The organism is Aeromicrobium sp. A1-2 (assembly GCF_003443875.1).
Classification (GTDB): Bacteria; Actinomycetota; Actinomycetes; order Propionibacteriales; family Nocardioidaceae; genus Aeromicrobium.
Window position 1 is genome coordinate 2,504,450 of sequence record NZ_CP027482.1, and the last position, 114,481, is coordinate 2,618,930.

Consider the following 114,481-nt stretch of genomic DNA (forward strand, 5'->3'; position numbering starts at 1 on the left):
CGGTCGTGGATCACCAGGGTGCGGTCGTGCCGCTTGGCCATCTGGATGTGTGCGCGGAACGAAGCGTGCTGGGCCTCCCGGCCGCCCTCGCCGGTGCGGAAGTAGTCGAGGCCCGTCTCGCCCACCGCCCGCACGTGCGGAGACTGTGCCAGGGCGTCTATCTCGGCCAGCGTCTCGCCGAGCCGACCCTGCTCGGCCAGGCCGGGGGCCTCATTGGGGTGCAGTGCGACGGCCGCGACCACCGAGTCGTACGCCGCTGCGGTCTCCACGGCCCAGCGGGAGCCCTCCAGGTCGCAGCCGACCTGGACGATGCGGGTCACCCCGACCGCGGCAGCCCGATCGAGTGCCTCGTCGACCGGGATCAGCAGGCCCCCCTCGACGCCCTTGGCGTACGCGCGGTGGTCGAGGTGGCAGTGGTTGTCCACGACCGGGGAGGGCAGCGCCTCCGGTGTGGCAGGCCAACCGTCGGTGACCATCACTCGGTCGGGACCTCGATGCGCGGGAACAGCGACGCGGGCTTGGTGATCGTGGTGCCGGCGGGGAGCTGTCCCCACGCTGCGACGCTGTCGATGCGTTGGTCGGCGAGATCTCCGAGCGCGGGGGCGGCACCCAGCGAGTCCCACAGCACCGCCGAGGCCTTGGGCATGACCGGGTTGAGCACGACCGCGAGCACGCGCAGCCCCTCGGCCGCAGTGGCGAGGATCGTGGCTAGCCGGTCACCGGCGGCCTCGTCCTTGGCGACCTGCCACGGAGCCTGCTCGGTGAGGTATCCGTTGAGCTCGTCGACGATGCGCCAGATCGCGGACAGTGCGTCGTGTGGTGCGACCACCTCGATCGCAGCATCCGCCGCGCCGACGGCCTCCTCGACGACGTCGATGACCTTCTGCTCGGCCGGCGTCGTGACACCCGCCGCGGGCAGGGCGCCGTCGAAGTACTTGCCGATCATCGCTGCGACCCGCGAGGCCAGGTTGCCGAAGCCGTTGGCCAGCTCCGCGTGATAGCGGGCGCTGATGTCCTCCCACGAGATCGAGCCGTCGCTGCCGAACGTCAGCGCCCGGGCGAAGTAGTAGCGATAGGCGTCCGATCCGAAGGTGTCGACGATCTCGTCGGGACGGATGCCGTTGGCCTTGGACTTGCTCATCTTCTGCCCGCCGACCAGCAGCCAGCCGTGCGCGAAGACCTGGTGCGGCACGGGCTGTCCCGCTGCCATCAGCATCGCCGGCCAGATGACCGCGTGGAACCGGGCGATGTCCTTGCCGACGATGTGGATGTTGGCCGGCCACAGGCCGTCGAAGCGCTCCTGATCGGTTCCGTAGCCGATCGCGGTGGCGTAGTTGAGCAGCGCCTCGACCCACACGTACATGACGTGCTGGTCGTCCCACGGAACCCCGATGCCCCAGTCGAACGTCGACCGGGAGATGGACAGGTCACGCAGGCCTCGGCTGACGAACGAAATGACCTCGTTGCGCGCCGACTCCGGCTGGATGAACGTCGGATTGGCTTCGTAGAAGTCCAGCAGTCGCTGCTGGTAGTCGCTGAGCCGGAAGAAGTAGTTCTCCTCGGTCATGTGCTCGACCCTGCTGCCGTCGAGCTTGGAGACCTTGAAGCCCGCGTCGTCGCCCTCACCGTCGGCGACGTCGTCGTCACCGACGAACTCCTCGCTGCCGACGCTGTAGTAGCCGCTGAACGAGCCCTGGTAGACCGCGTCACGCTCGTGCAGGTCCTTCCAGAACGCGATCGATCCGTCGATGTGACGCTGCTCCGTCGTCCGGATGAAGTCGTCGTTCGCGATGTCGAGGGTGTCGAGCAGGGGCTTCCACTCCTCCTCGACGAGCTTGTCAACCCACTCCTGCGGCGAGACACCGTTGGCCTCGGCCTTGCGGAGGACCTTCTGCCCGTGCTCGTCGGTTCCGGTCAGGTACCAAACGTTCTCACCACGCTGGCGGTGCCACCGGGTGATGATGTCGCCCATGACCGTCGTGTAGCCGTGCCCGATGTGGGGCGCGTCGTTGACGTAGTAGATGGGCGTGGTGACGTAGAACGTTTCGGCGGACACGCCCTCAATCGTAGTGGTGGCGCTCCGGGCCGCTACGAGTGCGCGGCGTCGTAGACGTCCTTGCGCCGGGTGCCGGTCTCGCCTGCGACCTGCTCGATCGCATCCTTGCGGCTCAGGCCATCGGACTGACGTGCCGCAACCAGCTCCCGCAGATCCTCCGGTGCGTACGTCCGAGAGTCCGACGGCGCTCCCCCGACGACGATCGTGACCTCACCGCGCACACCCTGCTCCTGGCCTGCGGCCCACTCGACCAGCTCGCCGAGGCCACCGCGGGCAACCTCCTCGTACGTCTTGGTGAGCTCGCGGCACACCGCGGCCGAGCGATCCTCGCCAAGCACCTCGGCCATGGCCCGGAGCGAGACCTCGGTGCGGTGTGGCGACTCGAAGAACACCATCGTGCGTCGCTCAGCGACGAGCTCGGTCAGCGCCCGCATGCGCTCACCGGACTTGCGGGGCAGGAACCCCTCGAAGCAGAAGCGATCGACCGGCAGGCCCGAGACGGCCAGAGCCGTGAGCACGGCCGACGGCCCGGGGATCGCGGTCACGGCGACATCGGCCTCGATCGCGGCGACAACAAGTCGGTAGCCGGGGTCCGAGACGCTCGGCATGCCAGCATCCGTCACGAGCACGACGGTCTGACCCTCGACCAGCATCGCCGCGAGCTCAGGGGTCCGCCGCTCCTCGTTGCCCTCGAAGTACGACACGATCCGTCCGCCGACCTCGACACCGAGCTCGGCGGCCAACCGCTTGAGCCGGCGGGTGTCCTCGGCCGCCACGACGTCGGCGGAGGCCAACACCTCAGCGAGCCGACGGCTCGCGTCAGCCGCCTGGCCGATCGGTGTTGCCGCAAGGATGAGCATGCGGCCATCTTGTCAGGTCACCTAGGCTGGGCCGCGTGACACTGCTGGCGAGGGTCCCCGACCGGCTCGGGCGGATCCCGGATCGGGCCTGGGGCTGGATCGGTCCAGTTGCGGTAGCGCTCCTGGCGTTCGTCCTGCGGGTCTGGAACGTCGGCAGACCCCGCATCCTGATGTTCGACGAGACCTACTACGCCAAGGACTCGTGGTCGCTGCTCCAGCACGGCTACGTCCAAGACTTCGTCGAGAACGCCAACGACAAGATCCAGGCCGGTGACACGACCGCGTTGATGACCGGTGACCCGTCGTGGATCGTGCACCCCGACGGCGGCAAGTGGATCATCGCGCTCGGCGAGTCGGTGTTCGGCCTGGATCCCTTCGGCTGGCGCATCGCTGCGGTCGTGATCGGGGCCCTGACCGTGCTGGCCCTGGCCCGGTTGGTGCGGCGGATGACGGGGTCGACCACGATCGGTTGCTTCGCGGGTCTGCTCCTGACGTTCGACGGATTGCACTTCGTGATGTCGCGACTGGCCCTGGTCGACGTGTTCCTCGCGTTCTGGCTGGTGTGCGGTGTCGCCTGCCTCGTCGCCGATCGGGACTGGATCCGTGCCCGGCTCGACCGCTACCGCTTCGTCCGACCATGGCAGCTGCTGGCCGGCCTGAGCTTCGGGATGGCCTGCGCGACCAAGTGGAACGGCGTGTACGTCCTGGCGGCGTTTGGCGTGGTCGTGGTCGTGTGGGAGGTGCTCGCTCGACGTGCCGGGCCGGCGCGGGCCGGGGTGCGACGCAGCAGCTGGGTCACGACGGCACTCGCCGTCGGCCTGCCGGCGTTCGTCTCGATCGTCGTCGTCGCGGGCCTGGTCTATCTGGCGACGTGGACCGGTTTCCTGATCCACCACGACCTCTACGAGGCGCGGTTCGGGCGAGGTTACGGCGACTACTCGGCACCCTGGGGGGCGTACGTTGACAAGCCAACGCCCGGCTTCCTGGGCGAGACCCGTGACGCGCTGAGGTCGCTCTGGCACTTCCACGTCATGACGTTCGACTTCTCCGCGCACGGGCTCAACGACGCCAAGCCGCACCCCTATCAGTCGAACCCGCTCGGTTGGCTCGTGATGGAGCGCCCGGTCGGCGTGGAGTACACCGGCGACCTCCCCGCCGACCGGTGCGGGGCCGCTGCCGACTCGAGCTGTCTGCGTGAGGTGCTGCTGCTCGGCAACCCCATCCTCTGGTGGGCCGGGGCCTTGGCCCTGATCGCCGCGATCCCCGCCTGGATCAAGACCCGCGACTGGCGTTGGGGCATTCCGGTCGTGGCCGTCCTGGTGAGCTGGCTGCCGTGGTTCCTCAGCGCCGGCCGGCCGATCTTCTCCTACTACGCCGTCGTGATGATTCCCTTCACGATCATCGCGATCGCGCTGGTCGTGCACGCGCTCGCTCGCGCGGCCGTGACCCCGCGGCACCGCTACGTCGTGTGGGTCTTCGCGGGCACCTTCCTGACCGCTGTCGTGATGTCGTTCTGGTTCTTCCACCCGATCTACACCGGCAAGATCATCCCGTACGGCACCTGGCACGACCGCATGTGGTTCGACCGCTGGATCTGAGCCGGCCTGCGAGCGGCGCTACCGAGCCACCGGTGCCGCCGCATCTGGACCCGTCCTTATGACCCGCATGACGCCGCAGACGCAAGTTCACCACGACCGTGCCGGCGATCCATCGACGGCCTGATCAGCATGTTCGAGACCGCCGTCATGCTGGCCGTCACATTCCCGCAACCGGAGTCGAGGACGCCCGACTCCGTCCGCTTTCGCCGCAACGCTGCCGAGCCCGACCCAGGACCTGCTCTAGGTGTGATGCCCAGGCACGTTGGTCGAGATCGTGCGATGTCTTGATCTGAATTTGTAGACGGGTGAAGACCTCCCGGTGTGGAGTGGAGCTGTTGAGAAACCGCTTCACGACCAGGAGGTCTTCATGTGCCACGCTACCCATTCCAACGCGGCTTTGACGCCGCGAGCCAGGCTTCGGTTGGCTCGTCTTGTTGTCGACCATGGTTGGCCGCCAGCGCGGGCCGCTGAACGTTATGACGTGTCGTGGAAGACCGCGACGAAGTGGGCTGATCGCTACCGGGCCGAGGGTGAGGCCGGAATGGTCGACCGGTCCTCCAGGCCGCACCGTCAGCCGAACCGGACGCCGCAACCGATGGTTCGAAAGATCGTGCACCTGCGCTGGAAGCAGCGACTGGGGCCGATCGAGATCGGCGACCGGCTGAACATGCCGGCCTCGACCGTGCATGCGGTGCTGGTCCGTTGCCGGCTCAACCGGTTGACCCACATCGACCGCGTGACCGGTGAACCGATCCGCCGCTACGAACACGAGCGTCCGGGCGACATGATCCATGTCGACGTCAAGAAACTCGGGAAAGTCCCTGACGGCGGAGGGTGGCGCTACGTCGGCCGCGGCCAGGGCGACAAGAACAGATCAGCGACGACCGTGCGCATCGGTGGTCCACGCAACAAGTACGGCAACCCATTGATCGGGACCTGCTACCTGCACACCGTGATCGATGACCACTCCCGCGTCGCCTACGTCGAAGCCCATGACGATGAGACCAAGGAGACCGCCACCGAAGTGCTGCGCAACGCCGTCGCGTGGTTCGCCGAACGCGGCGTGATCGTTCGGCAGGTCTTGTCCGACAACGGCAGCTGCTACCGCAGCCACCTCTGGGCCGAGACCTGCGCCAATCTGGGAGTCAAGCACCGCCGGACCAGGCCCTACCGGCCCCAGACCAACGGCAAGATCGAACGCTTCCACCGCACCCTGGCCGAGGCTGGGCCTTCAAGAAGTTCTACAACTCCGAATCAGCCCGACTCGCCGCCCTGCCATCATGGATCCACCAATACAACCACCACCGGCCCCACTCAGCAGTCGGGAAGAAAGCACCCATCACCAGATTGGACAACCTGGCTGGGCATCACATCTAGGTGCGAGCCTCGGCGCCGGCGAGGGCCAGGCCGACCATCCAGGCAATGTCCGCGGCCGCCTCGGCCGATGGCTTGGACGGCCGGGTGAGCGCCGACAGGACCAGCCGTACGACGACCTCGACCGCAACCTCGAGCTCGGCGTCGGTCAACGGGGTCGGCGGATAGAACTCGACGACGCACTGCTTGACGACCATGACGGCGGACTCGACAATCTCCCCCGACTCGGTCGTCAGGATCTTGAGGAAGTCGGTGTCGTGCTCATCGGGCAACGAACCCACGATGGTGCGGACCAGCAGGCTCCGCTCGCCGAGCTCCAGGGCCCCCTCGCAGGCTGCCCTGATGCCCTCGACGAGGCCGCTCTGCCCGCTCATGCGATCCCGCACGACACCGAGGAACCGGTCCAGCTCGCGCAGGGCCAGGTGCTCGGCGAGCCCGTGCTTCGTGCCGAACTCGTTGTAGACCGTCTGCCGGCTGACGCCGACCTTCTCGGCGATCCGGGACATCGTGACGGTCGACCAGCCGGTCGCCTCGATCGTGTCCTGAGCGGCATCCAACAGGCGGCCGCGAACCGGCCCGGTGTGCTGGACCCCGGCAGTCATGATGTCGGCCCGTCCTCGAGCACCGCGTCGAGCCGTTCACCGGCGGCGATCCACGCCCGCGCGGTGCGAATGTCCCGCGGCCGACCGATCGACACCGCACCGCGGACGACTCCGTCGTCGAGCAGGTACGCCACGAAGTCGCGGTCGGCGAGGGATCCCCGCACGACGAGATCGTGCGATCCCTCGGGCCAACCAGCGACCTGCAGGTTGAACCCATATTGATCGGACCAGCACCACGGGACCTCGACGAACGCGGAGTCGCCGCCGGCCATGACCTTGCCGACCGCGGTGCCGTGATTCTGTGCGCCCTGCCAGTGCTCGACCCGGTGCCGACCACCGAGGACGCCATTGGGCTGGTTGGCGACGTCGCCGGCGGCGAAGACCTCCGGTGCCGACGTGCGACCGTGCGCGTCGACGAGGATGCCGCCGCCCTGGTCTGGCGGAGCGATGACGATGCCGGCCGCCTCGGCCAGCTCGATGTTGGGCTTCATACCGACCGCGACCACGACGACCGGGGCGGTCCAGGTCCGCCCGTCGATCGCCCGGACGACGGTCTGGTCACCATCGGGCTCGATCGTGGAGACCATGACACCGGTGTGCAGGTCGGCGCCCTGGCTCTTGTGCAGCTCGACGTAAAGCTCGCCCAGCTCGGGGGGCAGCAGCCGCGGCAGCGGCAGTGCTGCGGTCTCGAGCAACGTCACGTCACAGTCGAGCCCGCGCGCGCTGGCAGCGATCTCGGAGCCGATCAGTCCCGCTCCCACCACGATGACGTGTCCGCCGGTCAGCTCCGCCTGCAGGCTCGGCACGTCCGACAGCTCGCGCAGCGTCCGCACGCCGGGCGCGCTCCACGGCGATCGGGCCCGCCCGCCGGTTGCGAGCAGGAGCTGGTCGTACAGCAGCGTCTCGTCGTCGCCGAGCCGCACGACCCTCGCCTCGGTGTCGATCGAGGTGACCGTGACTCCGGTGCGCAGGGTGATCGACTGCTCGGCGTACCACTCGGCCTTCTTGATCCGGATCTCGTCGGCGGTCTTGTCGCCCCGCACGATCTCCTTGGAGACCGGGGGGCGACGATACGGAAGCTCCGGCTCGGCGGCCAGCAGGTCGATGGCGCCCTCGTAGCCGCTGCTCCTCAGGGCGGCAGCCGCGCTGACGCCGGCAATGCCGGCCCCCACGATGACGGTCCGGTGGGCAGCGGAACGAGTGGTCACCTGGATCAGACCAGCTCGAGCATCGTGAAGTCGGCCTTGGCCGCACCGCAGTCCGGGCACGTCCAGTCGTCAGGGATGTCCTCCCACTTGGTGCCGGGCGCGATGTCTTCCTCTTCCCAGCCCTCGGCCTCGTCGTAGATGAAACCGCACTGCTGACATTCCCAACGCTTCACGCCTGGTCTCCTCGTCCTCGGTTTTCAGCGGCAATGATGTTGCCGTCCTGGTCGTTGCGCTCGAACTCCGCGATCGGCACGAAGTCGACCTGCTCGCGCACGCCACAGTCCGGGCACGTCCAGTCGGGGTCGACCTGCGCGAACGGTGTGCCGGCCGGCCAACCCTCACGCGGGTCACCCTTGGCCTCCTCGTACACGTACTCACAGTTGGGGCAGATGAACTGGCTCATGCCGCCACCTTTCCGTACTTGCGCTCGTACTTCTTGGCCGTGCGCGGGCTGAGGTTGGCACGACTCAGGTCACCGTCGTAGTGGTCCATGACCCGGTCGTCCATGACCGAGCGCCAGATCTGCGGCACCCAGCTCAGGACGATCATGCCTGCATAGCCCGTCGGCAGCACCGGCGCCTGCTTGAAGTCGCGGAGCGCCTGGTAGCGGCGAGTGGGGTTCGCGTGGTGATCGCTGTGGCGCTGCAGGTGATACAGCAGCACGTTGGTGCCGATGTTGTTGGAGTTCCAGCTGTGGCTCGGGTTGACCCGCTCATAGCGGCCCGACTCGAGCTTCTGGCGCTTCATGCCGTAGTGCTCGAGGTAGTTGACCGACTCGAGCAGCCAGATGCCTGCGATGGCCTGCAGCACCAGATAGGGCAGGATCTCCCAGCCGAAAGCAATCGTCAGCCCGCCCCACAGGACGACCGAGAACGCCCACGCATTGAGCACATCGTTCTTGACCGACCAGTGGGTCTTCTTCTGGCGGGCGAAGCGCTTCTTCTCCAGGTCCCAGGCGCTGCGAAGGCTGCCCACGACGGTGCGCGGCATGAACTCCCAGACGGTCTCGCCGAGCCGGCCGCTCGCGGGGTCCTCGGGGGTCGCTACGCGGACGTGGTGGCCGCGGTTGTGCTCGATGAAGAAGTGGCCATAGAACGTCTGCGAGAGGGCGGCACGGGCGAACCAACGCTCGTACTCCTCCTTCTTGTGGCCGAGCTCATGGGCCGTGTTGATGCCGATGCCGGCGACCATGCCCAGACCCAGCGCGAGGCCGATCTTCTGCACGACGGTCAGCGGGTCCTCGATGCCGGGCAACGTGCCGCCACCGAGCAGGAAGGCTCCCCAGATGAGTCCGGCGATCTGCATCGGGATGAACGCGTAGGTCACCCAGCGGTAGTAGCGATCCTCCTCGAGCGCCTCGAGGACCTCGTCCGGCGGGTTGTCGGGATCGATCCCGGCCAGCATGTCGGCGATCGGGATGATGACGAAGACAAAGAACGGCCCGAAGTACCACGCGAGACTCGAGCCGGTGAGGGCGTACAGGCCCCACATGCCGACGGGGATCAGGGGAACCAGCGCACCCACGATCCACAGGTAGCGCTTGCGGTCACGCCACTGAATGACCTCGCCGTCGACAGTTGCTTCGATCGTCATGCTGATTCCTCCTCGTGCGTCCTGGAGAACGCTTTACAAGAAGGTAGCAAATGTAAAGTTCGGTGGCAAGAGACCCCGTCTGATTCACCTCAGGGCTTCCGCGCAAGCTTGTGGCGGTCGTCGGTGCGCTGCAGCCAGGTGGCAATCGAATCCTTCATGACCTGGATGTCACGCGGATCCGCGGTCGCGATCAGGTCGTCCTGCTCGCCGGGATCCACGTCCAGGTCGAACAGCTCGTCCGGGATCAGGCCGAAGTGGTGGATGAACTTCGTCGCACCGATCCGGACCGACGCACACTGGTTCGGGCGGAAACAGCTCGCCACGACAGGCGGCCGAGGCCCTGCGTCCAGCACGGACGGCACGTCGTAGGCGCCGTTCTCGATCCGATAGCCGAGGATGTCGGCCACCGTGGGAAGCACCGCGGTGTTGGTCATCGGATCGTCGATGTCACGATGCACAGGATCGGATCCGTCGTGGATCAGGAACGGGATGTGCAGCCCTTCCTGATAGATCGTGCCGTCGTGCTGCCAACGGTTGTGCTCACCGAATCCCTCCCCGTGGTCCCCCAGGATCACGAAGACCGTGTTGGAGTACAGCCCCTGGTCCTTGAACTGGTCGATCAGCCGCCGGACGAAGCGGTCCTCGTAGCTCACCAGGTTCAGGTAGTCGTCCAGCGCCTCGTCCTTCGCCAGGGCGCGGGTGGGGAATCCGTCCGGGACCACGTAGTTGTGGTGGGTCGCGACGGTGAGGACCGTCATCGCGAACGGCGCATCACGATGTTCCTGCGTCCACCGCCGGATGGGGTCGAGCATGATGTCGTCCTCGTACCCGAAGTAGTTGGCCCTGCTGAAGCCCGCAGGGTCCATCGACTCGACCGGGTAGAACTCCCCGAAGCCCATCTGACCCACGACGTCTGCGCGTTTCTCGAAGCTGGCGGTCGCGGACTGGAAGAAGCTGGTCGCGTAGCCCTGGGTGTCCAGCAGCTGCGGAAGACAGGAGCTCGCGACCCCTCCCGTCTCGGCCTCGCTGTTGTCCACGTCCAACGGCGGAGCGACCCCACAGTGCATCGCGACCAGCGCCTTGGACGTGTGCGGCACGACGGCAGTCGCGTCGTGCACCACGGTGCTGGTGCGAGCGAGCTCGACGAGGTACGGCGTTGTCGGCAGCGAAGGATCCCCCAGGCCGGTCGCAGAGGCGCGGACGGATTCCAGCGCAACGATGACGACGTTCTTCCGGGTGGTCTGCTCGCCCGGGACCAGACGAGCGCCTGTCGGAAGATCCGCAGCGATTGGCGGGACATAGTCCACCGGCACCGGCAGCCCTGAGGGCGCTACAGTCTGCGCGATCATGCTGACGACCGCCTCGCGTCCGAACGCGCTCCCGACGGTCAGGCTCGGCAGGCACGCCAGACCGACAAGCGCCAGACCCGTCGCGGCGGTCTTCGCGCCGCGTCGACCACTGGGCTCGGCCTGCTGCCCGAGCAGCGGAAAGAAAGACCCCGTGAGCCATCTGGAGATCAGGGGCGGCGAGAGCAGCACCCAGGACCCGATCAGTACCAAACCGATCCACGTCCCCGCCTGGACCGATACCTCGACCAGCCCCGAGATCTCGCTGAACGAGGTCACACCTGCCACGACGGTCGAGAGATCGAGCATCGTCCCGGTGATGAGAAAGTAGACGTGGCTCACCACCACCAGGAGAAGAAGGGCGACCGCAAAGGTATGGAGCGCAATCGTGGCGAAGATCTTCCGCTGCCGGCCCCCTACTGTGACGACGACCGCCACCCAAAGGGCGATGAGGCCCGCGGCGAACAAGAGCTCCGACCGCACCTGATCGAGAACATCACCAGGCCCAGTCGCCGACCCCCATCGATGGATGCGCTGTATCTTCGCAACGAGATCCAGGCCGTGGACAGGAACCAACGCAGCCAAGAGATAGGTCCACTGACCCGGGCCGAGCCCGCCGACACGCAGCGGCGGCGGATCTTGATTGCCATCGAGCGCGACAACAGCTGGGGTCTTTCGCAGATCCACAAGTCCGCCTAATGTCTATCGGTTCGCCGTCGGGAGCCGCTCCTGCACCGGAGCCAACCGGCGCAGGAGCGGCCGAGCGAGCTGTGGACGAGTGGGAAACTCTCTCCACCACAGCCCGCGCTCAGACCACGAGCGGCACCCGGGATGCCGCCCGTGGGGGTCTAGAAGGTGTCCATCGCCGACATGATCCCGGGCGCCAGAACGACGATGAACAGGACCGGGAAGATGCAGAGCATCAGTGGTCCCAGCAGCTTGACCGACACCTGACCGGCCTTGGCCTCGGCCCGGAGCTTGCGCTTCATCCGCATCTCCTTGGACTGAATGCGGACCATGCCCGAGATCGAAGAGCCGTGCTCCTCGGCCTGGATGATGCCTCGGATGAACGACTGGACATCTTCTGAAGTGGTTCGGGCCTGCAGAGCCTCGTAGGCCCCTCGGCGCGACACACCCAGCCGGACATCCTGGACCGTCCGGACCAACTCATCGGCCAGTGGCCCTTTCGCCGTACCCGCTGCGTTGGCGAGAGCAGCCTCAAAGCCCAGACCCGACTCGATCGTGATGACGATCTTGTCCAGGATGTCCGGCAGCGAGCGCTGCATCTCGTCCTGGCGCTCGGTCGCCCTGCTGTGCACCAGCAGGTCCGGGACGAAGTAGCCGACCACGATCGCGCCGATCCCGATGATCGTCTTGATCGGCGTCGGATCCACGAAGGCGAGCTTCAGCATGAGGAGCGCGATCGGGACCGGGATGAGGATCTTGGCCAGGATGATGTTTCGCATCGACCAGCCGCCGGGGTGGCCGGCCAGCATCAGGTTGCGCTCGAGCCGACCGAGCATCCCCTGCGTGGCGACATACCTCGCGGCGTCCTCCGGCTTGTCGAGCTGCCGGATGCGCGCGCTGATGGGCGCCTTCTCGACCTCGGGTCGAGTGCCCTCGAGCAGTCGCTGCCTGACCGCGCGGTCGGGCAGCGCGACGATTCCCAGCGAGATCGACAGCGCGCCGAGCGCGGCCACGATAAACAGTGCTCCGATGAACAGCATGACGATCTCCCTCAGACCTTGATGTCGATGATCGCGCGCATCCAGAAGGCTGAGAGCGTGTAGAGGACGGCTGACAGCAAAAGAAGCAGCACTCCGATCGTCGTGCTGAACAGCGGATCCAGATAACCGGGATTCATGAGTGAGTAGAGGACAGCGAGCGCCACCGGCAACGCCATCAGGACGTAGCACGAGGCCTTGCCCTCAGCCGCGTACGCACGAACCTTCTCCCGAATCTCGGCTCGGCCCCGGATCGTCTCAGCGACGGTGTCGATGATGTCGTTGAGGTTGCCTCCCGCGTCCCGCTGCACCGCAACGGCCTCCGCGAACCACTGGAAGTCCTCGCTCTGCATGCGATCTGCGACGTCGAGCATTGCCACGACCATGTCGCGCCCCAGTCGGTTCTCGTTGATGATTCGAGTGATCTCCTCCGACATCGGCGCAGCCGAGTCCGCCGCGACCGAGTTGAGGGCGATCTGCAGGCTTTGACCGGCGCGCAGCGCCGATGAGATGATCCGCAGCGTGTTGTCCAGCTGTTTGGCGAACTCCTTGCGTTGCCGCCCGGCCCGGAATCGAAGCACGAGCTTGGCTTCCGCACGGCCACCACGAGACCGGCACGAGTTCCGGTCACCAGGCCACCCCCGAGCACGGTGCCGATGACCAGGGCCGCCGCAGATCCTGCGACGATCCACGTCACCACGACTCCGACCGGTTTGGAGATCGCGGCCATCTCAAGCTCTCCGGCGCGAAACGGGACCCAACCTCGACTCGACAGAATAGTGTCGACGCCCGAGACCAGTCCGCGATAGACGACCCGCCACAACGGCTCGTTCACCACTTCGGTCCCGAGCCGGCGACGTTTCGAGATCCGCGGGACGGGGTCGGCGAACAGCGCCTGTGCGAATAGGCCCACGGCCGCCGCGACCATGACAATTCCGATCAGGGCTGGGTTCATGATGCGCTTCCCTCCAGGCTGAAGTTGGAGATGTCGAAGTCGACTCCGTACTCCTCGAACTTGTCGCTGAACCGTGGCCGCACCCCGGTGGGCTTCTGGATGCCGCGGAACTTGCCGTGCTCGTCGACACCCGCGGTGAAGTCGAACAAGAACGCGTCCTGCAGCACGACGACGTCGCCCTCCATGCCCAGGACCTCGGTCACGTGGGTGATGCGTCGGGTGCCGTCGCGCAGTCGCTGGATCTGGATGATCAGGTCGACCGCGGAAGCGATCTGCTCACGAATGGCCCGGAGGGGAAGGTCCATACCAGCCATGAGCACCAAGGTCTCCAGACGCGCGATGCAGTCGCGCGGCGCATTGGCGTGGAGCGTGCTGATCGAGCCGTCGTGGCCCGTGTTCATCGCCTGCAGCATGTCGAGCGCCTCACCGCTACGGCACTCACCGATCACGATGCGGTCGGGTCGCATGCGCAGCGAGTTGCGCACCAGATCGCGGATCGTGATCTCGCCGGAGCCTTCGATGTTGGGCGGGCGCGCCTCGAGCTGGACCACGTGGTCCTGCTGCAGCTTGAGCTCGATCGCATCCTCGATCGTCACGATCCGTTCGTCGCGAGGGATGAAGCTCGAGAGGACGTTGAGCAGGCTCGTCTTGCCGGTGCCAGTGCCGCCGCTGACCAGGATGTTGAGCCTGGACTGCACTGCAGCACGCAGGAGTTCGGCGATCTGCGGCGTCATCGAGCCGAACTCGATCAGGTCGTCCACCGTAAACGGGGTGGCGGAGAACTTGCGGATCGTCAGGGAAGAGCCGCGCACCGCAAGAGGCGGCACGACGGCATTCACGCGGGAGCCGTCCTGCAGGCGGGCATCCACCATGGGTGACGACTCGTCGATTCGACGTCCCACCCGGCCAACGATTCGTTCGATCGCGCGCCGCAGGTGCTGTTCCGAGGCGAAGCGCAAGGGGCTGAGGACGATCTTGCCGTCACGCTCCACGTAGATCGTGTCGTGACCGTTGACCATGATCTCGGTGACGCTCGGGTCCTCGAGCACCCGTTGCAGCGGACCCAGTCCCAGAGCGTCGTCCTCGATGTCCTGGATGAACCGCGCGCGTTCGTCGGAGGTCAGGAGGAGCTGCTCCTCCTCGATGATCGCGACGAGCTCTTCGCGCACGAACTCGTGCAGCTGCGTCTCCGTCAGCGAGGGGTCGTTGATGCGCGTACCGAGACGCTTGAACAGCTCCGTGACCGCGCGTCCCTTGACCGCGGCCAGAGCATCTGTGACGACGAGCTGCGGAGCGGATCCGGCGCTCGAGGATGAGCGGGGTACCGAATGCGGTTCTGCCTGCTGATCGATATGGGCCTGCAGCACGCTGCGATCGCGTGCCGTCGCCAGGCGGTCGGACAAGCTCATGTCAGGCCACGTCCAATCGCTTGTGGGTCGGCTGACCCGGAGAGTCGACCTGGTCCAGACGGGTGATCAGCGCGCGGATGGACTTGACGAACGGCCCGCCCTTCTTCTTGTTCAGCATCAACGGCGTGCCGTGGTTGGCCGCCAACTGCACGTCGTTCGACCGCGCGATGACGATGTCAACCGGCAGCCCGATCGCCGCCTCGACATCCTTGACCTTCATGCCCGACTGATTGCTCGCAAGATTGAGCGTCAGGACACGGGACGTCGGCAACAACCCGACCTGGCTGAGCAGCTCGACCGCCTTGCGGACACCGCGGACGCAGGCCACGTCCATCGTCGACACCATGACGACGTCATCGGTCACCTCGAGGGCAGCCAGCGTCGGCTCGGTCAGCCCGCCTGCTGTGTCGACGATGACGTACCGGAACTGCATCGACAGCTGGCTCAGCAGCCTGACGATCTGGGCTCCCGTCACCTCGTCGTTGGCAGCGGGAGACTCGGCCCCGCACAGGACGTGGAAGCCGGACGGATGAACCGTCAGCATGGTCTTGACGATGAGGTTGTCCGCCGAGGCATACGGCGTCAGCGCCTCCTCGATCGTGTGCGCCGGCACCAGGTCCAGCGTCGAGGCGACATCACCGAACTGCAGGTCCAGATCCACCAGGACGACTTCGGACGGGTGGTCCTCGGCCAGCCCGATCGCGAGGCTGGTCGAGATGCTGGTCTTCCCGACCCCGCCCTTGGGCGAGATGACCGTGATGGTCCTGCTCTCCTCGGGCGACTGCAGGGTCGGGGCGGTCGCGGACGCGGTGGCCTCGACGGACTTGAGCCGGTGCAGCTCGGCCCGCCGAACGACCTCGCGCAGCCTGTCGTCGGGCATGTCGGACGGCAGGACGTCGCGGAATCCCGACCGCATGGCTTCGACCACGGTGTCGAGCGGGACGTCGTCGACCAGGACGAGGTCGATCGAGGGGTAGACCTCATCGATCCGCCGGGCGATCTCGAAACCGATCTCGGTCGGCAGCGCCGCGCCGACGAAGATCAGGTCGGGCAGGCTCTGCGGGTCGAGGCTGCGCATCAGGTCGAAGCGCTCCGCCTCGATGGTCTCGCGCTTCAACGACACGACCTGGGTCCCCGGCAGCACGTTGACCCGAGCGACGAACTCGGCGGTGCCGGCCAGGATCAGCGCGCGGCTCATTTGCGCAGGTCCGGATCGGCGAGGACTCGTCCGCTGGACGTGTCGGTGTCGGAGTTCTGCAGGGTCAGCCACACAGTGCCCCACTTCTGGCCGTGGGCCAGGAGCTCGGCATCGCCGGACTTGAGTGCGAGCGTGATCATCGAGCCGGTGATCTTGCCGTCCTCACCCGCACCGACCGCCGTGCTCGACTTGGTCACGAGGACCTGGTCGAGCGTCGCGTTGGTGAAACGCTCCTTGCCACCATCTGGAGCGATCGTGATGATCACGCCGACCCGGTCTCCGGCCTTGACGGCACCCGCGACGGAGTGCTCCGCGTCGAGGGCGATCGAGATCTCCTGCAGGCCCTTCGGCACGACGTTGCTGGTCTTGACCTTGTCTCCCGGCGCGGACATGCGGGACGCGAGCAGGACCTCACCCTTCTGGATGCTGGCATTGGTCGAGCTGCCGGCGACATCGTCGAGGCTCGTGACGGCGCCTTCGGGCACTGCCTCGTCGGGCAGCTTGACGACCTCGGTCTTGCTCGCGAGATCTGTCGCGCTGGTGCTGGGCCCCACGGTGTCGGTCAGGCGTACGACGGCGACCAGCTTGGCCCCCTCGAATGCGCGGTCGTTGGCGCCTTGGGCCCAAACGACCAGGACCAGCACGCCCAGCAGGGCGAGCACTCCCGCAGAGACTGCGGCGATGACTCTCTTGTTCATGTCGATGGTTTCCCTTCATCGATTACGGATGGATGGACGGGTGGAGCTGCCGGTTCACTGAGTGAGCCGGATGTAGGAGGACCCGAACTCGTCGGGTAGCGGGCCGTACTCGAAGTCCGGATCCCGGGTGAAGGTCTTGGTGAAGTAGCCCTGCAGCCCGTTGCAGCTGATCGAGGCCGTCAGGTCGCTGCCGAGAATCGTGTTCACGATCTTGGTCCCGAGATTGAGGATCAGCTCGAGCAGGCTGACGGTCGACAGGAGCGCGTTCTTGAGGTTGTAGGACATGTCGATCGGGGCGCAGGCGACGCTCGAGTCGGTGTTTGCAGGGTTGCCCGGGAAGGTCCAGCCGGTGATGTGGAACGGGGCGAAGCCGACGATCTCCATGCCGAGTTTCGGCGGCACCTCGACACAGGTCGGGTTCGAACCCAGCAGGCTCGCGCAGGCCGAACCGACCTTGAGGCCGTATTCGCTCTGCAACGTCGAGTACGGCTTGAACACCGGAATGAGGATCGTCTTGCCGTGATCGACCGGTTTGCCGTTGCCGAACTTCGACGCACAGCCCGGGGGCCTGGTCGCGGCGCCCTGAAGCCCCCCGAGGAACGTGCTGAGCTCGTTGTCTGCGTGCAGCTCGCACTTCGAGGCGTCCCAGCCGAACAGTCCGTTGGTGATGCTGCTGACGACGGTCTCGCCCGTGATCCACACGACCCCCTTGAAGGTGCCGATCTGGCTGCCGTCCTCGTCGGCGCACTTGTCGACCGCCTTGGTGTCGAGGTAGTCGAGGAACCCCTCGCTGTCGAGCAGCCCACTGACCGAGGACGTGTCGAGCGGAGAGATCATGGTGCGCAGGCTCTGGAGCGTGTCGGTCCGGAGTGCGGTCTTGTGACTCGCCTCGTCGGGGCCGCCGGCGAACTGCGCATTGTTCTTCCACGTGCAGTAGGAGACACCGAGCGGCAGCGCGGGATAGCCCTCACGCGCGTGACCCGACCCGGCCGCGACCGCGGTGGCCGCGACCGGCCGCGACGCAACACCGATCGCGCCGAGCAGAGGCGTGGCGACGTCCTTGGTCACCGTGACCTCGACCCGACCCGTCGAGGCTGTGTGGCTTGCCGTGACGGTCCCGCCCTCGATGGACTGGGCCGCGATGGCCGCCGCCGAGGTCTGCAGCGCTGCGCATTCCGCCCCCGCAGGTGCTTTGGCACACGAGATCGCGAGCGTTCGCGCCGACAAGTCGGCCGCGTGCTGCGCCTGGTTGCGCTGATAGGCAACGTTGCCGACGTCGACGCTCAGGCCGAGCCCCCCCACAAGCACCACGAGAGCGAGGCCGAAGAAGATCGCCGCCACCCCACGATCGTCTCGGTCGGCCACCTCGAACCACCGCGAGCTGCTCATTTCGTGAGCTTCACGTAGTTGGCGCCGAAGTCTGGCGCACCGGATGAATACTGGAAATTCGGGTCCTTCGAGAACGACTTGGTGAAGTAGCCCTGCAGCCCGTTGCACGCCACGGAAGCCGTCAAGGTGCCCAGCCCCAGGAGGCTGGACAGCAGCGAAGTGACCACGCCGAGGATTTTCTCCAGGAAGGTGAAAGTCGCGTTCGCGATGTCGTACGGCTTGAGTGACAACGGTGACATGGCCGGGCAGCCCACCGAGCTGTCGGTGGCCGAGGGCGTGCCGGGAAAGGTCCAGCCGGTCACCTTGAACGGCGCATAGCCCACGACGCGGGCTCCGACCTTCGGCGGGACCTCTGCGCACGAGATCGAGCCGAGCTTGCTGCCCAGACCCGCGCACGCCGAGAGCTTGAAGCCGTACTTGTTCTGCGCCGTGGACTGCGGCTTGTAGACCGGCAGCAGGATGGTCTTGCCGATGTCGACCGGTTTGCCGGTCCCGAACTTGGAGGCGCAACCGGCCGGGAAGAACACCGCGCCTTCCACACCTCCGACGAATGTGTTCAGGTCATTGCTGACGAACAGCTTGCACAGGCTTGACTCCCAGCCGAACACCGTCGAGAGCAGTCCGGTCGCGACATGCTCACCCGTGAGCCAGACAGCACCTCGGAAATTGAGCAGCTGGGTGCCGTCCACATCGGTGCAGCTGTCGCCGTCCGAGGTTCCGAGGGCACTGAAGAGACCACCGAGCTCAAGCACACCGGCCAGGCTCTTGGTTGCCGGCATCAGCACGTTGCGGACGCTCTGGAGCGTGTCGGTGCGCAGTGCGACCTTGTTCGAGGCCTCAGACGGTGTGCCCGCGGCTGCGCTGTTGTTCTTCCAGGTGCAGTAGCCCACGCCGAGCGGCAACACCGGATAGCCCTCCGAGGGGTGGCCGGAGACCGACGAGGCGACAGCCTCCGCCGCCACGGCCTTCGAGGTGATCCCGATGGCGCTCAGCAGAGGCGTGCTGATGTCCTTCTCGATGCGGACCTTGATCTGGCCCGCCGCCGGCGTGGTCGCCACGACGGTCCCTCCGTCGAACGACTTCGCCGCAATCGTGACCGCAGAGGCCTGCAGCGCCGTGCACTCGGCCCCGCTCGGGGTCTGCGCGCAGGACCGGGCCAGGTCACGGGCCGCGTTGTCGACAGCATTCTGGGCTCGGTTGCGCTGGTAGGCGACATTGCCGACGTCGACGCTGAGTCCGAGTCCGGCGATCAGGACCGTGATGGACAGTCCGAAGAAGATTGCGCTCACGCCCCGGTCGTCCCGGGGGCGATCGAGGCGCCGGCTCAGGCTTCGCATCGCGCGATCGCCTTGCCTTTGATCGTGTAGTTGCCGAACAGTCCGCTCGGCGACGTCCGCGGCGAGGTGATCGTGATGGTCACCTGGTTGTTCGCCGAACTGGTGCACAAGGTGCTCGGCGACACCGACACCGTGTAGCTGGCCGTGTCCGAACCCTTCAAACCGTTGACGACCGTGGTCGCCGACTTGGTCGGATCAATTGATAGGTCCCGCGCGGTCAAGTACGCCCAGTGCGTCACCTGGTTCTGCTGCGTGTAACGGGTTCCACCTTCGACGACGCCGAAGAGGACCGCCAGCAGAAGCGGGACGATCAGTGCGAACTCGACAGCCGCGACACCACGTTCCCGTGATGCGTACATGTGCTCCCACCCATGTCAGCGATGCTGCGAGAGGTCCACTCCCATAGACCTTGGTACCGGGTCGGGGCGGGACCGCTGTGCGATCCCACCCCGACTCGGGCGACCCCCCACCGCCGGAGCGGCCGAGGTCCGAAGGGCTCAGGTGAAGCTGACGCCTGTGACGAAGGTCGTGATCTTCGGTCCGAAGGCAGCGACGGCTGCGACGACGATCAGCGAGACCAGGCCGACGACGAGCGCGTACTCGACGGCGGTCGCGCCCTTCTCGTTGCGCTTGTCGCTGGCGATGACGGTCATGACGTACGCGATTGCGTGGTTGAACATGAGTTACTCCCTCAGTATTTTTTTCCCGCCACCGGCCGGTGGCGCTCCCTAGGAAAAAACATAGAGGTAAAACCGTAACCTTTTCGTGGAAGTCCGAACCATCTTTTCTAGTCCGAAATGACTACTCGAGACTCGGGCGCGCCCCTCGGTGCCACCGGTTCAGCCGTTCAGAAGGGTGCCGACCGCACTGACCACGGTGCCGGCCCAGGTCGTGAATCCGCCGCCCAGAGTGATTGCCGCCCCGACCATCGCGAGGCTCACCAAACCGATGATCAAGGCGTACTCGACGCCGGTGGCCCCGGTCTCGTCCGTGGCCGTCTGCCCGAATTTTTTCATGTTTGCTCCCTCGGTTCTCCCGCAACGACAGTAGGCGCCCGACAGCCACCGGGTCACCCGAATGGCGATAGCCAGGCTCGCGCGCGACCCGCGGTCGGGGCTTTGCGAAAGACCCGTCCCACTGTCGTGGCGCCCAGACCCACCCCGAAAGCCAGACCGGGAACCAGCAGGGCGCCGATCAGCATTCCCCAGTAGAAGTTGTCCGCACGACCGACAAAGCAGAAGAGTGCAACGTACGCGAGCAGGACGACGCTGACGCGATCGAACAGCTCTCCGGCCCGACTGATCCAGCCAAGCAGCGCCAGCGGGACCACCACCGCCGCGACAGCGTGGGGCAGAACAGTCAGGAGCGATCCACCCCAGAAGGCGTCGACGACCCTCGGCCATCCCCCCAGCGCGAGCCAGCCCGGTGACTCCAGGCCCCCTGGGCCGGCCAGCTGGTGGACCTCCCAGGCGTGCCAGCCGTAGAAGCACGAGAAGACCGTCAGCCCCGCGATCCACCACCACGCCTCGCGGCGTTCCCGCTCGCGAATCGCCATCACCAGCATGACTGCCATGACAGGTGCGACCAGCTCCCTGATGAGTCCTGCTGCCAACAGCAGGGCCACTGCTGGCAGGACCCTGCCGTGTCCGCGGACCATCACACCGAGGTAGACCAGCAGGGCGGCCCAGACGTCATGCTGCTCGACTGACGCGGGCCGACACAGCACGCCGATCCCGGCCGCGGCCATGACGGTCGCGCCGATCCAGGATCGGCGACTGCGCTCGGACAGCTCGAAGGTGCGTATCGACAGGATCAGCGCGAGCCCGGCCAGTCCGAGCATCGTCACGACCGCGGCCGGACGACCGACGGACGAGATGAACCAGGCCAACGTCGGCTCCCGCACAGCCATGACCGGAGCCGTGGGATACCTCCCGGCGGGATGTTCGATCGCCACGGCGCCGTAGTAGCTTTCGCCGCTGTCCATCCGCTGCACGATCGCCTGGTAGAGCGCAAGGTCGGTGTGATCATCGCCCGGGGATGCCGCGCGCTGGACGACTGCCGAGCCGGCCAGCGCTCCCCAGACGGCCAGGAGCGCAACCAGGGCGAATGCGAGCACCAGGAGGCGGGGCCGACCCGCGAACCGCGGAGTCCAGGCCAGGGAGGTCGACGGCACTCGAGGATTGTTCCCCGCCGTGGGGTCAGGCCGCGCGGCGACCCGTCAGGACTGCGCCTCGGGCTCGAACAGGTCCATGCCGACGAGCACGACCTCCCTGGGGCTCACGCAGGTCTGCAGGACGATATCGGTGCGCGGCAGGTCACGGACCCTGGAGTGCCCGCGGATCCCGTGGTCAATCTCCCTGACAACATAGGTCCCCGACTCGACGCCGTCACCGAAGAGTGCAATGGCATCGCCCGGCTCGAGCTCGGGCATCCAGTCCAGGCCGCCGCAGTAGTCATGCTCCGCGACCAGAATCGGCCAAGCACCGCCCAGGTCGACCGAGACCGGACCGCGGCAGAAGTCCAGCATGAACTCGGACCGGTTGAGCGTCGTGGTCGCCCAGATCGTGCGAGTGAACTTCGGGGGCGGAGGCTCCGACGCGCGTGTCACGATCTCCAGAGTCGTGGTCTGCAGCGTGGTCGCCTGCCCTGTCGTCGGCGTCGGTGAGACGCTGACATCGAGGACCAGAACTGCGCCGAGCAGCATCACACCAGCGGCCAGAAGCACCACCGCCCCTCTGTTCACAGCTGCCTCCTCACGCCCGGGCCATCAGTCTACGAGCCTCCGTGGACGTCGAGAACTCCGAAAATCCCTCGTCGGAACGTGAGACGGTATGGCTGGTTCGGACATCTGTAGGCAGGACGTCCTAGCCACAGCCACAGATCGGAGCGCCGGGTGACGACCATCGACGACTTCCCGCAGGCCGGAGACCGTGAGCTCCTGGCGCTGGCTGCGGCAGGTGACCGGGCCGCCTTCGGCCAGCTCTACGACCGGCACGTCCGCCCCGTCTACTGGCAGGCCTACGCCGTGATAGGCGACGCCGATCAAGCGCAGGACGTCACGCAGGACGTGTTCGTCACGACGTGGAACAAGATCCGTCGCATCTCGGTCGTCGATGAGTCGGTGCTCCCGTGGCTCCTGGTCACGGCCCGATTCACCGCGCTCAACGCCCGCCGCCGTAAGCAGAAGTCACGGGCCAGCCGCCTGGACCTCGACCTGCCGGACGAGGCCACCGTCGAGACCGAGTTCGAGGCTGCGCAGGTGCGCACCGAGATCGACAAGGCCGTCGCCGCCCTGTCCCCCACCGACCGCCGGCTGTACGAGCTGTGCGTCGCCGGGGACCACACGTACGAGCTGGCAGCCCGCGAGCTCGGGGTCAGCCACGCCGTCGTCCGCAACCGGCTCTCCCGGCTCCGCACCCGGCTGCGGGCCGACCTCCGATCCATGAGGGAGACATCATGACCACGCCCACGCTCCACGACGACCGGATCGCCGCGATGCGCGGCTCCGTCATGCACTCGGTCGACCAGGACATCGGACGGCGCGGTCGCCGGACCCGCCGGACGATCGGCCTGGCCGCGGCCGGCGTCCTGGTGGTCGGCACCGCCGGCATCGGTGTCGGGCTGCTGGATGCCGGTGGCGGCTCGAGCAGCGACTCGAGCAGCAGCCAGGCGGGCGGCTCGAGGGCACTCGAGGGCGCGGCTGCTCCGCAGGACAGCGCCGACACCGCGAGCAAGGCGGCCGCACCCGAGGACGACCGCGAGGTCGTCACGACGGGCCAGATCACCGTGACGGTCAAGCAGCCGCGCGCGGTGGCGCAGCAGATCAGCGCCTACGTCGAGACGCTCGGCGGACGGGTCGACAACCGTTCGGAGAACGGTTCCGGCGGCGATGCCTCGGCCGTCCTCACGGTCCGGGTCCCGAGCAGCGAGGTGACCTCGACGATCGAGCGGCTCTCGACGTACGGCTCGGTCGAGAACGTCTCGCTGCAGAACGACGACGTGACAGGTCAGGCGAGGGACCTCGACGCGCGGATCGATGCGCTGCAGCTCTCGATCGACCGGCTCGGACAGATCATGTCCAAGGCCGAGAGCAGCAGCGAGCTGATCAAGGCCGAGGCTGCGCTGACACAGCGTCAGGCAGAAATCGAGAGCCTGAAGGCCCAGCGCAAGGGGATTGCCGACCAGGTGTCCCTCTCGACGCTGTCGATCGAGCTGTTCCAGGCCGACCGCCCGGACTCGGTCGAGCCCGGCGGCTTCACGGGCGGCCTGACCGACGGCTGGAACGCTCTGGTCTCGACCGTCAACCGCATCGTCGAGGTCGCCGGTGTCCTGCTGCCGTGGGCCGCGATCTCGGCGCTGCTGTACGGCGCCTACCGCCTGGTGGCACGCCGCCGAGGCCGGAGCTAGGCGATCGACCCTCCCGCCTCGGAGGGCTGCCGCATGGCGCGCCGGACTGACAAGATGGCGATCGTGAGCACATCAGACTCGGCGAGCTGGGCAGACGGCACCGCGGCACCCTTCTGGCTGGACACTCCCGACCGTCCGGCCGCTCGGCCGCCGCTGGACGGCGAGGTCCGCACCAACCTGGCAGTGGTGGGCGGCGGTTTCACGGGACTGTGGACCGCGCTGATGGCCAAGGAGCGTGAACCGGTCCGCGACGTCGTGCTGATCGAGGCGCGCCGGATCGCCGAGGAGGCCACGGGACGCAATGGCGGCTTCTGCTCCGCGAGCCTGACCCACGGCGAGGCCAACGGTCGTGAGCGTTGGCCCGACGAGTACGACCAGCTGCACCGACTGGGTCTGGAGAACCTCGACGAGATCGAGGCCACGATCAGGCGCCACGGCATCGACTGCGACTTCAACCGGACCGGAGAGCTCACCGTCGCGACCAGGCCCCATGAGCTCGCCGACTTCGACCCCGGCGATCCGGACTTCCTCGACGCCGAGGCGATTCGGGGCGAGCTCGACTCGCCGACGTACCTCGGTGGCACGTGGGACCGCGAGGGCACCGCAATGCTCGATCCGGCCCGTCTCGCCTGGGGTCTGGCCGCAGCGGCCGAGGCGGCCGGAGTGCGGATCGTCGAGCAGACCCCCGTGACGCGTCTGCAGAGCCGAGGCGGACGAGTCGTCCTGACCACCGCGACCGGCACCGTCGTCGCCGACCGGGTCGCGCTCGCGACCAACGCGTTTCCCCCACTGCTGCGGCGGCTGCGCCTGCACACCGTGCCGGTGTGGGACTACGTGCTGATGTCCGCGCCACTTACCGACGACCAGCTCGCCTCAATCGGTTGGCAAGGCCGGCAGGGCGTCGCGGACTCGGGCAACCAGTTCCACTACTACCGGCTGACCGCGGACAACCGGATCCTGTGGGGCGGCTTCGACGCCGTCCACCACTTCGGCCGCACGATCTCCGAAGGTCACCGCGATCGGCCGCAGACATACGCAGCGCTCGCGACCAACTTCTTCACGACCTTTCCCCAGCTCGCCGGGCTGCGGTTCACGCACCACTGGGGCGGCGTGATCGACACCTGCACGCGCTTCTGCGCCTTCTTCGGGACGGCCCACGCCGGACGGGTCGCGTACGCGACCGGCTACACGGGCCTGGGCGTGGGCGCCTCCCGCTTCGGGGCCAACGTCATGCTCGACCTGCTGTCCGGTCAGGAGACCGAGCGGACCCGGCTGGAGATGGTCCGCACCAGGCCGCTGCCGTTCCCTCCCGAGCCATTCGCCTGGATCGGGATCGCCATCACGACCTGGTCGCTCAAGCGCGCCGACCGCCGGGGCCGTCGCAATCTCTGGCTGCGGGTCCTGGACCGCTTCGGGCTGGGCTTCGACTCCTGAGAAGGAGACCATCGATCGCTGGGAAGAGCGCACGAGACGTGGCACGATCGGGCGCGTGAGCATGCCGAAGCCTGACAACTCGTCGCCCGCGCAGCACGTTGCCGACACCCACGACGTGATCCGCGTGCAGGGTGCCCGGGTCAACAACCTCAAGGACATCAGCCTCGCGATCCCCAAGCGCCGGCTGACGGTGTTCACCGGAGTCTCGGGCTCGGGCAAGAGTTCCCTGGTGTTCGGCACGATCGCTGCGGAGTCGCAGCGGATGATCAACGAGACGTACAGCGCCTTCGTGCAGGGATTCATGCCCACGCTGGCCCGTCCGGATGTCGACGTGCTGGAAGGGCTGACGACCGCGATCATCGTCGACCAGGAGCGGATGGGCGCCAATCCGCGCTCCACAGTCGGCACCGCGACCGACGCCAATGCGATGCTGCGCATCCTGTTCAGCCGGCTCGGCGCTCCGCACATCGGCTCACCCCAGGCGTTCTCCTTCAACGTCGCCTCGATCAGCGGCGCTGGCGCCGTCACGCTGGAGAAGGGCGGCCGCACGACGAAGGAACGGCGCAGCTTCAGCATCCTCGGGGGCATGTGTTCTCGCTGCGAAGGGCGGGGAGCAGTCAGCGACATCGACCTGACCGCGCTGTACGACGACACCAAGTCGCTCAACGACGGGGCGCTGACGATTCCCGGCTACAGCATGGACGGCTGGTATGGCCGGATCTTCGGCGGCTGCGGCTTCTTCGATCCTGACAAGCCCATCGCGAAGTTCACCAAGCGGGAGCTCGACGACCTCCTGCACAAGGAGCCGACCAAGATCAAGGTCGACGGCATCAACCTGACGTACGAAGGACTGATCCCGAAGATTCAGAAGTCGATGCTCTCCAAGGACGTCGACGCCATGCAGCCGCACATCCGCGCGTTCGTGGAGCGAGCGGTCACCTTCGCGACCTGCCCGGAGTGCGACGGCACGCGGCTCAGCAAGGAGGCGCGTTCCTCCAGGATCAAGGGCATCCATATCGGCGACGCCTGCGCGATGCAGATCAGCGATCTCGCCGCGTGGGTCGCCGGGCTGGAGGAGCCATCGGTCGCTCCCCTGCTCGAGGCGTTGCAGGAGACCCTCGACTCGTTCGTGCAGATCGGCCTGGGCTATCTGTCCCTCGACCGGTCCGCCGGGACGCTCTCGGGCGGAGAGGCGCAGCGCACCAAGATGATCCGTCACCGCGGCTCGTCGCTCACCGACGTCACGTACGTCTTCGACGAGCCGACGATCGGCCTGCACCCGCACGACATCCAGCGGATGAACGCCCTGCTGCTGCAGCTGCGGGACAAGGGCAACACCGTGCTGGTCGTGGAGCACAAACCCGAGACCATCGTGATCGCGGATCACGTCGTCGATCTCGGGCCCCGGGCCGGCGCCGAGGGTGGCAAGGTGATGTTCGAGGGGACAGTCGACGGGCTCCGCCACAGCGACACCATCACGGGACACCACCTCGACGACCGGGCGAAACTCAAGGACAAGGTTCGGGGCTCGACGCGGATCCTGGAAATCCGCGGCGCCGACACCCACAACCTCAAGCGCGTCGACGTCGACATACCCCTGGGGGTGCTGGTCGTCCTCACGGGTGTGGCCGGCTCGGGCAAGAGCTCGCTGATCCACGGCTCGGTGTCGGGACGCGAGGGCGTCGTCACGATCGACCAAGGGGCGATCCGCGGCTCACGGCGTAGCAATCCGGCGACGTACACAGGCCTCCTCGACCCGATCCGCAAGGCGTTCGCGAAGCACAACGGGGTCAAGGCGGCTCTGTTCAGCGCCAACTCCGAGGGCGCCTGCCCCAACTGCAACGGCGCTGGGGTCATCTACACCGACCTCGCGATGATGGCGGGAGTCGCAGCCCCCTGCGAGGTGTGCGAGGGCAAACGGTTCATGGCCGAGGTCCTCGACCACCGGTTCGGCGGCAAGGACATCAACCAGGTGCTGGCGATGCCGGTGGCCGAGGCGGCGACGTTCTTCGCCGACGGCGACGCGAAGCTCCCGGCCGCGCACAAGATCCTCGAGCGGCTCGCCGACGTCGGGCTCGGCTACCTCACGATCGGCCAGCCCCTGACGACACTGTCCGGTGGTGAACGGCAGCGAATCAAGCTCGCGACGCACCTGGGCGAGAAGGGCGGCGTCTACGTGCTCGACGAGCCGACCGCCGGACTCCACCTCGCCGACGTCGAGCGGCTGCTCGGGCTGCTCGACCGCCTCGTCGATGCCGGCAAGTCGGTCATCGTCGTCGAGCACCACCAGGCGGTCATGGCGCACGCCGACTGGATCATCGACCTCGGGCCGGGAGCCGGCCACGACGGCGGCCAGGTCGTGTTCGAGGGCACCCCGGCCGCGCTCATCGCAGCCGGGTCAACGCTCACGGGCCAGCACCTCGCGACCTACGTCGACCGCGAGCTGGGCAGCGCGACTGCGTCCTAGCGCCGGTCCACGGAGTTGACCATCCACGCCACTCCGTACGGGTCGACGAGCATCCCGAAGACGTCGCCCCACGGCGCCAGCTCGAAGGGCATCGAGACTGCGCCCCCGGCGGAGAGTCCCTCGAAGTAGCCGCGCAGCTCGGCCTCATCGTCGCCGGACAACGAGATCGAGACGTTGCCGTTGGGCGGCAGGTCCATGCTGTTGGGCAAGTCGGCCGCCATCAGCACCAGCCCGCCGGGCACCTCGAGCTGGGCATGCATGATCTTGTGCGCCTCGTCGGGCCCTGTGCCCATGTCGAGCTCTGCGAAGGTCGTGCGGGTCAGCTCGCCGCCCAGCACGGACTGGTAGAACTCCATCGCGGGTCCGGCCGTGTCACGGAAGCTGATGTAGGGGTTGAGCTGGTTCGCCATGATGTCTCCTCGGGTCGTGGTCCTGTCCCGAGGATCCACCAGCGCAGGGACAAAATCGAGACTCAGGCCTCGACGATCTCCCGCAGGAGGCGGTCCGACTCGAGCAGCGCCTCCCGGTCGTACGTCGAGGTGGACGCGAGCAGCTCATCGGCACCCGTCCGCTCGGCCAGCTGCTCGAGCGCTCGCTGCACGGTTCGGTGGCTGCCCGCGATCGCACTGTCGAGGGAGGCCGCGATGCGAGCCCGTGCCTGGGTCGTCCACGCCTGCCCCCGGATGTCCTCGGGAGACTCCAGCGGCGGGAACTCTCCGGTCTGTCGCGACCGCGCCATCGCCCAGGCCTCCGGCAGCGCCAGCTCCCGTGCCGCGTCGTCGGTCTCGGCGACGGTCGCGTCCAGGGAGACCATGACGTACGGCTCGGCGACGCCTAGGCTCGGCCGGAAGTTTCGGCGGTATGTCTGCAGCAGGCCTCCCACCGCCGGATCGGCCAGGATCGGGCCGCCGATCACGACGGGAAGTCCCAGCCGAGCCGCAATCGCCGAGCCGCGCCGGGTCGCAAGGACGTACATCGGGATGCGCCCCTTCGACCGTGGTCGGGCGGTCACGGCGGCGTCGCCGTCAAGATGGGCCCGCAGGTCGCTCAGGTCGTGCTCGAAGGTGTCTCGTCTGTCGTCGTGCAACGCCTCGCGGACCGGCGCGGTGAACCCCAATGACCGGCCCAGCCCGAGGTCGATTCGGCCCGGATGGAGGGCCGCCAGCATCAGAAACTGTTCGGCCACGACCAGTGGTTGGTGGTGCGGGAGCATGACGCCGCCCGAGCCGAGCCTGATTCGGTCTGTGACTGCGCCGATCGCCGCCAGCAGCACGGCTGGCGAGCCACTCGCGATGCCCGGCACGGCATGGTGCTCGGCGACCCAGAAGCGGTCGTAGCCGAGCTGTTCGGCCCTGACCGCCCGGTCGACCGAATCCGTCAGCCCGTCCGCGTCGGGGTGCCCGGCGCGCGTGCGCGAGCGGTCCAGGATCGAGAGCCTCACACGTGGGTCAACCGGCGAGCGGCACGGATGCTTCCCGTGTCCGCGGGTTGTCTGCGCCCGGGCTGCTGCCGAAGACGTAGCGCCGGTACGACCAGTATCGGAATGCCGTCCCGAGCGCCAGCCCGACGACATTCGCCGAGAGGTTGTCCGCCAGGCGACTGGTCAGGCCCAGCAGATCGTGCGAGATGACCAGGGTCAGTACCGATACGCCCAGGCCGACCAGGTTGAAGAGCACGAACAGCATCACCTCCCGACGACGGTCCCCCGCACCCTCGCCACGCCACGTGATGGCCCGGTTGCCGACGTAAGTCACGACCATCGCGAGCGCCACCGCCAGAGACTTCGCGACACTCGGATCGAGACCCACCAGGAGCGGCGCGGTCCGCAGGTAGTTGAAGACACCCACGTCGACGACGTAGCCGAACCCGCCGACGGCGAGGAAGCTCAGAATCTCCGGCGACATGAGCCGGGCGACGATCCCGCTAGGGCGCGACACGACGCAACCCTCCGGATCCGTGGCAGCCGCCGACCACACGTGGCGCAGGACGATCGATGCCGTCCCGCAGATAGATCCTGCGGCCACACACGGCACCGACCCGGTGATAGTCACGGGACAGGATCGCGCGGGTGCCGGACGTGTCCAGCCCCCATGATCGAAGGTGCCGTCTGGTCACGAACCAGGTCGGTGCCGATGGCCCGGTCAGAATCGTGTCGAGCTGGGCCAGGTGCGGATCGAGCGTCTTGACCGGGAGGCTCCACAGATGGACGTACGGGGACGGGAGCCCCGAGGCATACGTCAGGTTGGCGCCTCCCCAGGCGTTCACGATTGTGTCGCCGGGCTTTGCGGCGGCAGCAATCGCGCTGCCGACCGACTGGGCGCTGTCACCGGGCGGTGCCGTCAGGCCCATGCCCCAGCCGACCATCGCCGCGACCACGGCGTACGCAATGAGTACCCGGGCAACCCTGCCGTGGCGCGCCGCCACGACGCCGGCGGCAACCGAGACTGGCGCCACGAGCTCGACCAGGTAGTGGTGCCAGTAGGTGCCACCCAGCAGCACCGACACGCCGGCGAACACCATCGTCCCGATCAGCGCCCACCACAGCGGGTCCCGACGCCGCCGCAGCACGGTGTCACCCACGATGGGGAGCAGGAGGAGAGCGATCCCGCTGCTCAGAGCAACTCCCACCAGGCTGATCAGCCGCGCAGTCGAGTGCTGACGTCCACCCTCCGCCAGAACCTTGCCGGCGCGGAGACGGAAGGGGTACATCGCGTCGAGGACCCCGGTCAGCGACGTCCCGTGCCACGAGGTCCAGCCAGCCACGACGAGTGCCGCCGCCAACGCGCCGGCGACTCCACCGGCGGCGATCGCGGCCGAGCGACGGGCGGTGAGCCGACCGCACCACCATGAGATCGCGACGGCGAGCACGCCGAAGACCGCGGCGTCCGCAATGTTCTGCTTGACCAGCACTGCGCCGATCCCACACACACCGGCGATCGCCGCCCATGCCACCGCCGGCCGCTCCCGGTCAGCCCGGACCGCGTGGATCCCGGCCGCGATCCCGGCGAGGACCAGCGGCGCAGCGAGCAGCTCCCCGTCGACCTCATAGCCGCCGAGCCATGGGCTCAGACACAGCGCTGCCGCCGCCACGGCAGCCCAGCGGGCGGCAGCCGGTCCCCCCAGCAGGCCCGCCACCCGCGCCGACCCGATGACCACCAGCGCCACCGCGAGGCAGCCGATCAGCCGCAATGCCGTGAGTCCTCCGAGCGACGACGCGGTCCGAAAGATCGTGATCAGCAGCGGTGGCCGGTCGACCCAGTAGTCGCCGTAGAGGGAGCGGCCTGCACCGGACCACTGGGCACCGACCAGCAGGAAGCCACCCTCGTCGGGTCGCGGGGGCCGCGCGATGAGTGCCAACCGGGCCAGGACCGGCACGGCCACGCTGACGGCCAGGGTCCAGGTCGGCAGCAGGCCGAGCGACTGGCGAGGTGCGCGGAGGGGTCCAGCGTCCAGCACGGTCATGTGACCAACCTCGACCTCCGAACCTGACCGTGACCTGACTGCTGTCGCCTCCCGGCGTCGCCGACAGCGCAGGATGGGGCACCATGGCGGCATGGCTGTCGTGGGCATCTGCGAGGACGATCCGGATGTGCGGCGCGTCCTGACCGATGCGCTCAAGATGAACGGGCACGAGGTCGTCATCGCTCGCAACGGCCGCGAGGCCGTGGACAACCTCGGCCCGCGCAGTGGCGTCGAGGTGCTGATCCTGGACATCGGCCTGCCCGACGCCGACGGCCGCGACGTGTGCCAGGCCCTGCGCGCCGACGGACAGCACGCTCCCACACTGTTCCTCACGGCGCTGGATGCTGTCCACGACCGGGTGTCGGGCTTCCACGCCGGTGGAGACGACTACGTCGTCAAGCCGTTTGCGATCTCCGAGATCCTCGTGCGGATCGATGCGCTACGACGTCGGAGCCGCTCCGAGCCCGTCTCGGTCAGCGGCCTGAGCCTCAACCCCGACCGGTTGTCAGTCCAGGCCGACGACCGTGAGGTGGCTCTGACCCCCACGGAGTTCCGGCTGCTCGCTGCCATCGCGGCCGATCCGGGCGGCATCGTGCGCAGGCGGACCGCGGTCGCCGCAGCCTGGCCCGACGGCGCGATCGTCAACGAGAACACGATCGACTCGTACGTGCGTCGCCTGCGGGTCAAGCTCGCGACGATCGACTCCCCCGTCGGGCTCGTGACGGTGCGTGGAGTCGGGTTCACGCTGCGATGAGCACCCCCGGACGCAGCCTCATCTCCCGCATCGTGTGGAGCACCCTGATCGTGACCGCCATCGCCATGGTCGCGATGGTCGGCACGGTCCTGCTGATCCTCGCCGCGCTGACCCGCAACAACATCGACAACCGGCTGCACGACCAGCTGTCGGCGGTCTCGGCCACGGTCACGGTTCGGGGGGACGGCACGGTGACGGCGTTGGAGACCCCCAACGACTCGATCGACGACACGACCTGGATCTTCGCCGCCGATGGTGCCGTGATCGAGGGCCCGCGAGTCGGCGCCCGACTGACCGCGATCGCGACCTCGCTCTCCGACGTACGCGCGGAGACCAACCTGAACCAGGACGAGCACGCTTTCCTTGCCGCCCCCGTCACCCGCAGCGGCACGGTGCGCGCCGTGGTCGTCGTCGAGGCGCCGCTCGAGCCATATGAGTCGACCCGCAACCTGACCCTGCTGGGGCTCGCAGCCCTCGCCCTGGTCGTGACCGGCGGATCGGCCGCGCTCGCGGCGTGGACCGTACGCCGCACGCTGGAGCCGGTCGAGACCATGGCAGAGAGCGCCGAGGACTGGAGCGAGCATGACCTGGACTCCCGGTTCGAGACCACCGAGGTCGATGACGAGTTCGGCCACCTCGGTCGCACGCTGAACGGCCTGCTCGACCGCGTGGCGGGGGCGCTTCGCGGCGAGCAGCGGTTGACCTCGGAGCTGGCACATGAGCTGAGGACGCCCTTGACCGCGATCCGTGGCGAGGCCGAGCTGAGCCTCATGGCCGAATCCGATGCCGACATCAGGGTCCGGCTCGAGCGGGTCGTCACTCTCGTGGACGTCATGAGCACGACGATCAGCTCGCTCGTCGCGATCGCCCGGGACGACGCGCGGACCAGCTCGCACACCACGTCCGACGTTCTCGTGCGGACCGTACTGGAGCACCACCCGCATGCTCGGGGGATCTCGGTCTCGACCGACGGGATCACGGCCGTCGACATCGCAGTGCCGATCGATCTGGCCGCGCGTGCCCTCTCGCCAATCCTCGACAATGCACTCCAGCACGCCCGATCACGCGTCACGATCGTCGCCGAGACCGAGGGTCGCATGGTGCGCATCAGGATCAGCGACGACGGCGAGGGGCTTCCCAGCGGCGACACCGAGTCGGTGTTCCTGTCCGGCCGGCGCGGACCGGCCAGCACCGGGGCGGGCCTGGGACTCGCGCTGTCGCGGAGGGTCGCTCGCACGCTCGGCGGTGACGTCCACGTCACTTCGGCTGCCGATCCGACGACGTTCACGGTGACCCTCCCCGTCTCATGAGTGATCAGGTACGTGGCAGGTTGGCCACCCCAGAGTGGCGCCATGACGCTTTCCACAACGCCACCTGAGCCCACCACGCCACACGTCGACCGACGCGCCTGGACCCGGATCCTGTTGAACAAGGTTCCCGAGGTCACAGTGCTGTTCTGGGTCGTCAAGATCTTGTCCACGACGGTTGGCGAGACCGCCGCGGACTTCCTCAACGAGAACGTCGGTCTGGGACTGTCCGCGACGACGGCGCTCATGGCGCTCCTGCTGGCCGCCGTGCTGATCGTCCAGTTCTCGCTCCGCCGCTACGTGCCCGCCGTGTACTGGCTCGCAGTCGTGCTCGTCAGCGTCGTCGGAACGTTGTTCTCCGACAACCTGGTCGACAACCTCGGCGTCAGCCTCTGGACCACCTCGGCGATCTTCGGCGCGGGACTGATCGCCTCTTTCGTCGCTTGGTACCGCTCGGAGCACACCCTGTCGATCCACTCGATCGTGACCCGCCGACGTGAGGCGTTCTACTGGCTCGCGATCCTGTTCACCTTCGCACTCGGCACCTCGGCCGGCGACCTGGTCGCCGAGAAGCTCGCGGTCGGCTATCTCCCGTCCGCGCTGATCTTCGGCAGCTTGATCGCCGTGATCACCGCGTCGTACTTCGCCTTCAAGGCCGATGCCGTGATCGCCTTCTGGGCGGCCTACATCGTCACCCGCCCGTTCGGCGCCTCGATGGGCGACTTCCTGACTGCATCAACCAAGGATGGCGGACTGGGCCTGGGCACGAACGGCACGAGCGCCTTGTTCATCGCGATCATCGTCGGATGCGTCGGCTGGTTCACGATCACGGCTCGCCGGGCCGATCGCGACCTCGTGCTGACCCCCGCGGCCGCTTGACCCTCCCGTACTGCCCGTCACAGGAAGTCAGACATGAGCACCTCGATCCACCCCAGGCAGGCGGCCCTGCCGCTGACACTGACCGCGGCGGCCATCGCCGCCCTGCTGGGCCTGGCCGACTCCGCCCGGGAGCATGACGGGGTCTCCGCGAGGCTCGACCCGCAGCTTGCGACGGATGCGGTGCACCTCCGTACGGGCCTGCTGACCCGCGCCGCGCATCTGCTGACGTTCCTCGGCAGCGAGATCGTCGTGGGTGGACTGGCGCTGGTGTTTCTGGTCGTGCTGCTCCAGCGGCGCGGCCGCTTCCTGGCCGGCTGCTTCGCGATGGCGATGGCCGTTTCAGTCGGGCTCACGGTCGGTGTCAAGCTGCTCGTCGAGCGCCCCCCCCCCGGGAGCGCCTATCGGCTCGGATCGCTCGACACCACCTACTCGTTTCCGTCCGGCCACAGCCTCAACTCGGCCGTCCTCCTGGGTCTGGTCGTGCTGCTCGTGGTCCCGCTGATCCGGTCTCGTGCCCGACGGATCCTCGCGATCGCCGGAGCCACGCTGCTCGGGATCGGAATCGGTGTGAGCCGCGTCTATCTCGGCTATCACTGGGCCAGCGACGTGCTCGCGTCGTGGCTCATCGCCGCAGCACTGCTGACACTCGTGTCCCTGGCCGTTCGGGTCCGACTCACAGGCTCCACGCCACGGTCCGGCAGCAGTCAGGTCCTCGCAGGTGCTGAGACGTCGTGACCGGCCGTGGTCATGACCCGGTGGTGCCGAGCACGGCGAGCGCCGCGTCGACACTCTGCTCGACGAGATGCTGATCCAGCGGTGGCAGCCCCGGCAGCAGCGCCCGCATCATCAACGGTCCGGTGATGAGATCGCAGATCCACTCCGTGTCCTCGCACGGCTCGATCTCTCCGCGGAGTCCCGCGCGCTCGAGGAGCCGTGCCGTGGCCGCACGTCGGGGCGTCAGGAACCGCTCGACGAAGGCAGTGGCTGCGGCGCTGCTGGTCCCGAGCTCGTCGAGCAGTCCCCCGACAGCCCCTCGCAGAACTGGATCGCCGAACAGCACCAGCTGGTGTTGCTGCAGGTCCAGCAGGTCTCCGCGCAGAGTGCCGGTGTCGTGAGTGGGATCGTCGCCGAAGCGGTCCACGAGCGCATCGATCACGAGCTCGGCCCGATTGCGGTGGCGTCGGTAGAGCGCCGGCTTCGTGGTCCCGGCAAGCCTGGCGACAGCGTCGATCGTCGTCCCGGCATAGCCGTGCTCGGCCAGCAGCGCGCAGGTCGCGTCGAGCAACGCGCGATCCAGGCGCGCGTCGCGAGGGCGACCGAAGGCATTGACCGACATACGTTCCTAACCGTAACGTAAGAGCATGACTGAGCATCCCGACCGGAGTACACACCGTATCCAGAGCGACTCCGGGGGCCAGATCCACACCTGGATCTACCCCGCGGCCCGTACGACGTTCCACGCCGAGCTGGGTTCGCCGCTCGCACCGGCGATCGTGATGGCGCACGGCATCGGCGGCATCAAGGCGGCTGGGCTGGCTCCGTTCGCCGAGGCATTCTCGGCGGCGGGCTACACGTGTCTCGTCCTGGACTACCGGCACTGGGGCGACTCCGACGGAGAGCCACGCGAAATGCTCTCGATCCGGGCTCAGCTCGACGACTACCGCACGGTGCTGCGCCATGCTCGAGCGATGGACGGGGTCGACCCCGAGCGCATCTTCGTCTGGGGGACGTCGTTCGCCGGGATGCACGTCGTGGAGCTTGCCGCGAGTGAGGACTACCTCGCCGGAGCGATCGCCCAGTGCCCGCTGGTGGACGGACTGGCGGGCCTGGTCAACGTGCCGCTCCCCCGCGGCCTGCGACTGATGCGGGAATCGGCACTGGACCGGCTCGGCGCCCTGCGCGGACGCTCCCCGCGCTACCTGCCGCTGATCGTGTCCGAGAACGAGTTCGGGGTGATCGCGACCGATGACGCCCTGCACGGGCTGGAACGGCTGCAGCCCGCCGACGGCACAGACTGGCCCAACCAGATCACCGCCCGCAGCCTGCTGGACGTGACCTTCAGCCGCCCCGTGCGCCGCGCCGGAAAGGCCCGCTGCCCGTTGCTGATGGTGGTGGCCGAGGACGACACCATGGCGCCCACCAGACCTGCGATTCGTACGGCGGCCCGCGCTCCACGCGGTGAGCTCTACCGCAGTCGCGGCGGGCACTACGACGTGTACGCCGGCGGTTTCGACCACGAGCACGTGGTCGCGGTGGAGCTTGCGTTCCTCGATCGCGTCAGCGGACGACTGGAGGTCGTGGCGAACGGGCAGCGCGGCTGAGACGCACTGCGACACCGGGCCACCACGACGGACACCGCGACCACGGGCTGCGTCTCGCAGTCAGGCTGCAGTCAGGTCACGGTGCCTAGCGTGACGGCATGATCGCCGCCCTGACTCCACTGCTCTACACGCTCGGCCCGGCCGCACTGCTGCTGGTCATGGCGGTGGTGTTCGCCGAGAGCGGGCTGCTGATCGGGTTCTTCCTGCCGGGCGACTCACTACTGTTCCTCGCCGGCGCGCTGGTGGCGTCGCACGTCATCGGGCTGCCGATCTGGCTGCTCGCCGCCGGAGTGCTCGTCGCCGCGGTGGTCGGTGACCAGGTGGGCTACCTGATCGGGCGACACTTCGGTCCGCGGTTGTTCTCCCGGCCGGACTCACGGATCTTCTCGCAGGACAACGCCGACCACGCCCAGCGGTTCTTCAACCGGCACGGGCCCAAGGCTGTCGTCCTCGCACGGTTCGTCCCGGTCATCCGCACATTCGTCCCAGCGGTCGCCGGGGTCGGGCACATGCCGCGTCGCCGGTTCACCCTGTTCAACATCCTGGGCGCGACGGCGTGGTCGATCGGCATCGTGTCGGCAGGTTTTCTCTTTGGCGGCATCCCGGTCATCGCCGGTCACATCGAGCTCTTCACGATCGGTCTCGCGGGGCTGTCGGTCATACCGGGGACCATCGCGTACGTCCGGGGTCGTCGCCAGCAAAAGGCAGCGCCAGCGGTTGTACACACCGACATCCTGGTCTGACCGGCAGCCACCGGATGCAGGCGCGTGACCCTCTCAACTCAGGTTGGTGTGCTTCCCTTGAGGTGGGTCGGCACGGGAGTTGCTCGCCTCGGAAGGTCTGGATGCATCACCTGCGCACGTTCATGCAGTCGCGCTCGGTCCTGGTCGCGTGCATCGTTCTGGCCGTGGCTGTGCCGGCCGTGACACTGCCGCGGCTGCCCCACGTCACGGTGTGGCCGGTGCTGCTGGGTCTGATCCCATGGATGTTCGGCAAGTACGTTCTGTGTCCCCTGCGCTGGCGTGCGCTGACGACCGCCCCGTTGAGCCGTTGGTGGTACATCCGCGCCTACGCCGAGGGCGAGCTGCTCGGATTGCTGACCCCGGCCTACGTCGGCGGCGACCTGTGGCGCATCCGCCGGCTGACCCGGACGGGAGTCAGCGCACCGGATGCGCTCGGCAGCGTCGGCCTCGACCGATTCGTCGGCGGAGTCGGACTCGCGGTGTTCGTCGTCTTCGCTGGTGCGACGCTGCCGTTCCAGATGCTCGTCATCGCGATCGGCGTGGGCGTCGTGACGATCCTCGGTGCCGTGCTCCTGCGGTCCCTGCGTCCCCATCTCATGCCCCGACGCATCCTGCCGCCGCCACGCCAGCTGGCACACGCATTGTTCCTCTCAGCGCTCTACCAACTGACGATCGCGGCGCTGCTCCTCGGCACGGTGTCGGCCACAGGCCATCCGCTGTCACCGTTGGCGCTGCTCGGCGCCTTCGGTGCGAGCCAGCTCGCCGGCGCGATCCCCGGCCCGCACGGCGCGAGCCCCCGCGACGCGGCCTTCGTCCTCGCACTGGTGGCCCTCGGGGTCCCGTGGATCGCCGCGGCGGCCGCCGTGACGCTCAAGGCGACACTGGCATGGGGCCCCGCCCTGCTCCTGGGCGGCGCAAGCCTGCTGGTCACCCGGCGAGCCACACGCTCAGCGGTGCCCGCGACCGTCTGAGCCCCAGAACGCCAACAACCCCGGACGAGACGTCCGGGGTTGTTGATTTGGTGGAGCATAGGAGATTCGAACTCCTGACCTCTTCGATGCGAACGAAGCGCGCTACCAACTGCGCCAATGCCCCAGGCCGTGCGTCGCCAACATTATCAGGCGGTCGGCGGTCACCTCGGCCGGGAGCGAGCACGGGCTTCCTGCACTAGCATCGGCGGAACCGACGCAGGGAGGCGCTCGCATGGACCGCTGGCTGTTCCGATGGAGGAGGCTGCGCCGCGAGCTGTGGTTCCGCGCCAGTCTGTACGCGCTGCTGGGCGTCGCCGCGGCGCTACTCGCAGTGGTCGCCGCCCCGCTCGTGCCACAAGCCATGGCCGACCGACTCGGCGGCGACTCGGCGAACAGCATCCTCACGATCCTGGCGTCGAGCCTGCTCGCCGTCGCGACCTTCTCGCTCGGCGCGATGGTCACGGCGTACACGTCGATGTCCGCGGCCGCCTCGCCCCGGGTCGCCTCGCTCGTGACGTCGGACGAGGGCTCCCAGAAGGCCCTGTCGACGTTCGTCGGCGCGTTCCTCTACTCCGTGGTGGCGGTGACTGCGATCAACGCCGGCTACTACGGGACGAAGGGCCGCTCGATCCTGTTCCTGGTCAGCGCCTTCGTCGTGCTGGTCGTCGCCCTGCGGTTGCTCGCCTGGATCGAACGACTGTCCCGACTCGCCACGATCAGCCACATCGTCGAGAAGGTCGAGGCTCTTGTCCGCGAGTCGCTGGACCAGCGCCGCCTCACATCGCTCGCGGCGCCCGATCCAGAGCGTGGCGTGCACGGCGTCGAGGTCGCTGCCGGGCGAACGGGCCACGTGCAGAACATCGCGCTCGACCGGCTGCAGGGCCTCGCGGAGGACCTGGACTGCCGGGTCGAGCTGCTGGTCGCTCCGGGCGCGTTCGTGCTCACCGGCCAACCGGTCCTGCGCACCGATCTCACCGAGTGCCCCGAGGGGAGGCTCGCCGACCTTCGCCACGCGATCGAGATCGGCGATGGGCGGTCCTACGAGCAGGATCCACGATTCGGCCTGATCGTCCTGGGTGAGATCGCTGGCAAGGCCCTGTCCCCGGGCGTCAACGACCCGGGCACGGCGATCAGCGTGATCCGCGCGGCGACCCGGGTGCTGGATGACTGGTCCCGCGCCGACACCGGCCAGATCGGGCACGACCGGCTGACCGCACTGCCGCTGGCAGCGAGCGATCTGCTCGACGACGTCTTCACACCCATCGCGCGAGACGGCGCGGGCGACCTGGCCGTGGCCGTGGCCCTTCAACAGGCCCTGTCGGCCCTGCGGGCAGGCCCAGCCGATGTCGCGGCGTGCGCAGAACGACTGGCTGCCTCCGGCCTGGCCCGGAGTCGGCGGGCGATGACCGATCCGGACGACCTGCGCCGCGTCGAGGAGGCCCGACGCAACGTCGTCCGCCGGATTGCCTAGCTGGTCAGTGACCGACGGCGCGGCGCTGCTCGTCCGCACCCTCGGCGCGGTGCGGCAGCTCGACGTCCTCGCCCTCGATGTGACCCGAGGTCCAGGCGCCTGCCTGGCCGAACTCGATCGTGCGGACCGTGCGGCCAGCACGCGGCTTCGTGACGTAGGTCGGCAGTGTCACCGGCAGCGGGTCCCACAGCGCCTCGCCCGTGGTCGAGACCGACGGGACGGCAATGACGATCTGGTCCTCCAGGGCGTCGACCTCGAGAGGGACGTCCTCCATCTGGTGCTTGCGACCCGGGTTGATGTCCTCGTGGTGCCCCGAGACGATGATGGTCTCTTCGTCCTCAGCGGCCAGCGAAGGCGACGACTTGGCGGTCTTGGCGGTCTTGGCGGTCTTGCCAGCCCTACCAGTCTTGGCAGCCCTGGCGATCTTGGCAACCCTGGCCATCGGGGGCAGCTGCGGCACCGAGAGGCGGCCGAGGCCGAGCTCTCCACGAACCTGGATGCGGCAGGCCGTGAGCCACGCACCGATGAGTACCACCGGGGCGACGATCCACATCGATCCGATGACGGACAGCACCGAGAGTCCCGTCACCACGACGGCGAGGGCCAGCAGTGTCAGCAGCGTGCGACGACGGCGCTTCGCCGCGAGCCGCGCAGCGGGCCGGTCAAGATTGCGAGCAGCGGGCTGCTCGGGTGCCGCGGCGATCGGCGCCGACTCGGCGATCTCCACCGTTGGCTTGGTCGCCGGAGTCGACCGTGCGATGACTCGACCGAGGGTGCCGGAGGTGTCGATGGAGGCATTCTTGCTGGCATCGTCGTAGCGGCGCAGGACGAGCGGCACGAAGTACGCGGCCCAGACGGCCACGACGAACGCGATGATCAACCCACTACTGGAACCCACGAGCAAAACGGTAGGCGGTGCGAGCCGACTTCCACGGCAGCCACGGCCGTGTGTCGCCTGAGAACTTGTGTGACGGGTGTGACTCGCCGACTCAGGAGGGGGGGTCCAGGCGCGCAACGAGGCCGGCCGGAACGTCCTCGGCAAGCACCTGGAAGACCCGATGATCTCGCCAGTCCCCCGCAATGTGCAGGTATCGCGGGGCGAGGCCGACCTCGGTGAACCCGAGCTTCTGGACGACGCGAAGGCTGGCCGCGTTCTCGGGCCTGATCGAGACCTCGATGCGGTGCAGGCCGACCGTCGTGAGCAGGTGGTCCGACACCAGCGCCACGGCGGTCGGGGTGACACCGCGGCCGGCATGGCTCCTGGCGACCCAGTAGCCGAGACTTGCCCACTGGGCCGAGCCCCACGTGATGCCGTTGACAGTCAGCATGCCAACCATCTCGTCGTCCCACGTCAGGACGAATGGCATCGCCTGGCCGAGTCGCGCTCGGCGTCGCAACGTGCCGATCATGCCGACATACGAGGTGGCCGGCCGGCCCGCCTCGCGAGGCAGCGTCGCCTCCCACGGACTGAGCCAGTCAGCGTTGGCCGCCCGCAGGCGCACCCAGGTGCGGGCATCTCGGCGGTGCAGCGGACGTACGCCGATGTGCCCACGCTTCAGCTCGACCGGCCAGCCCGGGCTCACGCGCTGCCGCCGGGCAGGTCATCACGCACGTGATCGCCCCCGGCGACCTGGTCCACGGCGTGCGGCAGGACGACGGCGAGGACGGCGAGGCCGTCCTTGACGCCGCCACGCGACCCCGGCAGGTTGACCACGACGGCGGATCCGGCAACTCCGGCCAGTCCTCGGGACAGCATCGCGGTCGGCACTCCATTGGCGACTCCGCGGGCCCGGATCGCCTCTGCCACGCCGGGCAGCTCACGGTCCAGCAGTGGCCGGGTCGCCTCGGGCGTGCGGTCGGTCGGGTTGATGCCGGTGCCACCCGTCGAGACGACCACGGCGACACCTTCGGCCAGCGCCGCGGAGATCGCCTCGGCAACGGGCGGGCCGTCGCCGACGACCGCCGGCTCACCGACGTCGAAACCCCAGCCACGCAGTGCTTCCACGATCAGCGGGCCTGTTGTGTCCTGGTAGACACCTGCCGAGGCGCGGTTGGACGCGACGACGACCGCCGCCCTCCGGTTCGGGGTTGTCACGACCGGGTCCAGTCGCCGCTCTTGCCGCCCGACTTGGCGACAACCTCGATGTCAGTGATCCGGGCGAGCTTGTCGACCGCCTTGACCATGTCGACCATGGTCAGCGCGGCGACGCTGACCGCGGTCAACGCCTCCATCTCGACGCCGGTGCGGTCGGCGGTCCGGACCGTCGCGGTGATCGCCACGGCATCGTCACCGACGACCAGATCGACCTCGACTCCCCCGATCGCCAGCGGATGGCACAACGGGATCAGATCGGGAGTGCGCTTGGTCGCCATGATCCCGGCGATGCGCGCCGTCGCGATCGCATCACCCTTGGGAACACCCTCGCCGCGCAACAGCTCGATGACCCGAGCGCTGACCTCGACCCGCCCCCGCGCGGTCGCGCTGCGGGAGGTGACGTCCTTGGCGGTCACGTCGACCATCCTCGCGTGGCCCTGGCTGTCCAGGTGGCTGAGGGAGCCGCTCACGACCCACCGCTCCGGATCATCGTCAGAACGGCCGATCCAGCACGAGGGTGCGGACGGTGTCGCCGAGATTGAGTGCGGTCTGGTCCTCACCGACGATGATCAGCGCATTGGCCTTGGCCAGCGCTCCGACCAGGTGAGACCCGTTGCCTTGGATCGGGGTGACCTTGGCGCCCCGGTGGGTGACCTCGAAGACCCCTCGGACGTACTGCCGGATGCCGGGCGTCGACCGCAGGTCGGACGCCAGGACCGCATGGACCATCGGCCGACGGTAAGGCGTACGGCCCATCATGCGTCGGATCGCCGGGAGCACGAACACCTCGAACGAGACGTAGGCCGACACGGCATTGCCCGGCAGCGTGATGATCGGGGTCTGCTCGTCGAAGACCCGACCGAAGCCCTGCGGCTTTCCCGGCTGCATCGCGACCTCGACGAAGTCGACCGTGCCCAACGCTGACAGCGTCTCCTTGACCACATCGTGGTCGCCCTTGCTGATGCCGCCGCTGGTCACGACCAGGTCCGCGCGCACGAGCTGCTCGGACAGCACCTTGCGGAACGTCCGGGGATTGTCGTCGACCGCACCGACTCGATAGCAGATCGCCCCGGCAGCGCGGACGGCTGCGGCCAGCATGTAGCTGTTGCCGTCGTTGATCGAGTCGTAGTCCAGGTGGGTGCCGGGCTCACGGAGCTCGCTGCCGGTAGAGATGACGACGACCCGGGGACGCGGGCGGGCCTTGACGCGAGGTGCGCCGAGTGCGGCCAGCAGGCCGATCTCTCGCGGTCCGAGGACCGTGCCCTCATCCAGAACCGTCTCGCCAGTCTTGACGTCATCGCCCTTGGGTCGGATGCACGCACCCGGCTTGGTGGACTCGTAGATCTCGACGCGGGCGTTGCCGCGATCGGTTTTCTCGAACGGGATGACCGAGTCGGCACCGCGCGGTATCGGCGCTCCGGTCATGATCTTGACCGCGGTGCCGGCGCTGATCGCGAACGGTCGGGCGGAGCCCGCGGCGATCTCACCGACGACCGGCAGGGCGACTGGCTGCTCACGGCTCGCACCGACGACGTCCTCGGCGCGGATCGCGTATCCGTCCATCGCGGAGTTGTCGAACAACGGCAGGTCGGACGGGCTGACGAAGGCCTCGTGCAGCGGCAGACCCAGCGACTCGACGAGAGGCTGGTCGTAGGCGCCCAGCGGGCCGATTCCGCGCAGGATCTTCTCGAGGTGGTCCTCGACCGTCAACAATCCCTCGCGGACGCTCGCGGGTCGTGGTCGCGTGGTCGTGCCGGCGGGTGCAGCCGGAGTCGCGCTGACGGCCGCGGCACCGTCCACCGGCTCGGCCGGCGCGGGCGTCGCGGGGGTCGGTGCGGGCGGAGGCTGGGGCACCGACTGCGTCACCGCGTCCTCGGATGCGGTGCCCTGCGAGGTTCCCGCGACGGAGGCTTGTTGATCGTCCGGACCGAGCGGCAGCATGTTCTGCTCCGATTCGCCGTCGGTTTCTCCTGGGGACATGCGTGTCAGCCTAACCGTGTGGCAGCGGGGACGCTCTCGGCCGCGCCGGTGTCCTCGAGCGTCACATCGCCCCGCACGGCCACGTCACGACCGAATCGCCAGTCGCCCTTGACCGTCAGCGAGTGCGCATCGACCATCGAGGGCACCTCGGGGAGCCGTGCGTCGAAGTCTGCAATCGTTGTGAAGAAGCGTCGATCCAGGTCGACCAGTGGTACCGCGTCGACCTGCGAGCGGAGCCGGAAGTCCGCACCGACCCCGTAGACGTCCGACCGCAGGAGCAGCAGGTCGTTGGTGGTCTTGACCGGGAGAAACCGTGAACGGTCGACCTCGATCGCGGTCGCGCCGTCGAACACCTCGACGGCCGCACCCATCGCCGACTCGATCTGCACGACCTTGGTCGAGGTCGGGTCGGTGGGGTCGACGGTCTTGTCATTGCGGATCAGCGGCAGGCCGAGGATGCCACCGCGCGCCGCGAGAGTCTCCTTGACGACCGCCAGGTCGAACCACAGGTTGTTGGTGTGGAAGAAGCGATGGCGCTCCGGGTCAGCGGCAGCGTCGGCATCCTCCGCGGCGGTCTGCGCGGTCTCGCGCAGCACGAGTCGCCCATCGCTCCTGCGCACCACGATGTGTCCGCCCTTGACGTCCGCAGGCGTGCGCCGGCAGACCTCTGCCGCGTACGGCGCCCCCGAGGCCGCGAACCAGCCCATCATCGACGGGTCAGGTGCCGCGCCCAGGTTGTCGGCGTTGGAGACCGTGGCATAGCGGAACCCCGCGTCGATCAGCGCGTCGAGGATCCCGGACACCTCGAGCGCGGTGTAGAGGTCGCCGTGGCCCGGCGGGCACCACTCGAGCGACGGGTCGGCCGGCCAGTCCACCGGCGAGAGATCGTCGGCACGCAGCTTGGGCTCACGATTCTGCAGGAAGTCGATCGGCAACCCACCGACCGCCAGGTCGTAGCGCGACAACGCCGACAGCGTGTCGTCGCGGGTGCGGAAGCTGTTCATGAACAGCAGCGGGAGCGGCACGTCAAGCGTCTCGCGCAGATGCAGCACCTGGCCGACGATGACGTCGAGGAAGTTCAGGTCCGATCGCACCGGCAACAGCGTCTTGGCCCGGTCGAGGCCCATCGACGTGCCGAGACCGCCGTTGAGCTTGATGACCGCCGTGACGGCCGCCGCCTCGCGGCACTCCTCGTCGGTGAGGTGGAGCGAGCCGGCGTGCTCAATCCCCTCAAGCGGATCCACGTCGACCTCGCGGATCATTCCGCTCCGTCCGTCCTGGAGTTGGGCGTAGAACGAGGAGAACACGTCGATCGCGCGTTGCGGCACGTCGGCCGCGGCCATACGCTGCTGAGCCTTCACCAGTCCGGACATCGCTCCATACGTTAGCGTCAGGGCGTGGCGAAGGCACGAGCACGCGACGATCTGTTGGCCCGCCGTCGCGCGATGACCGTCGGGGAACGTGCCGAGGCCGCCGACGCGATCGCCCTCCAGGCCCTCGCCGTGCCGATCGTGGCACGGGCCCGACGAGTCGCCTGCTACCTCTCGATGCCGTTCGAGCCGGGCACCGGCCCGCTCGTGGCGTCGCTGCACGCCCGCGGCATCGAGGTCATCGTGCCGCTGAGCCTGGCCGACCACACGCTGGACTGGGTCTCGTACGATCCGGAGGCGCCGATCGCGACGACCGGGCTGGGCATTCCAGAGCCGGACGGCGACCGGCTGGGTGCCGACGCGCTTCTTTCATGCGACGTCGTGATCGTCCCAGCCCTCGCCGTCGACCACGCAGGGCACCGGCTCGGCCGCGGCGCGGGTTACTACGACCGCGTGCTGGCCGGTCTGCGCGCGCCAGCGTGCGCTGTGGTCTTCACGCACGAGCTGCTGGCGGAGGTGCCCCACGAGGCGCACGACGTGCCGGTGCAGATGGCACTGACCCCCGCTGGCCTGTTCCGGGTCCCCTGAGGGGAGTCTCGCTAGCCCGGTCGGGAGGCGAGATCCGGCGCGATCCAGTACGAGAGGGAGACGATCTCGACGCTGCGGCCCGGGCGAGGCGACTGGATCATCTGACCGCCGCCGAGGTACATCGCGACATGGTAGATCGAGCCCGCGCTGCCGTTGCTCCAGTAGAGCAGATCGCCGCGCTTGATCTTGCTGACCGAGACCTTGGTGGTCCGGGTGTACTGCGATCCGGCGTAGTGCGGCAGGTTGATGCCCGCAGCCTGCCACGCTCGCATCGTGAGCCCCGAGCAGTCCCACGACGACGGGCCTGCTGCGCCCCAGCGGTAGGGCTCGCCGAGCTGCTTCTTGGCGTAGGCGATCGCGGTCTCGACCTTGTTGCTGGCCGCGGGCGGTGGATCGACCGGTGTGGGCGGCGGCTCGGGGGGTGTGGGCCGCGGGGTCGTCGGGACGGCAGTCGTCGGAGCGGAGGTGGACGAGGTCGCAGTAGACGGTGTCGGAGTAGCCGGTGTCGGATCCGGATCCCGCGAGGTGGTGTCTCCCCCCACGGGTCCGCCCGGTCCGGACTGGTCGAGCCGCTGGTCGATCTCGTCCTGCGCGCGGGTGACCTCGGCCACCGAGGTGTTGCGCGCGGTCGCCAGCTGCCCGAGAAGCGTCCGGCGCTCCTGCGCGGTTGTGGTCTCGGCGGCCTCAGCGCGCTCGATCGTCAGATCGATCGAGCGCTCGGCCCGCTTCTGATCGGCTGCCGCCTTCTTCTGGGCGGCCAGAGCGACACCCGCGCGGCGTGCGGCCGCGGCGTGCACGACCTGTCGGGCGTCGAGTGCGTCGAGCCGAGCAGCAACTGCCTGGTTGACGCTGGAATAGGCCGACGCCCGCTCGAGCAGCTCCTGCGGCCCCTGACTGTCGAGCATCGAGGTCAGCACGGTCGTCGAGGTGCTGGACTGCAGCTGTTGCAGCGTCAGCTCCGCCACCCGGGCTCGCTGCGCGTCGAGCTGCTTCTGTGCGACGGCCAGCTCAGCCTGCTGGGCGGCCAGCTCCGAGCGCGCCTCCGTGAGCTGGAACTTCGCGCCGTTGAGTCGTTCGGAGGCCGCAGCCGACTCCGCATAGAGGTTGTCGAGGTTCTGGCGAGACTGCACCAGACGCACCTGGAGCTGGGCCTCGGTGGGGTCGTCGGCACTCGCACCGGTCGTGGTGGCCAGGGCGAGGGCGACCGAGCAGGCAGTCGCGATCGCGAGTCCGCGGCACGCGAGGGGGAAGGCACGCATGCGCCGAACCTAGCCCGAAAACACCCCCGTGGGAACATCAATCCCACAATTAACACCCGTCACATGCGTGTCGGTGCTGGCATCAGCGGCGATCCGGGTCCACAATTCCGCTCCCTCAGGACCCGCTGGGCGCAAGGATCAGGGTGCCTTCGGTGGCCTCGTCGATCGCATCGGCCGAGAACGACCACGGCAGCGTCTCTCCGCGTGCCCACATCCCAGCCTGGTCGATGTAGTTCTGGTGGAACGCGTGGCCGGAGTTGCCGGTCAGCTGGATCCAGCGCGAACGGTCCAGATTCGCGAGGTCGACGACCATCCGCATCGAGGGCACAGCCGTCACGCCATAGCCCTCCGTGGCGTCCCAGCCGGTCGCGTCGACGAGCCCACCACCGCCACCGACTTCGTACGGCCCACGGTTGAACAACTTGTTGATCAGCTCCACGCCCGAGTCGCCGAGGGTCGGGTTGACCAGGTCGAGCCGGTGCAGTCGGCCCCATGACCAGTCCTCGGGATCGCGCGACTGGACCTTGGTGAGCTCGTCGCGAGCGGCACGCATCGCTGCCACGAGCACCTCGTCGCGGGTCTCGGTCCGGCGCGGAGTGGTGATGTCATCCCACCAGTGACTGTTCGGCTCGTCGATGATCGTCCGCATGACGTTGAACCAGCGCTCGCCGCCGGTCGGCCACTGGCTCTCGGGCAGCTCGTCATGAAAGGTGCCCGCCAGGAGGTTCTTCCACACCACGTTGAAGTAGGCAGCGGCAGAGGAATCAGCAGCCTGCCGGTAGTCCCAGCCCCGCAAGGTGTCCTGGCCCTGCCGGTAGTAGCCGCTGCCGACGTCAACCGCCAGGAGTTTCGGCACGAGCTGGGCCGCGTTCGGGCTGAAGGTGTCCATCTGGATTCGTGACATGTCCGCCACCGACAGGGTCGGCTTGGCTGTCAGGAGTTCGCGGATGCGCTGCGAGCGGTAGCCCGGGGCGGTGTCGGCGCCGAGGGTCAGCGGGTACTGGTCACCGATGACCTTGTTGTTGGCCGTGACGATGAAGCCCTCGTCCGGGTTGAGCACCGACGGCAGCTTCTCGAACGGAATGGTCCCCTTCCACGCGTACGCGGGATCCCAACCGGGGACCGGCCACCTGCCGTCACCGGTCTTGCGAATCGGGATCGTGCCGGGCGACTGATAGCCGATGTTGCCGTCGACGTCGGCGTAGACCAGGTTCTGGGACGGCACCGTGAACAGCTTGGCCGCAGCGCGGAACTCGGTCCAGTTCTGGGCCCGGTCGAGCGCGAACACCGCCTTGATCGTTGGCTCGGGGGTCAGCGCGGTCCAGCTCAGCGACACGGCATATGTGCCCGCCCCGACGGTCTTCTGGGACTGCCTCGCGACGTCGGCGATGTCGTCGTCGAGATCGGAGAGGATCGGACCGTGACGGGTCGATCGGACCGTGATGGTCTCGGTCTTTCCGCCCGCGACCTTAAAGGTCTCCTTCCGCGTCGTCAGCGGGACCTGCTCGCCGTCGTACTCGTAGGTCGAGCCCGACACCTTCTCGAGGTAGAGGTCGGCGACGTCTGCGTACATCGTCGTCACCCCCCACGAGATCGAGGCGTTGTGGCCCACCACGACGCCCGGCAGGCCGGCAAAGGAGAAGCCCGCGACGTCGTACGGGCATGCCTCGGTGACCTGCCGGCAGTGCAGTCCCACCTGGTACCAGATGCCCGGCATGGACGGCGCAAGGTGCGGGTCGTTGGCCAGGATCGGCTTGCCGGTCGTGGAGTGCTTGCCGTCGACGACCCAGGAATTCGAGCCGATGCCATCGCCGGTGCCGAGCAGCGCCGGCAGTGCATCGGCGCCGTCCTGGGCGGCTTGGAGCGAGGCCACGGCTGAACGCGCGAGGCTCGGATCGACGCCGGACGACGCGCCACCGTCCGAGCCGTTGCCACCCACGATCGTGGCGTGATCCTTGGGGTAGTCCGGGTAGAGCTGCTCGACCTGGTCGACCGGCAGCTTCGCGGTGGACAGCACCCGGGAGATCTCGTCGCCCATGTTGCTGCGCAGGTCCCATGCCATGGCCTTGATCCATGCCAGCGAGTCGACGGGGGACCATGGCTCGGGCTGGTAGTCGGGTCCGGTGAGTGCCAGCACCGAGTACTCCAGCGAGAGCTCGGTGGCCGACTTGTTCTCTATGTAGGAGTTGACCCCGTTCGCGTACGCCTTGAGCAGGCCGAGCGTCTCATCGTCGAGGAGAGCGAGCTCCTGCTGCGCCACACGACGCCAACCGAGTGTGCGGACGTACTTGTCGGTGTCGAGTGCGCCCTCACCGACGAGCTCGGCCAACCGACCCCCGGTCACGTGCCGGCGGAAGTCCATCTCGTAGAAGCGGTCCTGGGCCTGCACGTAACCCTGGGCGAAGAACAGGTCCTCGGGGTCGTCGGCATAAATCTGCGGGATGCCCTTGCCGTCGCGCTTGACCGTGACGTCGCTGTGCAGCGCGTTGACCTGCACCGCGCCGGTGGTGTCGGGGAACGACTTGCGCACCGTCACGAAGGACAGGACCGCAGCCCCGACCAGGACGGCGGCGACCAGGGCCGCGATGACGATGACGATCCGACGCACCGGGCCACCCTACGCAACCCACATGAACCCTGCTGACGAAGACTCGCTGGTCCGACGGGTCAGGCCTTCTCCGCGCTGCGGATCTCGCCGACCAACTCCTCCAGCACGTCCTCGAGCATGATGACGCCGAGCACCTCGCCGGACTGGTCGGCAACCCGTGCCATGTGTGATCCACGCGCCTGCATCGTGCGGAGCGCCTCGTACAGGCCGGACCCGGCCACAACGGTCGCCAGCGGCCGCAGCCACTTGTCCGCGATCGTCTCGAGCCGCGACTCGTCGTCGGTGTCGAGGACGTCCTTGATGTGCAGGTAGCCCGCGATCTCGCCCCGCGCGTCGAGCACCGGGAACCGGGAGAACCCTGTCTCGGCGCAGGCCTGCTCGACGTCGACCGGGGTCGCACTCGGCGGGATCGTGACCAGCCCCGCCCGCGGGAGCAGGACCTGGTCGACCGTGCCCTCGTGGAAGTCCAAGGCGCCCGAGACCAGGCCGTACTCGTCCTCGTCGAGCAGACCCTCCCGTCGGGACTCCTCGACGAGGCCCGCGACCTCGTCGTGGGTGTAGGTCGAAGAGACCTCGTCGACCGGCACGACGCGGAACAACCGGATGATGACGTTCGCGATCCCGTTGAGCACAACGACGAACGGCTTGAGCACCACCACGACGCCGAGCATGAACGGCCCGAGGAACAACGCGGCGCGGTCCGGTCCGACGAGCGCAAGGTTCTTCGGCACCATCTCACCGAGCACGACGTGGGCGAACACGACGATCGTCATGGCGATGACGAACGAGACCGGGTGCACCAGCCCCTCGGGCACGTTGACTGCCTTGAACGCCGGCTCCATGAGGTGTGCGATGGCGGGCTCGCCGACGGCACCAAGACCCAACGAGCAGATCGTGATTCCGAGCTGGGCCGCCGCCATGACCTGCGTGATGTTCTCGATCGCGCGCATCGCCATGCGTGCGGGACGCGAGCCTGCGGCGATCCGGGGCTCGAGCTGCGTGCGGCGCGCCGAGATCAGCGCGAACTCGGCCGCGACGAACAACGCGTTCAGACCAAGTAGCACCACCGTGAGAAGGACGCCGGACCAGTCGCTCATGCCGTCTCCTCCGTGCCGTCGTCGTCGACGGTCAGCGAGACCCGGTCGATGCGACGACCTTCCATGCGCTCGATCATGAGCGTCACGACCAGGGGCTCGGGATCGTCGCCGTCGTCGTCGGGAGTGCGGTCCAGATGCAGCGTCACGGCGTCGCCACGTGCACCGATGCGACCAAGCTTCTCGAGGATCAGGCCCGCGATGGTCTCGTAGTCTTCGCCTTCGGGCAGCGCGATGCCGGTCTGCTCCTCCACCTCGTCAGGTCGCAGCAGGCCCGAGAGCGACCAGGTGCCGTCGCGACGATGACGGCTTCGAGAGGACAGCCGGTCGTGCTCGTCCGCGATGTCGCCGACGATCTCCTCCACCAGGTCCTCCAGCGTGACGACTCCGTCGGTGCCGCCGTACTCGTCGACCACGACCGCCATCTGCATGCCCTGCTCGCGCAGCACCAGCAGCAGCGGGTCGAGCTCGATGCTGTCAGGCACGATCGTCGCGGGGTCGGCGATCTCGGACACCCGCACCGAGCGGCGGCGGTCCTGGGCAACGGCAACGGCGCGCTTGACGTGCACGATTCCCAGCACATCGTCGGGGCTCCTGCCGATGATCGGAAATCTGGAGTGCCCGGTCTGCCGCGCGGCCTCGATGACGTCGTGTGCTGTGTCGCGCCCCTCCAGGAAGCGGACGCGAACGCGCGGCGTACGCACATCGGCCGCCGTGCGGTCGCCGAACGCGATGCTGCGGGCGACCAGGTCGGCGGTCTCGTCGTCGATCGCGCCCTGCTTGGCCGAGCGGAGCACGAGCGACCGCAGCTCGACGGGGGAGCGCGCCGAGCGCAGCTCCTCCTGCGGCTCGACGCCGAGGAGTCGCAAGATCGCGTTGGCCATGCCGTTGAGCGCCCGGATCGGCCAGGCCATCGCCTTGGTGAACATTCGCTGCGGCCACTGGGTCAGGGCCGCGGTCCGCTGCGGGAGCGCCAGGGCGAAGTTCTTCGGCACGAGCTCACCGACCAGCATCGTGACGATGGTGCTCAGCACCAGCGCGATCCCGTAGGCAACGCCCTTGACCGACCCGCCTTCCAGCCCGGCTGACTCCAGCGGTCCGCGCAGGATCGTGCCGATCGCCGGCTCAGCGAGGAAGCCGATCGCAAGGTTGGTCATCGTGATGCCGAGCTGCGCACCGCTGAGCTGGGTCGACAGGCTCCGGAGGGCCAGCAACGTGCCCTGCGCGCCGACGTCGCCGGCCTCGGCGTCGCGCTCGATCGTCGCGCGGTCGACCGTGACGAACGAGAACTCTGCGGCGACGAACACTCCACAGGACAACATCAGGAGGAACGACGTGGCCAGGAGCAGCCATTCGGTCATCGCTGGGCTCCGGGAGGGACGGGATCGGTCACGGTGCGGCAACTGTACCCTTGGGACGCACCATCAATCGAGCGGGAGCCAGACGTGCCGAAGTATCAGTACGAGTGCAAGGACTGCGGAGAAGCGCTGGAAGTCCAGCAGAGCTTCACCGACGACGCGCTGACGGTCTGTCCCAACTGCCAGGGCAACCTCCGCAAGGTGTTCAACGCCGTGGGCGTCGTGTTCAAGGGATCGGGCTTCTACCGCAACGACAGTCGCTCCACGTCGACCTCGTCGGACGCCGCCAAGCCGGCTGCCAAGGAGAGCGCCCCGAGCGCTCCCGCGCCGGCACCTGCCAAGAAGGCCGGCAAAGACTCCGCAGCCTGACCCCTGTGGACGACCGACTACGGCGGTAGGACGAAAGTTCCTAGAGTCCGGACATGGACCGCTTCAACCGTTTCGTCTTCGAGCACCGTCGCAGCCTCGCAGCACTCTTCACCGGTCTGGCTGTCCTGGCCGCGCTCACCGCGCTCCGGCCGAGCAGTGACGGCGCCGCCGTGCTCGTGGTCAAGCACGACCTGCGCAGCGGTCACGTGCTGACCGCATCGGACCTTCGCACGGCGACGATCCCGCGATCCGTGCGGCCGGCCCACACGCTCCGCCGGGCGTCCGCCGTGGGACGGCGCATCGCGGGACCCATGCGTGCCGGCGAGATGCTCACGGACTACCGAGTCCTGCAGGACGACGCGCTGTCGGGCTATGCCGAGGACGCCGTGCTGACGACGATCCGGGTGGACCGCGCCGACGGTCTGACCGGACTGCACGTCGGCGACCGGGTCGACGTCGTCGCGGTCGACCCGGACGGCGAGAGCAAGGCCACGGTGGTGGCTCGTGCCGTCGAGATCGTGACGCTGCCATCGGCGTCGAGTGACCACGAAGTGCGCCCGGTCGGCATCGTGACGACCGAGCAAATCGCTCTTGTCCTGGCGACGGCCGCCCTCGAGGCCCGGTTCAGCCTGATCACGTCGTCCTAGTCGCTGGCCCGAGGCATCGCTATGGTCGAAGGGTCAGTTTCCATCTGAAGGGGGCACCATGATCAAGGGTTTCAAGGACTTCTTGATGCGCGGCAACGTCATCGATCTCGCCGTCGGCATCGCCATCGGCGTCGCATTCACCTCGCTCGTCGCGGCATTCGGCGACAACTTCATCAACCCGATCGTCGCGTCGGTGGGTGGCGGCAGCGAGAAGGGCTTCGGCTTCCAGATCACCGACAGCTCCAAGACCCTCGTCGACGTCGGCGCGCTGATCAATGCGCTGATCGTCTTCGCAGTCACGATGGCCGTCATCTACTTCGCGGTCGTCGTGCCGGTGCAGAAGATGCAGGCCATGCGTCGGCCCGGCCCCGGCGTGGACGAGCCCGAGGCCGTCCCGGAGGACACCGCGCTGCTGCGCGAGATCCGTGACGCGCTGGCTCGCCGACCCGGGATCTAACCCACCGGGCTAGCCGTGGTGAGGCGGGACGTCGCGGAGGTATTCCTCGTCGCGCGACGTTCCGCCTTGCTCGTTCCAGCCCTCGTCCGTCTCGTCGGTCGTCGTGGCGGGCAGCAGGTCGCCGAGCATCTCGGCGGCTTTGCGTCGCCGCTCCCGCTCGGCCCGGTCAGGCTCGGACGAGGTCATGGAACCACTCCGGTGTGAGCGTGGCGTGACGTGGGTACCAGCCCGTGCGCTCGCTGAACAGCTGTGAGCTCACCCGCTGCGAGCGGGTCAGGATCTCGAGCTTCTCACCACCGAGCCGCAAGACCCAGCCAGGCAGGAAGTGGCCCTCCCGGCGTCCCGCCGCCATCGCTATCGCGTCGACGTAGTCGCGGCGCTGCACCGGCTCAGCACCGACGTTGTAGACGCCACCGGGGGCCGTCAGCGCGTGCACGACGGCGGTCCCGACGTCATCGGGATGGATCACGTGCATCCAGGAGGTCTCCTCACCGAGACCAATCGAGCGCCCGGCTGCGGCCCGGCGGAACAACCACGCCGTGTTGCCGTCGTTGCCGGCGATCAGGCCGAACCGCAGGCTCACTGCCGTGCCGCCCGACGCGGCGATCGCCTCGACGTTGTTCTCGGCCACGACGACGGGCTCGGTCGCGCCGGTCACGTCGACCGGGCTGTCCTCGTTGATCCAGTCGTCGCGCTGATCCGCGTACATGAAGCTGAGGCTCTGCTGGATGATCCGCCCGACGCCGGCATCGACGGCTGCCTCCGTGACGATCCGCGAGCCACGCAGCCGGATCTTGTCGATCGCCTTGAGCGATCCGGGCCGCAGCGCCGCTCGCCCGACCGGCACCCGGGTGGCGAGATTGGCGACGGCATCACATCCCCGCATGCCTGCGCCCATGGCCGAGCGGTCGAAGAGGTCGCCGAGGCATGGCTCGGCGCCGGCGCCGGCGATCTGCGCGGCGCTCTGGCGTGTGCGGGCCAGGCCAACCACGTCGTGGCCCGCGGCGTGCAGCGCCTGGATGGACGATCGGCCCATCACCCCGCTCGCACCCGTGAGAAATACCTTCACGTTCTCTCCCTGTGGAGGACTCCCGGGAGAAGGTCTCACCCGGTTTCTCCGGTGAGGGCCGGTGAGCCCGCCGGAGATTACGAAAGGATAACAATTCCTCGCAGCCGGCGGTTACCGATAGGTAACTTTCAGGGCTGGACGAGGGGAACGATGTCCGCGATCGACTCGAAGACCTCGGTCGGTCGGAACGGGAACCGCTCGACCTCGCCCGGCGCGGTCGACCCGGTCAGCACCAGGAACGTTCGCAGCCCGGCCTCGAGACCCGAGAGCACGTCGGTGTCCATCCGGTCGCCGATCATGACCGTCGTCTCGGAGTGGCCCTCGATCTGGTTGAGCGCGCTACGCATCATCAGTGGGTTGGGCTTGCCCACGAAGTAGGGCTCGACTCCCGTTGCCTTGGTGATCAGTGCCGCAACCGAGCCCGTCGCGGGCAACGAACCGCCGGGCGACGGTCCGGTGGCATCAGGATTGGTCGCGATGAACCGCGCGCCGTTGTCGATCAGCTGGATCGCTCGGGTGATCGCCTCGAACGAATACGTGCGGGTCTCCCCCAGCACGACGTACTCCGGGTCGCGGCTCGTCATGATGTAGCCGACGTTGTGCAGCGCCGTGGTCATGCCGGCCTCGCCGATGACGTACGCCGTGCCGTCGGGTCGCTGCTCGCTGAGGAACTTGGCAGTGGCCAGCGCCGACGTCCAGATCGCCGACTCCGGCAGATCGATGCCGGCGGCACGCAGCCGCGCGCACAGGTCACGGGGGGTGAAGATCGAGTTGTTGGTGAGGACCAGGAACTTGCGACCGGTCTGCTTGAGTCGGTTGATGAACTCGGCGGCCCCGGGGATCGCCTTCTCCTCGTGGACGAGCACGCCATCCATGTCGGTCAGCCATGTCTCGATCGCCTTGGTCATGCCCCCTATTGTCCACCCGCGGAGTGCCGGGTGAGGAACTTCCAGATCAGGGTGCTGGCGTCGATCTCCTGGGTCGTGACGTCGGTGCCGCGTTCGGCCGAAGCAGGTATCCCGGCCAGATGCGACAGCCAGTCCGGGCCGCGCCGCCAGCAGGCAGAGAACGCGTCACCTCAGCACTGCAACCCCGGGAGATAAGGGCAGGCGGGTGGGCCGGACATAGAGGCGATCGTCTGGACCCGGACCAAGATTGGATAGCCTGAGTCCACGCCCTCGTAGCTCAGTCGGATAGAGCGACCGCCTCCTAAGCGGTAGGTCACAGGTTCGATTCCTGTCGAGGGCACCCCATCGCACCCCTATCCCCATCCCCGCGATGTGTGAGGTTCTGCACCCGTTTGACCTACGGCACGGTGCGCACCGCCACAAATCTGGTGGAGGTGCGGGCGGGGCGGAGCTGACCTAGCGTGATTCCACCATGGTCCGACTCCGCCGTACGTCTCCGTCAACACCGGGCTGGGAGCGGGTGCGTCACGGACGAGGCTTCCGCTACCTCGACCAGGACCGGCGGCCGCTCGAGCCGGAGCAGGTCGAGCGCTGCCGGCTGCTGGTCATCCCGCCCGCGTGGAACGCGGTGTGGATCTGCCCGCTCGACAATGGTCATCTGCAAGCGGTCGGCACCGACGTCGCCGGCCGGAGGCAGTACATCTATCACCCGGACTGGCGAGTGCGGCGGGACCTGGCGAAGTACCAACGGATGGAAGGGTTCGCCGCCGAGCTCCTCAAGCACCGGACCGCATCACGTCGCGACCTCGGCGGCGATGGGCTGACCCTTGAGCGGTTCGCTGCGACGGCATTCAGCCTGCTCGATCTCGGCATGTTCCGCATCGGTTCGGAGCGGTACGTCGAGGAGAACGGGAGCTACGGCCTCTCGACGCTGGAGAAGCGGCACGTGCACGGCACGGGTCGCGGCATGACGTTCTCCTATCCCGCCAAGTCGGGCCAGGACGTCGAGGTCACGGTCCGGGACGAGCGGGTGCGGGACGTGCTCGACACGCTGCACCGCCGCCGGGGGGGCGGCGACCGGCTGCTGGCGTACAAGTCGGGGCGGCAGTGGCACGATCTGGCTGCCGACGACGTCAACGCCTACGTCAAGGAGCTGCTGGGCGACGCGTACTCCGCCAAGGACTTCCGCACCTGGCGCGGCACCTCGATCGCCGCGCTCTCGCTCGCAACCAGCGACCGGGCCTCAGCCGCGAGCCGCAAGAAGTCGGTTGCCACGGCGATGCGTGAGGTGTCCGAGCACCTCGGGAACACCCCGGCGATCGCCCGATCCTCCTACGTCGACCCCCGAGTCGTCGACCTCTACGCCGACGGAGTCACGGTCGGGTCCAACCACCGTCGAGTGGCTCCCGGCGCCACGATCAGTCGCACGCTGGAACGTCAGGTGCTCCGCATGCTGCGCCGCGCCTAGGTGCGCTCGGCTGGGCGCACGTCTCAGAGCGCGGATTCGATCGCGCGCCAGAACGTCGGATAGGCGTAGATGGTGTTCTGCAGCGTCTCGACCGGGATCTCCGCCCGCACCGCGAACGCCAGCGCCGCGAGCGTCTCGCCGCCCATGGGCCCCGCACTCGTCGCGCCGACGATGACACCACGGTCCTCGTCGATGATGATCTTGATCAGTCCCTCGTTGCCGATGCCGTGCAGGAAGCCACGGCTGCTCGCGGCGACGTCGGTCAGTCCGACCCGCACGTTGATGCCCCGCTCCCGGGCCTGCGACTCCGTGATGCCGACACCGCCGACTTCCGGGTCGGTGAACGTGACCCGCGGGAAGCTGGTGTCGTAGTCGCTCTGGGGCTCGCCGAGGATCGATCGAGCGGCACGCTCCGCGTGATACATCGCGACGTGGGTGAACGCCCCCCGACCCACGATGTCGCCGATCGCCCAGAGGCCGTTCTTGACACTCATGTCGTCCTGCACCGGGAGGAACCGGCCGGCGTCGACGTCCACCGTGTCGAGACCGATGTCGTCGAGTCGGGACTTCCGGCCGGCCGCCACGAGCAGCCGCTCGGCTTCGTGGGTCACGTCACCGCTGGTCACCGTGAATCGGCCGTCGGCGTACGCGACGCTGTCGATCGTGATGCCGGCATGCACGCCGATGCCCTCGGCCTCGAAGACCCTGGTGAGGAGTTCGGACGACTCCGGCTCCTCCGGCCCGAGGATTCGCGGACCGCCCTCGAGGACCGTGACCTGGGTGTCGAACCGCGAGTATGCCTGGGCCAACTCGAGACCGATCGCGCCACCGCCGATGACGATCAGGGATGCCGGCGCCTGCTCGTTGCTGAGCGCCTCCCGGTTGGTCCAGTACGGAGTGTCGGCCAGGCCGTCGATCGGCGGGACCGAGGCCGTCGTGCCGGTGTTGAGCACGACGCCCCTGGACGCAACGTACGTCTGGCCATCGACCTCGACGGTGCGATCACCGGCCAGCCGGCCATGACCGCGCACGAGTGTCGCGCCGGCGTCGGTGATCCGATCGGCTGCGACTGTGTCGTCCCAGTTGTCGGTCGCCACGTCGCGGATGCGCCGGGCCACCTTGCTGAAGTCCGGCGTCACCGAGACGCTGCCGGACAGTGTCTCGACCCGGCGCGACTCGGCCAGCGCATTGGCCCCACGGATCAGCATCTTGGACGGGATGCACCCCCAGTAGGGGCACTCTCCGCCGACCAGCTCTGCCTCGACGGCCACGACGGCGAGCCCGGCCTTGGCCAGCCGGGCCACCAGCGCCTCTCCACCTGGTCCGAGACCGACGACGACGACATCACACTCGTGAACGCTCATGCCCCCAGTTTGTGCCATGCCGGCCGGTCAGGCCAGAGCAGGCAGCGCCGGACCTCAGCGGGCGGCGAGCATGCGGCGCGGGTTGATGACGCCGTTGCCGGTCCGCGAGTCGTAGCCGCGCGATCCCACGTCATCCGCCGTCGACAGCATCAACGAGCTGACCGTCGAGGCGCGCCAGCCCCGACCGAGGTGGGCGATCTCGAGGGCCGCAGCAGCTGCCGCGTACGGCGTGGCCATCGAGGTTCCCGAGAGGGTGCAGTACGTCGGTGGGCAGTTGAGGCTCTGGTCCGGCGCCTGCACCATCGTCGAGATGATGCCGCTGCCCGGCGCCACCACGTCGACCCACGAGCCACAGCTGGAGTAGGACGCCGTCGAGCCGTCGGAGTTGATTGCGCCGACCCCGATGACGCCCGGGTAGGCCGCCGGATAGGCGGTCGGTGACCCGAACAGGAACGCACAGGAGGTGTTGCCTGCGGCTGCGACGACGACGACGTTCTTGGACTGCGCATATTCCACCGCGGCGCGACCGGCCGAGTCACTCCAGCGCGAGCCCAGGGACAGATTGATGACGTCGGCGCCGTGGTCCGTCGCCCAGACGATGCCGCGGGCCACGCCAGCGGTGTCACCCGAGCCGGAGCCGTCGAGCACGCGTACCGGCAGGATCTTCGCGTGGCGGGCCAGCCCGGCAATGCCCTTCCGGTTGCCGGCAACGGCCGCGATGATCCCGGCGACATGCGTGCCGTGACCGTTCGCGTCGTCCGCCGACCCACCCGGTGACACGACGTCATATCCCTTGAGGACCTGGCCTCGCAGGTCTGGATGTGCCGCCCGGACACCTGTGTCGACCACGGCGACGACGACGCCGCGACCAGACGTGGTCTTCCACGCGGTCTCGGCGCCGAACCGGCTCAAGGCCCACTGCTTGCTGCGATAGGTGTCCTTCGAGACATCGATCTGCACGGGGTGCGCCATGTCGACGCCGATCGTGGACTTCTTGGCCAGCCCCGCCACGATGAGCTTGAGCGCACTCGACCTCGTGCTCGCGGTGCTGGTGGAGATCTTCGGGCCGGCCGATGTGCGGCTCGTGGTCACGACCTTGAGCGGTGCGCCCGGGGTCGCGGCGGCCAGGATTCCAGCCGCCGTCTGCTGCAGCGTCCGGTCCAGGCGTGAGAGGACGTCGTCCGAGGCCCCTGCGCTCGAGGTGCTGGCCGCGACCAGTGTTGCGCCGAGCGCCACCGACACCATGATCTGTCCGAATGCGTTGCGCACTGGGGCCACCTTCCGTCCGTCAGGGGATCAACGCGGGAGGATGGCCCGGGGTTACGGCCCAAACGCTACGACTCCGGGCGAGGCCCGTGGGTCTGCAGGAACAGGACCGGCCCGTCCAGAGCGCCGTCCAGTCCACGAACGGCGGCCAGCGCCTTGGCGGTGTAGACCGGCTCGAGCTCCAGCCCCTCGGCTTCGGCTGCCAGCGCGAGCGCCTCGGATCCGCGCTCTGTCGTGGCGCCGTAGGTGTCTCCCATCCACACTGCGGTGGCGCTCACGTCAGCGGGAGTCAGCTCGATCGAGACGTCGGCCCCGCGGTCACGCAGGAGAGCTGCGGTCTGGTTGGCCAGTCGGCTGATGGTCACGGCGTCGAGCCGGAACGAGTCGTTGACCACGATGCCCAGGACCCGGGTGCGGAGCCCGGCGAGCCGGAGTCCCAGAGCCAGTCCAGCCGCGGTGCCCCCCGATCCCACTGCCGTCACGAGTGTCCGGGGCTCGGGCATCTCGCCGGCCTCGACCTGCGCGGCGATCTCGAGTGCCGTCTCGACATAGCCGAGGCTGCCGACCGCCGAGGAGCCGCCGGCGGGCAGGTAGTAGGGCAATCGCCCGCGGCGTGAATGACGGGCCAGGATCCATGGGGCCGCGAGCTTGAGCCGCCCCACCGTCGGGTAGCGGTGGATCACGGCCCCCGAGGCAGCGAGTCGACGGAGCTGCTCGCGCACGTGCTCGTCGACGGGTTGCTCCACCAGCCCGAGGACCGTCCGCAGGCCGTGCTCACGTCCGTACAGCGCGGCGGCCAGGCCCCAGTGCGTGCCGATGCCACCGACTGTGAGCACCGTGTCCCGGCCCCGGCGGTGCGCCTCCGGGATGATCCACTCGAGCTTGCGGACCTTGTTGCCACCCCAGCCGCCGTCACCGAACCCGGCCTCATCCTTGATCCAGACCTCGTCCTGCAGCCCGAGCCGCTCGAGCCGGCGTACCGGGGTCGGGCTCGCTCCGAGCCGCACATGCGGCAGGTCGGCGGCGGGAAAGCGCTGTCCGAGTCGACTCATGTGGGTCACTCTAGGAGTGATGGTCCCGAGCGCGACAGGCGAGGAGATCCATCACTTCGCACTGGCGCGCGCCACGTGGGGCTCGCGCCACCGCACGACGCTGTAGCCGAGGAGCCCCCACGCCGCCAACGCCGAGGCCCACAGGCCGAGGGCCGTGGCCCACCCGTGCGCCGGGAGCTGCGGGCCGAAGCCGACGCTGAGGACATCGAACTCCGGGATCTCCGGGCTCATCATCCACACGATGCCGAGGGCAAACAGCCACAGCCCACCGAGGAAGCTCACGACGATACGCGGCCACGTCGCCACGCCGTACTTCGCCGCCTCGATCGCCCGACGCTCCAACGGGTCCAGCAGCCTCTGCGCCCAGACGTAGTGGCGTGATAGCAGCGCGACACCGGACACCACGATCAGCATGCCGGGGCCGGGCAGAGGCATCAGCGCGATGCCGACCGGGATCAGGGTCCAGCCGAGCACCTCGCGACCCGTGCGACGGAACCAGCCCAACATGGCGGACCGAAGGCTCATGGCCCAAGCATGCCAGCACCCCCAACTTGAGATGGCGGAACCCTCGGGCCCGCGGTTGACTTGGCGACGTGAACATCGCATCCTCCCTCCTGTCGCTGGCTGAGGAGACTCTCGGCCTCTCGCTCCCGATCCGCCTGCGCGCCTGGGATGGCAGCGAGGCCGGCGTACCCGGAGCCCCTGTCGTCGTGATCCGCAGCAAGAGGGCCCTGCGACACATCATCTGGAAGCCGGGCGAGCTCGGAGTGGCTCGCGCGTACGTCCAGGGGGACCTCGACATCGAGGGCGACCTCGGCGACGGACTGCGGGCGATGTGGAACGCCGTGCGCGACGCCCGCATCGCTGATCAGAGCGCCGGACGTCCCACGATCGGCCCCAAGCAGATCGCCAAGGCCGTGGCACTCGCCGTGCGGCTCGGAGCAATCGGCCGACGTCCGCCGGCACCTGCCGCCGAGTCAAATCTGACCGGTGAGCTGCACAGCAAGGAGCGTGACCAAGCCGCGATCTCGCACCATTACGACCTGTCGAACGACTTCTACGAGCTGATCCTCGATCCCAACGTGGCCTATTCCAGCGGATACCACCTGACGCCCGACATGACGCTCGAGGAGGCGCAGACCGCCAAGCTGCACCTTATCTGCAAGAAGCTCGGCCTGCAGCCGGGCATGAAGATGGTCGACATCGGGTCCGGCTGGGGCTCACTGACGCTGTTCGCAGCCGAGCACTACGGCGTGCACGTCACCGGCGTGACGCTCTCGATCGAGCAGCGCGACTACGTCATGGGCAAGGCCGCCGAGCGTGGACTCGCAGACAAGGTCAACGTCAGCCTGCGCCACTTCCGCGATCTCGAGGCGTCGGGCGTGATGGACAACGGCATCGACGCGATCGCCTCGATCGAGATGGGCGAGCACGTCGGCGACGCGGAGTACGTCGTGTTCGTCGACTCGATCCACCGCTACCTCAAGCCCGGCGGCCGCGCGCTGATCCAGCAGATGTCGCGCAGCAACGACGCCCCCGGTGACAGCCCCGGCGGAGGGCCGTTCATCGAGACGTACATCGCGCCTGACATGCACATGAAGCCGTTGGCCAAGACGATCGGCCTGATCGCCGCGTCGGGCCTGGAGATCCGCGACGTCCAGGCGATGCGCGAGCACTACCCACAGACGGTTGCAGGCTGGGCCGCGAAGCTCGAGGACAATTGGGACACCGCGGTCAAGCTGATCGGCGAGGAGAACGCCCGCGTGTGGCGCCTCTACCTCGTCGGTGGCGCGCTGGCATTCGAGGAGAACCGCATGGGCGTCGACCAGGTCCTCTCGGTCAAGCCCAGCGCCAGGGGTGTCAGCAGCATGCCGAGCAGTCCGCTCGCCTGGCTGGCATAGTCGACGCATGACACCCAACGACCTGTCCCAGTCCGGCGCCAGCCTCCTCGGGGGGCTCGGGATCGTCGTGGTCTTCATGGGGATCGGGCTCGCGATCGCCCAGCGTCAGCACAAGCTCACGGTCGTCGACACGATGTGGGGCCTCGGCTTCGTGCTCGTTGCGGCCGAGACGGCCCTGGTGTCGGCCGGCGGTGACGGCGATCCAGCGCTGCGCTGGATCCTCCTCGCGATGGTGTCGGTGTGGGGCGTACGGCTCGCCTGGCACCTGCACAGCCGCAACTCCGGGCAGGCCGAGGACCCACGCTACGCCGAGCTCGCGGACGCCGACGGTCGATCGTTCGCCCAGGTCGCACTGATGCGGGTCTTCGTGCCGCAGGGTGTCGCGATGTGGCTCGTGGCGACCCCCATCATGATCGGGGCCAACAACCAGGAAATCTGCACGTGGCTGCTGGTGGTCGGTGTCGCCGTGTGGGCGATCGGACTGTTCTTCGAGGCGGTCGGCGACGCCCAGCTCGCGAAGTTCAAGACCGATCCCGCCAACAAGGGCCAGGTCATGGACCAGGGCTTGTGGCGCTACACCCGCCACCCCAACTACTTCGGAGATGCGTGCGTATGGACCGGCATCTGGATCGTCGTCGCCGGCTCCTGGCCCGGCCTGGCGACGGTCATCGGACCCATCGCCATGACGCTCTTCCTCACCAAGGTGACGGGTGCATCCCTCAACGAGAAGGGCATGAAGAAGACCAAGCCCGGCTACGAGGACTACGTACGTCGCACCAGCGGCTTCGTGCCCTGGAAGCCCAAGGCCCCCAAGGTCCGCTGAACGGTCAGCCCGAGACGAAGATGTGGGCAGCTGCCTCGGCGTCGATCTCGGCGGTCTCGCCCTGGCGGGCCACCACGAGGCCGTCGTGGCCCTGCGAGACCAGCACGTCGTTGCCGGGAAGTGCACCCACCCGGCGCAGCACCGACATGACCTCGGTGTCCTTCTGCAGCTCCTCGGCGATACGACGAACCACGAGCCGGATCGGCTCGATCGCGCCACTGACGGCCTTGGGCATCGGCACGACGCCCTCGAGGAACGCCGGGTCGGCACCGACCTGGCCCAGCTCGGACAGCCCGGGGATCGGATTGCCGTAGGGCGACTCGGTCGGATGCTTCAGCAGCTCGACGAGCCGGCGCTCGACCTGCTCGGACATCACGTGCTCCCAGCGGCACGCCTCCTCGTGGACGAACTCGATCTCCAGGCCGATGATGTCGGTCAGCAGACGCTCGGCGAGCCGGTGCTTGCGCATGACCCGGGTCGCAAGCTGGCGCCCCCTGGGGGACAGCTCGAGGTGGCGATCGCCCTCGACCGTCAACAGGCCGTCGCGCTCCATCCGGGCCACGGTCTGGCTGACTGTCGGACCGCTCTGGTGGAGGCGCTCGGCAATCCGGGCGCGCAAGGGCACAATGCCCTCCTCCTCCAGCTCGTAGACCGTGCGGAGATACATCTCGGTGGTGTCGATCAGGTCGCTCACGTCGACCATTGTTCCATGCCGTGCGGCATCGGGCGTCACGCCGGACAATGGACTCATGCCGACGTCAGTGATGTGGTTCCGCACGGACCTCCGCCTGCAGGACCACCCCGCCCTGCAGGCCGCGATCTCCGCCGGACCTGACGGTGTCGTGCCGCTGCTCGTGCTCGACGACAAGTTCTGGGGACCGGGTGCCAGCACCCGCCAGGCCTATCTCGTGCGGCTGCTGCAGGACTTCTCCGATCGCATCGGCGGGCTGCACGTCGTGCACGGCGATCCGGCGTCCGAGGTGGTCCGCATCGCCCGCACCGTCGAGGCAACGACGGTGCACATCTCCGCCGACTTCACGCCGTACGGTGCCGAGCGCGATGTCGCGGTCGAGCAGGCTCTGGCCGCGCACGACATCGCCATGGTCCGCACTGGATCGCCGTACGCCGTCGCACCCGGACGGGTCCTCAAGGGGGATGGCACGGGCTATCGCGTGTTCACCCCGTTCTTCCGCACCTGGCAGGAGCACGGCTGGCGTGGGCCGGCCGAGCCCGCCGCCGACGTGCGATGGATCCGGCCCGGCGGACGCACCCACCGCATCCCGGTGGCCGAGGTGCCCCCCGGACTGACGCTGCCCCCCGTCGGTGAGGAGGCTGCACTCAACCGATGGCATGACTTCCTCGACCAGGATGTCGCCGACTACGACACGACCCGCGACCTGCCGGGCCCCGACCGCACGTCGCGGATGTCGGTGCACCTCAAGTGGGGCACGATCCATCCGCGCACGATGCTCGCCGACCTGGCTCCGCTGCGCTCCCCCCGGTCCCAGGCCTATGCCCGCGAGCTGGCGTTCCGCGAGTTCTACGCCGATGTCCTGCACCACCGACCGGACTCGGCCTTCGGGTACTACAACCGCGCCTTCGAGGCCATGGACTACGACGAGCCGGGCGACGGGCTGGACGCGTGGAAGACCGGGCAGACCGGCATCCCGATTGTCGACGCCGGCATGCGCCAGCTGCTGGGCGAGGGGTGGATCCACAACCGCGTACGCATGATCGTCGCGAGCTTCCTGGTCAAGGACCTGCACGTCGAGTGGCAGCACGGCGCCAGACACTTCCTGGACCTGCTGGTCGACGCCGACCTGGCGTCCAACCAGCACGGCTGGCAGTGGGTCGCAGGGTGTGGCACCGATGCGTCGCCGTACTTCCGCATCTTCAATCCCATGACGCAGGGCAAGAAGTTCGATCCCGACGGCGAGTACGTGCGCCGGTGGGTGCCCGAGCTCGCCGAGGTGCCCTCCCGGCACGTCCACACACCGTGGGAGCTCGCGGATCCGCCAGCCGGATATCCCGCGCCGATCGTGGACCACGCCGAGGAGCGGCGGGAGGCCCTGCGCAGGTATGACTCGATCCGGCCCTAGTGTGGGACCGTGGTCACGATTCCAACGCAGTTCAACGGTCCAGCCCACTCCGGCAATGGTGGTTACGTCGCAGGGCTGATCGCCGAGCAGGTCGACGGCACCGGGCCGGTCACCTCGACGCTGCGGCTGCCGCCGCCGCTCGACACGCCCCTCAGCTGGGAGCGGGACGCGGACGAGGTCCGTCTCCTGACCGCCGGCGGCGCCGTGATCGGCGAGGCAGCGGCCGGCTCGTTCACGCGCGAGGCGCCCATGGTGCCGACGCTCGAGCAGGCGCAGGCGGGCCTGGCGGCGTACCCGGGATTCAAGCATCACCCCTTCGACCACTGCTTCACATGCGGCACACAGCGCGGCGAGGGCGACGGACTGCGCCTGTTCACCGGCCCGATCGAGGGCGATCGGACCGCTGGTCCGTGGACTCCGCACGAGTCCTTCGCCGGCGAGGACGGCACGATCGACGAGCCGATCATGTGGGCAGCGCTGGACTGCCCCGGCGGTTGGTCCGCAGACTTCACCAAGCAGACGATGGTGCTGGGGCGCATGACGGCCCAGGTCCTGCGCAGGCCGCGGGCCGGTGAACCGTGCCTGTCGGTCGGACACCTCGACTCGCGCAACGGCCGCAAGTTCTTGACCGACACCGCGTTGTACACCGAGGCCGGCGAGCTGCTCGGCCGCGCCGAGCAGGTGTGGATCGAGATCGACGTCGCCAACTTCTCCTGACGTCGCGTCGCTCGGCTACGGCGTCGGGTTGCGGGTGTCGTACGTCAGGAAGCGACGTTGCAGGACAGTCGCGGTCGCCAGCCCGGCGAGACACAGCACACCGCCGATGATCATGGCCCACTCCTCGTTGGTCGCGGCCGCGATCGAGCCGATGACGAAGTCGCCCAATCTGGGTCCGCCGGCGACGACGACGACGAAGACCCCCTGCAGCCGGCCCCGGAGCTCATCGGGCGCGGCAGTCTGCAGGATCGTCGACCGGTAGGACGCGCTGATCATGTCGGCGGCGCCGGACAGTGCAAGGAATGTGACCCCGAGCCACAGCACGCCGGGCAGCCCGATCGCGGAGACCCCCACCGCCGCGACCGCGACGCCGTAGACCGCGATCGCGACCACGATGGCGATGCCCTGCCTCCGCACCCGGCCAACCGATCCCGACACCGCAAAGGCCACCAGGGAGCCGATCGCCGGTGCGGCCTGCAGCAGGCCGAGCGTCGAGGCGTTGCCGGCGTAGACCGTGATGGCCAGCGCCGGGAACAGCGCCCGTGGCTGGGCGAAGATCATGGCGCACAGGTCGACGATGAAGGTCATCCGCAGGTTGGGCGCCGAGGCCAGGAAGCGCAGCCCCTCGACGACCGAACGCAGGCCCGGCGCCGAGCCGCGGCCACCGAGCGGCGGGATGGACGGGAGCCGCACGAGCGCGTACAGCGCGGCTCCGAACGTGATCGCGTCGATCGTGTACGCGACCTCGACCCCGTGCCACCCGATCACCAGGCCGCCGACCAACGGGCCGACCGTGAATCCAAGGTTGAACGACGCCATACCGAGGGCATTCGCCGCGGGAAGCATCTCGGCAGGCAGCAGGCGTGGCAGCATCGCCGAGCGCGCCGGGTTGTTGACCGCGAAGAACGCGGCCTGCAGGGCGACGATGGCGTACAGCAGTCCGACCGACTCGACGTCGGCGTAGGCCTGCGCGACGAGCAGGCCCGAGCACACCCACAGGCCCACCGCCGACCACAGGGCGATCAGTCGCCGGTCGTAGGCATCGACCAGCGCTCCCCCGTAAAGGCCGCCCAGCACGAGCGGAGCTAGTCCGCAGAGCCCGACCAGACCGACCTTGAACGACGAGCCGGTCAGGCCGTAGACCTGGAACGCGATCGCGATGACGGTCATCTGCTGGCCGAACTGCGAGATCGTCTGGCCGAACCACAACCGCCGAAATGCCGGGGACTCCCGCAGCGGCCGGATGTCGCTGACGACATGTCCGACCCGGGCCAGGAAGCTCACCACCAGATCATGCCAGCGCGGCCGTTGCAGGCCGCAACCGGCTGGCGCGATCAGGCTGGATCGGCGCCTGCCGGTCACGCCGCAGCGAGAGCGCGCATACTGACCGCATGACCACTCCCCGTATCCGCCATGAGCTCACGATCGAGCAGGTGCAGCGCTGGGTCGTGTCATTCCTGATCCTCGCCGTGTCGAGCTTTCCGCTCGGCGCACTGGTGGCAGTCATCCACACGATCGTGGGGGAAGGTCGCAACAGCGACGGGATCATCCTGCTCGTCGTGATGGGCTGCCTCGGGGTGCTTGCTCTCGGCGCGATCCGGCTGGTGCACCGCCGGACCGTGTTCGTGCCGTGGCTCGTGCTCGGCACACTCCCAGCGGTAATTGCAGCCTTCTTCATCTTCTAGCCCGCGGGCCTCCAGCGCTGCCCTGTCCGCAAAGTGTGCGAGCCTGCCCGGGTCGCGGAGCATGGATGGTGGAGGTTCGCACTACTCCTGATCGACGCAGTGCGAACTCGCACAGTTTCGCTGCCGCGGGTGGGGCTAGGACTGGAGATCGCTGACCAGCGGTGAGAAGCTCGACCGCCGGACAGCGAGCTCGAGGGACGCCACGTCGGGTGTGGCAGACACCGGACGAACGCCCACAACGGTGCGAATCATCAGCACCGGGATCAGGGCCACCGCGAGCAGCACGAGCAGCAACCAGGAGGCTCGGCCGAAGGTGTCGGTCGCGATCGCGACGGCTGCGGCGACGGTCGAGCCGCCGCCTACGTACGCCGCCGCCCACGTCGCGGAACCGGCCAGGGAAGCCGGAGCGAAGCGGCGGTACTCCAGCCCGGAGGCGCCGGCCGCCGCCGGGGTCAGCGTGCGGACGATCGGGATCAACCTGGTCAGGAAGACCGCAAGCCCGCCGCGGCGGTGCAGCATCTCGGTGGCTCGGTCGTAGTGCCGCACCCCGAGGCGCCGAACGGCCCTGGTCTCGCGCAGGTTGTCGCCGAACCGCCGGCCCAGCAGGTATCCCGCGTGGTCACCCGCACTTGCGCCCAACATCACGACGATCCCCAGCATGACCATCTGCGTCGGGGTCCCCATCGTCGCAGCCAGCAGGACGACGGCGGTCTCACCCGGCAGCACCATGCCGAGCCCCAGGCCGGACTCAGCAAATGCGAGAAAGAAGCCCAGCAGGAGCGTCAGCAGGAGGGCGGTCATGCCGACAGAGTGCCCGGCCGACGTGACGCGCGACCCGCGGCGAGGTGGACCCCGCGTGAACAGCGGGTTTCAGCGGTCCTGCAGGAGCCCCAGCAGGTAGTCGCCATAGCCACTCTTGGCATAGGCATCGGCCTGCGCACGCAGGCCGTCGTCGGTCAGCAGGCCCTTGCGCCAAGCCGCCTCCTCGGGGCAACCGATCGACAACCCCTGCCGCTTCTGGACGGTGCGGATGAACTCACCGGCCTCACCGAGGGAGTCGAACGTGCCGGTGTCGAGCCAGGCGACGCCCCGCTCGAGCACCTCGACCCTCAGACGACCGGCCTCGAGATAACGCCGGTTGAGGTCGGTGATCTCGAGCTCGCCCCGCGCGGAGGGCTTGAGATCGGCGACCATGTCGACGACGTCGTTGCTGTAGAAGTACAGACCCGGCACCGCGTACGAGCTCTTGGGGATCGCGGGCTTCTCCTCCAGCGAGATCGCGACGCCGCGCTCGTCGAACTCCACGACGCCCGAGGCCGAAGGATCGGCGACCCGGTAGCCGAAGATCACGGCGCCGTCGAGGTCGGTGAACTTGGTCAGCTGCGTGCCGAGACCGGCACCGTAGAAGATGTTGTCGCCGAGGACCAGCGCCACGGGCTCGCTGCCGATGTGCTCCTTGCCGATCACGAACGCCTGCGCGAGACCATCCGGACTGGGTTGCACGGCGTAGGTGATCTCGATGCCGAACTGCGAGCCGTCGCCCAGCAGGTGAGCGAACTGGGCCGAGTCGTGCGGAGTCGTGATGATCAGGACCTCGGTGACGCCCGCCAGGATCAGCGTCGACAGCGGGTAGTAGATCATCGGCTTGTCGTACACCGGGAGCAGCTGCTTGCTCACGGCACGTGTGACGGGATGGAGTCGGGAGCCAGTTCCACCGGCCAGGATGATTCCGCGCATGGCGCACATCCTAGGGATGCGCCCCCCGCACGCAGAGCGGCACCACTACTGTGGCCCCATGCGAAACGTCCTGGTGACCGGTGGGGCCGGTTTCATCGGCTCCAACTTCGTGCGCCACCTCATCACCACGACCGACCTCGACGTCACGGTCCTCGACAAGCTGACGTACGCCGCGAGCCGCGAGAGTCTCGCGGACCTGCCGGCGGACCGCTGCACCCTCGTGGTCGGTGACATCGCCGACGCCGCGCTGGTCAGCGATCTGGTGGGCCGTCACGATGCCGTCGTGCACTTCGCAGCCGAGTCGCACAACGACAACTCGCTCAACGACCCCAGCCCGTTCGTGCAGACCAACCTGGTCGGCACGTTCACGCTGCTCGAGGCCGCCCGGCAGCACGACGTCCGCTTCCACCACATCTCGACCGACGAGGTCTACGGCGACCTCGACCTGGACGACCCGGCACGGTTCACCGAGTCGACGCCGTACAACCCGTCCAGCCCCTACTCCGCGACCAAGGCCGGCTCGGACCTGCTCGTCGCGGCCTGGGTACGGTCCTTCGGCGTTCGCGCGACGATCAGCAACTGCTCCAACAACTACGGGCCCTACCAGCACGTCGAGAAGTTCATCCCCCGCCAGATCACCCAGCTCATCGACGGCCACAAGCCGCGGCTGTACGGCGACGGCCTCAACGTCCGCGACTGGATCCACGTCGAGGACCACAGCCGCGCGGTGCTGACGATCCTGCAGCACGGAGCGATCGGCGATACGTACCTGATCGGCGCCGATGGCGAGCAGGGCAACCGCGACGTGGTCGCCCGATTGCTGGAGATCTTCGGCCGCGAGCCCGATGACTTCGAGCACGTCACCGATCGCGCCGGCCACGACCGGCGCTACGCGATCGACTCCGGCAAGCTGCGTGCCGAGCTCGGCTGGCAGCCGGAGTTCGCCGACTTCACGTCTGGCCTCGCGGACACGGTCGAGTGGTACCGGGCCAACGAGCGGTGGTGGCGACCGAGCAAGGCCGCGACCGAGTCGATGTACGCGCGACAGGGTCAGTGATCGTGACGACCATGGCCTGCGCCGCGCCTGAGCGCCATCGCGACCTGACGTGACTGGCCCCGAGGTGACCGCGACCGCGATCCCCGGCCTGCTGGTCGTGCACCTGCCCGTCCATGCGGACAACCGAGGCTGGTTCAAGGAGAACTGGCAGCGGACCAAGATGGTGGACGCCGGCCTGCCCGACTTCGGCCCGGTCCAGCACAACATCGCGTTCAACACCTCGGCGGGCACGACTCGCGGCATCCACGCCGAGCCGTGGGACAAGCTCGTCTCGGTGGCGACCGGGCGCGTGTTCGCGGCATGGGTCGACCTGCGCGCGGGCGAGTCGTTCGGTGCGACGTTCTCGATCGAGCTCGACGCCTCGACCGCTGTGTTCATCCCCCGCGGTGTGGCCAATGGCTACCAGACGCTCGAGGACGGTACGGCGTACTCCTACCTCGTCAACGCCCACTGGACCCCCGACGGCGAGTACGCCAACGTCAATCTCGCCGACGAGACCGTCAACGTCCCGTGGCCACTGCCCCTGATCGAGATCTCCGACAAGGATCGTGGGCACCCGCGTCTGGCCGAGGTCGTGCCGGTGCCGACCCGGCGGGCCCTCATCCTCGGCGCAGACGGACAGCTGGGCCGCGCGCTGCGAGAGGTCCTGCCCGACGCTCTGGCGCTGAGCCGGTCCCAGCTCGACCTGACCGATCCCACGACCTATGACCGGGTGCCGTGGGACGACATCGACACGATCATCAACGCGGCCGCATTCACCGCGGTCGATGCCGCCGAGACTCCCGAGGGCCGGCAGCAGGCGTGGGCGGTCAACGTCACGGCGGTCGCTGCCCTGGCCCGGATCGCGATCCAGCGCCGCCTGACTCTCGTGACGATCTCGTCGGACTACGTCTTCGACGGCACACGGCCCGAGCACACGATCGACGAGCCACTGTCGCCTCTGGGTGTCTACGGGCAGACCAAGGCCGCTGGCGAGGCCGTCACCTCGACGGTCCAGAAGCACTACATCGTCCGCACCAGCTGGGTCGTCGGCGACGGCGGCAACTTCGTCGCCACGATGCAGCGGTTGGCCCAGGGCGGCGTCCGGCCCCAGGTCGTGGATGACCAGTTCGGTCGGCTGACGACCGCCGCCGAGCTCGCCGAGGGGATCGTGGGGCTGCTGGCGAGCGGCGCGCCGTACGGCATCCACCACCTCACCGGCGGCGGCGAGCCCAGGTCGTGGGCCGCCATCGCGCGCGAGGTGTTCGCCGCCGAGGGTCGGGACCCTGCCGACGTGGTCGGAGTCTCAACCGAGTCGTACGGCGCCGACAAGCACCTCGCGCCCCGACCCCGGCACAGCACGCTCGCTCCGCGCGATCAACCACCAGCCTGATCTCAGGGGGCGAGACGGTCACGACGCCAGCCGTCGCCCTGCCGGGCGTACCTGAGGCGGTCGTGCAGCCGGCTCTCCCGGCCCTGCCAGAACTCGATCGTGTCGAAGGCGATGCGGTAGCCGCCCCAGATCGGTGGACGTACGATCTCGTGGCCGCCGAACACCTGCTCGACCTCGAGGACGCGCTGCTCCAGCGACTCGCGGTTGGGGATCGGTCGAGACTGCGGTGACGCGACGGCGCCGATCTGGGATCCACGCGGCCTGGACTGGAAGTACGAGTCGGACTCGGCCTCGTCGATGCGGTTCACGACGCCCTCGACCCGCACCTGCCGCTGCAGCGGATGCCACAGCATGGTCGCCGCGGCACGCGGATTCGCCTCCAGCTCAGCACCCTTGCGCGACTCATAGCTCGTGAAGAAGGTCAGGCCGCGCTCGTCCAGCCCCTTGAGCAGCACGATGCGGACAGCAGGCCGCCCATCACGTGTTGCCGTCGCCAGAGCCATGGCATTCGGCTCGTACAGGTCCGCGTCGATCGCCTCGTTGAGCCACCGACCGAACAGCGCCAGCGGATCATCGCCGGCGGCCGTCTCGTCGAGCCCCTCACGGGCGTACTCGGCCCGCATCTGCGCCAGATCGGGGGTCTCCATGACTCCACCGTAGTGGCGCAGTGCAGAATGCAGGGTATGACTGAAGTGCACCACGGGCTGGAAGGCGTCATCGCGTTCGAGAGCGAGATCGCCGAACCCGACAAGGAAGGCTCTGCACTGCGTTATCGCGGTGTCGACATCGACGACCTGGTCGGCCGCGTGCCGTTCGAAAAGATCTGGGGGCTGTTGGTCGACGGCTCGTACGAACCCGGCCTCCCGCCGGCAGAACCGTTCCCGATCCCGGTCCACTCCGGCGACATCCGCGCCGACGTGCAGAGCGCCATCGCGCTGACCGCACCGGCGTGGGGCCTCAAGCAGCTCTACGACATCGATGACGTGCAGGCCCGCGAGGACCTCGCTCGCACCGCGGTCATGATCCTGTCGTACGTCGCCCAGGCCGCCCGCGGCGTCAGCAAGCCCATGGTGCCGCAGGCCGAGATCGACAAGAACGACTCGATCATCGGACGGATGCTCACCCGTTGGCGTGGCGAGGTCACCCCCGATCACGCCAAGGCCATCGACGCTTATCTGGTCTCGGCTGCCGAGCACGGCATGAACGCATCGACGTTCACTGCTCGCGTCATCGCCTCGACCGGTGCTGATGTCGCCGCCGCGCTCTCCGGAGCCGTCGGTGCCATGTCGGGCCCGCTGCACGGCGGCGCCCCGGCCCGTGTGCTGACCATGATCGAGGGTGTCGAGAAGTCCGGCGACGCGACCAAGTACGTCAAGGATCTGCTCGACTCGGGCGAGCGCCTGATGGGCTTCGGTCACCGCGTCTACCGCGCCGAGGACCCTCGTGCACGCACGCTGCGACGCACCGCCAAGGAGCTCAACGCTCCGCGAGCCGAGGTCGCCATCGCGCTGGAGCAGGCCGCGCTCAAGGAGCTCCGCGAGCGTCGGCCCGATCGGGTGCTGGAGACCAACGTCGAGTTCTGGGCCGCCATCGTTCTGGACTACGCCGAGGTGCCCCCGAACATGTTCACGGCCATGTTCACCTCGGCCCGCACCGCGGGTTGGAGCGCGCACATCCTGGAGCAGAAGCGCACCGGTCGTCTGATCCGGCCGTCCGCGATCTACACCGGCCCGCCGACCCGCGGCGCCGATGAGGTCGAGGGCTGGAACCCGGCGTGGGCCACCAGCTGACCCAGCACCACTGCACGACGTAGAAGGGCCCCATCCGTCGCCGGATGGGGCCCTTCGGCGTCCGGCACGTCCGGGACATGGCCCTGCCTCGCCTATGCTGAGCGCCGTGAGGTCAAAGGGAATCACGATCCTCGCGGGGGTCATTGCCGCGGTCGTGCTCGTGAGCCTGACGATCGGTCTGGCCTCCCCCGACGGCTCGGTGGGCGAGGGCCAGCGGGCCACCCCTTCGGCGGTCCTGGCACCGGCCACGGCGAGTCCGAGCCCCACGCCGACAGCCACGACGCCGACGCCCGCTGGACCGACCGCGGATCGCGCCCCGGAATCGGTTCAGGGCATCTGGCCCGGGCGATCGGACGCGGTGGCGGTTGACGGCAAGACTGTCGACTGGTGCCCCGCGGTCCGCACGAGCGGGGCCGCAGAGGCCGTGGCCGTGTTCGGCAAGGCGGCGGTCCGCGAGGCGGCCTGCACCGCGGTGCGCTTCGTGTTCGAGCAGCGGTACTCGCGACTGTCACTCCCCCGTACGTCGTACGCAGCGAAGGACCTCGACTTCGTCCTGACGGCTCTTGCCCCCGTCACGGTGAGCACGTACCACCCCCGCGTCGCGCATTTCGTTGCCTGTCCGAACTGCCAGTCCGCCCGTGATGCTCTCGGGCTGGTGCTGTTTCGCGGTGCCGGCACGACCGCGGGCGCCAGTCACGCCTCGGCCGGACGGGGTCGGGTCTTCTACGGCAAGGCATACGGGACGGCGGGCTACCGAGGTCGGGCCGTCTGGGTCAACCCGACATTCTCGAAGGTCGCCATCCGGGTCGACCGCTCCAAGGCGATGCCGCGGATCATCGCGACGCTCGAGGCGTCCGCTGCGGTGCCGGTGTTCAACTCCTCGGCCCGACGCGACGACATGTTGACGGTGCCGACGCGCGCAGTTTTCATCCTCCGTCGCGAGGGCAAGGCCTGGAAGCTCGGCGGATGGGACATCCACAGCGGAGCCTTCGCCTACGCCGCACTCGCGATCGTCTAGACGGGCGAGCCGGGGCCGGTCGTCCCCCCGAGACGACCGGCCCCGCACGCCTGACGGCGCCCGCAAGAAACGGTCCGACCACCCCCCCGAACGGTCGGACCACCCACGTGATCAGCAACGCTATCGAAGCCGTGCCGCCACGTGCAGTCTTGACATTAGCGCACGATGTAGTTAATCAGGACTATACGGATCTAGTCCTTTTGAGTTACTCCCTCACCAGGCGATCCTCGGCGCGGAGACACTCCCTTGTCTCCGCGTCGTCCGTTCCTCGGAATGGTGGCATGGTCCGCGACGTTGAACCCGGTATGACAACAATCGGATTGATCGGCGCTGGACACATCGGCGGCCAGTTGGCTCGCGCAGCCACGGCCAAGGGCTACGACGTCGTGATCAGCAACTCACGCGGGCCTGAGACGCTCACCGCACTGATCGACGAGCTGGGCCCCACAGCCCGGGCCGGTACGGCTCAGGAGGCCGCCGAGGCCGCCGACATCGCGGTCGTGACGATCCCGGTCAAGGCGATCCACTCGGTGCCGGCGGGCGCTCTCGCAGGCAAGACCGTGATCGACACCAACAACTATTACCCACAACGAGACGGATCGATCCCTGAGCTCGACAGCGAGGCGACCACCAGCGCCGAGCTGCTGCAGCGCCACCTGCCCGGCGCGCGCGTCGTGAAGGCGTTCAACCACATCCAGTCCGACGCGATCACCGCCGAGGCGCAGGGGCCCGGCACGACCGACCGCCGAGCGCTCGCCATCGCCGGCGACGACGCCGCAGCCAAGGCCGAGGTCAGCGCGTTCATCGACGCGGTCGGATTCGACGTCGTCGACCTGGGCGCCCTGCCCGAGGGCTGGCGGGTGCAGCCCGACACACCTGGCTATGGCCCGCGACTCACGAGCATCCAGATGGCGGCGGCCGCAGCGTCGGCGAGCCGCCGCAACGGCTGAGTCTCAGCGCAGCTCGGTGAGCTGTTTCAAGTCGTCGGCAGGCAGGGTGTCGACGACCGCGGTGACGTTCATCGACAGCAGGTCCACCCGGGCCCAGTGCTGGGACAGGAACGCCGTCTCGGAGGCGTCCTGGCCTGTCGCGATGCGCAGCAGGCTCCCCCGAGGGGCGAGGGTCGTCGCGTCGACGACGTGCCAGGCGTCCTCGATGTACGCCTCCGCGACGGCGTGGAAGTCCATCGGATAGAGGCCCGGCGCGTAGACCGAGGCGATCCTGGCCGGGACGTCGAGCGCGCGCAGCAGTGCCACGACGAGATGGGCGTAGTCCCGACACACGCCCTGGCGGGCCAGCATCGTCGCGACGGCGCCGTCGGTCGGCAGGCTCGCTCCCGGCACGTACGACAGGTGCGCACCGACCCAGGAGCTGACGGCGTCGAGGAGCTCCTTGCCGTGCACCCCCATGAACTCGGAGTTGGCCGTCGAGAACAATGTGTCGGACTCGCAGTAGCGGCTGGGCCGGCGATACTCGATCAGGTCGAGCTCGTCGACCGGAGACGGGGCGGCATGCCCCATGACCTCGGCCGTGTAGTCGATCGTCATGCGCCCGGCCGGTCCGGTGAGCCGGTGCAGACGAGTCCCGTGGCGCCCGGCGATCTCGTGCGGCTCGAGCTCCACGCCACCGGAGCGGATCGTGAGCGACTCGGTCGCCTCGACCCCCTCGGCGACCGCGATCGAGAAGATCAGGTCAGCCTCGGCGTGGAGGTGCAGCTGCAGGTTGGCGGAGACAGATCTTTTCACTGATCGATCCTGTCACATCTGCGGTGACGCGGCCCGGGACGAGGGTCAGCCGTCGAACGCCTCGAGGATCCGGTCAGCGGCGGTCGCGGCCGGCATCTCTCCGGACAGCACGGCCTCGCGGATCTCCGCGCGCATCGCGGCGACCTGGGGGTCGCCGCGCAGCCGCTGATCGAGCTCGTCGCGCACCAGCGCCCAGGTGAAGTCGAGCTGCTGCTGGGCCCTCTTCTCGCGGAGACCCTTGCTGCCCATGAACTCGCGGTGCCGGATGATCCGGTTCCAGACGGTATCGATCCCGGTGCCGTCGAGCGCCGAGCAGGTCAGCACCGGTGGGACCCATCCGGTGCCGCCCGCGTAGACCATGCGGAGCGCACCGGCCAGGTCCTTGGAGGTCGCCTCGGCCTCCTGCACGCGCTCGCCGTCGGCCTTGTTGACCGCGACGACGTCCGAGATCTCCAGGATGCCCTTCTTGATGCCCTGCAGCTGGTCGCCGGTGCGAGCGATCGTCAGGAACAAGAACGTGTCGACCATGCCGGCGACCGTGATCTCGGACTGACCGACGCCCACGGTCTCGACCAGCACGACATCGAAGCCGGCTGCCTCGAGGACCGTCATCGCCTGGCTCGTCGCGCGGGCGACACCACCCAACGTCCCCGCGGTGGGTGAGGGCCGGATATAGGCGTCGGGGCTCACCGCGAGCCGCGACATCCGGGTCTTGTCACCGAGCACCGATCCGCCGGTACGCACGCTGGACGGGTCGACCGCCAGCACACCCACGCGGTGCCCCTCCTCCACGAGGTGCATCCCGAGCGCCTCGATGAACGTCGACTTGCCGACCCCGGGCACGCCCGAGATGCCGACCCGCACGGCCCCCCCGGCCTCGGGGGTCAGGAGGCCCAGCAGCTCTCGCGCCTCGGCGCGATGGTCGGCACGACGTGACTCGATCAGCGTGATGGCACGGGCGATCGCCGCCCGCTTGCCGACCCGGACGTCGTCGGCGAGGTCTGCGACGTCGACCATCAGGCGCTGCCCATCACTGCGTGGGGGTCTGCTGCAGCTTGTCGAGCAGGTCGAGCGCCGAGTCGGCGATCACGGTGCCGGGCAGGAACACCGCGGCTGCACCCATCTCCTTGAGCGTCGGCACGTCATCGGGCGGTATGACTCCGCCGATCACAACCATGATGTCGGGCCTGCCCATCTCGGCCAGCGACTCCCGCAGCGCAGGCAGGAGCGTGAGGTGGCCGGCGGCCAGGCTGCTGACGCCGACGATGTGCACATCGGCATCGATGGCCTGCTGCGCGACCTCCTCGGGCGTCGAGAAGAGCGGACCGACGTCGACGTCGAACCCCATGTCGGCAAATGCCGTCACGATGACTTTCTGGCCGCGGTCGTGGCCGTCCTGCCCCATCTTGGCAACGAGGATCCGCGGGCGACGACCCTCGGCCTGCTCGAAGGCCTCGGTGGCGTCGATGACCTTCTGGATGTTGCCACCCTGGCCAGCTTCGGTGCGGTACACACCTGAGATCGTACGGATCACGGCCTGGTGGCGCCCGTAGACCTTCTCCAGCGCGTCGGAGATCTCGCCGACCGTGGCCTTGGCTCGCGCCGCGTCCACCGCCAGCGTCAACAGGTTGTTGTCGAGCGAGCCATCGCTGGCCGAGCCACGCTCGGCGCTGCGGGTCAGCGCGGCCAGGGCCGCGTCGACGTCGTCCTGGTTACGCTCGGCGCGCAGTCGCTCGAGCTTGGCGATCTGCGAGGCATAGACGGCCTTGTTGTCGACCTTGAGGACGTCCAACGGGTCCTCGTCGGCCAGACGGTACGTGTTGATGCCGATGACGGCCTGCTGGCCGGAGTCGATTCGTGCCTGCGTGCGTGCCGCGGCCTCCTCGATGCGCATCTTGGGAATGCCTGCCTCGATCGCCTTGGACATGCCGCCAGCCTTCTCGACCTCCTGGATGTGCGCCCAGGCGCGGTTGGCCAGGTCGTGGGTCAGGCGCTCGACGTAGTACGAGCCGCCCCACGGGTCGATGACGTCGGTCGTGCCGGACTCCTGCTGCAGCAGGAGCTGGGTGTTGCGTGCGATCCGGGCGCTGAAGTCCGTCGGCAGCGCGATCGCCTCGTCGAGGGCGTTGGTGTGCAGCGACTGGGTGTGGCCCTGCGTCGCGGCCATGGCCTCGATACAGGTGCGGCCGACGTTGTTGTAGACGTCCTGCGCCGTCAGCGACCAGCCCGAGGTCTGGCTGTGGGTACGCAGACTCAGCGACTTGGGATTCTTCGGCTCGAAGTCCGCCACCAGACGCGCCCAGAGCGCACGGGCGGCCCGCATCTTGGCGATCTCCATGTAGAAGTTCATCCCGATCGCCCAGAAGAAGCTCAGGCGCGGCGCAAACGCGTCGATGTCCAGGCCCACGTCAAGACCCGCGCGGATGTACTCGACGCCGTCGGCCAGCGTGTAGGCGAGCTCGAGGTCGTTCGTCGCCCCGGCCTCCTGGATGTGATAGCCAGAGATCGAGATCGAGTTGAACCGCGGCATCTTCTGCGCGGTGTAGGCGAAGATGTCCGAGATGATCCGCATCGAGGGTGCCGGCGGATAGATGTAGGTGTTGCGGACCATGAACTCCTTGAGGATGTCGTTCTGGATGGTCCCGGAAAGCTTCTCTGGCGGCACGCCCTGCTCCTCGGCCGCCACGATGTACAACGCGAGCACCGGCAGCACGGCGCCGTTCATCGTCATCGACACGCTCATCTCGTCGAGCGGGATGCCCTCGAACAGCTTGCGGGTGTCGTAGATCGAGTCGATCGCCACGCCGGCCATGCCGACGTCACCGACGACGCGCGGGTTGTCCGAGTCGTAGCCGCGGTGGGTCGCGAGGTCGAAAGCGACCGAGAGACCTTTCTGGCCTGCGGCCAGGTTGCGGCGGTAGAACGCGTTGGACTCCTCGGCCGTGGAGAAGCCCGCGTACTGGCGGATCGTCCATGGCTGGGTCGAGTACATAGCCGGGTAGGGGCCGCGCAGGTACGGCGTGAGGCCCGGGTAGGTGTCGAGTGCGTCGACGCCCTCGAGGTCGGCGGCCGTGTAGAGACCCTCGATCTCGATCCCCTCCGGCGCCGACCACGGCTCGGCGCCGTCGGTCGCCCGGGCATAGGTGTCGGCGTCCGGCTCGTACGGCTGGTCCGGATCCAGCGGCAGGCCAGCAAAGCTCTGCGGAATGCTCGTCATGCCTGTGCTCCTTGGTTCGATCGCTGACGTGTGCTCATGCGGTCAGCTTCTCTCGGGTCGCGCGCAGAAATGCCAGGGCGTCCAGTCCGGCGGCGGCATCCGCGTCAGCACCGAGATCGGCCTTGCCGGCGACGATGACGTGGGTCGCGCCGGCGTCACGCAACGCGGTGACCAGATCGGCGCCCCACGCGTCGTAGGCCTTGTCGTTGCCGACCAGTGCGACGACGGCGGGCCGGCCCGCCTCGTCGTACGCCGTGACGACGTCGGCGACGCCCTCGGTCGGTCCGGCGACCACCGTGTCGATGCCACCCGCGGCGAACAAGTTGGCTGCGAACGTGCCACGTGCCGTGAACGCCGAGACGGGGCCCATCGAGGCGAGGAAGACCGGCGATGCCGCACGGTCGTCACGCAGGGCCTCGAACTCCCCCCCGTAGCGGTGCACCTCGACGGCCCGTGCGTACGGTCGCCGTTCGGGCAGCTCCTCGTGCAGGTTGGGGAACTCCGAGACACCCGTGATGGGCCGCTTGCGCTTCGCGACGTCGAGGGCCCGCTCGGAGACCGTGGTCCTGATCCAGGAGCCGATGAGGTCGAGGGCGGACTCCAGCGACGTCGTCTCGTCGATCTCACCGAACAGCGCCCAGGCTGCCCGGGCGAGGTCGTCGGTCAGCTTCTCAACACCATGCGCGCCGCCGGCCGGATCGGACACCGCCGCGACGTGGGACTCGCTGATCAGCAGGCTCGAGGTGTTGCGGGCGATGCGTCGACCGAACGGTTCGGGCAGGCCGAGTGGCTCGTCGAATGGCAGCACCGTGACGGAGGCTGCGCCGCCGACACCGGCGGCGAACGCGGCGACGGTCGTACGCAGCATGTTCACGTACGGGTCGTACTTCGCCATCATGGGGCGCGACGTCACGGCGTGCTGGTGCTGACCCGCGTCCGCGGTCGTCACCCCGCTGAGCTCGGCGACCCGGTTCCACAGTCGGCGGGCAGCGCGGAGCTTGGCGATCGTCGGGAACTGCTCGTCGGTCGCGGCGTAGCGGAAGTCGATCAGCGCGGCGGCCTCGTCGACCGAGAAGCCGGCCTCAACCAGGATCCGCAGGTAGGTCACCCCGGACCCGAGCGAGTAGGCAAGTTCCTGCGCGTCGGACGCGCCGGCGTCGTGGGCAGCCGTCGCGTCGACCGTGATCGCCCGCACGCCGAGCCGCTGGGCGAGACGAGCGACCTCGATCAGGGCGTCGAAGTCCGGCTCTGCCGTGCCGCGGAGGGCCTCACCGATCGGGTCGGCGCCAAAGCTGGTGCCGGGGGCGGCGGTGACGCCCTTGTCCTCGATGACCGCAGCCAGCGCCGTGGCCGCCGCGAGCGACTCGCCCGGCGCGTCAAGGACGATCGCAGCGAGGTCGACGAAGACCGGCTCGAGGATCGTCGCGAGCGCGTCGATCGGGACAGCGCCGGTGCCGACCGAGAGCCACAGCGAGTTGACGCCGTTCTCGAGATCCGTCACGACGTCCCTGGCGGTGCGCTCGGCATCGGGATCGGTGAACCAGGCGCGGATGTCCCAGCCCTCGAGCTCGCGGGCCGCGGTGCTGCCGCGGGTGAAGGGCGCCTGGCCCGGGAGTCCGCCGTCGGGCAGTCCGGCACTCAGCGTCGGTGTGCCGAGCGGCGCGACGGAGATGCCGTCCAGCGTCGTGGTCGCGAGCAGCGCCCACACGTCGGTGTCGGGGGCGTCGTCGGCGAGTTTGCGGGACTTGCGGAGGACCGCGGCGGCGGCCTTCTCCCATTCGTCCTGGGTGTGCTCGAGGCCTTGCGCGAGGGAGACCTCGATCGCACCTACGTTGCTCGGACTCGTCGAGGGGTCTGATGCCATAAGGGGCATCGTACGAACACACGGTGATGCGGGCCACTCAATGTGACGAATGTGACGAGGGTGTTACGTCACGCCGGGTCGAGCGCGACGAGAAAACCGGCCAGGTCGAGCACCTGCACGTGCTCGGCGGGAGTCGCGGTGATCTCGCTGGAGACGGTGCGCCGCCGTCCGGTCAGCATCAGGATCCGCCCGATCGTGCCGTGGACCCGCTCGGTGCCGTCCGCGCCCTCGACCCGCTCGACCCTCCCGTCCAGGTCCGGCGGCATGATCGGCAGCTCGTCGTCGTCACCAGGCGGGCCGGCTCGCCACTGGACGGCCTCGCCGACCGCGAAGCCCTCCTCGAGCACGACCTCCGACGACGGGTACACATAAGTCCACACGCCCTCAACGGTACGGCGGACCGCTCCTGAGAGACTGGGCGCGTGAAGATTCCCTCAGACCTGTTGCCAGGTGACGGCCGATTCGGGTCCGGACCGTCGAAGGTGCGCGTCGAGGCCCTCGAGGCCCTCGCCGCGACCCAGGACTCCCTGATGGGGACGTCCCACCGCCAGGCGCCCGTGCGGAACCTGGTCGGCAGCCTGCGCGACGGCCTCGCCGAGCTGTTCAGCCTGCCGGAGGGCCACGAGGTCGTGCTCGGGCTCGGCGGCTCGCACGCCTTCTTCGATGCCGCGACGTTCGGGCTGGTCCGCGAGCGCAGCCAGCACCTCGTGCATGGCGAGTTCACCCGCAAGTTCGCGACCGCGGTCGCCGCGGCGCCATTTCTCACCGACCCACAGATCCTCGAGAGCGACCCGTCGACGCACCCCGTCCCGACGGCCGAGCCCGGCATCGACACCTATGCATGGGCGCACAACGAGACGTCGACGGGCGTCATGGTGCCGGTCCAGCGGGTCGCCGGCGCCGACGCCGGAGCGCTGATGCTGATCGACGCGACATCGGGCGCCGGTGGGCTGCCGGTCGACGTCGCGCAGACCGATGCCTACTACTTCGCCCCGCAGAAGACCTTCGCCTCAGACGGCGGCCTGTGGGTCGCCCTGATGTCCCCCGCCGCGATCGACCGCGCCGCCGAGATCAAGGCCAGCGGGCGTCACATCCCGGGCTTCCTCGACCTGCCGGTCGCGATCGACAACTCGCGGCTCAACCAGACCTACAACACCCCTGCGATCGCGACGCTGTTCCTGCTCGACGACCAGGTGCGCTGGATGCTCGCCCAGGGCGGTCTCGACTGGGCAGTCGACCGCACGGCCGAGTCGTCGTCGCGGCTCTATGCCTGGGCCGAGGCATCGTCATACGCAACACCCTTCGTGCCTGATCCGGCCGACCGTTCGGCCGTCGTCGGCACGATCGACCTCACCGGCGTCGACGCCACCGCCGTGACTGCCGCACTGCGAGATCACGGCATCGTCGACGTCAGCGGCTACCGCGGTCTCGGTCGCAACCAGCTGCGTATCGCGATGTTCCCTGCGATCGAGCCGGACGACATCACGCAGCTGACGCGCTGTGTCGACTTCGTCGTGGCCAACCTCTGACCTCGTCGAACCGTCAGAGCACCGTGCCGGTGCGATGCAGCTCGCGATGCTCCTCGTAGATCCCGGCATTGGCCCGCAGCGCGGCGACGTGGTCGTCGTCGAGCTCGCGACGCACCTTGCCCGGTACGCCTGCGACCAGGGAGCGTGGCGGGATCACGACGCCCTCGGAGACCAAGGCCCCCGCAGCGATCAGGGAGCCGGCCCCGATGACCGCGCCGTTCATGATGATCGCGCCCATGCCGACGAGCACACCGTCGCCGATCGTGGCTCCGTGGATGATCGCTCCGTGGCCGACCGACACGTCCTCGCCGAGCACGACCGGCATGCCCTTGTCGACGTGGAAGGCGCAGTTGTCCTGCACGTTCGACCGGGCGCCGATCGTGATCGGCTCGTTGTCGGCGCGCAGGACCGCGCCGTACCAGATGCTGGCGCCGTCGCCGATCACGACGGACCCGGCCAGGGTCGCGTTGGGGGCGACCCAGGCCGTGTCCGACACCTGAGGGGTCTTGTCTCCTAGTGCGATGAGCATGAACTCAACGTACCGACAAGGGGTCAGCTGACCCAGCGGGTGATCGGATCAATCGCGAAGTAGACCACGAACAGCACGCTGACGATCCACATCAGCGGGTGCACGCTTCCGATCTTGCCCTTGACGATCTTGAGCAGCACGAAGGCGATGAAACCGGCGCCGATACCTGCGGTGATCGAGTACGTGAACGGCATCAGGGCGATAGTCAGGAACGCCGGGATCGCGATCTCGTCGTCCTTCCAGTCGATCTCGGCGACCTGGGTCATCATCAGGAAGCCCACCAGTACGAGTGCCGGCACTGCTGCCTCGCTGGGGATGTGCGCGACGATCGGGGTGAAGATCGTCGCCAGCAGGAACAGCAGACCGGTCACGACCGAGGCCAGGCCGGTGCGGGCGCCGTCACCGACGCCGGAGGCGGACTCGATGTAGGACGTGTTGCTCGAGACACCGGCAGCGCCGCCTGCGGCAGCCGCGATCGAGTCGACGATCAGGATCCTCTGCGCGCCCTCCGGGGTGCCCTCGGAGTCGTTGAGACCCGCCTCGGCACCGATCGCCGTCATGGTGCCCATCGTGTCGAAGAAGTCTGCCAGCAGCAGGCTGAAGACCAGCAGCACGACCGTCACGAAGCCCACGCGCTCGAACGAGCCGAACAGCGAGAACTCGCCCAGCAGACCGAAGTCTGGCGTCTTGACGATCGAGTCCGGGATCGACGGGACATTGAGGTTCCAGCCCTTGGGGCTGGGCTCGCCGTCGACCAGGCTCGGACCCGCATCGACGATGCGCTCCACGATGACCGCGATGACCGTGGTGACCGCGATGCCGATCAGGATCGCGCCGGGGACCCGGCGAGCGTGCAGGGCGATCATCAGCAGCAGACCGATGCAGAACACCAGCACCGGCCAGCCGGCGAGGCGTCCGTCAATGCCCATCCCGATGGGCGGAGCAGGTATCCCGGTCATCCGCACGAAGCCGGCGTCGACCAGCCCGATCAGGGCGATGAACAGCCCGATGCCGACCGCGATCGCGGTCTTGAGCTCGCGCGGCACGGCATCGAACACGGCCTTGCGGAAGCCCGTGAGGACGAGCAGCAAAATGATGAGCCCCTCGAGCACGACCAGGCCCATCGCGTCGGCCCAGGACATCTGTGAGGCCACGGAGTAGGCGACGAAGGCGTTGAGCCCCAGTCCGGCGGCGAGCGCCAGCGGGAAATTGGCGACAACACCCATGAGGATCGTCATGACACCGGCCACGAGTGCGGTCGCAGCCGCGATCTTTGCCAGGTCCGGCTCGGATCCTCCCCCGAGGAACTGTCCGTCCCCGTCCTGGACGTAACCGAGGATCAGCGGGTTGAGCACGATGATGTACGCCATCGTCAGGAAGGTCACGACACCGCCGCGCACCTCCTGGCCGATCGACGACCCGCGTTCGGTGATCTTGAAGTACTGCTCGAGCGTGCTGGTCATGGCGCTCCTGGTCGGGGTGGGGGTGCAGTCGACAAGGGAGCATGCCAGACGCCGTACCCCGGGGTGACAGTCAGGTGCGCTTGGTCGCTGCGACAGCGATCGCCGCGAGCATCGCCATGACGGCGGCGGCCCAGAACCACGTGGCCCCGGCGAATCCGTCGCTGTCGCCCGGACTGCGCTGCGGCGGCGACTGGATCGCTGCCGGATCCGTGGGCGACGCGCTCGGCTCGGTCGTCTCGGGGATCGTCAGCGGAAGTCGGATCAGCGCCGAGCGCTCCCCCTCGCTGCCGATCAGAAAGGTTCGGTCGGACCGCTCGATCGTGATCGACTCCCCCTGAGGCTGGGACGGGAGCGGCTCGGACCCCACCGACCGCCAGGTCGAGGTGTCGACGACGGACGCCGAGACGTAGGACCGCAGCAGCGCGTGTCGCCCGTCGGCAGTCATGCTCCCGTCGGTCACCAGCGACGGGGCACCCTCGTCGACGACCGTCGCGCGGTTGGCTCCGTCGGTCCGGAGTGTCGCCGGCAACGCGTAGATCGTTCCGGCCAGCAGCGCCTTGCTGACCAGCGACTTCGCGCCCGTGATGGGATCGACCAGCAACGCCTCGACATTCGCCGGGCCGCCCTCGTACGTGACCGGATAGCGCTTGGCGGTGACACTGTGGTCCCCCGCGCCCGGCTCGGGCAGGGCATACAGCGCGACGTCGGTGCGCCGTTCGCGGTTGTCGCCCGTGTCGGCGATCCACAGGACGCCGCCAGGGCCCATCCCGATCGCCTCGGTGTCCTGCAGCGTCCCCCCGGAGATCGAGGTGGCGCCCACAACCTCACCCGTCGAGACCCGGACGGCGTAGACCGTCGGGGAGTTGTCGGAGTCGTTGATCGTGTACGCGAGGTCGTCGTCGGCTCGGCTCATCGCCAAACCGCTGGACTCCTGGACCCGCGGGTCGTCGATGTGGCTGACCACGACGGGATCGGTCTCGGCGCTCTCGGCGCGGCCCACCACGGAACTGACGAGGACGACGATCAGCAGGGCGATCAGCAGTCCCGGGATCAGGAGGCGTCGGTGGCGCGGATTCATGGGACTTCAGCATGACAGCACGAGGAAGCCCCTCGGCGTCCGACGGGTAGGGTGGCCCTGTGAGCGACAGCGACGAGTGGGTGATTCGCCAGGGCGACGGCCCCGAGACCATCGAGCGCAAGATGGGTCATCGGGAGATCGCCCGGCTTGAGCGCGCAGCGCGTCGCCACGAGTTCGGCCGGCCCGAGCTGACCGAGCTCGAGATCGGCAGCACGACACACCGCGTCGCGGAGGTCGAGCCGATGGACGTCGATGGTGTGCGCACCATGACGGTCGGCACGATCGTCTGGGGCGTCATCGCCGTCGGCCTAGTGCCGTTCCTCGGCACGCTGGACGAGAACGGCCGCACGTGGTGGCTGTGGACCGCTCTCGCGGGATTCGGACTCGGCCTGATCGGCATCGAGTACTGCCGCCGCCGGCGCAACGCCCTGCGCATGCAGCCGGGCCGCCGCCGCCGCGTCGACTGACCCCGTCGGCCGAAGTCCCACACCGACTCAGTCCTGGTCGTCGTCCGACATGTGCAAGGTCGTGCGCAGCGGGACTTCCTTCATCAGCAGCGATGTCACGAGGCTGATTGCGGCGATACCGGCAGCGACCAGGAAGATCGTGCCGGTGGCGTCGCCGTACGCTCCTCGGACGACCTCGACGACCGGCGCCGGGAGATTCTTGAGGTCCAGCAAGGAGACCTCGCCTCCCGATGGCTTGATCCCCAGACCCGCGAGCTTGCTCGTGACATCGCTCTTGACCTGCGCCGCCAGGATGGCCCCGAGCACCGAGACGCCCACGGCGCCACCGAGCGACCGGAAGAATGCGACGACCGCGCTGGTCGCGCCCACCTCGGAGACGTCGACGGTGTTCTGCACCGCGAGGACGTAGTTCTGCAGCAGCATCCCCATGCCGAGACCGACGAAGGCGATGAACGCCATGGCGTGCCACTCCGGCGTCCGGTGGTCGATCGTGGCAAGGAGCCCCAGACCGAGGGTCAGCAGCACCGACCCCAGAACCAACCACCGCTTCCACAGCCCGGTCCTGGAGATCATCCGACCGGCCGTGATCGTGCCGATCAGCGAGCCGACCATCAGCGGGATGGTCAGCAGGCCGGCCTCGGTCGGCGTGCGGCCCCCCGCGATCTGGAAGTACTGACCGATGAACACCGAGCTGCCGAACATGCCGACCCCCACAGCGATGCTGCCGATGATCGCGAGTGCCGTGGTGCGCTCGCGGACGACCTTGAGCGGCACCATCGGTTCGGGGTGGCGCAGCTCGACCACGATGGCAAGACCCACCGCGACAGCGGTGCCGCCGAGATAGACCGCCGACTGCCATGACATCCAGGCAAAGGAGTTGCCGGCGAACGATACCCAGATCAGCGGTAGGCTCGCGGCAATCGCGATGAGGATCGCGCCCCAGTAGTCGATCCGCACCGAGCGGCGGACCGTGGCGATGTGCAGGTACTTCTGCAGGATCACCAGACTGACCAGTGCGAGCGGGACGCAGACGTAGAAGGTCCACCGCCAGCCCAGCCCCGGCGTGTCGACGATGACGCCGCCCAGCAGCGGTCCGCTGACTGTCGCAACAGCCATCGTGGCGCCCATGTATCCGCTGTAGCGACCCCGCTCGCGCGGCGGGATGATCGAGCCGATGATCGACTGGGCATTCGCGGTCAGACCACCCATGCCGAGACCCTGGATGACCCGCATCGCGATGAGCTCGGGAACGTTCTGCGCCATGCCTGCCAAGACCGAGCCGATCACGAACACGATGATCGAGGTCTGCACGAGCAGCTTCTTGTTGTACAGGTCGGACAGCTTGCCCCACACCGGGGTCGAGACCGTCATCGCGAGCAACGAAGCCGTCACGACCCACGTGTACTGGGTCTGCGAACCGTTCAGGTCCCCGATGATCGTGGGCAGGGCGTTGGACACGATGGTCGAGCTGAGGATCGCGGTGAACAGGGCGGCGAGCAGCCCGAACAAGATCTCGAGGATCTCGCGGTGGGTCAGCTGGACGGGCGCGGCGACCGGCGGCTCGGGGCTGAGCTCACCCTTCGTGTCGGTTAGTTGCATGGTGCAACCATAGGAGCGAGACAAGACCCGCGCAAGCCGGGGCCGCGCTACGTGAGGCGACTCACGCCGAACTAGAAGTTGTCGACCTCGTCGACGCCGACGGTGTCGAACACCGGCGGCGGAAGCTTCTGGATGCCGGTGGAGCGGCTGAGGCGTGCGCCGGAGTGGGCACCGCAGCCGTGATCCAACGAAACGATCTTGCCGTCGTCGTTAGCCATGCCGTTCGCGCACACGCCGAATCGCTCGGCCAGGGGGCCCGCCAGGCTGACCAGGAAGCCGCACGAGTGGCACACGCCTGACGCCTGCTGCGCAATGGCCGCCTCAGGTCCCTGCTCGCCGTCCTGCCAGCGATCGGCTGCCAGCTCGCGACCCTCGAAGGACAGCACCCACTCGCGGCCGAGTCCGACCTCGCGAGCGAAGAAGCGGTCGGGGGTCTGCTCATCGCCATCGCCGGCCGACCACTCTGGCACGAGCCGGGCGTCGTCCTCATCCGGCGGCAGCACGTCACCGGGACTCAGATCGCCCGGCCGGATGCGCTCCCGGTAGGGGGTCCACGACGGGGCGGTGATGGCATCGTCGCCGGGAAGCAGGACGACGTCGTTGATCGTGATCTGCTCGCTGTCGGGCGCTCGCGACACGCTGACCGACCAGTACCAGCCGTCGTAGCCGCGCTTGAGGCAGACGAAGTGGTGCGAGACCAGACGCTCGCCGTCCTCGACCGCGCGGACGTGCTCGCCAACGGTTCCGGCGTCCGCGGCCTCATCGGCTGCCGCGCGTGCGGCCTCGACTGCGGCGGAAAGCTGCTGATCCATGGGCATTGACCCATTGTCGCCCATGTCAGGGCGAGCGGAGGCCGCGGGGTGAGGCAGGATGGTGCCGTGGAGGAGTACGGAGATCAGGACGCGCGCGGACCAGATCCGACGCGCGCAGATCCCGCCAACGATCAGTCGCGGTTGACCCGCTCGGCGCAGGCCGCCGGCCGACTCTCCGGAGTCACGGCCCGCATGGTCGCCAAAGGAAGCACCTCGGCGTTCACGGCATCCCGACGATTCACGCACTCCGGTGGCGCCGGGGAGAGCGGGCTGGCCCGGCTCCTCGAGCTCCACGCCTTCAACACCGCCGGTGACGCGGCGTTCGCGGTGTCGCTGGCCGGCACCCTCTTCTTCACGGTGCCGACCGGCGAGGCAACCGGCCAGGTCACGCTGTTCCTGGTGCTGACGATGCTGCCGTTCGCGGTCGTCGCTCCCCTGATCGGCCCCTTCCTCGACCGGTTCCGCCGGGGTCGACGCTGGGCGATCGGCGGAACCCTCGCGATCCGCGCCTTCTGCTGCTGGGTGCTCGCGGGCGCGATCTCCTCGGACGACCCACCACCCTCGTTCTACTTCGCTGCACTCGGCTGTCTCGTCGCGTCCAAGGCGTACGGCGTGACCCGTGCCTCCGCCGTACCGCGGCTGCTGCCCGTCGAGTTCACCCTCGTCAAGGCCAACTCCCGCATCTCGCTGACCGGCACGGGCGCCGCCGCAATCTCAGCCCCGCTGGCCGTCGGCGCCGCGGCGATCGGCGCGGAGTGGGCCGTGCGCTACGCCGCGTTGCTGTTCGTCGTCGGTACGGTGCTCGCGATCCTGCTGCCCGCACAGGTCGACTCCAGTGAGGGCGAGGAACAGGTCGACCTGACCCGGATCGCGACGGGCGCCGCCAAACGAGGCATCAGCATCTCCCGCGACGTCGTCAACGGTCTGCGCAGCAACTCGGGCCTGCGGCTGCTGTCAGGCTTCCTGACGATCTTCATGGCATTCACGCTGCGCGACCCCCCGGACTCGATGGGGTGGAGCGGCAACCCCACGATCCTGCTGGGGCTCGTGATCGGCGGCGCCGGTGTCGGCAGCACCGTCGGCACGCTGCTCGCGTCACTGACCCGGTCCAGACGGCCCGGCCGTGTGGTCATCGCGGTCCTGGTGCTCGACGTCGCGGTCGTCGTGACGGTCGCGGTGTTCTTCACGTGGTGGACCGCGGTCGTCCTGGGTCTGACGGTCGGGTTGTGCCAGTCTCTCGGCAAGCTCAGCCTCGATGCCCTGATCCAGCGCGATGTCGCCGAACGGGTCCGCACCAGCATGTTCGCGCGGTCCGAGACGCTCCTGCAGCTGTCGTGGGTCATCGGCGGGCTGCTCGGCATCGGCTTGTTCACGATCGACGCGACGCCCCGCATCGGCCTGCTCGTGACCGCGGTGATCCTGGTGGCGTGGCTGTCGTTCGTGCTCAGCCGGGCGCGCCCGACCCAGGCGGTTGGACGTCCGCGCAGCGGCGCAGCGCAGCAGCGGGTCGTCGATCAGGATCCCGACCGCGACACCGTCCCGCGCCAGGACCACTGACGACCCGCGCGGGCTACGCGCGGACGAGCCTCAGAGCTCGAGCTCGGTGGCGACGGCGCGCAAGACCTGTGCGGCCGACTTGCCCTTCTTGCCATCGGGGTGCCGGCCGTGCCGGTAGCCCTCGCCGAGCGAGTCGAGCAGCCGGATCAGGTCCTCGACGATGACCGCCATGGTCTCGGGATCCTTGCGCCGGGCATGCGACTGCGAACGAGACACCGAGGCGACGGGCTCGAGCAGGCGTACCTGCAGGGCCTGGTCTCCACGACTGCCCTGGACGATGCCGAACTCGACCCTGGCACCTGCCTTGAGCGTCGCGACTCCGGCGGGCAACGCGTCCGAGCGCACGTGGACGTCCGGGCCGTCCTCCTGGGTCAGGAAGCCGAATCCCTTGTCAGCGTCGTACCACTTCACTTTGCCCGTGGGCATGGCGTCGTCCTCTGGTCGTCGTTGGCTGCTGCAGGGCTCAGCCTAGTCGGACGACGGCGGCTTGGGCGCACGGTCCTCGAAGGTGACCTCGACGGACTGGAAACCCTTGTGCCGCTGGGACTTGGCGTAGGCGGAGTAGGCCTTCTGATCGGCCTCGGTGAGGATCACGTTGTCGGTGAACGGAGTCAGCAACGCCCGCGGGTAAAGATGCCGGCGGAGCACGACGTTGACCTCGAGGCCCAGGACCACCATGATCGCTGCGATGTAGATGAACGCGAGCAGGCCCAGGACCAACGCGAAGGTCTGGTTGACCTCGTTGGCCTTGCCAATGACCTCCCGGACGTACGTGTTGCCGACGTACTGCAGCGCCTGCCAGAGGACTGCGGCCACGGCCGCCCCGGGGAAGACCGAGCGCCAACCGGCACGGCGCAGGCTGATGAGCCGGAACATCGCCGTGAAGATCGTGACGGTCAGGAAGAATCCCGCGATCCGCGACAACACTCCGATCGACGGCTGCATGTCGGTGCCGAGGGCGTCCGGGTTGGCGAGCAGCGCCGTGACGATGGCCAGGGACAGGATGCCCAGGCCGCCGATCGACAGGAAGACCAGGCTGCGGAAGCGCAGGAGGAATGGATTGGCGCGGCTGTTGCGTGGCACGGACCAGGCAATGTTCGCGGCATTCTGGGCCGCCTGGCCCAGCCCCATCGCGCCATAGATCGCGGCGATCGAGCCGACCACGATCGCCGAGGTCGAGCCCTGGAGGCCCTCCGGCTTGCCGAGCTCGGACCCGATGATCGGAAACTGGCTCAGCGCCGAGTTGAGCAACCGGTCCCGCAGATCTGGGTCGTTCTGGAGCAGGAACCCCAGGATCGATGTGCTCAGGAGCAACAGCGGGAAGATCGCGATGAACGCGTAGTAGGTCACTATCGCCGACAGATAGGCGCCCTGGTCGTCGAAGTACTTGTAGATCACCGCGAGCGGGAATCCGACGACCGGGTGCTCGCGCTGGAATGCGTCGATCCGACCAATCGGCCGCGGCCCGGAGGAGTTGCTCATGGGCGCGACTGCCCGGGTGGGCGCGACGTCAGAGCCGACCCGGGCGCGTCGGAGCGCTGCTCGTAGGCGGTGTCCACGCGGCAAGCCTGCCACAGCAGGTCTGGACGCACCCGCGGACGCCACGCTGCGTCCCGGCCGGCTGGTCGGGGTGCCGCTAGTCGAACTCAGGAAGCTCGCGCTTCATGACCTTCCCGGTCGGGTTGCGTGGGAGCTCGCCGAGGAACTTGATCTTGCGCGGCACGGCGAAGCGCGGGACATGCTCCTTGGCGTATGCCACGAGATCGGCCTCGGTCATCGAGGCGCCGTCCTTGATCACGACGTACGCTGCCAGGGCCTGGCCGAAGGTCTCGTCAGGGATACCGGTCACGACGACGTCCGAGATGTCCGGGTGTTCGATCAGGGAGTCCTCGAGCTCACGCGGGAAGACGTTCTCCCCGCCCACAACGACCATGTCGTCATCGCGACCCGAGACGAACAGCCGACCATCACGGTCGAAGAAGCCCAGATCACCCGTGCTCATCAACCCGTCCGCGAACGACTTGGTGTTGCCATCGGTGTAGCCGCCGAACGGCATGTCGTTGCCGACGTGGATCACACCGGTCTCGCCCTGCGGCAGCTCGGCGCCGTCCGCGTCCAGGATCTTGACCGATGTACGGAATGGCGGCGTGCCGGCGGTGCCGGGCGCCTCGCGCAAGTCCTTGGGGCTGGCGATCGTGACCCATCCCGTCTCGGTCGCCCCGTAGAAGTTGTAGACCGAGTCGGTGAACAGGTCCATGAAGTGGTTGGCCAGGTCGCCGGCGAGGGCCGATCCGCTGCTCGCGGTCACCTCGAGCGATGTGACGTCAGTCTTCTCGACCAGTTCCGGGTCCGCGTCGACAAGTCGCTGCATCATGAGCGGCACGACGACCAGCACCTTGGCCCGGTGCTGCTCGACATCACGCAGCACCTGCTCGGCCGAGAACTTGCGGCGCAGGACGTACGTCGGGGCCGTCGACAGGCCGAAGCCGAAGTTGATCAGCCCCCAGGAGTGGAACAGCGGGGCGGCCAGCACCACGGTGGAGTTGCCGCGGTAGGGAATCGCACCGAAGAACGCTATGAGCGGCTTGAGGTCTGCGGGCTCCTCACGCTTGGCTCCCTTGGGCAGGCCCGTCGTGCCGGAGGTGAAGATGATGATCTGGCCGTGGCGGGACGGCTTGTCGTGTGCCGCGGTGGGTCGGCCCGTCATCAGGCTCGCGACGCTTGCGTACCTCGCCGGAGCGTCGTCGTCGGCCCAGCACAGCACGAGCTCGTCGTCGTCGATGTCGGCGCCGACCTCGAGGAATTCCTGATCGAGGATCACGAGCTTGGCGCCTTCGCGGCGGGAGAGGTCCCCGAGCTGCGAGCGGCTGGCCATGGTGTTGAGCAGCAGGACACGACCGCCGGCCTGCATGATCGCCACCATCGCGATGATCATGTAGCGGTGGTTGCGCGCCAGCACGGCGACCGAGTCGCCCGGCTCGAGGCCACGGTCCTTCAGCGCCTGGGTGAACTGGTTGACCTGCTCGGCGAGCTCGCGCCAGGTGATCTGACCTGCGTCGTCGATGATCGCGAGCTGCTTGGGGAAACGCGCTGCGGCGGCGTTGACGCCCGACGGAAATCCAGGTCCCCACTTCGCGAGCTGCCGCCCTGCGCCGAGCAGACGATGCGGGAGCACCGGCTTGAGCATGCCGATCTGTCGAAAGACCTTCAGCGTGTAGCCCAAGTCGCCCATGCAGTCCTCACATCCGTTCGTCGCCCATCGCCGGTGCGTCGGGTCAAACGTGGGCAGTGTAACAACGGGTTGCAGTGATCGTCCCCGGTTCACGATGCGCTCAGAGGGCGCCATCGCGGGCCAGGACGGCCCTGAAGGTGCGGGCCAGGATCGCCAGGTCGAGCCGCAGGTTCCAGTTGTTGACGTACTGCAGATCCATCCGGATCGACTCCTCCCACGACAGCGCGGAGCGTCCACTGACCTGCCACAGGCCCGTGAGCCCGGGCTTGACGTGCAGCCGCCGCCAGACCCATTCGCTGTACTGGGAGGTCTCGGCCTCGAGTGCAGGACGGGGCCCGACCAACGACATCTCACCCTTGAGGACGTTCAGCAGCTGCGGAAGCTCGTCCAGCGAGGTCCGGCGCAGGAGCCGCCCGAACCTGGTGATGCGAGGGTCGTCGCGCAGCTTGAACAGCGGGCCGGCGCCCTCGTTGCGGACCTGCAGAGCCGCAAGCCGTTCCTCGGCGTCGACCACCATGGTCCTGAACTTGTAGATCGTGAACGGTTCGCCGTCACGCCCCGACCGCACCTGGCGGAAGACCGCAGGACCTCGTGAGCCGAACCGCACTCCGAAGGCGATCAGCGCGAGGAGCGGCGCCAGGAGGACCAGCGCCACACCGGCGACAGCCCTATCCATCAGTGACTTGGCCGCCTTCGACATCAGGTGGTCATTGGGCGCGCGAAGGGACAGCGCGATCTGGTCTCCGACCCGGCGCGGACGGAGGTACTCCACATGGTCACTCATGTCCGCCACGACGAGGCACTCGACCTCGGCACGCTGCAGTGCCCAGGCGAGGTGCCGCAGTGCGGGCGTGGCGAAGGCCCGCCCGCTGGCGATGACGACCGCGGTCGCGCGATGCTCCGCGACCGCGGCGAGCACCTCCCGGACGACCCCCGCCAGCGCCTCGTCGGTGACCGATCCGAGCGGAGCCAGCTCGTGCGGCGCACGCCACGAGCAGGTCGCGACGACGTTGACGTCCTGTCGACCCGCCCAGCGCGTCGACAGACGACGGACCGACTCGACCTGGCCGACCAGGATCGTCGGCGTGTGTCGGAGCAGCTGCCGATGGGCCAGGGCAGAGAGAGTGGACACCACGGGACCGGCCAGCACTGCCGCCGTGGCATGGCGGATCTGGACCGAGATCTCCGCATCCGCGATCACGAGCAGCAGGGTCGCCGCGCCGAGCAGCTCCGCCAGACGGATGGCCGGTTTGAAGGAGCGGGCCCGCTCGTACGCCGGGAGAGCGGCGAAGCTGTAGACCAGCCACGCGCCCACCAACGCGACGGCTCCGCCGGTCCACGCTTCGGGCAGCGCGAAATATCGGTCGGCAACCAGCCACGTCGCCACCAGTGCCGTGGCGTAGCCGAGAACTCCCTGCCGGATCACCGTGACGGGCAGCCCGACCAGACGACGCCGTCGGACGGCACGCATCGGCAGCTCGGTCCGCAGGCCCCGCAGGGGTGCTTCGACGTCCATGACCGCCATCAGATGCCCCTCCCGAACATATTGGCGGCCCGAGCGATGGCGCCCGCAGACGCAAGACGGTAGGAGATCAGCAGTCCGAGCCAGGCCCGCACGTTGAGTCGCTGGGCGCTCAACGCCTGCCGCAGCCACGGTCGAGACTGGTTGCGCTTCCCTGCCGCTGCGAGCGCGAAGCCGATCTGTGAGCTGATCCTCGCGAGGGCGCCAGCATCCTGCTGCAGTGCTGTGTGCTTGTCGAGCAGGTAGGTCAGGCCTGCGGCGTACTGCTCCCACTTGCCGTAGAAAAATGACTGCCCGGACCAGCGCACCGAGACGAGCGGCTCGTTGACGAGCCTGATCGCCGTGTGCTGGGCCGCCGTCAGCAGGACGTCATAGTCCTCGCCGTAGCTGCCCGGCAGGTCCTCGTCGATCATCCCGACCTGATCGACCAGAGTGGTTCGACGAAACACGAAGCTGCTCGAGTGCAGGCCCGCGATCCGGTCTCGCACCAGGTCGGCATGGGTCACGGTCGTCAACGGAACGGGCCGCTCGTGCGTGCGCCGGCCATCATCGACCAGCATCGCGCTACCGACCAGCCCGACCTCGGAATGAGCTGCAAAGATCGCCATCTGCTTCTCGAGCTTGTTCGGAGCCCAGGTGTCATCGTCGTCGAGGAAGGCGACGAAGTCGTGCTTGGACTGCACGATTCCCATGTTGCGCGCGCCAGCCAGCCCGCGTACACGCTCGTTGGTCACCGCGGTCATCGCGCGTCGGGGACCCGTGACGACGTCGGGCAGCTCGGGTTCGCACGCATCGAACACGATGATGATCTCGATCTCCCCGCCATACGTCTGGTCGACGATGCTCTGCACCGCCAGGCGCATGAGCTCGGGACGCCGGTGCGTCGGGACGACCGCAGTGACCGAGGGGGGCTCGGACATTCTCACTCCTCGTGCCCGGCGAGGAACGATCGCAGCATCGAGCTGGACGTGTGACGCGTGTAGGGGAAATAGACGACGGCCGCGCCGACCTCCCTCATGGTGCGCTCGAGGCGGTAGCCCTTGGGTGTCCCCTGCCAGTCGTTGCCCTTGAAGATCACGTCGAAGGGCCGCTGCTGCCACACGGCGTTCTTGTCCTCCGACCGATCGATGATGACCTCGTCGACGATGCCCAGCGCCGAGATGATGTCGATCCGCTCATCACAGGGAACCACCGGGAGCCGTCCCTTGAGGTGCTCGACGTATTCGTCGCTCGCCACACCCACGACCAGGTGGTGACAGTGGTTGCGGGCCCGCCGCAGAAGGTTCAGGTGACCAACGTGGAACATGTCGAAGACGCCGCTGGAGTAGCCGACTTCGAACTTCTTCCGTGCTTCGCTCACTGGTCCCCGCGCCTTTGGTTGGTCTCACCTGAGAGAGAGACCTGGGGCTGGATAGTGACGAGCTTCGGCCCTACTTTCGCGCAACGGGACGGTCCTGGCAGCCGCTCCGTGGGTCAGGGCGTGACGACGATGGGAAGATCCCCCGCGGCGCCCTTGACGGTGTCGACCACCGAGGTGCCAGCGTCGGTCAGCCCCTGAGGTGTCGACCCGTCGGGGCGGCCCGTGCCGAGCGATGCCAGCAGACCTGCGGCACCACTGATGGGCTCGCGAACCTGCGACTTTGGCGAGTCCCGGCGAGTCATCGAGGCGACTGGCGGAGCCTCGTTCTCGGCGGGCCCAGGCGTGCCGTCCTCATCGGTGGCCGCGCTCTCGGGTGTCGGCGTGGCTTCAAGAGCCGCGGCCCTCGCCGGGTGTTCTTCCCGGGCGTCGACCGATCTGGCGCTGTCGTGCGGCGCGTCGGCCCGAGCGACCTGTGGGTCCGTCAAAGATCCGGGTCCCTGCGAGCCGAAGGGAATGCGCGGAGGGTTGACGACGGGCGCTGCCACTCCGATGACGGTTGCGGTGGTGAGCGCCGCTGCCGCCACGGTAGGGGCCACTGCCATCGCTGCGGCCTTCCCGACGACCGCCAGGTGCGTGAGGAGTGCGGCCATTCCCCCAGCACCCACCGCGAGACCGACGACCACGAGCGCCACGCCACCGGACACCGAGACCGCGAGCGAGGCCGGAGCGATGATCGCGCCGACCTCACGATTGACCTCCTGCAGGTCCAGATAGATCGCCATGCAGCGCGGGCAGGACTCGAGGTGGCCGTGGATCTTCTCCTGCTCGCGCCCGGATGCCGTCCTGCGTACGAACCCGGACAGCTTGCTGCGGACCGCGCGACAGGTCCGCCCGGCCGTGTCATCGCTCTTGATGTGCTGTTGGAGGTAGGCCTCCCGCAGGCCCGACCTCGCCCGGTAGACCAGCGCCGAGACGCTGTTGGCCGACATGCTGAGCAGCGGGCCCAGCTCCTGTGGTTTGCGGCCCTCGACATCGAGGTGCCACAGGACCGTCCGCCAGCGGCTGGGGAGCGACTCGTAGGCGGCGCGGATCGCAGACTTCTCAAACTCGTCGAGCTGCCCCGCGCCGAATTTCACGGCCGTGTCGATCTGTGTCTCGTCATCGGTCGGCACGACCCGTTGGCGCGCCTTGGCCCGACGACCGGCCTCGTGCCGAATCGTGGTGAACAGATAGGCGCGGAAGGCCCGATCGGGCCCCTTGCCCCGCCGCACCAGGTCGAGGACCTGGGTGAAGGACTCCGCGACCACATCATCGGCCTCGTCACCCTGGCCGAGGTGACGGGCCAGCCGGAGCGCCGGGTACTCGTAGCGCGCGAACAGCACGGCAAATGCCTCTTGGTCGTCGATGCGAGCCATCGACAGGAGCTCCACATCATCGCGTTCAGCGAGCGGAGTTACTGCTTCAGGCACGTCGACAGCGTCAACGTTTTGCAATTCATTTCCCCTGGAATGTGTTGCGAGCCCGCCAGATGATGGCGCCATCGCGTGCGTGTCACCGATCGTTACGGCCTTCGCAGCATGGCACGGCGCAATTGACTTTTCCAGAAGAGCAAGGGTGTCTACAACTGCCCTGCGGGGCGCGACACCTGAAATTTTTCGACCTTGACGCTGCTGCAGGCGGAACCGGCCAACCGGCAACACCCAAAGTTTTTCGTCGTTTGAGCGGTCGGAACCCACTGATGCAGGCGTCTGGGCAGCGTACGCGGGCAGAAAACCAACGCGTCCACGTCATACCCGGGCCCCGTTCCACTCTTCTTGGGAGAGCCCACGATCCTGTGCGCTCGACCTGACCCTGAGGACACCAGATGCCCACCGCCCCGCAGCCCGCACAGCTCACCGACATCGTTGGTGGGCTACGTCGGCACTGGCCGATCGTCGCCGTCATCGCGCTGACCGGCCTCGTGCTGGGCGTCCTCGCTTCATTCGCGGTCCCGGCGAGATACACCTCGACGAGCACGGTGGCCGTCCACCCGTTGACCTCTGACCCGCTCGGCAACGGGATCGACACGTCGCGCTCGGTCAGCATGCCAACGGAAAAGGGCCTGGTCACCTCGCGAAAGGTTGCCGAGGCGGCTGCTGACCTGCTGCGTCCGCAGCACTCGCTGAGTCCCGATCGCATCATCGGGTCGACCACGGTGGACATCCCGGAGGACTCGTTGATCTTGACGATCAACTTCTCCGGCGACACCCCGAAGCAGGCTGCGGCTGCTGCCGACGCGGTTGCGCAGGGCTATCTCGCGACGCGGCGCGAAGACGCCTCCGGCGAGATCCAGCGGCTCACCAAGTCGGCCACGGCACAGATCGGCGACATCCAGGTCGCTGCCAAGCAGGCCGCGTACGACACACCCATCGCACAGCGCTCGCTTCGTATCCAGGCCGAGGCGCTCGGCACCAAGCTGGCCGAGCTCGGCAACGTCGATCTCGACCCCGGGCAGATCGTCGGGGAGGCCGTCTCCCCGACGGAGCGCTCGACCCCCGGAGCTGTCTCGCTGGGTCTGGGCGGGCTGTTCCTCGGCCTGCTGATCGGCATTCCGGTCGCGCTGCTGCGCAAAGACGAGGACTCCGAGATCGGCGGGGTCGATGGGCTGCACGCGATCGGTGATCAGATCGTGCTGGACGGAACCAAGGACATCAACCGCGCCGACACCTGGGACATCGCCGCATTCATGCTCAAGATCCCGGCCAACATCGAGGACGACGGCCCGTTCATGATCATGGTCGACGCGGAGGAAGGTCCCGACAGCACGTTCACCCCGGGCCAGGAGCTCGTCGACGCGCTCGAACGCCGCGGACGCTCCGCCCGGTTCGTCGACGCGAGCGCGATCAACGAGGGCAAGATCAGTCGCGGTTGGCCGACCGCGAGAAAGCGCATCTCATGGGCCGGGGAGATCGTCATCATCGACACCACGAATCTGACCTCGGACGCCAACAAGGTCGCGCTTGCGACCCGATCCGACTCGGTCCTGCTGGCCCGCTCCACGACCGACGATGCCCTGGCACTGCGCCGGTTGGCCGGGCTGCTGCGCTCCAAGAGCGTCGACATCGCCCTGACGGCACTGTTTCCGCCGCGGCCGGAGATGATCACGCTCAACCGCTAGACCCAACCCGGGGCGGACTGGCGGCCCGTACGACGACGAGGACATCCCATGGGCGACGCACGACGCACGCTGGCCGACTACTTCGAGCTGGTCGATGTGGCGCAAGACCGCCTAAACGGCACCAACGCGACCGACTCGCGGTTGCGCAGGATCACCAAGCACGCCGTGCCGGTCCGATTCCGGGGCACCGCGCGCATGCTCGTGACGGATGCGATCACCCCGATCCAGCGACGCAAGGCACGACGCATCCAGCAGGAGCCCCCGGCGCTCCGCCTGCACCTGGGCAGCGGCGGCCAGCCGAAGTCGGGCTGGCTCAACGTTGACCTGGCCGGCGATCCCGTCGAGCTGGTCTGGGACCTCGCTCACGGAGTGCCGTTCGAGGACGCCCGTGTCGATGCGATCTTCCACGAGCACCTGCTCGAGCACATCCCGCTCCGAGCCGGCGCGGGCCTGCTGGACGAGTGCTACCGGGTCCTGCGGCCCGGTGGGATCCTGCGAGTCGGCGTGCCTGACGCAGGCGCGTTGCTGGAGTCCTACACCGGCGACGGGACGTACATCGGCGCGCTGCATCCCGACCGGCCGACCCGCATGCTCGCGCTCCAGGAGCTCTTCTACTGGCACCGCCACACCACGATGTTCGACGAGGAGACGCTGGCGCTGCTGTTCCGTGCAGCTGGATTCCCGGAGCCGTCCAGACGGTCCTTCGGCGAATCCGACCTCGACTCCGCACCGGACACCGAGCGGCGTCGCGCCGAGACGCTCTACATGGAGGCGCGCAAGCCGCTGGCCTGATGCTCAGCTGCGATGCTCGGCCAGCGCGACCAGTCCAAGCCGGTGACGCAGCGGCCAGCTGACGACGAGGTACACCACGGCGACTGTCGCAATGGTGCCGAGCATGACGCTCAGCGACGAGCCGAAGGCGATCCGCGACCCGACGGTGAGGGTGCCGGCGACGCCGATCGCGAGAGCCGCGGCCGACCACAGGTGCCGACCGGCGGGGCTGACGCCCATGAGTCCCTGCACCTGCCACACGACGACCACCGTGTCGATCACGATCGTGATGGCCCACGCCAGCGCCGCGCCGTCGATGCCCCACAACGGGATCAACACGAGATCCAGGGCGATGTTGAGCGTCAGCGCAAGAGACTTGTCGGCCAGCTGCCAGCTGCTGCGACCGCCCATCAACAGGATCGTCTGCACCGTGCCGGCCGCCGTCGCCAAGGCCATCGCGAGGCTCAGCACCGCGAGCGAGGTGGCCCCGTCGGAAAACCCCGGCCCGAACAGCGACAGGACGGTGTCGCCAAAGATCGCGAGCACCAGGAAGAACGGCCACGCCAGCCAGATCATTGTTGCTGTCACCAGGCCGTAGATCTCCCGGGCCTCATGTGTCGCTCCGCGGGCCAGGGCAGCACTGATCTGCGGGCCCACCGCCACCCGTGCGGCCTGCTGGATCACCTCACCGGCCCGGGCGCACCGGGTCACGACGGCGTAGATGCCGGCCTGTGCGGGTGAGGCGAGCGCGCCCACCAGGATGACGTCCATCCACTCAAGCAGGATCTCGACGGCCGCCGCGACTCCTCGCGTTGCACTGAAGCCCCAGAACTCGGCCGAAAGCCTCCGCCGGTCGGACGGTCGGACCGGTGCGACACGCAGGCTGCCGGCGTGACGTGTCGTCAGACGCGCGACCGCCGCCACGGCGAGTGCGAGCACCACCGCAACCGGCGCCAACCAGGAGCCGAGCACCCCGATGACACCCCAGCCGGCCAGGACTGCCACGCCCACGCCGAGCAGCCGCATCACAGGGAGGGTGATGTTCTGCAGAAGGGGATAGGACACGACGTCGCCGAGTCCCCGCGAGATCGCGAGTGTGACCGCCAGCAGAGCCGACAGCACCGCGACACCGGCCGCGATGACGATCAGCCCGCCGGGCAACGGCGCGAACAGATCGGGATACGTCGAGGTGGCCCCCGCGACCACGGCGACGAGGACCACGCCGGTGATGAGGACCGGAGCCACCGCCATCCGGACCAGAGCGGGAACGTCGGCCAGGCGTCCACGGGCGCGAGCGGCGGAGACGTACCGGACGAGCCCGGTGTCGGCGCCCAGCTCGGTGACGTTCGAGACGATCATGAAGACCGCCACCACCAGGAAGTAGGTGCCCGCCCCCTCGGTGCCCAGGTGTCGGCCGATGACTGCGGCGAGCAGGAGACCGATCAGCGAGCCCGTGGCACCGCCCGCCAGGTTGACGACACCTGCCCAGGCGATCCCGCGCGACTGGATCGTCAGGTCAGCCATCGGCGATGGCAGGGCCGGAGCCCGTCTCGTCCAGTCCGTAGCGCCGGCGCAGCAGGACCGCGGCGACCAGCATGATCGTGAGGAACTGCATGATGTCGAGCCCGTAGACCACGATGATGACACTCGCCACGACGAGCACACTGTGGAGCACCAGATCGACATCACCCGGGGCTCGCATCGTCCGCAAGGTCGTGCCCCAGAGGAACAGCAGGAACAGGGTCAGCCCCACGAACCCAAAGCTGAACATCAGCATCCAGACGTAGCCCTGGGTGCCCAGAGATATCTCCTGGGAGGGCGAAGGACGTGGTGCGCCGTAGCCGAGCAGCGGCGACTGGAGCGTCCGCGTGAAGGTCTCCTGATAAAGGGAGAACCGTGTGCCGGAGGAGTCGCCGTACTGTTGACGGGTCGAGATCTGGGACAGCAGCCCGTTGCCGATCAGGACCACCGCACCGATGGCCCCCAGGATCGCGATCGTCAGGACCGGAGCCGCTCGGTCACGCAGCGCGAGGCGGACCACGACGTAGACCGCAGCGAGCGCCAGGCCGGCGAACATCCCGCGGTTGCCCGTCGCCATCGCGGGAGCGATCATGGCGGCCAGGCCCACGACGACCGCAGCACGCAGCGGTCGCGACCGGGTCATCATGAAGGCGGCGACGGCGACAGGGGTCAGCAGCACGATCGCGACTCCCCAGCTGTTGGCGTAGGGGAACGGCGCCGACGGTCGGACGAAGGTCTGCGGCGATCCGAAGGGGTGCTGGACCTCGGCGAACGGTGGGAAGAACAGGTCGCGGACGTACTCGTTGCCGGTCAGCGAGTCGGGGAGCAGCAGACCCACCGGGGTGGTCAGCCGCACCTCGGGGAACGCCATTCCCAGCAGTCCGCCGGCGATCGTCACGAACCACACGAACGTCAGGGCATTGACGATCCGGCGCCGGCTCAGGGCCACACCCGCACTGATCGTGTAGACGAACGCCGTGCCGACGACGGCCAGGATCGAGAAGCGGTAGAGCAGGCCCAGCATGCGGGCCGTGGAGTCGATCATGACGGCGCACGGGACGACCCAGACGACGAACGCCGTGAACGCGTAGACACCGGGGACGAACCGCACGGCGCGGCTGTGCGCGAGGAAGGACAGCATCACGACCGAGAGCAGCACGCCGGCAATGACGGTGGCGCCGAGCGTCCAGAAGATCGGGAAGCCCCACAGCAGCGCGAGGACCGGCCACGCCGGCAGGCTGTCGCGGTCCGCGTCGGTCGTGGCGACCGCGGAACGGGAGGCGGTCGTGGCACTCACGCCGCACCTGCCGAGAGCGACAGAAGCTCGCGGTGTCGGCGCACGAGGGTTGCCGCGAGCAGCAGCGCGTTGAGCACGCCCAGCAGCCCGTATGCGCACAGGAAGGCCGTGCTCCAGGGCCACAGGAGCACGACCAGGTTGACCAGCCCGGTGTCCGCCGGTGTCTGGATCCAGGCATGGAACCGCGGCACGGCCCCCCGACCGGCAACCGGGTCACGGCCCGCGAGCTGCTCGGCCAGGATCTGGGCGAAGAAGCGGACCGTGGCAACCAGGGCGAAGGCCAACGGGATCAACAGGACCGCGTCCGACACGTCGGTAAAGCGGTGCAGCCCCACCAGGATCGCGAGGTGGAACAGCAGGTGCCGGGCGGAGTCGACGACGTGGTCCAGCCACTCCCCCGCCGGCGACCCGCCGCCACGCAGGCGAGCGAGCTGCCCGTCGGCGGAGTCGAGTGCGAAGCCGAGCTGGAGCAGGAGCATCGCGCCGATCGCCATCGTGATCCCCGGCCGGGCGGTGACCAGCACCGTCGCACCGCCCAGGAAGGCCGCGAAGCTGGCGGCGGTCATGTGATTGGGGGTCAGCCGTCCCTGTGCCGCCACCGCGGCGAGTCCCCTGCCCAGTCGACGATTGACCGCTCGCATGTACCAGGGAACGCCTGCGCCGCTCTTCTGCGCTCGAGCAAGCTCCTGGTAGGCCGCGCGGGCGCCGGTGCCGGACCCGGTCATGAGATCGCGATCAGGGCCAGGTCCATGCTCGCGCTCGGCGTGGAGCGGTAGTGCGAGTGCATCTCGACCGCGATGACGTTCTTGCCGGCGCGGATGGCCGACAGCGGGACGTCGAGGGTCACCGGGTTCGCGATGGCTGTCGCGGTGTTGGGAGCCGAGAGTGCGTACATGTTCGGGCTCACGTCCCCCGTAGGCAGGTTCGACCGTCCGATCTCGATGCCGTTGACATAGACCACGACGCCGTCATCCGCACGAGTCGTGATCTCGAGCGCCGATATCGAGGCTGGGTCGGCCACGTCGAAGGTCCGTCGGTAGTAGGACGCGAGCGCGCGATCGCCGGTCGTCGGTGTGTCGATGTCGGTCGCGATCGGACCGGTGCCCCAGCCCAGTGGCGCGGCTCCGGTCGACCACCCACTGACGTCGAAGGAAGCCTCAGCCCAGCCGGCCGGGACCGTGACGTCCCGGTCGAACAGATAGGACCACGTCGATCGGGCCGGCACCAGCGCCACCGCCTGGCTTGCCGGCTGAGGAGCGTTCGCGCCGGCCGTCGCGACGATCGCGGCGTCCATGCTGGTCGAGCTGGTCGACCGGTAGTTGGAGTGGACCTCGACGGCCACCGAGTTCGAGCCGATCTTGAGCAGTGACACCGGGATCTCGAACTTCGCCGGGGACGCCGCCGCGGTCGAGGTGCTCGGCGCCGACAGCGCGTACGTGCCGCTGGTCAACGTGCCGGCCGGGAGGTTCGACCGCCCTACCTCGGTGCCGTTGACGTACACCGCGACACCATCGTCGGCCCGGGTCGTCAGGTCGACCGTGCCGTACTTCGCGCCGGCCGGGATCGTGAACGTCGTCCGGTGATAGGACGTCAGCGCGCGGGCGCTCGCCGGGGTGACGTCGATGTTGGTCGAGATGGGTCCGCTGCCCCAGCCGAGGGGCGCCGTACCGGTCTGCCACGAGGAGTCGTCGTAGAACGACTCGCGCCACGTGCTCGGCAGGGACGTTGCGGAATCGAAGAAGTACGCCCAGGTCGCCGCGCTCGACAGCAGCGTCGTCGTGGCCGTGGTCGTCGGGGTGACACCTGCGGTCGATGCGGATCGGTTGCCCCAATCATCGGCCGACCGCACGAAGAATCGGTCGCCGGGCGCCGAGCCCGCGACCGTGGTGGTCGTCGACGAGGTCGTCGCCACGACGCGGTCGTTGCGCAGCACCTCGTACGTCACACCCGACGTCGAGCTGGCGCTCCACGTCAGTTTCGCGTCGGCACCGGTTGCGGTGACCGCAAGCCCGGCGGGCTTGCCGGGCGCCGTGTGCGGACGTGCCGCAAAGCGCACGAATCCACCGACCCAGCCGTTGCTGCCGTTCTCCTTGACCGCCGAGGTCATGGTGCCACCGGCCCACAGGGTGCCGTCGGCGGCGACCTTCAGCGCCCACGCGCCCCGACCGCTGCGCGCCTTCATCTCGGGTGTGAAGTCGGGGACATAGTCACCTGTCGTGGCGTCCCAGGCGCCGACGAAGAAGATCTTGTCTGCCTGGGACCAGCTGATGTTGGTCGAGCCCGGGCTCGTCGAGTCGTACAAGGCGGTGTCGGAGTAGTTCCAGTTGAGGCAGTGGCAGCCCGCGAAGACCAGCCCGTTGCCCTTCTCGATCGCCTGGATGTCGCCGCCGGCCTTGGTGATGTGCTTGTTCTCCAGCGCGAAGGTGCCCGTGTTGTACGAGAACATGCTGTGCTGCGAGCCGCCGAGCCAGACCTTGTTGCCAACCTGCTTGATCGCCTGCTGATAGCGGGCCGATCCAGCCGTGCTGAACGTCGGCTGCCACGTCGGCGTGATCCGCGGGGCGCCGGTTGCGGTGCTGAACGCGGCCGCGCGGTCGGCCGTCACACCCTTGGCCGTCGTGAAATAGCCCGAAAAGTAGACCCGGCTCTTGTCGTCGCTGACGTCCAGCGCGGTGCCGGTGCCGTTGAACTCGGGATTCCAGCTGTTGTCCGGTACACCGTTCGACAGCTGGATCCGGGCCGCGCCCTTGGCGTAGCGGTCCGAGATGCCCGGCTTGACCAGGTGTGTGAAGGCGCCGGTCAGATACAGGTAGGTGCCATCGGTGTCCAGGCCCCGCACCGAGACCGTGGGAGCCGTCATACGGTTCTCGACGTTGGCCTGCCAGCTCGTGTCGAGGGCTCCGGTCGTCGGGTTGAGCACCACCAGGCCCGCGCGCGTTGCGCCGCTGACCTTGGTGAACTCGCCGCCGACGGCCAGTCGTCCGTCGGGCAGGGCCAGCAGCGACTTGACCTGGTTGTCCAGGACGGGAGCAAAGCCGGGGATGTAGTCGCCGGTCGTGGCGTTGAACGCCGCCAGGTAGGGCCGTGCCACCTTCTCGGCGCCGGTGGCGTTCGCACCCTTCTGCACCGTCGTGAAGTTGCCGCCGACGTACATGACGTTGCCGATCTGCGCGAACGCCTGGACCTCGGACGCAGTCTCTGCGCCGCCCGCGGCCCCGAGGCCTGTGACGCCCCAGTCGGAGGTCAGCGAGCCGTTGCGCGGAACGGCCTTGATGGTCTGCGCGGCGGTGCCGGCACTGGGGATCGCGGCGAAGGTCAGGTCGCTCGTGCGCAGCTTGGGCCGGATGAAGACCTGGGAGAATGGACTGCCGTAGTAGCCATTCGAGGCCGAGGAGTAGATGTAGCTGCTCGCCGAGGTCGACCCGATGCCGTTCTGCCCGAAGTTGAAGCCGCGGACATAGTTGTTCTTCGACGACTCGTACGTCCACAGTCGGCGGTAGGCCGAGTCGGATCCGAACTCGTACGTCGTGGTGTTGCTGGCGGCGACGCCGTCGAGGTTCGCGGCGGCGATGCCGAGCCCCGCGCCGAGCGCCCACGTCCAGCGATCGCGTGACTTGTACGTCCAGCGGGTCTCCTGCCAGTTCGTGCCACTCTGGTTGGTCGCCCGGCGGACCCGGACACCGTCGGAGAACGAGTCGAAGCGACGGCCACCCATCAGCCCGTTGATGACGTTCGCGTCGAGCTGGCGCGGGGAGAACGCCCCCGTGCCGGTCACGGTCCCGGCGACCTGCGCCGGCGTGCCTGCGCCGTTGTAGTCGTACGTCCAATTCTCGCGGCCCCGGCCGACGAGCTCCCAGCCGCCGCCGTCCGTCGTCATGTCGCAGTAGATCTCGGTCGGGACCTGCAGCTGCGGGGTCAGGATCCAGTAGACGCCGCCGGGCGCCGAGGAGTTGACCTGCTTGGCCTCCCAGCACGAGGCCGCGGCGGTCGGCTGGGTCGTACCGTCATTGCCCACTGCCGCCTGGGCGGCCCCACCGGTGCCGATGAGCACTCCGGCCGCGAGGACCGCGACAGCCAGCCAGGGACGAAGAGGGCGGAGCTTGGGAGTGGGCACGACAATTCCTCAGGTGGACCGACAGTGACAGGGACGCCGGCAGCGCCGAGTCCTTCAGAGGTCAAGAGGGTCCACCCGCCCGGTCATGACGACAGTCGCTCCCCGAAGCTGCCGAGACCCGGCTCACGGGGCGGCGTACGTGCTCAGCTCTGCTGTCTCCTCCTCGGTGAAGATGCGCGACCGGATGATGAACCGGTTGCCGGTCGGCCCCTCGATCGAGAAGCCCGCTCCGCGACCCGGGACGACGTCGATCGTGATGTGCGTGTGCGACCAGTACGCGAACTGCTCGCGCGATATCCACACCGGCGCGACCTCGGTCGCTCCGTACTCCAGGTCGCCGAGATGCACGTCCTGGTGCCCGGTCATGAACGTGCCCTGCGTGAAGCACATCGGCGCGGAACCGTCACAGCACCCGCCGGACTGGTGGAACATCAGGGGCTGCGCGTGCGAGTCCCGCAGGCTGCGGAGGAGCTCCGCAGCCTGCGGGGTGATCGCGACGCGTTCCACCGTCACGCGTGCCTCAGGGTGTGGGCACCCATCAGAAGAAGCCCTGCTTGTTCTCGTTGTACGAGACCAGCAGGTTCTTGGTCTGCTGGTAGTGGTCGAGCATCATCTTGTGGTTTTCGCGACCGATGCCGGACGACTTGTAGCCACCGAAGGCCGCGTGAGCCGGGTAGTGGTGGTAGCAGTTGGTCCACACCCGACCGGCCTGGATGTCCCGACCGGCCTTGTACGCCGTGTTCGAGTCCCGCGACCAGACTCCGGCGCCAAGGCCGTAGAGCGTGTCGTTGGCGATGTCGATCGCCTCGGCATAGTCGTCGAAACCCGTGACCGAGACGACGGGGCCGAAGATCTCCTCCTGGAAGATCCGCATCTTGTTGTGGCCCTGGAAGATCGTCGGTGCGACGTAGTAGCCGCCCGACAGGTCTCCACCGAGGTCGGTGCGCTCGCCACCGGTGATGATCCGAGCGCCTTCCTGCACGCCGATCTCGAAGTAGGACAGGATCTTCTCGAGCTGGTCGTTGCTCGCCTGGGCGCCGATCATGGTGTCGGTGTCCAGCGGGTCGCCCTGCTTGATGGCCTTGACCCGCTCGGTCGCGGCGGGCAGGAACTGGTCGAGGATCGAGTTCTGGATCAGCCCGCGACTGGGGCAGGTGCAGACCTCGCCCTGATTGAGCGCGAACATCGTGAAGCCCTCGAGGGCCTTGTCGTAGAAAGCGTCATCCTTGCTCGCGACGTCCTCGAAGAAGATGTTCGGGCTCTTGCCACCAAGCTCGAGCGTCGCCGCAATGAGGTTCTGGCTCGCGTACTGGGCGATGAGCCGACCCGTCGTGGTCTCACCCGTGAAGGCGATCTTGCGGATCCGGCTGCTCGAGGCGAGTGGGGCGCCGGCCTCCACGCCGAAGCCGTTGACGACGTTCAGCACACCGGGGGGAAGGATGTCGGCGAGAAGCTCCATCAGCAGCATGATCGATGCCGGCGTCTGCTCGGCCGGCTTGAGCACGATCGCGTTGCCCGCGGCGAGCGCAGGAGCGAGCTTCCACGTCGCCATGAGCAGCGGGAAGTTCCACGGGATGATCTGGCCGACGACGCCGAGCGGCTCGTGGAAGTGGTACGCGACGGTCTGCTCGTCGAGCTGCGACAGCGAGCCCTCCTGGGCGCGGATCGCGCCGGCGAAGTAGCGGAAGTGGTCGACGACCAGCGGCAGGTCGGCGGCGAGGCACTCGCGCACCGGCTTGCCGTTGTCCCACGTCTCACCGACCGCGAGCATCTCGAGGTTCTGCTCGATGCGGTCGGCGATCTGGTTCAGGATGTTGGCGCGGTCGGCCACCGAGGTCTTGCCCCAGGCGGGCGCGGCGGCGTGGGCGGCGTCGAGCGCTGCCTCGATGTCCTCGGCCGTGCCGCGGGCGATCTCGCAGAAGACCTTGCCGTTGACCGGCGACGGGTTCTCGAAGTACTGACCCTTGACGGGGGCTACGTACTCTCCACCGATCCAGTGGTCATAGCGCGGCTTATAAGTGACCACGCTTCCTTCGGTTCCGGGCTGGGCGTACACACTCATGGGAACTCCTTCGACTTGGGTGGGACTTAAGTGACGCTAGTCACACCCCCGTTGCAAGGAAGTTGCGGCGGCCGGGAACCTAGCCGAGCTCGCGGTCCAGCCGGTCGACCTGAGCGACGACCTGAGCGTGGCGCGGCGACGAGGGTGGGAGGATCGCCAGGACCCGCTCCCAGATCTCGTAGTCGTCGCGCCCGTGGGCGGTGTCCGCGAACGACAGCAGCGCGTCGGCATCGTCGGAGGCGAGCAGGCACGATCGGACATACATGTGGATCCCGTCGCGCAGCTGCTCGACGCCCGGTGCGGACGATGACGGCAGGACCGGACCGCGGTAGTGCGCGACCGCGCTGCGCAGGCGCCCGGCCACCAGGTCCTCGCGCACCCGAGAGACGTCGGTCCCGATCGCGTTGAGCAGCCGATAGGGGCGCGAGGCGAGCTCGACCGGACCGAGCACGGTCCGCAGACGGGACAGCTCGGCCCTGACCGTGACCTGGGCCTGCTCGTCATCGCTCAGCGCGACGGCGAGCTCGGCGGTCGTCATGCCGTCGTCCGACTCGGTCAGCAGGAGCAGGATCTCGCTGTGCCGAAGACTCAGCCGGGTCGTCGTCGTGCCGTGCCGCAGCGTCGCGCCATGGCCCCCGAGGACGTCGAGCGACGGGATCGACCAGTCGCTGGAGGGCACCGACGTGGGGCGGGAGGGGCTGAGTCGCTCGATCCGTAGCTCGGCCTCGACAGCGGCGACCGTCGCACGCACCAGGGTCAGGCTCTGCGGAGTGGCCACCTCGGCGCCGCCGGTCAGGTCGAGCACGCCGAGGATCGCTCCGGTGTCGGGGTCGTGGATCGGGGCGGCCGAGCAGCTCCACGGCGTGACCTGCCGCGCCAGGTGCTCGGGCCCGAAGATCTGTACGGGCCGATCGAGCGCGAGAGCCGTGCCGGGGGCGTTGGTGCCGGCGCTCGCCTCGCTCCAGTCCGCTCCGGGGATGAAGTGCATGGCTTCGGCGCGGGTGCGTAGCGACGCGCTGCCCTCGACCCACAGGAGCTGACCCGCGGCATCGCTGACCGCGACGAGCAGTCCGGACTCTGCGGCGCTCTCGACCAGCAGCCTTCGAATGACCGGCATGCCGGCCGCCAACGGGTGGGAGTCGCGGATCGCGGCGAGCTGCTCGTCGTCAAGCCGGATCGGGGCCAACGACTGCTCGGGGTCGAGACCACCGGTCACGCTCCGCTGCCACGACTCCAGGACCAGTCGTCGCAGTCCAGGATCGGCGGTTCCCATGCTCACGAACTTGTCATGGGCCACGTTGAGGTGTCGCGACAGCGTCTCGGGATCGGCTCCCGGCGGCATCGCGAGATCGTTCCTGGTCCCCATGCCGCGAGTGTACGTCGGGTTGTGACGGGGGTCACGGTGAAACCAGGGGACGAGCGCAGCGGGCGCGTCCCGTTCAGCAGGGACGCTCCGTCAGCCGAGTCGCTCGAGGTAGTCGCCGAGGACCTCGCGGGCGAGCTTCTCGGCATGGCCGTCCGGTCGTCCCTCACGCAGGATCTCCACGGTGACCACGACCGCGTACGCCCCACTTCTCACCGATGCCTCGGACGCCACCCGGCCCTCGGTCTGGTCGTCGAACGTCAACGTGCCACGCCGGTTGCCGATCAGACCCGACCACTCGCCGAGGGTCAGTGTCTCGATCGTCCCGGTCCCTGCCAGCGCCGGCGAGACCCGCCCTTCGCCCCTCTCCTGCTCGATGTCGTACGACCCCTCGTACATTTCCTGCCCGGACCGAAACATCGCGATCGACTTCTTCGCAGCGGCATCGGTCTCGTGCTTCCAGGCGCTGACGAAGACGATGTCGTCGAGCAGCGTGTCCTTCTCAGCCCGCTCGACGTCCGCGGAGGAGGTCCCGGTCACCGGGGAGAGCTCCAAGAAGCGGCTGACCTGCTGCCCCTCCGACACTCGTGTGCCACATCGTTCGCTGCCGCCGTCGGGGCACGTCGTCGTGACAGCACGGGCACCGTCCACGTCATCAGCTGTCGGCAGTGCGGCCTTGAGCTCCTCCACCGTGTCGTCCCGCGCCGGGGCTGGCCCAGCCGAGCTGATCGGCTCTGACCCGCTGCAGGCAGTGAGGACCAGGACGACGAACAGCAGAACGACGGCGCGACGAATCACGGAACAACCTTTCCCGAGGATGAGAGGTCAGCATGCCAGAGGTGCGCGCGCCCGAAGATCACGGCAGGTCGTCGGGACTCCATCCGACGTCCTCACGGACGATCCGGGCCGGCGAGCCGGCTGCCACGGCGTTGGGGGGCACCTTCTGACCTCGCACCATGCTCCGCATCCCGACCACGGCACCGTCGCCGATCTCGGCGTGCCCCGTGACGACCGCGTCCCGGCACAGCCACACATGGCGGCCGAGCCGGATGTGCGCTCCGAAAGGATTGATCCGCTCCCCCGTGCGAGGGTCCTCGAGACGGTGCATGTCATCGGTGGCGATGTAGACGTTCGCGGCCCACAGCTGATCGGCCAGCGCCAGGATGCTCCCCCCGTTGCGGGCGTCGACGATCGCGCTGCGCGTCGCGACGACCGGACCGTGCAGCACGATGCTGGACTCGCCGCCGCAATAGATCTCGCCTGCTGTCATGGCGCAGCGACGGTCGAGGAAGACCGTGGCACCGTCGCCGCCGACGAGCAGCGACGACAACCAGTCCATGGGTGAGCCGACCGCGATCAGGACGTTGCGGAGGGGGAACGTCGTGAGGTCGGACAGCACGTGGTCGGGCAGCCGCGCCCCCTCGCCGAGGTAGAGCGCATTGCCCTGGTCGTGCCACCACTGCGGCAGCGGGTCGCGAACGCGCCGCCAGGTCAGGGCGTCGAGCGCGGAGGCCTCGGTCCCTGCGGCCCGAAGCCGGTCGCGGTGCAGCACGTGCATCGCGTCGTCGAGGGTGCCGTCCACCGCCGAATCATGGCACGTCCCGTCTGCGCAGCGACGTTCAGGCGTCCCGGCGCAGGAACAGGGCGTATGCCCCCGACAGCAGCGCGGTGACGAACACCAGCATCACGACACCTCCGCCGACCGCTCCGAACGGGACGACGCCGAAGAACTGCAGCAGGTCGCCGATCGACGCTCGTGTGTACATCTGACCTCCCGCGTCGTAGGGGAGGTACTTCAGGATCTGCACGAGCCCACCCGAGCCGAGCGGATCGTCCGACGCGGCCTTGATCGCCAGCACGATGGCCCGGACGATCTGCTCGACGAGCGACGGGATCAGCATCAGCAACGCGACGGCAGCGGTCTGGTTGCGGGTCAGCGCGGCGTACGCCAGACCCGAGAGCGTGAACAACGTCGTGAAGGCCACGGTGCCGATCGTCAGGTCGACGACCTCGCCGATCTCGGGGAGGTCGAGCCCGAACACGACGACGGACAGCAGCCCCATCGCGATGCACCCCAGCGCCGCCGCGGCGGCCACGAGCGCGGTCGACACGACCTTGGCGAAGAAGACGTGGCTGCGGTTGGGCACCGCCGTCAACGTCGCCCGGATCATGCCGTGGCGATACTCGTGACCCGCCGAGAACACGCCCAGCAGGCCCAGGACGTAGGCGATGAACAGCGGTGCGAGACCCGTCGAGGCGCCGATCGTCGCGACGATGTCGAAGGCGTCACCGGCACGTGGCGGGTTGGCCGCGACGGACATGCGCCACGCGATCAGCATGCTCATGACGAGCTGGAAGGTCAGCGCCAGGCCGATCAGCCAGTAGGTCGAGCGGATCGTCCGCAGCCGGACGTATTCATAGCGCAACGCGTCGATCATGCCTGGCCACCGTCCCCGCCCTGGGTGCCACGAAACTCCTCGGCGATCCCGGTCGCGGCGAGGAACGCCTCCTCCAGGGTCGCGTCGACCGTCGCCAGTCGGTGCAGCCGGGCACCGGCGTCGAACGCCGCGTCGCCGATCTGCTCGGCCGTCGCACCCTTGACGACCAGCAGCCCGTCGACCTGCTCGGTCGTCGCGCCGAGCGCGGTCAGCGCCGGGATCAGCAGCGCGCCGTCCGGTGTGCGCACCTGGACCGTCGTGAGCCCGCTGGCGGACACGAAGTCCGTGACCGGACCGTTGGACAGCATCTGGCCGCGGCCGATCACGACCAGCTCGTCGGCGAGCACCGCCATCTCCTGCAGCAGGTGACTCGACACCAGCACCGAGCGACCCTCGCCGGCGAGGTGCTTGAGCAGCGTCCGCAGCCAGGTGATTCCCTGCGGGTCGAGCCCGTTGCTGGGCTCGTCGAGGATCAGCGTGTGCGGGTCGCCCAGCAGGGCCGCGGCGATGCCGAGCCGCTGTCCCATGCCCAGGCTGAACTTGCCTGGCTTGCCGGACTGCACGCTGGTCAGCCCCACCATCTCGAGCACCACATCGACTCGTCGGTCGGGGATCCGGTTGGGAGCGGCCAACATGCGCAGGTGGTTGCGGGCGTGCCGGGTCGGGTGGAACGGCTTGGCCTCCAGCAGCGCGCCGACGTGGCGCATGGGCCGGTCCAGCTCCGCGAACGTCTTGCCGTCGAACGTCGTGACCCCGTCGCCCTTGTCGAGCCCCAGCATGAGCCTCATCGTGGTGGACTTGCCCGAGCCGTTGGGCCCGAGGAAGCCCGTCACGCTGCCCGGGTGGACCTCGAACGAGAGGTCATGGACTGCACGGGTGGATCCGAACGTCTTGCCCAGTCCGCGAGCCTCGATCAACGCCATGCCTCCACCCTGTCAGAGCCGACCCCGTCCTGCATCGGTGATGACCATGACGCCGCCACGGCATACCGTGCACACATGACTGAGTCATTCAGACCGATCGAGGACGGGGTCGCGACCGACCTGCGTGGCGAGATGACGTATGCGAGC

At 68.3% G+C, this 114,481-nt stretch carries 110 protein-coding genes, 2 tRNA genes and 1 pseudogene (2 of these 113 cut by a window edge); 36 read left to right on the top strand and 77 right to left on the bottom strand.

The window, feature by feature from the left end; all coding sequences use genetic code 11:
* The 3 genes in view from C6I20_RS12205 to rsmI are tightly spaced (at most 32 nt apart) and all read right to left on the bottom strand, a layout consistent with a single transcriptional unit that may run on beyond the window.
* Nucleotides 1–476, bottom strand: partial view of a TatD family hydrolase gene (locus C6I20_RS12205; RefSeq protein ID WP_118396223.1) — the 5' portion only. It extends 391 nt beyond the left edge of the window; the window shows 476 of its 867 coding nt (coding positions 1–476); it begins with the start codon at nt 474–476; its stop codon lies off the left edge, out of view.
* Complete coding sequence (gene metG / locus C6I20_RS12210) at nt 476–2,056, bottom strand: methionine--tRNA ligase (protein WP_118396225.1); 1,581 nt, start codon at nt 2,054–2,056, stop codon at nt 476–478. Before metG ends, C6I20_RS12205 begins: the two co-directional genes overlap by 1 nt.
* A gap of 32 nt (nt 2,057–2,088) precedes the next feature.
* Nucleotides 2,089–2,916, bottom strand: coding sequence for a 16S rRNA (cytidine(1402)-2'-O)-methyltransferase (gene rsmI / locus C6I20_RS12215; protein WP_118396227.1), 828 nt, complete (start codon nt 2,914–2,916; stop codon nt 2,089–2,091).
* Nucleotides 2,917–2,951: 35 nt separating this feature from the next.
* Between rsmI and C6I20_RS12220 the strand changes: the two genes are divergently transcribed.
* Both C6I20_RS12220 and C6I20_RS12225 read left to right on the top strand, forming a co-directional pair.
* Complete coding sequence (locus C6I20_RS12220) at nt 2,952–4,514, top strand: dolichyl-phosphate-mannose--protein mannosyltransferase (RefSeq protein ID WP_118396229.1); 1,563 nt, start codon at nt 2,952–2,954, stop codon at nt 4,512–4,514.
* A 367-nt stretch (nt 4,515–4,881) separates the two neighbouring features.
* Nucleotides 4,882–5,891 (top strand): annotated as a pseudogene (locus tag C6I20_RS12225) (IS481 family transposase).
* Here C6I20_RS12225 and C6I20_RS12230 read toward each other — a convergent pair.
* The 18 genes from C6I20_RS12230 to C6I20_RS12315 all read right to left on the bottom strand — a co-directional run bounded on the left by C6I20_RS12230 (nt 5,888) and on the right by C6I20_RS12315 (nt 22,090).
* Nucleotides 5,888–6,490, bottom strand: a complete 603-nt coding sequence (locus C6I20_RS12230; protein WP_118396231.1) for a TetR family transcriptional regulator — start codon at nt 6,488–6,490, stop codon at nt 5,888–5,890. The pseudogene C6I20_RS12225 and the gene C6I20_RS12230 overlap by 4 nt on opposite strands.
* On the bottom strand, nt 6,487–7,698 hold the full coding sequence (locus C6I20_RS12235; protein WP_162891302.1) for an NAD(P)/FAD-dependent oxidoreductase: 1,212 nt from the start codon (nt 7,696–7,698) through the stop codon (nt 6,487–6,489). The genes C6I20_RS12230 and C6I20_RS12235 overlap by 4 nt, the downstream gene beginning before the upstream one ends.
* A 5-nt stretch (nt 7,699–7,703) precedes the next feature.
* Nucleotides 7,704–7,871 (bottom strand): rubredoxin, encoded by a 168-nt coding sequence (locus C6I20_RS12240; protein WP_118396235.1) that lies wholly within the window; start codon nt 7,869–7,871, stop codon nt 7,704–7,706.
* Nucleotides 7,868–8,101 carry a rubredoxin gene (locus tag C6I20_RS12245; RefSeq protein WP_118396237.1) on the bottom strand — a complete coding sequence of 78 codons (234 nt, stop codon included), beginning with the start codon at nt 8,099–8,101 and terminating at the stop codon, nt 7,868–7,870. Before C6I20_RS12245 ends, C6I20_RS12240 begins: the two co-directional genes overlap by 4 nt.
* Nucleotides 8,098–9,291: an alkane 1-monooxygenase gene (locus tag C6I20_RS12250; RefSeq protein WP_118396239.1), complete on the bottom strand. Its 1,194-nt coding sequence runs from the start codon at nt 9,289–9,291 to the stop codon at nt 8,098–8,100. Before C6I20_RS12250 ends, C6I20_RS12245 begins: the two co-directional genes overlap by 4 nt.
* An 89-nt stretch (nt 9,292–9,380) precedes the next feature.
* Nucleotides 9,381–11,324 (bottom strand): LTA synthase family protein, encoded by a 1,944-nt coding sequence (locus tag C6I20_RS12255; protein ID WP_162891303.1) that lies wholly within the window; start codon nt 11,322–11,324, stop codon nt 9,381–9,383.
* A 161-nt stretch (nt 11,325–11,485) separates the two neighbouring features.
* Complete coding sequence (locus C6I20_RS12260) at nt 11,486–12,364, bottom strand: type II secretion system F family protein (RefSeq protein WP_118396243.1); 879 nt, start codon at nt 12,362–12,364, stop codon at nt 11,486–11,488.
* A gap of 11 nt (nt 12,365–12,375) precedes the next feature.
* Nucleotides 12,376–12,942 (bottom strand): type II secretion system F family protein, encoded by a 567-nt coding sequence (locus tag C6I20_RS12265; protein ID WP_162891304.1) that lies wholly within the window; start codon nt 12,940–12,942, stop codon nt 12,376–12,378.
* 370 nt (nt 12,943–13,312) lie between these two features.
* The gene (locus C6I20_RS12270; protein WP_118396247.1) at nt 13,313–14,725 is read right to left on the bottom strand and encodes a CpaF family protein; all 1,413 of its coding nucleotides are present in this window, start codon (nt 14,723–14,725) and stop codon (nt 13,313–13,315) included.
* A 1-nt stretch (nt 14,726) separates the two neighbouring features.
* Complete coding sequence (locus tag C6I20_RS12275; RefSeq protein ID WP_118396249.1) at nt 14,727–15,923, bottom strand: AAA family ATPase; 1,197 nt, start codon at nt 15,921–15,923, stop codon at nt 14,727–14,729.
* Nucleotides 15,920–16,621: a Flp pilus assembly protein CpaB gene (cpaB, locus tag C6I20_RS12280; RefSeq protein ID WP_118396251.1), complete on the bottom strand. Its 702-nt coding sequence runs from the start codon at nt 16,619–16,621 to the stop codon at nt 15,920–15,922. The genes C6I20_RS12275 and cpaB overlap by 4 nt, the downstream gene beginning before the upstream one ends.
* A 54-nt stretch (nt 16,622–16,675) precedes the next feature.
* The gene (locus C6I20_RS12285; protein ID WP_118396253.1) at nt 16,676–18,010 is read right to left on the bottom strand and encodes a pilus assembly protein TadG-related protein; all 1,335 of its coding nucleotides are present in this window, start codon (nt 18,008–18,010) and stop codon (nt 16,676–16,678) included.
* Nucleotides 18,007–19,299: a TadE/TadG family type IV pilus assembly protein gene (locus C6I20_RS12290; protein WP_162891305.1), complete on the bottom strand. Its 1,293-nt coding sequence runs from the start codon at nt 19,297–19,299 to the stop codon at nt 18,007–18,009. The genes C6I20_RS12285 and C6I20_RS12290 overlap by 4 nt, the downstream gene beginning before the upstream one ends.
* Nucleotides 19,300–19,334: 35 nt before the next feature.
* Nucleotides 19,335–19,706 (bottom strand): TadE/TadG family type IV pilus assembly protein, encoded by a 372-nt coding sequence (locus C6I20_RS12295; protein WP_118396257.1) that lies wholly within the window; start codon nt 19,704–19,706, stop codon nt 19,335–19,337.
* A gap of 138 nt (nt 19,707–19,844) precedes the next feature.
* A complete protein-coding gene (locus tag C6I20_RS12300) occupies nt 19,845–20,027 on the bottom strand; it encodes a Flp family type IVb pilin (protein WP_118396259.1) in 183 nt (60 codons plus the stop codon).
* Between the two features lie 159 nt (nt 20,028–20,186).
* Nucleotides 20,187–20,363: a Flp family type IVb pilin gene (locus C6I20_RS12305; protein WP_118396261.1), complete on the bottom strand. Its 177-nt coding sequence runs from the start codon at nt 20,361–20,363 to the stop codon at nt 20,187–20,189.
* A gap of 53 nt (nt 20,364–20,416) precedes the next feature.
* Nucleotides 20,417–21,520 (bottom strand): hypothetical protein, encoded by a 1,104-nt coding sequence (locus C6I20_RS12310; protein ID WP_118396263.1) that lies wholly within the window; start codon nt 21,518–21,520, stop codon nt 20,417–20,419.
* A gap of 45 nt (nt 21,521–21,565) precedes the next feature.
* Nucleotides 21,566–22,090: a hypothetical protein gene (locus C6I20_RS12315; RefSeq protein ID WP_162891306.1), complete on the bottom strand. Its 525-nt coding sequence runs from the start codon at nt 22,088–22,090 to the stop codon at nt 21,566–21,568.
* Nucleotides 22,091–22,240: 150 nt separating this feature from the next.
* Between C6I20_RS12315 and C6I20_RS12320 the strand changes: the two genes are divergently transcribed.
* The 4 genes from C6I20_RS12320 to C6I20_RS12335 all read left to right on the top strand — a co-directional run bounded on the left by C6I20_RS12320 (nt 22,241) and on the right by C6I20_RS12335 (nt 27,655).
* Nucleotides 22,241–22,807, top strand: coding sequence for an RNA polymerase sigma factor (locus tag C6I20_RS12320; RefSeq protein ID WP_118396267.1), 567 nt, complete (start codon nt 22,241–22,243; stop codon nt 22,805–22,807).
* Nucleotides 22,804–23,754 carry a DUF4349 domain-containing protein gene (locus C6I20_RS12325; protein ID WP_118396269.1) on the top strand — a complete coding sequence of 317 codons (951 nt, stop codon included), beginning with the start codon at nt 22,804–22,806 and terminating at the stop codon, nt 23,752–23,754. Before C6I20_RS12320 ends, C6I20_RS12325 begins: the two co-directional genes overlap by 4 nt.
* A 54-nt stretch (nt 23,755–23,808) precedes the next feature.
* Nucleotides 23,809–25,188, top strand: coding sequence for an FAD-binding oxidoreductase (locus C6I20_RS12330; protein WP_118398886.1), 1,380 nt, complete (start codon nt 23,809–23,811; stop codon nt 25,186–25,188).
* A gap of 61 nt (nt 25,189–25,249) precedes the next feature.
* Nucleotides 25,250–27,655, top strand: a complete 2,406-nt coding sequence (locus C6I20_RS12335; RefSeq protein WP_118398888.1) for an excinuclease ABC subunit UvrA — start codon at nt 25,250–25,252, stop codon at nt 27,653–27,655.
* Here the strand turns inward: C6I20_RS12335 and C6I20_RS12340 are convergent.
* The 4 genes from C6I20_RS12340 to C6I20_RS12355 form a co-directional block, all read right to left on the bottom strand.
* Nucleotides 27,652–28,065, bottom strand: a complete 414-nt coding sequence (locus C6I20_RS12340) for a VOC family protein (protein WP_118396271.1) — start codon at nt 28,063–28,065, stop codon at nt 27,652–27,654. The two genes, C6I20_RS12335 and C6I20_RS12340, sit on opposite strands and share 4 nt — an antisense overlap.
* A gap of 62 nt (nt 28,066–28,127) precedes the next feature.
* On the bottom strand, nt 28,128–29,096 hold the full coding sequence (locus C6I20_RS12345; RefSeq protein ID WP_118396273.1) for an LLM class flavin-dependent oxidoreductase: 969 nt from the start codon (nt 29,094–29,096) through the stop codon (nt 28,128–28,130).
* Between the two features lie 7 nt (nt 29,097–29,103).
* Nucleotides 29,104–29,592, bottom strand: a complete 489-nt coding sequence (locus C6I20_RS17630) for a GtrA family protein (protein ID WP_118398890.1) — start codon at nt 29,590–29,592, stop codon at nt 29,104–29,106.
* A complete protein-coding gene (locus C6I20_RS12355; protein WP_118396275.1) occupies nt 29,579–31,117 on the bottom strand; it encodes a hypothetical protein in 1,539 nt (512 codons plus the stop codon). Before C6I20_RS12355 ends, C6I20_RS17630 begins: the two co-directional genes overlap by 14 nt.
* A 91-nt stretch (nt 31,118–31,208) precedes the next feature.
* On the opposite strand from C6I20_RS12355, the gene C6I20_RS12360 reads away from it, so the two are divergent.
* From C6I20_RS12360 to C6I20_RS12375, 4 genes are read left to right on the top strand one after another with little or no spacing between them, the layout of a single operon-like run.
* A complete protein-coding gene (locus tag C6I20_RS12360) occupies nt 31,209–31,871 on the top strand; it encodes a response regulator transcription factor (protein ID WP_118396277.1) in 663 nt (220 codons plus the stop codon).
* Nucleotides 31,868–33,181, top strand: a complete 1,314-nt coding sequence (locus C6I20_RS12365; protein WP_118396279.1) for a HAMP domain-containing sensor histidine kinase — start codon at nt 31,868–31,870, stop codon at nt 33,179–33,181. Before C6I20_RS12360 ends, C6I20_RS12365 begins: the two co-directional genes overlap by 4 nt.
* Nucleotides 33,182–33,223: 42 nt before the next feature.
* A complete protein-coding gene (locus C6I20_RS12370; protein WP_118396281.1) occupies nt 33,224–34,057 on the top strand; it encodes a hypothetical protein in 834 nt (277 codons plus the stop codon).
* Between the two features lie 33 nt (nt 34,058–34,090).
* Complete coding sequence (locus C6I20_RS12375) at nt 34,091–34,792, top strand: phosphatase PAP2 family protein (RefSeq protein WP_118396283.1); 702 nt, start codon at nt 34,091–34,093, stop codon at nt 34,790–34,792.
* Nucleotides 34,793–34,802: 10 nt separating this feature from the next.
* Here C6I20_RS12375 and C6I20_RS12380 read toward each other — a convergent pair whose 3' ends face one another.
* Entirely contained in the window at nt 34,803–35,393 is a 591-nt protein-coding gene (locus C6I20_RS12380) for a TetR/AcrR family transcriptional regulator (RefSeq protein ID WP_118396285.1), read from the bottom strand.
* Between the two features lie 25 nt (nt 35,394–35,418).
* Here C6I20_RS12380 and C6I20_RS12385 point away from each other — a divergent pair, with 25 nt between their 5' ends.
* The 3 genes from C6I20_RS12385 (at nt 35,419) to C6I20_RS12395 (ending at nt 38,092) form a co-directional block, all read left to right on the top strand.
* Nucleotides 35,419–36,378 (top strand): alpha/beta hydrolase, encoded by a 960-nt coding sequence (locus C6I20_RS12385; protein ID WP_118396287.1) that lies wholly within the window; start codon nt 35,419–35,421, stop codon nt 36,376–36,378.
* 98 nt (nt 36,379–36,476) lie between these two features.
* Entirely contained in the window at nt 36,477–37,121 is a 645-nt protein-coding gene (locus C6I20_RS12390; RefSeq protein WP_118396289.1) for a VTT domain-containing protein, read from the top strand.
* A gap of 101 nt (nt 37,122–37,222) precedes the next feature.
* Nucleotides 37,223–38,092: a lysylphosphatidylglycerol synthase transmembrane domain-containing protein gene (locus C6I20_RS12395; protein WP_162891308.1), complete on the top strand. Its 870-nt coding sequence runs from the start codon at nt 37,223–37,225 to the stop codon at nt 38,090–38,092.
* Nucleotides 38,093–38,140: 48 nt separating this feature from the next.
* Here the strand turns inward: C6I20_RS12395 and C6I20_RS12400 are convergent.
* Nucleotides 38,141–38,216 (bottom strand) — tRNA-Ala (locus tag C6I20_RS12400).
* Between the two features lie 108 nt (nt 38,217–38,324).
* Here C6I20_RS12400 and C6I20_RS12405 point away from each other — a divergent pair.
* Complete coding sequence (locus C6I20_RS12405) at nt 38,325–39,563, top strand: DUF2254 domain-containing protein (protein ID WP_118396294.1); 1,239 nt, start codon at nt 38,325–38,327, stop codon at nt 39,561–39,563.
* A 4-nt stretch (nt 39,564–39,567) separates the two neighbouring features.
* Here the strand turns inward: C6I20_RS12405 and C6I20_RS12410 are convergent, their stop codons facing one another.
* The 6 genes from C6I20_RS12410 to C6I20_RS12435 all read right to left on the bottom strand — a co-directional run bounded on the left by C6I20_RS12410 (nt 39,568) and on the right by C6I20_RS12435 (nt 45,011).
* Nucleotides 39,568–40,461: a hypothetical protein gene (locus C6I20_RS12410; RefSeq protein ID WP_162891309.1), complete on the bottom strand. Its 894-nt coding sequence runs from the start codon at nt 40,459–40,461 to the stop codon at nt 39,568–39,570.
* 91 nt (nt 40,462–40,552) lie between these two features.
* Entirely contained in the window at nt 40,553–41,146 is a 594-nt protein-coding gene (locus C6I20_RS12415) for a GNAT family N-acetyltransferase (protein ID WP_118396298.1), read from the bottom strand.
* Nucleotides 41,143–41,658 carry a molybdenum cofactor biosynthesis protein B gene (locus tag C6I20_RS12420; protein ID WP_118396300.1) on the bottom strand — a complete coding sequence of 172 codons (516 nt, stop codon included), beginning with the start codon at nt 41,656–41,658 and terminating at the stop codon, nt 41,143–41,145. Before C6I20_RS12420 ends, C6I20_RS12415 begins: the two co-directional genes overlap by 4 nt.
* Entirely contained in the window at nt 41,655–42,128 is a 474-nt protein-coding gene (gene moaC / locus C6I20_RS12425) for a cyclic pyranopterin monophosphate synthase MoaC (RefSeq protein ID WP_216822884.1), read from the bottom strand. Before moaC ends, C6I20_RS12420 begins: the two co-directional genes overlap by 4 nt.
* 22 nt (nt 42,129–42,150) lie before the next feature.
* Nucleotides 42,151–43,638 carry a gephyrin-like molybdotransferase Glp gene (glp, locus tag C6I20_RS12430; RefSeq protein WP_254052131.1) on the bottom strand — a complete coding sequence of 496 codons (1,488 nt, stop codon included), beginning with the start codon at nt 43,636–43,638 and terminating at the stop codon, nt 42,151–42,153.
* Nucleotides 43,639–43,643: 5 nt separating this feature from the next.
* Complete coding sequence (locus C6I20_RS12435) at nt 43,644–45,011, bottom strand: UTP--glucose-1-phosphate uridylyltransferase (RefSeq protein WP_118396306.1); 1,368 nt, start codon at nt 45,009–45,011, stop codon at nt 43,644–43,646.
* Between the two features lie 24 nt (nt 45,012–45,035).
* Between C6I20_RS12435 and C6I20_RS12440 the strand changes: the two genes are divergently transcribed.
* A complete protein-coding gene (locus tag C6I20_RS12440) occupies nt 45,036–45,596 on the top strand; it encodes a 5-formyltetrahydrofolate cyclo-ligase (protein WP_216822885.1) in 561 nt (186 codons plus the stop codon).
* An 11-nt stretch (nt 45,597–45,607) separates the two neighbouring features.
* Here C6I20_RS12440 and C6I20_RS12445 read toward each other — a convergent pair whose 3' ends face one another.
* From C6I20_RS12445 to C6I20_RS12460, 4 genes are all read right to left on the bottom strand, one after another.
* On the bottom strand, nt 45,608–46,855 hold the full coding sequence (locus tag C6I20_RS12445; protein ID WP_118396308.1) for an NlpC/P60 family protein: 1,248 nt from the start codon (nt 46,853–46,855) through the stop codon (nt 45,608–45,610).
* A 115-nt stretch (nt 46,856–46,970) separates the two neighbouring features.
* Nucleotides 46,971–49,463 (bottom strand): penicillin acylase family protein, encoded by a 2,493-nt coding sequence (locus C6I20_RS12450; protein ID WP_216822886.1) that lies wholly within the window; start codon nt 49,461–49,463, stop codon nt 46,971–46,973.
* A 59-nt stretch (nt 49,464–49,522) separates the two neighbouring features.
* Nucleotides 49,523–50,560 carry a hemolysin family protein gene (locus tag C6I20_RS12455; protein ID WP_118396310.1) on the bottom strand — a complete coding sequence of 346 codons (1,038 nt, stop codon included), beginning with the start codon at nt 50,558–50,560 and terminating at the stop codon, nt 49,523–49,525.
* Complete coding sequence (locus tag C6I20_RS12460; protein WP_118396312.1) at nt 50,557–51,918, bottom strand: hemolysin family protein; 1,362 nt, start codon at nt 51,916–51,918, stop codon at nt 50,557–50,559. Before C6I20_RS12460 ends, C6I20_RS12455 begins: the two co-directional genes overlap by 4 nt.
* Before the next feature lie 84 nt (nt 51,919–52,002).
* On the opposite strand from C6I20_RS12460, the gene C6I20_RS12465 reads away from it, so the two are divergent.
* The 3 genes from C6I20_RS12465 to mscL are packed head-to-tail and all read left to right on the top strand — an operon-like array spanning nt 52,003 to nt 53,388.
* Nucleotides 52,003–52,284 (top strand): FmdB family zinc ribbon protein, encoded by a 282-nt coding sequence (locus C6I20_RS12465; protein ID WP_118396314.1) that lies wholly within the window; start codon nt 52,003–52,005, stop codon nt 52,282–52,284.
* 53 nt (nt 52,285–52,337) lie between these two features.
* Complete coding sequence (locus tag C6I20_RS12470) at nt 52,338–52,931, top strand: SAF domain-containing protein (RefSeq protein WP_118396316.1); 594 nt, start codon at nt 52,338–52,340, stop codon at nt 52,929–52,931.
* Between the two features lie 58 nt (nt 52,932–52,989).
* On the top strand, nt 52,990–53,388 hold the full coding sequence (gene mscL / locus C6I20_RS12475; RefSeq protein WP_118396318.1) for a large conductance mechanosensitive channel protein MscL: 399 nt from the start codon (nt 52,990–52,992) through the stop codon (nt 53,386–53,388).
* A 9-nt stretch (nt 53,389–53,397) separates the two neighbouring features.
* On the opposite strand, the gene C6I20_RS17150 is transcribed toward mscL, so the two are convergent.
* The 3 genes from C6I20_RS17150 to C6I20_RS12485 all read right to left on the bottom strand — a co-directional run bounded on the left by C6I20_RS17150 (nt 53,398) and on the right by C6I20_RS12485 (nt 55,365).
* Complete coding sequence (locus C6I20_RS17150; protein WP_162891310.1) at nt 53,398–53,574, bottom strand: hypothetical protein; 177 nt, start codon at nt 53,572–53,574, stop codon at nt 53,398–53,400.
* A complete protein-coding gene (locus C6I20_RS12480; RefSeq protein ID WP_162891311.1) occupies nt 53,555–54,457 on the bottom strand; it encodes an NAD(P)-dependent oxidoreductase in 903 nt (300 codons plus the stop codon). Before C6I20_RS12480 ends, C6I20_RS17150 begins: the two co-directional genes overlap by 20 nt.
* A gap of 128 nt (nt 54,458–54,585) precedes the next feature.
* Nucleotides 54,586–55,365: an HAD-IIA family hydrolase gene (locus tag C6I20_RS12485; protein ID WP_118396323.1), complete on the bottom strand. Its 780-nt coding sequence runs from the start codon at nt 55,363–55,365 to the stop codon at nt 54,586–54,588.
* 266 nt (nt 55,366–55,631) lie between these two features.
* On the opposite strand from C6I20_RS12485, the gene C6I20_RS12490 reads away from it, so the two are divergent.
* Nucleotides 55,632–55,705, top strand: a tRNA-Arg gene (locus C6I20_RS12490).
* A 132-nt stretch (nt 55,706–55,837) separates the two neighbouring features.
* Nucleotides 55,838–56,833, top strand: coding sequence for a DNA topoisomerase IB (locus C6I20_RS12495; RefSeq protein ID WP_118396325.1), 996 nt, complete (start codon nt 55,838–55,840; stop codon nt 56,831–56,833).
* A 23-nt stretch (nt 56,834–56,856) separates the two neighbouring features.
* Here the strand turns inward: C6I20_RS12495 and C6I20_RS12500 are convergent, their stop codons facing one another.
* The 4 genes from C6I20_RS12500 to C6I20_RS12515 form a co-directional block, all read right to left on the bottom strand.
* Nucleotides 56,857–58,197 carry an NAD(P)/FAD-dependent oxidoreductase gene (locus C6I20_RS12500; protein ID WP_118396327.1) on the bottom strand — a complete coding sequence of 447 codons (1,341 nt, stop codon included), beginning with the start codon at nt 58,195–58,197 and terminating at the stop codon, nt 56,857–56,859.
* A 54-nt stretch (nt 58,198–58,251) separates the two neighbouring features.
* The gene (locus C6I20_RS12505) at nt 58,252–59,466 is read right to left on the bottom strand and encodes a S8 family serine peptidase (RefSeq protein WP_118396329.1); all 1,215 of its coding nucleotides are present in this window, start codon (nt 59,464–59,466) and stop codon (nt 58,252–58,254) included.
* 65 nt (nt 59,467–59,531) lie between these two features.
* On the bottom strand, nt 59,532–60,515 hold the full coding sequence (locus tag C6I20_RS12510; protein ID WP_118396331.1) for a 1-aminocyclopropane-1-carboxylate deaminase/D-cysteine desulfhydrase: 984 nt from the start codon (nt 60,513–60,515) through the stop codon (nt 59,532–59,534).
* Between the two features lie 51 nt (nt 60,516–60,566).
* Nucleotides 60,567–61,040, bottom strand: coding sequence for a PGPGW domain-containing protein (locus C6I20_RS12515; RefSeq protein ID WP_162891312.1), 474 nt, complete (start codon nt 61,038–61,040; stop codon nt 60,567–60,569).
* A 68-nt stretch (nt 61,041–61,108) separates the two neighbouring features.
* Between C6I20_RS12515 and C6I20_RS12520 the strand changes: the two genes are divergently transcribed.
* A complete protein-coding gene (locus tag C6I20_RS12520; protein ID WP_118396333.1) occupies nt 61,109–62,416 on the top strand; it encodes a cyclopropane-fatty-acyl-phospholipid synthase family protein in 1,308 nt (435 codons plus the stop codon).
* A 7-nt stretch (nt 62,417–62,423) separates the two neighbouring features.
* A complete protein-coding gene (locus C6I20_RS12525) occupies nt 62,424–63,239 on the top strand; it encodes a DUF1295 domain-containing protein (RefSeq protein WP_118396335.1) in 816 nt (271 codons plus the stop codon).
* 4 nt (nt 63,240–63,243) lie between these two features.
* Here C6I20_RS12525 and C6I20_RS12530 read toward each other — a convergent pair whose 3' ends face one another.
* Nucleotides 63,244–63,933, bottom strand: a complete 690-nt coding sequence (locus tag C6I20_RS12530) for a metal-dependent transcriptional regulator (protein WP_118398898.1) — start codon at nt 63,931–63,933, stop codon at nt 63,244–63,246.
* A 55-nt stretch (nt 63,934–63,988) separates the two neighbouring features.
* Here C6I20_RS12530 and C6I20_RS12535 point away from each other — a divergent pair, with 55 nt between their 5' ends.
* Both C6I20_RS12535 and C6I20_RS12540 read left to right on the top strand, forming a co-directional pair.
* Entirely contained in the window at nt 63,989–65,338 is a 1,350-nt protein-coding gene (locus C6I20_RS12535; protein ID WP_118396337.1) for a deoxyribodipyrimidine photo-lyase, read from the top strand.
* A gap of 9 nt (nt 65,339–65,347) precedes the next feature.
* A complete protein-coding gene (locus C6I20_RS12540) occupies nt 65,348–66,055 on the top strand; it encodes a hypothetical protein (protein ID WP_118396339.1) in 708 nt (235 codons plus the stop codon).
* Nucleotides 66,056–66,070: 15 nt separating this feature from the next.
* Here the strand turns inward: C6I20_RS12540 and C6I20_RS12545 are convergent, their stop codons facing one another.
* Nucleotides 66,071–67,339: an MFS transporter gene (locus C6I20_RS12545; RefSeq protein WP_216822887.1), complete on the bottom strand. Its 1,269-nt coding sequence runs from the start codon at nt 67,337–67,339 to the stop codon at nt 66,071–66,073.
* 107 nt (nt 67,340–67,446) lie between these two features.
* Here C6I20_RS12545 and C6I20_RS12550 point away from each other — a divergent pair, with 107 nt between their 5' ends.
* Nucleotides 67,447–67,740: a hypothetical protein gene (locus C6I20_RS12550; protein WP_118396342.1), complete on the top strand. Its 294-nt coding sequence runs from the start codon at nt 67,447–67,449 to the stop codon at nt 67,738–67,740.
* Nucleotides 67,741–67,875: 135 nt separating this feature from the next.
* Here C6I20_RS12550 and C6I20_RS12555 read toward each other — a convergent pair whose 3' ends face one another.
* Nucleotides 67,876–68,541, bottom strand: a complete 666-nt coding sequence (locus C6I20_RS12555; RefSeq protein WP_118396344.1) for a DedA family protein — start codon at nt 68,539–68,541, stop codon at nt 67,876–67,878.
* Between the two features lie 69 nt (nt 68,542–68,610).
* Nucleotides 68,611–69,477: a glucose-1-phosphate thymidylyltransferase RfbA gene (gene rfbA, locus C6I20_RS12560; RefSeq protein ID WP_118396346.1), complete on the bottom strand. Its 867-nt coding sequence runs from the start codon at nt 69,475–69,477 to the stop codon at nt 68,611–68,613.
* Nucleotides 69,478–69,535: 58 nt separating this feature from the next.
* On the opposite strand from rfbA, the gene rfbB reads away from it, so the two are divergent.
* Nucleotides 69,536–70,534: a dTDP-glucose 4,6-dehydratase gene (rfbB, locus tag C6I20_RS12565; protein WP_118396348.1), complete on the top strand. Its 999-nt coding sequence runs from the start codon at nt 69,536–69,538 to the stop codon at nt 70,532–70,534.
* Between the two features lie 49 nt (nt 70,535–70,583).
* Nucleotides 70,584–71,906: a bifunctional dTDP-4-dehydrorhamnose 3,5-epimerase family protein/NAD(P)-dependent oxidoreductase gene (locus tag C6I20_RS12570; RefSeq protein WP_118396350.1), complete on the top strand. Its 1,323-nt coding sequence runs from the start codon at nt 70,584–70,586 to the stop codon at nt 71,904–71,906.
* Nucleotides 71,907–71,908: 2 nt separating this feature from the next.
* Here C6I20_RS12570 and pdxH read toward each other — a convergent pair whose 3' ends face one another.
* Entirely contained in the window at nt 71,909–72,553 is a 645-nt protein-coding gene (pdxH, locus tag C6I20_RS12575) for a pyridoxamine 5'-phosphate oxidase (protein ID WP_118396352.1), read from the bottom strand.
* Nucleotides 72,554–72,589: 36 nt separating this feature from the next.
* Here pdxH and C6I20_RS12580 point away from each other — a divergent pair, with 36 nt between their 5' ends.
* The 3 genes from C6I20_RS12580 to C6I20_RS12590 all read left to right on the top strand — a co-directional run bounded on the left by C6I20_RS12580 (nt 72,590) and on the right by C6I20_RS12590 (nt 75,664).
* Nucleotides 72,590–73,696 carry a citrate synthase 2 gene (locus C6I20_RS12580; protein ID WP_118396354.1) on the top strand — a complete coding sequence of 369 codons (1,107 nt, stop codon included), beginning with the start codon at nt 72,590–72,592 and terminating at the stop codon, nt 73,694–73,696.
* Between the two features lie 106 nt (nt 73,697–73,802).
* Nucleotides 73,803–74,714, top strand: coding sequence for a hypothetical protein (locus tag C6I20_RS12585; RefSeq protein WP_162891313.1), 912 nt, complete (start codon nt 73,803–73,805; stop codon nt 74,712–74,714).
* Between the two features lie 305 nt (nt 74,715–75,019).
* Entirely contained in the window at nt 75,020–75,664 is a 645-nt protein-coding gene (locus C6I20_RS12590; RefSeq protein WP_118396358.1) for an NADPH-dependent F420 reductase, read from the top strand.
* 3 nt (nt 75,665–75,667) lie between these two features.
* Here the strand turns inward: C6I20_RS12590 and C6I20_RS12595 are convergent, their stop codons facing one another.
* The 5 genes from C6I20_RS12595 to C6I20_RS12615 all read right to left on the bottom strand — a co-directional run bounded on the left by C6I20_RS12595 (nt 75,668) and on the right by C6I20_RS12615 (nt 81,920).
* The gene (locus tag C6I20_RS12595; protein ID WP_118396360.1) at nt 75,668–76,459 is read right to left on the bottom strand and encodes a transglutaminase family protein; all 792 of its coding nucleotides are present in this window, start codon (nt 76,457–76,459) and stop codon (nt 75,668–75,670) included.
* 45 nt (nt 76,460–76,504) lie between these two features.
* Entirely contained in the window at nt 76,505–77,476 is a 972-nt protein-coding gene (meaB, locus tag C6I20_RS12600) for a methylmalonyl Co-A mutase-associated GTPase MeaB (protein ID WP_118396362.1), read from the bottom strand.
* 13 nt (nt 77,477–77,489) lie between these two features.
* Entirely contained in the window at nt 77,490–79,676 is a 2,187-nt protein-coding gene (scpA, locus tag C6I20_RS12605; RefSeq protein WP_118396364.1) for a methylmalonyl-CoA mutase, read from the bottom strand.
* Between the two features lie 34 nt (nt 79,677–79,710).
* Complete coding sequence (locus C6I20_RS12610; RefSeq protein WP_118396366.1) at nt 79,711–81,540, bottom strand: methylmalonyl-CoA mutase family protein; 1,830 nt, start codon at nt 81,538–81,540, stop codon at nt 79,711–79,713.
* Between the two features lie 68 nt (nt 81,541–81,608).
* Nucleotides 81,609–81,920, bottom strand: coding sequence for a hypothetical protein (locus C6I20_RS12615; RefSeq protein WP_162891314.1), 312 nt, complete (start codon nt 81,918–81,920; stop codon nt 81,609–81,611).
* 42 nt (nt 81,921–81,962) lie between these two features.
* Between C6I20_RS12615 and serC the strand changes: the two genes are divergently transcribed.
* Nucleotides 81,963–83,069, top strand: a complete 1,107-nt coding sequence (gene serC, locus C6I20_RS12620) for a phosphoserine transaminase (protein WP_118396370.1) — start codon at nt 81,963–81,965, stop codon at nt 83,067–83,069.
* A 13-nt stretch (nt 83,070–83,082) separates the two neighbouring features.
* Here the strand turns inward: serC and C6I20_RS12625 are convergent, their stop codons facing one another.
* From C6I20_RS12625 to C6I20_RS12635, 3 genes are all read right to left on the bottom strand, one after another.
* Entirely contained in the window at nt 83,083–83,598 is a 516-nt protein-coding gene (locus C6I20_RS12625) for a gamma carbonic anhydrase family protein (protein ID WP_118396373.1), read from the bottom strand.
* Nucleotides 83,599–83,621: 23 nt separating this feature from the next.
* Nucleotides 83,622–85,061 (bottom strand): NCS2 family permease, encoded by a 1,440-nt coding sequence (locus tag C6I20_RS12630; protein WP_118396375.1) that lies wholly within the window; start codon nt 85,059–85,061, stop codon nt 83,622–83,624.
* A 70-nt stretch (nt 85,062–85,131) separates the two neighbouring features.
* Complete coding sequence (locus tag C6I20_RS12635; protein WP_118396377.1) at nt 85,132–86,139, bottom strand: hypothetical protein; 1,008 nt, start codon at nt 86,137–86,139, stop codon at nt 85,132–85,134.
* A gap of 59 nt (nt 86,140–86,198) precedes the next feature.
* On the opposite strand from C6I20_RS12635, the gene C6I20_RS12640 reads away from it, so the two are divergent.
* Nucleotides 86,199–86,606 carry a DUF2530 domain-containing protein gene (locus tag C6I20_RS12640; RefSeq protein ID WP_254052132.1) on the top strand — a complete coding sequence of 136 codons (408 nt, stop codon included), beginning with the start codon at nt 86,199–86,201 and terminating at the stop codon, nt 86,604–86,606.
* Between the two features lie 27 nt (nt 86,607–86,633).
* Here the strand turns inward: C6I20_RS12640 and C6I20_RS12645 are convergent, their stop codons facing one another.
* The gene (locus C6I20_RS12645; protein ID WP_118396380.1) at nt 86,634–88,205 is read right to left on the bottom strand and encodes an MDR family MFS transporter; all 1,572 of its coding nucleotides are present in this window, start codon (nt 88,203–88,205) and stop codon (nt 86,634–86,636) included.
* Between the two features lie 71 nt (nt 88,206–88,276).
* On the bottom strand, nt 88,277–89,023 hold the full coding sequence (locus tag C6I20_RS12650) for a DUF3027 domain-containing protein (protein ID WP_118396382.1): 747 nt from the start codon (nt 89,021–89,023) through the stop codon (nt 88,277–88,279).
* A 60-nt stretch (nt 89,024–89,083) separates the two neighbouring features.
* On the opposite strand from C6I20_RS12650, the gene C6I20_RS12655 reads away from it, so the two are divergent.
* Complete coding sequence (locus tag C6I20_RS12655) at nt 89,084–90,574, top strand: MFS transporter (protein ID WP_254052133.1); 1,491 nt, start codon at nt 89,084–89,086, stop codon at nt 90,572–90,574.
* Nucleotides 90,575–90,604: 30 nt separating this feature from the next.
* Here C6I20_RS12655 and C6I20_RS12660 read toward each other — a convergent pair whose 3' ends face one another.
* From C6I20_RS12660 to C6I20_RS12690, 7 genes are all read right to left on the bottom strand, one after another.
* Complete coding sequence (locus C6I20_RS12660) at nt 90,605–91,000, bottom strand: cold-shock protein (protein WP_118396384.1); 396 nt, start codon at nt 90,998–91,000, stop codon at nt 90,605–90,607.
* 42 nt (nt 91,001–91,042) lie between these two features.
* Nucleotides 91,043–92,056 (bottom strand): YihY/virulence factor BrkB family protein, encoded by a 1,014-nt coding sequence (locus tag C6I20_RS12665; protein ID WP_118396386.1) that lies wholly within the window; start codon nt 92,054–92,056, stop codon nt 91,043–91,045.
* A 154-nt stretch (nt 92,057–92,210) separates the two neighbouring features.
* Nucleotides 92,211–93,806: an AMP-binding protein gene (locus C6I20_RS12670; protein ID WP_162891315.1), complete on the bottom strand. Its 1,596-nt coding sequence runs from the start codon at nt 93,804–93,806 to the stop codon at nt 92,211–92,213.
* Nucleotides 93,807–93,906: 100 nt separating this feature from the next.
* Entirely contained in the window at nt 93,907–95,331 is a 1,425-nt protein-coding gene (locus tag C6I20_RS12675; protein WP_118396390.1) for an exopolysaccharide biosynthesis polyprenyl glycosylphosphotransferase, read from the bottom strand.
* Nucleotides 95,331–96,248: a glycosyltransferase family 2 protein gene (locus C6I20_RS12680; RefSeq protein WP_118396392.1), complete on the bottom strand. Its 918-nt coding sequence runs from the start codon at nt 96,246–96,248 to the stop codon at nt 95,331–95,333. The genes C6I20_RS12675 and C6I20_RS12680 overlap by 1 nt, the downstream gene beginning before the upstream one ends.
* 2 nt (nt 96,249–96,250) lie before the next feature.
* Complete coding sequence (locus C6I20_RS12685; RefSeq protein WP_254052134.1) at nt 96,251–96,688, bottom strand: adenylyltransferase/cytidyltransferase family protein; 438 nt, start codon at nt 96,686–96,688, stop codon at nt 96,251–96,253.
* Nucleotides 96,689–96,801: 113 nt separating this feature from the next.
* Nucleotides 96,802–98,157: a sigma-70 family RNA polymerase sigma factor gene (locus tag C6I20_RS12690; protein WP_162891316.1), complete on the bottom strand. Its 1,356-nt coding sequence runs from the start codon at nt 98,155–98,157 to the stop codon at nt 96,802–96,804.
* A gap of 395 nt (nt 98,158–98,552) precedes the next feature.
* Between C6I20_RS12690 and C6I20_RS12695 the strand changes: the two genes are divergently transcribed.
* On the top strand, nt 98,553–99,845 hold the full coding sequence (locus C6I20_RS12695; protein ID WP_118396396.1) for a Wzz/FepE/Etk N-terminal domain-containing protein: 1,293 nt from the start codon (nt 98,553–98,555) through the stop codon (nt 99,843–99,845).
* Between the two features lie 48 nt (nt 99,846–99,893).
* The gene (locus C6I20_RS12700; RefSeq protein ID WP_118396398.1) at nt 99,894–100,637 is read left to right on the top strand and encodes a methyltransferase domain-containing protein; all 744 of its coding nucleotides are present in this window, start codon (nt 99,894–99,896) and stop codon (nt 100,635–100,637) included.
* A 3-nt stretch (nt 100,638–100,640) separates the two neighbouring features.
* Here the strand turns inward: C6I20_RS12700 and C6I20_RS12705 are convergent, their stop codons facing one another.
* From C6I20_RS12705 to C6I20_RS12750, 11 genes are all read right to left on the bottom strand, one after another.
* Complete coding sequence (locus tag C6I20_RS12705) at nt 100,641–102,140, bottom strand: oligosaccharide flippase family protein (RefSeq protein WP_162891317.1); 1,500 nt, start codon at nt 102,138–102,140, stop codon at nt 100,641–100,643.
* Complete coding sequence (locus C6I20_RS17155; protein ID WP_162891318.1) at nt 102,133–103,434, bottom strand: O-antigen ligase; 1,302 nt, start codon at nt 103,432–103,434, stop codon at nt 102,133–102,135. The genes C6I20_RS12705 and C6I20_RS17155 overlap by 8 nt, the downstream gene beginning before the upstream one ends.
* Complete coding sequence (locus tag C6I20_RS12710) at nt 103,431–104,159, bottom strand: CDP-alcohol phosphatidyltransferase family protein (RefSeq protein ID WP_118396402.1); 729 nt, start codon at nt 104,157–104,159, stop codon at nt 103,431–103,433. The genes C6I20_RS17155 and C6I20_RS12710 overlap by 4 nt, the downstream gene beginning before the upstream one ends.
* Nucleotides 104,156–107,548 carry a fibrinogen-like YCDxxxxGGGW domain-containing protein gene (locus C6I20_RS12715; RefSeq protein WP_118396404.1) on the bottom strand — a complete coding sequence of 1,131 codons (3,393 nt, stop codon included), beginning with the start codon at nt 107,546–107,548 and terminating at the stop codon, nt 104,156–104,158. Before C6I20_RS12715 ends, C6I20_RS12710 begins: the two co-directional genes overlap by 4 nt.
* A gap of 123 nt (nt 107,549–107,671) precedes the next feature.
* A complete protein-coding gene (locus C6I20_RS12720) occupies nt 107,672–108,061 on the bottom strand; it encodes a DUF779 domain-containing protein (RefSeq protein ID WP_371682640.1) in 390 nt (129 codons plus the stop codon).
* Nucleotides 108,062–108,086: 25 nt separating this feature from the next.
* Entirely contained in the window at nt 108,087–109,610 is a 1,524-nt protein-coding gene (locus C6I20_RS12725) for an aldehyde dehydrogenase family protein (protein ID WP_118396406.1), read from the bottom strand.
* A 79-nt stretch (nt 109,611–109,689) separates the two neighbouring features.
* The gene (locus tag C6I20_RS12730; RefSeq protein WP_118396408.1) at nt 109,690–110,976 is read right to left on the bottom strand and encodes a GAF domain-containing protein; all 1,287 of its coding nucleotides are present in this window, start codon (nt 110,974–110,976) and stop codon (nt 109,690–109,692) included.
* 90 nt (nt 110,977–111,066) lie between these two features.
* A complete protein-coding gene (locus C6I20_RS12735) occupies nt 111,067–111,771 on the bottom strand; it encodes a hypothetical protein (protein ID WP_118396410.1) in 705 nt (234 codons plus the stop codon).
* A 58-nt stretch (nt 111,772–111,829) separates the two neighbouring features.
* On the bottom strand, nt 111,830–112,555 hold the full coding sequence (locus C6I20_RS12740) for a hypothetical protein (protein ID WP_254052135.1): 726 nt from the start codon (nt 112,553–112,555) through the stop codon (nt 111,830–111,832).
* A gap of 37 nt (nt 112,556–112,592) precedes the next feature.
* Nucleotides 112,593–113,411 (bottom strand): ABC transporter permease, encoded by an 819-nt coding sequence (locus tag C6I20_RS12745; RefSeq protein WP_118396412.1) that lies wholly within the window; start codon nt 113,409–113,411, stop codon nt 112,593–112,595.
* Complete coding sequence (locus tag C6I20_RS12750) at nt 113,408–114,334, bottom strand: ATP-binding cassette domain-containing protein (protein WP_216822888.1); 927 nt, start codon at nt 114,332–114,334, stop codon at nt 113,408–113,410. Before C6I20_RS12750 ends, C6I20_RS12745 begins: the two co-directional genes overlap by 4 nt.
* A gap of 75 nt (nt 114,335–114,409) precedes the next feature.
* Between C6I20_RS12750 and C6I20_RS12755 the strand changes: the two genes are divergently transcribed.
* Nucleotides 114,410–114,481, top strand: partial view of a tryptophan 2,3-dioxygenase gene (locus tag C6I20_RS12755; RefSeq protein ID WP_118396414.1) — the beginning only. 774 nt of this gene lie beyond the right edge of the window; 72 of the gene's 846 nt are visible here — the first part of the coding sequence; its start codon is at nt 114,410–114,412; its stop codon lies off the right edge, out of view.

Coding starts and splice junctions, on each gene's coding strand:
- C6I20_RS12580 (WP_118396354.1), top strand. CDS start 72,590: ATGACTGAAGTGCACCACGGGCTGGAAGGCGTCATCGCGTTCGAGAGC.
- cpaB (WP_118396251.1), bottom strand. CDS start 16,621: ATGAACAAGAGAGTCATCGCCGCAGTCTCTGCGGGAGTGCTCGCCCTG.
- C6I20_RS12275 (WP_118396249.1), bottom strand. CDS start 15,923: ATGAGCCGCGCGCTGATCCTGGCCGGCACCGCCGAGTTCGTCGCTCGG.
- C6I20_RS12550 (WP_118396342.1), top strand. CDS start 67,447: ATGACCACTCCCCGTATCCGCCATGAGCTCACGATCGAGCAGGTGCAG.
- C6I20_RS12665 (WP_118396386.1), bottom strand. CDS start 92,056: ATGAGCAACTCCTCCGGGCCGCGGCCGATTGGTCGGATCGACGCATTC.
- C6I20_RS12385 (WP_118396287.1), top strand. CDS start 35,419: ATGACTGAGCATCCCGACCGGAGTACACACCGTATCCAGAGCGACTCC.
- C6I20_RS12435 (WP_118396306.1), bottom strand. CDS start 45,011: ATGTCCGGACTGGTGAAGGCTCAGCAGCGTATGGCCGCGGCCGACGTG.
- C6I20_RS12510 (WP_118396331.1), bottom strand. CDS start 60,515: ATGAGTCGACTCGGACAGCGCTTTCCCGCCGCCGACCTGCCGCATGTG.
- C6I20_RS12650 (WP_118396382.1), bottom strand. CDS start 89,023: ATGCCCATGGATCAGCAGCTTTCCGCCGCAGTCGAGGCCGCACGCGCG.
- C6I20_RS17150 (WP_162891310.1), bottom strand. CDS start 53,574: ATGACCTCGTCCGAGCCTGACCGGGCCGAGCGGGAGCGGCGACGCAAA.
- C6I20_RS12660 (WP_118396384.1), bottom strand. CDS start 91,000: ATGCCCACGGGCAAAGTGAAGTGGTACGACGCTGACAAGGGATTCGGC.
- rfbA (WP_118396346.1), bottom strand. CDS start 69,477: ATGCGCGGAATCATCCTGGCCGGTGGAACTGGCTCCCGACTCCATCCC.
- C6I20_RS12355 (WP_118396275.1), bottom strand. CDS start 31,117: ATGACCGTGCTGGACGCTGGACCCCTCCGCGCACCTCGCCAGTCGCTC.
- C6I20_RS12305 (WP_118396261.1), bottom strand. CDS start 20,363: ATGAAAAAATTCGGGCAGACGGCCACGGACGAGACCGGGGCCACCGGC.
- C6I20_RS12625 (WP_118396373.1), bottom strand. CDS start 83,598: ATGCTCATCGCACTAGGAGACAAGACCCCTCAGGTGTCGGACACGGCC.
- C6I20_RS12485 (WP_118396323.1), bottom strand. CDS start 55,365: ATGACCAAGGCGATCGAGACATGGCTGACCGACATGGATGGCGTGCTC.
- C6I20_RS12335 (WP_118398888.1), top strand. CDS start 25,250: ATGCCGAAGCCTGACAACTCGTCGCCCGCGCAGCACGTTGCCGACACC.
- C6I20_RS12630 (WP_118396375.1), bottom strand. CDS start 85,061: ATGACCAGCACGCTCGAGCAGTACTTCAAGATCACCGAACGCGGGTCG.
- C6I20_RS12675 (WP_118396390.1), bottom strand. CDS start 95,331: ATGGCGGTCATGGACGTCGAAGCACCCCTGCGGGGCCTGCGGACCGAG.
- C6I20_RS12455 (WP_118396310.1), bottom strand. CDS start 50,560: ATGAGCGACTGGTCCGGCGTCCTTCTCACGGTGGTGCTACTTGGTCTG.
- C6I20_RS12535 (WP_118396337.1), top strand. CDS start 63,989: ATGCCGACGTCAGTGATGTGGTTCCGCACGGACCTCCGCCTGCAGGAC.
- C6I20_RS12300 (WP_118396259.1), bottom strand. CDS start 20,027: ATGTTCAACCACGCAATCGCGTACGTCATGACCGTCATCGCCAGCGAC.
- C6I20_RS12670 (WP_162891315.1), bottom strand. CDS start 93,806: ATGGGCGACTTGGGCTACACGCTGAAGGTCTTTCGACAGATCGGCATG.
- C6I20_RS12260 (WP_118396243.1), bottom strand. CDS start 12,364: ATGCTGTTCATCGGAGCACTGTTTATCGTGGCCGCGCTCGGCGCGCTG.
- C6I20_RS12250 (WP_118396239.1), bottom strand. CDS start 9,291: ATGACGATCGAAGCAACTGTCGACGGCGAGGTCATTCAGTGGCGTGAC.
- mscL (WP_118396318.1), top strand. CDS start 52,990: ATGATCAAGGGTTTCAAGGACTTCTTGATGCGCGGCAACGTCATCGAT.
- C6I20_RS12590 (WP_118396358.1), top strand. CDS start 75,020: ATGACAACAATCGGATTGATCGGCGCTGGACACATCGGCGGCCAGTTG.
- pdxH (WP_118396352.1), bottom strand. CDS start 72,553: ATGGAGACCCCCGATCTGGCGCAGATGCGGGCCGAGTACGCCCGTGAG.
- C6I20_RS12725 (WP_118396406.1), bottom strand. CDS start 109,610: ATGAGTGTGTACGCCCAGCCCGGAACCGAAGGAAGCGTGGTCACTTAT.
- C6I20_RS12470 (WP_118396316.1), top strand. CDS start 52,338: ATGGACCGCTTCAACCGTTTCGTCTTCGAGCACCGTCGCAGCCTCGCA.
- C6I20_RS12645 (WP_118396380.1), bottom strand. CDS start 88,205: ATGCAACTAACCGACACGAAGGGTGAGCTCAGCCCCGAGCCGCCGGTC.
- C6I20_RS12700 (WP_118396398.1), top strand. CDS start 99,894: ATGGGCGACGCACGACGCACGCTGGCCGACTACTTCGAGCTGGTCGAT.
- C6I20_RS12745 (WP_118396412.1), bottom strand. CDS start 113,411: ATGATCGACGCGTTGCGCTATGAATACGTCCGGCTGCGGACGATCCGC.
- C6I20_RS12285 (WP_118396253.1), bottom strand. CDS start 18,010: ATGAGCAGCTCGCGGTGGTTCGAGGTGGCCGACCGAGACGATCGTGGG.
- C6I20_RS12710 (WP_118396402.1), bottom strand. CDS start 104,159: ATGACCGGGTCCGGCACCGGCGCCCGCGCGGCCTACCAGGAGCTTGCT.
- C6I20_RS12365 (WP_118396279.1), top strand. CDS start 31,868: ATGAGCACCCCCGGACGCAGCCTCATCTCCCGCATCGTGTGGAGCACC.
- C6I20_RS12680 (WP_118396392.1), bottom strand. CDS start 96,248: ATGTCCGAGCCCCCCTCGGTCACTGCGGTCGTCCCGACGCACCGGCGT.
- rsmI (WP_118396227.1), bottom strand. CDS start 2,916: ATGCTCATCCTTGCGGCAACACCGATCGGCCAGGCGGCTGACGCGAGC.
- C6I20_RS12375 (WP_118396283.1), top strand. CDS start 34,091: ATGAGCACCTCGATCCACCCCAGGCAGGCGGCCCTGCCGCTGACACTG.
- C6I20_RS12370 (WP_118396281.1), top strand. CDS start 33,224: ATGACGCTTTCCACAACGCCACCTGAGCCCACCACGCCACACGTCGAC.
- C6I20_RS12525 (WP_118396335.1), top strand. CDS start 62,424: ATGACACCCAACGACCTGTCCCAGTCCGGCGCCAGCCTCCTCGGGGGG.
- C6I20_RS12295 (WP_118396257.1), bottom strand. CDS start 19,706: ATGTACGCATCACGGGAACGTGGTGTCGCGGCTGTCGAGTTCGCACTG.
- C6I20_RS12405 (WP_118396294.1), top strand. CDS start 38,325: ATGGACCGCTGGCTGTTCCGATGGAGGAGGCTGCGCCGCGAGCTGTGG.
- C6I20_RS12380 (WP_118396285.1), bottom strand. CDS start 35,393: ATGTCGGTCAATGCCTTCGGTCGCCCTCGCGACGCGCGCCTGGATCGC.
- C6I20_RS12270 (WP_118396247.1), bottom strand. CDS start 14,725: ATGAGCTTGTCCGACCGCCTGGCGACGGCACGCGATCGCAGCGTGCTG.
- C6I20_RS12500 (WP_118396327.1), bottom strand. CDS start 58,197: ATGAGCGTTCACGAGTGTGATGTCGTCGTCGTCGGTCTCGGACCAGGT.
- glp (WP_254052131.1), bottom strand. CDS start 43,638: ATGTCCCCAGGAGAAACCGACGGCGAATCGGAGCAGAACATGCTGCCG.
- C6I20_RS12610 (WP_118396366.1), bottom strand. CDS start 81,540: ATGGCATCAGACCCCTCGACGAGTCCGAGCAACGTAGGTGCGATCGAG.
- C6I20_RS12325 (WP_118396269.1), top strand. CDS start 22,804: ATGACCACGCCCACGCTCCACGACGACCGGATCGCCGCGATGCGCGGC.
- rfbB (WP_118396348.1), top strand. CDS start 69,536: ATGCGAAACGTCCTGGTGACCGGTGGGGCCGGTTTCATCGGCTCCAAC.
- C6I20_RS12515 (WP_162891312.1), bottom strand. CDS start 61,040: ATGAGCCTTCGGTCCGCCATGTTGGGCTGGTTCCGTCGCACGGGTCGC.
- C6I20_RS12395 (WP_162891308.1), top strand. CDS start 37,223: ATGCATCACCTGCGCACGTTCATGCAGTCGCGCTCGGTCCTGGTCGCG.
- meaB (WP_118396362.1), bottom strand. CDS start 77,476: ATGGTCGACGTCGCAGACCTCGCCGACGACGTCCGGGTCGGCAAGCGG.
- C6I20_RS12245 (WP_118396237.1), bottom strand. CDS start 8,101: ATGAGCCAGTTCATCTGCCCCAACTGTGAGTACGTGTACGAGGAGGCC.
- C6I20_RS12445 (WP_118396308.1), bottom strand. CDS start 46,855: ATGCGTGCCTTCCCCCTCGCGTGCCGCGGACTCGCGATCGCGACTGCC.
- C6I20_RS12695 (WP_118396396.1), top strand. CDS start 98,553: ATGCCCACCGCCCCGCAGCCCGCACAGCTCACCGACATCGTTGGTGGG.
- C6I20_RS12750 (WP_216822888.1), bottom strand. CDS start 114,334: ATGGCGTTGATCGAGGCTCGCGGACTGGGCAAGACGTTCGGATCCACC.
- scpA (WP_118396364.1), bottom strand. CDS start 79,676: ATGACGAGCATTCCGCAGAGCTTTGCTGGCCTGCCGCTGGATCCGGAC.
- C6I20_RS12555 (WP_118396344.1), bottom strand. CDS start 68,541: ATGACCGCCCTCCTGCTGACGCTCCTGCTGGGCTTCTTTCTCGCATTT.
- C6I20_RS12495 (WP_118396325.1), top strand. CDS start 55,838: ATGGTCCGACTCCGCCGTACGTCTCCGTCAACACCGGGCTGGGAGCGG.
- C6I20_RS12635 (WP_118396377.1), bottom strand. CDS start 86,139: ATGAATCCGCGCCACCGACGCCTCCTGATCCCGGGACTGCTGATCGCC.
- C6I20_RS12330 (WP_118398886.1), top strand. CDS start 23,809: ATGGCGATCGTGAGCACATCAGACTCGGCGAGCTGGGCAGACGGCACC.
- C6I20_RS12360 (WP_118396277.1), top strand. CDS start 31,209: ATGGCTGTCGTGGGCATCTGCGAGGACGATCCGGATGTGCGGCGCGTC.
- C6I20_RS12390 (WP_118396289.1), top strand. CDS start 36,477: ATGATCGCCGCCCTGACTCCACTGCTCTACACGCTCGGCCCGGCCGCA.
- C6I20_RS12730 (WP_118396408.1), bottom strand. CDS start 110,976: ATGGGGACCAGGAACGATCTCGCGATGCCGCCGGGAGCCGATCCCGAG.
- C6I20_RS12340 (WP_118396271.1), bottom strand. CDS start 28,065: ATGGCGAACCAGCTCAACCCCTACATCAGCTTCCGTGACACGGCCGGA.
- C6I20_RS12230 (WP_118396231.1), bottom strand. CDS start 6,490: ATGACTGCCGGGGTCCAGCACACCGGGCCGGTTCGCGGCCGCCTGTTG.
- C6I20_RS12705 (WP_162891317.1), bottom strand. CDS start 102,140: ATGGCTGACCTGACGATCCAGTCGCGCGGGATCGCCTGGGCAGGTGTC.
- C6I20_RS12460 (WP_118396312.1), bottom strand. CDS start 51,918: ATGACCGAATGGCTGCTCCTGGCCACGTCGTTCCTCCTGATGTTGTCC.